Annotated in this window: 91 protein-coding genes, 3 tRNA genes and 1 pseudogene (1 of these 95 cut by a window edge); 56 read left to right on the top strand and 39 right to left on the bottom strand. The window is 72.5% G+C overall.

Annotated elements, in window-relative coordinates; genetic code table 11:
* Window positions 1–420, top strand: the 3' portion of a protein-coding gene (idi, locus tag ACGFZS_RS26295) for an isopentenyl-diphosphate Delta-isomerase (RefSeq protein ID WP_365688134.1). It extends 174 nt beyond the left edge of the window; only the last 420 of its 594 coding nucleotides appear in the window; its start codon lies beyond the left edge, outside the window; it ends in the stop codon at window positions 418–420.
* 18 nt (window positions 421–438) lie between these two features.
* Here idi and ACGFZS_RS26290 read toward each other — a convergent pair whose 3' ends face one another.
* The gene (locus ACGFZS_RS26290) at window positions 439–933 is read right to left on the bottom strand and encodes an ATP-binding protein (protein ID WP_393659990.1); all 495 of its coding nucleotides are present in this window, start codon (window positions 931–933) and stop codon (window positions 439–441) included.
* Between the two features lie 261 nt (window positions 934–1,194).
* On the opposite strand from ACGFZS_RS26290, the gene ACGFZS_RS26285 reads away from it, so the two are divergent.
* Window positions 1,195–1,950 carry an enoyl-CoA hydratase/isomerase family protein gene (locus ACGFZS_RS26285; RefSeq protein ID WP_393797209.1) on the top strand — a complete coding sequence of 252 codons (756 nt, stop codon included), beginning with the start codon at window positions 1,195–1,197 and terminating at the stop codon, window positions 1,948–1,950.
* On the opposite strand, the gene ACGFZS_RS26280 is transcribed toward ACGFZS_RS26285, so the two are convergent.
* Window positions 1,922–2,572, bottom strand: a complete 651-nt coding sequence (locus ACGFZS_RS26280) for a DJ-1/PfpI family protein (protein WP_393797208.1) — start codon at window positions 2,570–2,572, stop codon at window positions 1,922–1,924. The two genes, ACGFZS_RS26285 and ACGFZS_RS26280, sit on opposite strands and share 29 nt — an antisense overlap.
* 7 nt (window positions 2,573–2,579) lie before the next feature.
* Window positions 2,580–3,551: a GlxA family transcriptional regulator gene (locus tag ACGFZS_RS26275; RefSeq protein ID WP_393797207.1), complete on the bottom strand. Its 972-nt coding sequence runs from the start codon at window positions 3,549–3,551 to the stop codon at window positions 2,580–2,582.
* Window positions 3,552–3,688: 137 nt separating this feature from the next.
* On the opposite strand from ACGFZS_RS26275, the gene ACGFZS_RS26270 reads away from it, so the two are divergent.
* The 3 genes from ACGFZS_RS26270 (at window position 3,689) to ACGFZS_RS26260 (ending at window position 7,848) form a co-directional block, all read left to right on the top strand.
* A complete protein-coding gene (locus ACGFZS_RS26270) occupies window positions 3,689–4,558 on the top strand; it encodes a hypothetical protein (protein WP_393797206.1) in 870 nt (289 codons plus the stop codon).
* A 145-nt stretch (window positions 4,559–4,703) separates the two neighbouring features.
* Window positions 4,704–7,097, top strand: coding sequence for a Tex family protein (locus ACGFZS_RS26265; RefSeq protein ID WP_393797205.1), 2,394 nt, complete (start codon window positions 4,704–4,706; stop codon window positions 7,095–7,097).
* A gap of 136 nt (window positions 7,098–7,233) precedes the next feature.
* Window positions 7,234–7,848, top strand: a complete 615-nt coding sequence (locus ACGFZS_RS26260; RefSeq protein ID WP_393797204.1) for a DinB family protein — start codon at window positions 7,234–7,236, stop codon at window positions 7,846–7,848.
* On the opposite strand, the gene ACGFZS_RS26255 is transcribed toward ACGFZS_RS26260, so the two are convergent.
* The 4 genes from ACGFZS_RS26255 to ACGFZS_RS26240 form a co-directional block, all read right to left on the bottom strand.
* Complete coding sequence (locus tag ACGFZS_RS26255; RefSeq protein WP_393797203.1) at window positions 7,839–10,361, bottom strand: lysylphosphatidylglycerol synthase domain-containing protein; 2,523 nt, start codon at window positions 10,359–10,361, stop codon at window positions 7,839–7,841. The two genes, ACGFZS_RS26260 and ACGFZS_RS26255, sit on opposite strands and share 10 nt — an antisense overlap.
* 121 nt (window positions 10,362–10,482) lie before the next feature.
* Window positions 10,483–10,986, bottom strand: a complete 504-nt coding sequence (locus ACGFZS_RS26250) for a DUF1003 domain-containing protein (RefSeq protein WP_393797202.1) — start codon at window positions 10,984–10,986, stop codon at window positions 10,483–10,485.
* Between the two features lie 64 nt (window positions 10,987–11,050).
* Entirely contained in the window at window positions 11,051–12,691 is a 1,641-nt protein-coding gene (locus ACGFZS_RS26245) for an ABC-F family ATP-binding cassette domain-containing protein (protein WP_359221730.1), read from the bottom strand.
* A 56-nt stretch (window positions 12,692–12,747) separates the two neighbouring features.
* Window positions 12,748–13,770, bottom strand: coding sequence for an oxidoreductase (locus ACGFZS_RS26240; protein ID WP_393797201.1), 1,023 nt, complete (start codon window positions 13,768–13,770; stop codon window positions 12,748–12,750).
* A 65-nt stretch (window positions 13,771–13,835) separates the two neighbouring features.
* Here ACGFZS_RS26240 and ACGFZS_RS26235 point away from each other — a divergent pair, with 65 nt between their 5' ends.
* Entirely contained in the window at window positions 13,836–14,792 is a 957-nt protein-coding gene (locus tag ACGFZS_RS26235; RefSeq protein WP_393797200.1) for an FAD-dependent oxidoreductase, read from the top strand.
* A gap of 7 nt (window positions 14,793–14,799) precedes the next feature.
* Here ACGFZS_RS26235 and ACGFZS_RS26230 read toward each other — a convergent pair whose 3' ends face one another.
* Window positions 14,800–16,761, bottom strand: a complete 1,962-nt coding sequence (locus ACGFZS_RS26230; RefSeq protein WP_393797199.1) for a Xaa-Pro dipeptidyl-peptidase — start codon at window positions 16,759–16,761, stop codon at window positions 14,800–14,802.
* 223 nt (window positions 16,762–16,984) lie between these two features.
* Between ACGFZS_RS26230 and ACGFZS_RS26225 the strand changes: the two genes are divergently transcribed.
* Window positions 16,985–18,454 carry a M1 family metallopeptidase gene (locus ACGFZS_RS26225; protein ID WP_393797198.1) on the top strand — a complete coding sequence of 490 codons (1,470 nt, stop codon included), beginning with the start codon at window positions 16,985–16,987 and terminating at the stop codon, window positions 18,452–18,454.
* Window positions 18,455–18,524: 70 nt separating this feature from the next.
* Here ACGFZS_RS26225 and ACGFZS_RS26220 read toward each other — a convergent pair whose 3' ends face one another.
* Both ACGFZS_RS26220 and ACGFZS_RS26215 read right to left on the bottom strand, forming a co-directional pair.
* Complete coding sequence (locus ACGFZS_RS26220) at window positions 18,525–19,016, bottom strand: macro domain-containing protein (protein WP_393797197.1); 492 nt, start codon at window positions 19,014–19,016, stop codon at window positions 18,525–18,527.
* Window positions 19,017–19,058: 42 nt separating this feature from the next.
* Window positions 19,059–20,528 carry an amino acid permease gene (locus tag ACGFZS_RS26215; protein WP_393797196.1) on the bottom strand — a complete coding sequence of 490 codons (1,470 nt, stop codon included), beginning with the start codon at window positions 20,526–20,528 and terminating at the stop codon, window positions 19,059–19,061.
* A 264-nt stretch (window positions 20,529–20,792) separates the two neighbouring features.
* Between ACGFZS_RS26215 and ACGFZS_RS26210 the strand changes: the two genes are divergently transcribed.
* The gene (locus tag ACGFZS_RS26210) at window positions 20,793–21,530 is read left to right on the top strand and encodes a MerR family transcriptional regulator (RefSeq protein ID WP_393797371.1); all 738 of its coding nucleotides are present in this window, start codon (window positions 20,793–20,795) and stop codon (window positions 21,528–21,530) included.
* On the opposite strand, the gene ACGFZS_RS26205 is transcribed toward ACGFZS_RS26210, so the two are convergent.
* Window positions 21,507–22,232, bottom strand: coding sequence for an SDR family NAD(P)-dependent oxidoreductase (locus tag ACGFZS_RS26205; protein ID WP_393797195.1), 726 nt, complete (start codon window positions 22,230–22,232; stop codon window positions 21,507–21,509). The genes ACGFZS_RS26210 and ACGFZS_RS26205 overlap by 24 nt on opposite strands.
* A 137-nt stretch (window positions 22,233–22,369) precedes the next feature.
* Between ACGFZS_RS26205 and ACGFZS_RS26200 the strand changes: the two genes are divergently transcribed.
* The 3 genes from ACGFZS_RS26200 to ACGFZS_RS26190 are packed head-to-tail and all read left to right on the top strand — an operon-like array spanning window position 22,370 to window position 25,956.
* A complete protein-coding gene (locus tag ACGFZS_RS26200; RefSeq protein ID WP_393797194.1) occupies window positions 22,370–23,410 on the top strand; it encodes an ABC transporter permease in 1,041 nt (346 codons plus the stop codon).
* 25 nt (window positions 23,411–23,435) lie between these two features.
* The gene (locus ACGFZS_RS26195) at window positions 23,436–24,497 is read left to right on the top strand and encodes a sugar ABC transporter substrate-binding protein (protein WP_393797193.1); all 1,062 of its coding nucleotides are present in this window, start codon (window positions 23,436–23,438) and stop codon (window positions 24,495–24,497) included.
* Between the two features lies 1 nt (window position 24,498).
* A complete protein-coding gene (locus ACGFZS_RS26190; protein ID WP_393797192.1) occupies window positions 24,499–25,956 on the top strand; it encodes a sugar ABC transporter ATP-binding protein in 1,458 nt (485 codons plus the stop codon).
* Here ACGFZS_RS26190 and ACGFZS_RS26185 read toward each other — a convergent pair.
* The 6 genes from ACGFZS_RS26185 to ACGFZS_RS26160 all read right to left on the bottom strand — a co-directional run bounded on the left by ACGFZS_RS26185 (window position 25,948) and on the right by ACGFZS_RS26160 (window position 34,676).
* Complete coding sequence (locus tag ACGFZS_RS26185) at window positions 25,948–26,688, bottom strand: IclR family transcriptional regulator (RefSeq protein ID WP_355720684.1); 741 nt, start codon at window positions 26,686–26,688, stop codon at window positions 25,948–25,950. The genes ACGFZS_RS26190 and ACGFZS_RS26185 overlap by 9 nt on opposite strands.
* 55 nt (window positions 26,689–26,743) lie before the next feature.
* Window positions 26,744–28,366, bottom strand: a complete 1,623-nt coding sequence (locus ACGFZS_RS26180; RefSeq protein ID WP_393797191.1) for a thiamine pyrophosphate-binding protein — start codon at window positions 28,364–28,366, stop codon at window positions 26,744–26,746.
* Window positions 28,367–29,038: 672 nt separating this feature from the next.
* Window positions 29,039–31,216, bottom strand: coding sequence for a 3-hydroxyacyl-CoA dehydrogenase NAD-binding domain-containing protein (locus ACGFZS_RS26175; RefSeq protein WP_393797190.1), 2,178 nt, complete (start codon window positions 31,214–31,216; stop codon window positions 29,039–29,041).
* A 40-nt stretch (window positions 31,217–31,256) separates the two neighbouring features.
* Entirely contained in the window at window positions 31,257–32,471 is a 1,215-nt protein-coding gene (locus ACGFZS_RS26170) for an acetyl-CoA C-acetyltransferase (protein WP_393797189.1), read from the bottom strand.
* 40 nt (window positions 32,472–32,511) lie between these two features.
* Window positions 32,512–33,525 carry an LLM class F420-dependent oxidoreductase gene (locus tag ACGFZS_RS26165; protein WP_393797188.1) on the bottom strand — a complete coding sequence of 338 codons (1,014 nt, stop codon included), beginning with the start codon at window positions 33,523–33,525 and terminating at the stop codon, window positions 32,512–32,514.
* Window positions 33,525–34,676, bottom strand: coding sequence for a CaiB/BaiF CoA transferase family protein (locus tag ACGFZS_RS26160; RefSeq protein ID WP_393797187.1), 1,152 nt, complete (start codon window positions 34,674–34,676; stop codon window positions 33,525–33,527). Before ACGFZS_RS26160 ends, ACGFZS_RS26165 begins: the two co-directional genes overlap by 1 nt.
* Window positions 34,677–34,867: 191 nt before the next feature.
* Between ACGFZS_RS26160 and ACGFZS_RS26155 the strand changes: the two genes are divergently transcribed.
* Window positions 34,868–36,046 (top strand): saccharopine dehydrogenase family protein, encoded by a 1,179-nt coding sequence (locus ACGFZS_RS26155; RefSeq protein ID WP_393797186.1) that lies wholly within the window; start codon window positions 34,868–34,870, stop codon window positions 36,044–36,046.
* A gap of 4 nt (window positions 36,047–36,050) precedes the next feature.
* Here ACGFZS_RS26155 and mmpA read toward each other — a convergent pair whose 3' ends face one another.
* The gene (gene mmpA / locus ACGFZS_RS26150; protein ID WP_355720665.1) at window positions 36,051–36,197 is read right to left on the bottom strand and encodes a morphogenic membrane protein MmpA; all 147 of its coding nucleotides are present in this window, start codon (window positions 36,195–36,197) and stop codon (window positions 36,051–36,053) included.
* 60 nt (window positions 36,198–36,257) lie between these two features.
* The gene (locus ACGFZS_RS26145; RefSeq protein ID WP_393659686.1) at window positions 36,258–36,947 is read right to left on the bottom strand and encodes an endonuclease V; all 690 of its coding nucleotides are present in this window, start codon (window positions 36,945–36,947) and stop codon (window positions 36,258–36,260) included.
* A gap of 474 nt (window positions 36,948–37,421) precedes the next feature.
* Between ACGFZS_RS26145 and ACGFZS_RS26140 the strand changes: the two genes are divergently transcribed.
* Entirely contained in the window at window positions 37,422–37,706 is a 285-nt protein-coding gene (locus ACGFZS_RS26140; RefSeq protein ID WP_393659684.1) for a WhiB family transcriptional regulator, read from the top strand.
* A gap of 766 nt (window positions 37,707–38,472) precedes the next feature.
* Here ACGFZS_RS26140 and ACGFZS_RS26135 read toward each other — a convergent pair.
* Window positions 38,473–39,024 (bottom strand): HdeD family acid-resistance protein, encoded by a 552-nt coding sequence (locus ACGFZS_RS26135; protein WP_393659682.1) that lies wholly within the window; start codon window positions 39,022–39,024, stop codon window positions 38,473–38,475.
* A 444-nt stretch (window positions 39,025–39,468) separates the two neighbouring features.
* Here ACGFZS_RS26135 and ACGFZS_RS26130 point away from each other — a divergent pair, with 444 nt between their 5' ends.
* Window positions 39,469–42,009, top strand: coding sequence for a lysylphosphatidylglycerol synthase domain-containing protein (locus tag ACGFZS_RS26130; protein WP_393797185.1), 2,541 nt, complete (start codon window positions 39,469–39,471; stop codon window positions 42,007–42,009).
* Between the two features lie 128 nt (window positions 42,010–42,137).
* The gene (locus ACGFZS_RS26125; RefSeq protein ID WP_393797184.1) at window positions 42,138–44,879 is read left to right on the top strand and encodes an AAA family ATPase; all 2,742 of its coding nucleotides are present in this window, start codon (window positions 42,138–42,140) and stop codon (window positions 44,877–44,879) included.
* A 71-nt stretch (window positions 44,880–44,950) separates the two neighbouring features.
* On the opposite strand, the gene ACGFZS_RS26120 is transcribed toward ACGFZS_RS26125, so the two are convergent.
* Window positions 44,951–47,722, bottom strand: coding sequence for an ATP-binding protein (locus ACGFZS_RS26120; protein ID WP_393797183.1), 2,772 nt, complete (start codon window positions 47,720–47,722; stop codon window positions 44,951–44,953).
* Window positions 47,723–47,863: 141 nt separating this feature from the next.
* Between ACGFZS_RS26120 and ACGFZS_RS26115 the strand changes: the two genes are divergently transcribed.
* Window positions 47,864–50,599: an AAA family ATPase gene (locus tag ACGFZS_RS26115; protein ID WP_393797182.1), complete on the top strand. Its 2,736-nt coding sequence runs from the start codon at window positions 47,864–47,866 to the stop codon at window positions 50,597–50,599.
* Here the strand turns inward: ACGFZS_RS26115 and ACGFZS_RS26110 are convergent.
* Window positions 50,530–50,919 (bottom strand): hypothetical protein, encoded by a 390-nt coding sequence (locus tag ACGFZS_RS26110; protein ID WP_393797181.1) that lies wholly within the window; start codon window positions 50,917–50,919, stop codon window positions 50,530–50,532. The two genes, ACGFZS_RS26115 and ACGFZS_RS26110, sit on opposite strands and share 70 nt — an antisense overlap.
* A gap of 276 nt (window positions 50,920–51,195) precedes the next feature.
* Here ACGFZS_RS26110 and ACGFZS_RS26105 point away from each other — a divergent pair, with 276 nt between their 5' ends.
* The 12 genes from ACGFZS_RS26105 (at window position 51,196) to ACGFZS_RS26050 (ending at window position 66,207) form a co-directional block, all read left to right on the top strand.
* Window positions 51,196–51,663 (top strand): hypothetical protein, encoded by a 468-nt coding sequence (locus tag ACGFZS_RS26105; protein ID WP_393797180.1) that lies wholly within the window; start codon window positions 51,196–51,198, stop codon window positions 51,661–51,663.
* Between the two features lie 66 nt (window positions 51,664–51,729).
* Window positions 51,730–53,619, top strand: coding sequence for an amidohydrolase (locus tag ACGFZS_RS26100; protein WP_393797179.1), 1,890 nt, complete (start codon window positions 51,730–51,732; stop codon window positions 53,617–53,619).
* 81 nt (window positions 53,620–53,700) lie between these two features.
* Window positions 53,701–54,363 (top strand): hydrolase, encoded by a 663-nt coding sequence (locus ACGFZS_RS26095; RefSeq protein WP_362594585.1) that lies wholly within the window; start codon window positions 53,701–53,703, stop codon window positions 54,361–54,363.
* Between the two features lie 36 nt (window positions 54,364–54,399).
* Window positions 54,400–54,924, top strand: coding sequence for a DoxX family protein (locus ACGFZS_RS26090; protein ID WP_393797178.1), 525 nt, complete (start codon window positions 54,400–54,402; stop codon window positions 54,922–54,924).
* Window positions 54,905–55,642 (top strand): DUF1275 family protein, encoded by a 738-nt coding sequence (locus ACGFZS_RS26085; RefSeq protein WP_393797177.1) that lies wholly within the window; start codon window positions 54,905–54,907, stop codon window positions 55,640–55,642. The genes ACGFZS_RS26090 and ACGFZS_RS26085 overlap by 20 nt, the downstream gene beginning before the upstream one ends.
* 86 nt (window positions 55,643–55,728) lie before the next feature.
* Window positions 55,729–57,678, top strand: coding sequence for an amino acid transporter (locus ACGFZS_RS26080; protein WP_393797176.1), 1,950 nt, complete (start codon window positions 55,729–55,731; stop codon window positions 57,676–57,678).
* 203 nt (window positions 57,679–57,881) lie between these two features.
* Window positions 57,882–60,569 carry an AAA family ATPase gene (locus tag ACGFZS_RS26075; RefSeq protein ID WP_393797175.1) on the top strand — a complete coding sequence of 896 codons (2,688 nt, stop codon included), beginning with the start codon at window positions 57,882–57,884 and terminating at the stop codon, window positions 60,567–60,569.
* 115 nt (window positions 60,570–60,684) lie between these two features.
* Window positions 60,685–63,351 carry an AAA family ATPase gene (locus tag ACGFZS_RS26070; protein WP_393659656.1) on the top strand — a complete coding sequence of 889 codons (2,667 nt, stop codon included), beginning with the start codon at window positions 60,685–60,687 and terminating at the stop codon, window positions 63,349–63,351.
* A gap of 114 nt (window positions 63,352–63,465) precedes the next feature.
* Window positions 63,466–64,461: a LysR family transcriptional regulator gene (locus ACGFZS_RS26065; protein WP_393797174.1), complete on the top strand. Its 996-nt coding sequence runs from the start codon at window positions 63,466–63,468 to the stop codon at window positions 64,459–64,461.
* Between the two features lie 154 nt (window positions 64,462–64,615).
* Window positions 64,616–65,269: a BON domain-containing protein gene (locus tag ACGFZS_RS26060; protein WP_362594573.1), complete on the top strand. Its 654-nt coding sequence runs from the start codon at window positions 64,616–64,618 to the stop codon at window positions 65,267–65,269.
* Window positions 65,270–65,380: 111 nt separating this feature from the next.
* Window positions 65,381–65,650: a hypothetical protein gene (locus tag ACGFZS_RS26055; RefSeq protein ID WP_393797173.1), complete on the top strand. Its 270-nt coding sequence runs from the start codon at window positions 65,381–65,383 to the stop codon at window positions 65,648–65,650.
* 89 nt (window positions 65,651–65,739) lie between these two features.
* A complete protein-coding gene (locus ACGFZS_RS26050) occupies window positions 65,740–66,207 on the top strand; it encodes an SsgA family sporulation/cell division regulator (protein ID WP_393659651.1) in 468 nt (155 codons plus the stop codon).
* A 15-nt stretch (window positions 66,208–66,222) separates the two neighbouring features.
* Here ACGFZS_RS26050 and ACGFZS_RS26045 read toward each other — a convergent pair whose 3' ends face one another.
* The 5 genes from ACGFZS_RS26045 to ACGFZS_RS26025 form a co-directional block, all read right to left on the bottom strand.
* Window positions 66,223–66,672, bottom strand: coding sequence for a hypothetical protein (locus tag ACGFZS_RS26045; RefSeq protein ID WP_393659649.1), 450 nt, complete (start codon window positions 66,670–66,672; stop codon window positions 66,223–66,225).
* Window positions 66,673–67,065: 393 nt separating this feature from the next.
* A complete protein-coding gene (locus ACGFZS_RS26040) occupies window positions 67,066–68,517 on the bottom strand; it encodes an alpha-amylase (protein WP_393797172.1) in 1,452 nt (483 codons plus the stop codon).
* Window positions 68,514–71,201, bottom strand: coding sequence for a glucosidase (locus tag ACGFZS_RS26035; RefSeq protein WP_393797171.1), 2,688 nt, complete (start codon window positions 71,199–71,201; stop codon window positions 68,514–68,516). The genes ACGFZS_RS26040 and ACGFZS_RS26035 overlap by 4 nt, the downstream gene beginning before the upstream one ends.
* Window positions 71,202–71,227: 26 nt before the next feature.
* On the bottom strand, window positions 71,228–71,473 hold the full coding sequence (locus tag ACGFZS_RS26030; protein ID WP_362580178.1) for a WhiB family transcriptional regulator: 246 nt from the start codon (window positions 71,471–71,473) through the stop codon (window positions 71,228–71,230).
* A gap of 178 nt (window positions 71,474–71,651) precedes the next feature.
* Window positions 71,652–72,122, bottom strand: coding sequence for a DUF1003 domain-containing protein (locus ACGFZS_RS26025; protein WP_362580103.1), 471 nt, complete (start codon window positions 72,120–72,122; stop codon window positions 71,652–71,654).
* Window positions 72,123–72,351: 229 nt separating this feature from the next.
* Here ACGFZS_RS26025 and ACGFZS_RS26020 point away from each other — a divergent pair, with 229 nt between their 5' ends.
* From ACGFZS_RS26020 to ACGFZS_RS26005, 4 genes are all read left to right on the top strand, one after another.
* Window positions 72,352–72,891: an HdeD family acid-resistance protein gene (locus ACGFZS_RS26020; protein WP_393797170.1), complete on the top strand. Its 540-nt coding sequence runs from the start codon at window positions 72,352–72,354 to the stop codon at window positions 72,889–72,891.
* Window positions 72,840–73,307 (top strand): hypothetical protein, encoded by a 468-nt coding sequence (locus tag ACGFZS_RS26015; protein ID WP_393659641.1) that lies wholly within the window; start codon window positions 72,840–72,842, stop codon window positions 73,305–73,307. Before ACGFZS_RS26020 ends, ACGFZS_RS26015 begins: the two co-directional genes overlap by 52 nt.
* 475 nt (window positions 73,308–73,782) lie before the next feature.
* Window positions 73,783–76,503: an ATP-binding protein gene (locus tag ACGFZS_RS26010; RefSeq protein ID WP_393797169.1), complete on the top strand. Its 2,721-nt coding sequence runs from the start codon at window positions 73,783–73,785 to the stop codon at window positions 76,501–76,503.
* 193 nt (window positions 76,504–76,696) lie between these two features.
* Entirely contained in the window at window positions 76,697–76,867 is a 171-nt protein-coding gene (locus tag ACGFZS_RS26005; protein ID WP_362580095.1) for a hypothetical protein, read from the top strand.
* A 1,158-nt stretch (window positions 76,868–78,025) separates the two neighbouring features.
* On the opposite strand, the pseudogene ACGFZS_RS26000 reads toward ACGFZS_RS26005, so the two are convergent.
* Window positions 78,026–78,314: pseudogene (locus ACGFZS_RS26000) on the bottom strand (plasmid stabilization protein).
* An 87-nt stretch (window positions 78,315–78,401) separates the two neighbouring features.
* Complete coding sequence (locus ACGFZS_RS25995; protein WP_393659636.1) at window positions 78,402–79,487, bottom strand: WD40/YVTN/BNR-like repeat-containing protein; 1,086 nt, start codon at window positions 79,485–79,487, stop codon at window positions 78,402–78,404.
* Between the two features lie 219 nt (window positions 79,488–79,706).
* Here ACGFZS_RS25995 and ACGFZS_RS25990 point away from each other — a divergent pair, with 219 nt between their 5' ends.
* From ACGFZS_RS25990 to ACGFZS_RS25970, 5 genes are all read left to right on the top strand, one after another.
* Window positions 79,707–80,123, top strand: coding sequence for an SsgA family sporulation/cell division regulator (locus ACGFZS_RS25990; RefSeq protein ID WP_393659635.1), 417 nt, complete (start codon window positions 79,707–79,709; stop codon window positions 80,121–80,123).
* A 271-nt stretch (window positions 80,124–80,394) separates the two neighbouring features.
* The gene (locus ACGFZS_RS25985; RefSeq protein WP_393797168.1) at window positions 80,395–82,032 is read left to right on the top strand and encodes an ABC-F family ATP-binding cassette domain-containing protein; all 1,638 of its coding nucleotides are present in this window, start codon (window positions 80,395–80,397) and stop codon (window positions 82,030–82,032) included.
* Window positions 82,033–82,130: 98 nt separating this feature from the next.
* Window positions 82,131–82,907, top strand: a complete 777-nt coding sequence (gene ddaH, locus ACGFZS_RS25980; protein WP_355720651.1) for a dimethylargininase — start codon at window positions 82,131–82,133, stop codon at window positions 82,905–82,907.
* Window positions 82,908–83,166: 259 nt separating this feature from the next.
* Window positions 83,167–84,141, top strand: coding sequence for an acyl-ACP desaturase (locus tag ACGFZS_RS25975; protein ID WP_365688104.1), 975 nt, complete (start codon window positions 83,167–83,169; stop codon window positions 84,139–84,141).
* A gap of 134 nt (window positions 84,142–84,275) precedes the next feature.
* Window positions 84,276–85,121, top strand: coding sequence for a hypothetical protein (locus ACGFZS_RS25970; RefSeq protein WP_393797167.1), 846 nt, complete (start codon window positions 84,276–84,278; stop codon window positions 85,119–85,121).
* Here ACGFZS_RS25970 and ACGFZS_RS25965 read toward each other — a convergent pair.
* Both ACGFZS_RS25965 and ACGFZS_RS25960 read right to left on the bottom strand, forming a co-directional pair.
* On the bottom strand, window positions 85,118–85,726 hold the full coding sequence (locus ACGFZS_RS25965) for a hypothetical protein (RefSeq protein WP_393797166.1): 609 nt from the start codon (window positions 85,724–85,726) through the stop codon (window positions 85,118–85,120). The two genes, ACGFZS_RS25970 and ACGFZS_RS25965, sit on opposite strands and share 4 nt — an antisense overlap.
* A 112-nt stretch (window positions 85,727–85,838) precedes the next feature.
* Window positions 85,839–85,914, bottom strand: a tRNA-Trp gene (locus tag ACGFZS_RS25960).
* Window positions 85,915–86,004: 90 nt separating this feature from the next.
* Between ACGFZS_RS25960 and ACGFZS_RS25955 the strand changes: the two genes are divergently transcribed.
* On the top strand, window positions 86,005–87,408 hold the full coding sequence (locus ACGFZS_RS25955; protein WP_393797165.1) for a hypothetical protein: 1,404 nt from the start codon (window positions 86,005–86,007) through the stop codon (window positions 87,406–87,408).
* Window positions 87,409–89,244 (top strand): AAA family ATPase, encoded by a 1,836-nt coding sequence (locus ACGFZS_RS25950; RefSeq protein WP_393797164.1) that lies wholly within the window; start codon window positions 87,409–87,411, stop codon window positions 89,242–89,244. It abuts the gene before it with no gap.
* A 31-nt stretch (window positions 89,245–89,275) separates the two neighbouring features.
* On the opposite strand, the gene ACGFZS_RS25945 is transcribed toward ACGFZS_RS25950, so the two are convergent.
* The 4 genes from ACGFZS_RS25945 to ACGFZS_RS25930 form a co-directional block, all read right to left on the bottom strand.
* Entirely contained in the window at window positions 89,276–90,604 is a 1,329-nt protein-coding gene (locus tag ACGFZS_RS25945) for an SDR family NAD(P)-dependent oxidoreductase (RefSeq protein ID WP_393797163.1), read from the bottom strand.
* A gap of 35 nt (window positions 90,605–90,639) precedes the next feature.
* Window positions 90,640–90,711 (bottom strand) — tRNA-Asp (locus tag ACGFZS_RS25940).
* 10 nt (window positions 90,712–90,721) lie between these two features.
* Window positions 90,722–90,793: transfer RNA gene (locus ACGFZS_RS25935), tRNA-Gly, on the bottom strand.
* A 68-nt stretch (window positions 90,794–90,861) separates the two neighbouring features.
* Window positions 90,862–91,116: a WhiB family transcriptional regulator gene (locus ACGFZS_RS25930; protein WP_355720642.1), complete on the bottom strand. Its 255-nt coding sequence runs from the start codon at window positions 91,114–91,116 to the stop codon at window positions 90,862–90,864.
* Between ACGFZS_RS25930 and ACGFZS_RS25925 the strand changes: the two genes are divergently transcribed.
* Both ACGFZS_RS25925 and ACGFZS_RS25920 read left to right on the top strand, forming a co-directional pair.
* Window positions 91,115–91,258, top strand: coding sequence for a hypothetical protein (locus tag ACGFZS_RS25925; protein ID WP_365688100.1), 144 nt, complete (start codon window positions 91,115–91,117; stop codon window positions 91,256–91,258). The genes ACGFZS_RS25930 and ACGFZS_RS25925 overlap by 2 nt on opposite strands.
* Before the next feature lie 117 nt (window positions 91,259–91,375).
* Window positions 91,376–92,167: a VOC family protein gene (locus ACGFZS_RS25920; protein WP_393797162.1), complete on the top strand. Its 792-nt coding sequence runs from the start codon at window positions 91,376–91,378 to the stop codon at window positions 92,165–92,167.
* A 28-nt stretch (window positions 92,168–92,195) separates the two neighbouring features.
* Here the strand turns inward: ACGFZS_RS25920 and ACGFZS_RS25915 are convergent, their stop codons facing one another.
* The gene (locus ACGFZS_RS25915) at window positions 92,196–93,224 is read right to left on the bottom strand and encodes a LacI family DNA-binding transcriptional regulator (protein ID WP_393797161.1); all 1,029 of its coding nucleotides are present in this window, start codon (window positions 93,222–93,224) and stop codon (window positions 92,196–92,198) included.
* A 65-nt stretch (window positions 93,225–93,289) separates the two neighbouring features.
* Window positions 93,290–94,309, bottom strand: coding sequence for a non-homologous end-joining DNA ligase (gene ligD / locus ACGFZS_RS25910; RefSeq protein WP_393797160.1), 1,020 nt, complete (start codon window positions 94,307–94,309; stop codon window positions 93,290–93,292).
* Window positions 94,310–94,421: 112 nt separating this feature from the next.
* Between ligD and ACGFZS_RS25905 the strand changes: the two genes are divergently transcribed.
* The 3 genes from ACGFZS_RS25905 to ACGFZS_RS25895 all read left to right on the top strand — a co-directional run bounded on the left by ACGFZS_RS25905 (window position 94,422) and on the right by ACGFZS_RS25895 (window position 97,418).
* The gene (locus tag ACGFZS_RS25905) at window positions 94,422–95,486 is read left to right on the top strand and encodes an ATP-dependent DNA ligase (RefSeq protein ID WP_393797159.1); all 1,065 of its coding nucleotides are present in this window, start codon (window positions 94,422–94,424) and stop codon (window positions 95,484–95,486) included.
* Window positions 95,487–95,607: 121 nt separating this feature from the next.
* Window positions 95,608–96,603, top strand: a complete 996-nt coding sequence (locus ACGFZS_RS25900; protein WP_393797158.1) for a DUF3048 domain-containing protein — start codon at window positions 95,608–95,610, stop codon at window positions 96,601–96,603.
* Window positions 96,604–96,677: 74 nt separating this feature from the next.
* Window positions 96,678–97,418, top strand: a complete 741-nt coding sequence (locus tag ACGFZS_RS25895) for a class I SAM-dependent methyltransferase (RefSeq protein ID WP_393797157.1) — start codon at window positions 96,678–96,680, stop codon at window positions 97,416–97,418.
* Here the strand turns inward: ACGFZS_RS25895 and ACGFZS_RS25890 are convergent.
* Window positions 97,402–97,863 carry a MarR family winged helix-turn-helix transcriptional regulator gene (locus tag ACGFZS_RS25890; protein ID WP_393659610.1) on the bottom strand — a complete coding sequence of 154 codons (462 nt, stop codon included), beginning with the start codon at window positions 97,861–97,863 and terminating at the stop codon, window positions 97,402–97,404. The genes ACGFZS_RS25895 and ACGFZS_RS25890 overlap by 17 nt on opposite strands.
* A gap of 184 nt (window positions 97,864–98,047) precedes the next feature.
* Here ACGFZS_RS25890 and ACGFZS_RS25885 point away from each other — a divergent pair, with 184 nt between their 5' ends.
* The 8 genes from ACGFZS_RS25885 (at window position 98,048) to ACGFZS_RS25850 (ending at window position 105,409) form a co-directional block, all read left to right on the top strand.
* A complete protein-coding gene (locus ACGFZS_RS25885; RefSeq protein WP_365688092.1) occupies window positions 98,048–98,803 on the top strand; it encodes a CoA transferase subunit A in 756 nt (251 codons plus the stop codon).
* Complete coding sequence (locus tag ACGFZS_RS25880; RefSeq protein WP_393797156.1) at window positions 98,803–99,447, top strand: CoA transferase subunit B; 645 nt, start codon at window positions 98,803–98,805, stop codon at window positions 99,445–99,447. The genes ACGFZS_RS25885 and ACGFZS_RS25880 overlap by 1 nt, the downstream gene beginning before the upstream one ends.
* On the top strand, window positions 99,444–100,646 hold the full coding sequence (locus ACGFZS_RS25875) for a thiolase family protein (RefSeq protein ID WP_393797155.1): 1,203 nt from the start codon (window positions 99,444–99,446) through the stop codon (window positions 100,644–100,646). Before ACGFZS_RS25880 ends, ACGFZS_RS25875 begins: the two co-directional genes overlap by 4 nt.
* Before the next feature lie 87 nt (window positions 100,647–100,733).
* Window positions 100,734–101,507: a protocatechuate 3,4-dioxygenase subunit beta gene (gene pcaH / locus ACGFZS_RS25870; protein ID WP_355720577.1), complete on the top strand. Its 774-nt coding sequence runs from the start codon at window positions 100,734–100,736 to the stop codon at window positions 101,505–101,507.
* A 6-nt stretch (window positions 101,508–101,513) separates the two neighbouring features.
* Window positions 101,514–102,116, top strand: a complete 603-nt coding sequence (gene pcaG, locus ACGFZS_RS25865) for a protocatechuate 3,4-dioxygenase subunit alpha (protein WP_393797154.1) — start codon at window positions 101,514–101,516, stop codon at window positions 102,114–102,116.
* On the top strand, window positions 102,113–103,453 hold the full coding sequence (gene pcaB, locus ACGFZS_RS25860; RefSeq protein WP_393797153.1) for a 3-carboxy-cis,cis-muconate cycloisomerase: 1,341 nt from the start codon (window positions 102,113–102,115) through the stop codon (window positions 103,451–103,453). Before pcaG ends, pcaB begins: the two co-directional genes overlap by 4 nt.
* Complete coding sequence (gene pcaC, locus ACGFZS_RS25855) at window positions 103,450–104,568, top strand: 4-carboxymuconolactone decarboxylase (protein ID WP_393659597.1); 1,119 nt, start codon at window positions 103,450–103,452, stop codon at window positions 104,566–104,568. The genes pcaB and pcaC overlap by 4 nt, the downstream gene beginning before the upstream one ends.
* Window positions 104,569–104,617: 49 nt before the next feature.
* A complete protein-coding gene (locus tag ACGFZS_RS25850) occupies window positions 104,618–105,409 on the top strand; it encodes an SDR family NAD(P)-dependent oxidoreductase (RefSeq protein WP_393797152.1) in 792 nt (263 codons plus the stop codon).
* A gap of 77 nt (window positions 105,410–105,486) precedes the next feature.
* Here ACGFZS_RS25850 and ACGFZS_RS25845 read toward each other — a convergent pair whose 3' ends face one another.
* Entirely contained in the window at window positions 105,487–108,168 is a 2,682-nt protein-coding gene (locus ACGFZS_RS25845) for an ATP-binding protein (RefSeq protein WP_393797151.1), read from the bottom strand.
* Window positions 108,169–108,349: 181 nt separating this feature from the next.
* Between ACGFZS_RS25845 and ACGFZS_RS25840 the strand changes: the two genes are divergently transcribed.
* The 4 genes from ACGFZS_RS25840 (at window position 108,350) to ACGFZS_RS25825 (ending at window position 112,818) form a co-directional block, all read left to right on the top strand.
* Window positions 108,350–109,621, top strand: coding sequence for an MFS transporter (locus tag ACGFZS_RS25840; protein ID WP_393797150.1), 1,272 nt, complete (start codon window positions 108,350–108,352; stop codon window positions 109,619–109,621).
* Between the two features lie 4 nt (window positions 109,622–109,625).
* A complete protein-coding gene (locus ACGFZS_RS25835; protein ID WP_393797149.1) occupies window positions 109,626–110,768 on the top strand; it encodes an anhydro-N-acetylmuramic acid kinase in 1,143 nt (380 codons plus the stop codon).
* A 159-nt stretch (window positions 110,769–110,927) separates the two neighbouring features.
* A complete protein-coding gene (locus ACGFZS_RS25830) occupies window positions 110,928–111,506 on the top strand; it encodes a hypothetical protein (protein ID WP_393797148.1) in 579 nt (192 codons plus the stop codon).
* 235 nt (window positions 111,507–111,741) lie between these two features.
* Window positions 111,742–112,818 (top strand): DUF2510 domain-containing protein, encoded by a 1,077-nt coding sequence (locus tag ACGFZS_RS25825; protein ID WP_393797147.1) that lies wholly within the window; start codon window positions 111,742–111,744, stop codon window positions 112,816–112,818.
* The last annotated feature ends 165 nt before the right edge of the window (window positions 112,819–112,983 follow it).

Genomic DNA, 112,983 nt, shown 5'->3' with positions numbered 1-112,983 from the left:
CACGGCCGGCTGCTGCTCCAGCAGCGGGCGCTGGGCAAGTACCACTCCCCCGGTGTGTGGTCCAACACCTGCTGCGGCCACCCCTACCCCGGTGAGGCCCCCTTCGCGGCGGCGGCCCGCCGCACCTTCGAGGAGCTGGGGGTCTCCCCCTCGCTGCTCGCCGAGGCCGGCACGGTCCGCTACAACCACCCGGACCCGGCCTCCGGCCTGGTAGAGCAGGAGTTCAACCACCTGTTCGTCGGCATGGTGCAGGCGCCGCTCTCCCCGGACCCGGAGGAGGTCGAGGCGACCGCCTTCGTGACGGCCGCCGAGCTGGCCGAGCGGCACGCCCGGGACACCTTCTCCTCCTGGTTCATGACCGTGCTGGACGCGGCCCGTCCGGCGGTCAGGGAGCTGACGGGCGCGTCCGCCGGCTGGTGAGAATCCTCACCCGGCCCCTCAGGGCAGCGCCGCGGGTTTGAGCGGCAGGGCGGCCCAGATCACCTTGCCGCCGCTCGACGTGTGCTCCACGTCCACGACCCCGCCCGCCTCCCGGGCCACCTCCCGGACCAGCAGCAGCCCCCGGCCGCCGAGCCGGCCGTGGTCGGCCTCCAGGGCGGTCGGGCGGTAGGGGTGGTTGTCCTCCACCGACACCCGCACCCACTCGGCTCCGACGGCGACCTCGACGGCGAGCACCGGCGACAGCAGCGCCGCGTGCTTGACCGCGTTGGTGACCAGCTCCGAGACGATCAGCAACAGCCCGTACCCCAGGTCCTCCGAGATCGGGACGCCCTGGCGCTGGAGCAGGTCCCGTACGGCGCGCCGCGCCTGCGGGACCGAGGCGTCCACGGCGGCGGCGGTGAACCGCCAGACTCCTTCGTACGGCAGCGGATCCGGCGGCGGCGCGCCGCCCGCCTCTGGACGCGGGTCGTGCCCGCGCCCGTGGTTCTCCATCGTCCGGTCGCCACCCTCGCGCTCGATTGTCACCACACGTCGAGTGTTGGTAACGACCCGCGCCGCTCCGGATGACTGAACACAAGTCAGCAACTATCGAGCGGATCTGACCGTTGGCGTATGACAAGGTCACGTGAGGGACCGATCCTGTCCCCGCGCAAGCCGACTTCGCGAACTATTCGGGTTGTACTGCAACCCTGCCCGGGCTGCGGGGAACGGCTGCGGGGAACTCCCTCCCGGACGCGGATACCATCCCGCATCATGGAGCCTCGCCTCACCCACCGGGTCGAAGACGCCGTTGCCACCGTGGTGATGGGCAACGCAGCCAAACGCAACGCGATGACCGCGGCGATGTGGCGAGCCCTCCCGCCCCTGCTCGACGAGCTGTCCGCCGACCCCGCCGTGCGGGCCCTCGTGCTGACCGGTGAGGGGGACACCTTCTGCGCCGGCGCCGACATCTCCACCCTCCGGGAATCCCCCGCCGAGGCGCAGCACCTCGCCGGCGCCGCCGAGGAGGCCCTTGCGGCGTTCCCCAAGCCGACGCTCGCGGCGGTGCGCGGCCACTGTGTCGGCGGCGGCTCCCAGCTCGCCGCCGCCTGCGATCTGCGGTTCGCCGAGGAGGGCTCGCTGTTCGGGGTGACGCCGGCCAAGCTCGGCATCGTCTATCCGGCCTCCTCCACCCGGCGCCTGGTCGCCCTCGTCGGCCCCGCCACCACCAAGTACCTGCTCTTCTCGGGTGAGTTGATCGACGCGCAGCGGGCGCTGCGCACCGGCCTGGTCGACGAGGTGCTGCCCGAGGGCGAGCTGGACAAGCGGGTCGCCGAGTTCACCCGGACCCTGGTGGCGCGCTCCCAGCTGACGCAGGCCGCCGCGAAGGAGTTCGCGAACGGCCGTACCGACCGGGACGCCCACTGGAGCGAGCAGGCGCGGGGCAGCGGCGACACCGCCGAGGGCGTCGCCGCGTTCCTGGAGCGCCGCCGGCCGCGGTTCAGCTGGGCTGTTCGCGGCCGAGGATGAACCGGCTCATCGAGCGGAGCAGGCCGACGACCTCGGCGGGCGCCTTCTCAGGGGATCCCGCGTCGTAGGGCGGCTGCGGGTCGTACTCGATGCCCAGCTGTACGGCCTGGGCGACGGCGTCCCCGGCGATCCGGCCGATCAGGGTGAGCCCCATGTCGATGCCGGAGGAGACACCGGCCGCGGTGACGTACTTGCCGTCGAGGACGACCCGCTCCCCCGTCGGCTCGGCGCCGAGCCTGCGCAGCTCGTCGAGGGCCAGCCAGTGCGAGGTCGCGCGGCGTCCGTCGAGGAGCCCGGCGGCGGCGAGCAGCAGGGAGCCGGTGCACACCGAGGTGGTCCAGGTGCTGGTGGCGTCGGCGGCGCGGATCCACCCCAGGAGGGCCTCGTTCGCCATCTGCGGGGTCTGGCCGGGGCCGCCCGGGACGACCACGACATCGGGGCTGGGCACCTCGGCGAAGGTCTTCTCGGCGGTCAGCGCCAGGGTGCCGCTGTCGGTGCGGACGGGCCCGGCCCGCTCGGCGACGAAGACGAGTTCGGCGTCCGGGAGACGGCCCAGGGTCTCGTAGGGCCCCACCGCGTCGAGGGCGGTGAAGCGGTCGTAGAGGACGATCGCGATCTGCATGGCTCTCCTAACCGGGTCGGCCGACGGCGGCCGGGCGGAACCTGCGCCGGTACTCGGCGGGGGTCGCGCCCAGGGCCTTGAGAAAGGCACGGCGCATCGCTTCGGGCGTGCCGTAGCCGCTGGCGCGGGAGACCTCCGCGACGCCGTCGCCGGTGTCCTCCAGGAGCCGGCGGGCGTGCTCCAGCCGGACCCGGTCGACATAGCGGCCGGGCGTCGTCCCGGTCTCGGCCTGGAAGGCGCGGGCGAAGTGGCGGGGCGAGAGGGCGGCACGGGCGGCCAGGGCCTCGACGCCGAGGTCGCCCTCCGGGTGCTCGGTGATCCACTGCTGTACCTCCCGCAGCGGCTCGCGCCGCGCGGTCTGGGCGGCGAGCTGGGCGCTGAACTGGGCCTGGTTGCCGGGGCGGCGCAGGAACACCACCAGGTGCCGGGCGACGGTGAGCGCGACGGCCCGGCCCAGGTCCTCCTCGACGAGGGCGAGCGCCAGGTCGATGCCCGAGGTGACGCCGGCCGAGGTGGAGAGCCGCCCGTCCCGGACGTAGATCGGGTCGGGGTCGACCTCGACGGCCGGGTGGTCACGGGCGAGCTTGTCGCAGTACGCCCAGTGGGTGGTCGCCCGGTGGCCGTCGAGCAGCCCGGCCTCGGCGAGCAGGATGGCGCCGGTGCAGACGGAGACGAGCCGTCCGGCGCGCGGCCCGTGCGCCCGCAGCCACTCCACCAGTTCCGGGTCGGGCCGCCGGGTGCCCTGCCCGCCGGGGACGAGCAGCGTGTGCGGCTCGGGTGCCGCTTCGGTCAGGGCCCCGTCCGGTACGACGGTGAGCCCGCTGGAGGTGCGTACGGGTGCCCCGTCCAGGGAGGCCGTACGGATGCGGTAGCTGCCCGGGGTCTGGGTCTCGGCGCCCGTGAACACCTCCACGGGGCCGGTGACGTCGAGGCTCTGGACGCCGTCGAAGAGGACGACGAGGACGGTTCGCTGCGCCATGCCGTCGATTCTTCGCGGCCCGCCCGATGGCCGCAACGACGAGTTCCCCACCTTTTCTGCCATGACTTCCCGCATGACCTCTGCCATGACGGGCCGAGCACTGGAGTACGTACCGACCAGTCAGTAACGTGCTCGCCATGACTACCGCCGTCCTGGAGCCGCGCGCCGGCCGCCGCTGCCACACCATGCTCAACTCGCTGCACGCGACGCACTTCTTCAGCCCCGAGCTGGCCGAGGAACTGGCCGCGCTCGGGGTCACCCACCCGCGGGCCGTCAACTTCGCGGTGCGGGCGGCCGCGCTGGGACCGGTCGGGCCGGGCACGGTGACGGCGACGTTCTACAACTACAAGCACGAACTGGTGGCCCGGCACGTACCGGCGGTCTGGGAGACCGCCTCCCCTCAGGACGTCCTCGCGGCCCGCCTGCGGGCCGTCGACGCCTCGCTGCGACGGCTGCTCGGCGCCGACGCGGTGGTCTCCGACGGGATGGCCGAGGCCGCGCGGCTCGCGCTGCGCGCCACCGAGGCCTGCTCCCGCTCGGGCCGCCCGCTGTACGCGGCCCACGCGGACCTGCCGGTGCCGGAGCAGCCGCACCTCGCCTACTGGTACGCGGGCACGCTGCTGCGCGAGCACCGCGGCGACGGCCACCTCGCGGCGCTGCTCGCGGCCGGACTCGACGGTCTGGAGGCGGTGGTGACCCACACGGCGACCGGCAAGGGCATGAACCCGAAGTGGGTCTTCGCCACGCGCGGCTGGAACCAGGACGACTGGGACGCGGCGGTACGACGACTGCGCGAGCGCGGCCTCCTCGACGCGGCCGGCGAGCCGACCGAGGCGGGGGTGGCCCTGCGGGCCCACGTCGAGGCGGAGACCGACCGCCTGGACCGGGCCCCCTACGAACACCTCGGTCCCGAGGCCGTGACCCAGCTGACCGAACTGGCGGCCGGTTTCACGGGGGCGGCGGTGGCCGCGGGAGCGTTTCCCGCGGACCTGATCGGAAAGGGCTGACGGGGGCGTTCGAGGTGGGGACCGGTTCGGCGGCGGGGCGGGTTCGTGGGGAGTCCGTGTCGTGGTTGGGCGCCCTGCGGCCCAGTTGTCGGTGTCACCTGCCACAATTGCCGCGCAACCTCAGTGGAGAAGGCGGTACGGGATCGTGACGACACCCGGGTTCCTGGTTCCAGGGTCCATCGAAGGCAGGATCGCCGAGGAGCTCGGCGTACGGGAGCGGCAGGTCAAGGCTGCCGTGGAGCTGCTCGACGGCGGTTCGACGGTGCCCTTCATCGCCCGCTACCGCAAGGAAGCGACCGAGATGCTCGACGACGCGCAGCTGCGCACGCTCGAGGAACGGCTGCGCTACCTGCGGGAGCTGGAGGAGCGGCGGACGGCGATCCTGGACTCGGTGCGCGAGCAGGGCAAGCTCACCGAGGAGCTGGAGGCGCGGATCCGGGGCGCGGAGACCAAGGCGCGCCTGGAGGACATCTACCTGCCGTACAAGCCGAAGCGGCGGACCAAGGCGCAGATCGCGCGGGAGGCCGGCCTGGAGCCGCTGGCCGAGGGGCTGCTCGGGGATCCGGGGGTGGAGCCGCTGGCGGCCGCCGCCGCGTTCGTGGACGCCGACAAGGGCGTCGCCGATCCGCAGGCCGCCCTGGACGGCGCCCGCGCGATCCTCACCGAGCGCTTCTCGGAGGACGCGGACCTGATCGGCGAGCTGCGTGAGCGCATGTGGGTGCGCGGTCGGCTCGCCGCGAAGGTGCGGGACGGCAAGGAGGAGGCGGGCGCGAAGTTCGCCGACTACTTCGAGTTCGCCGAGCCGTTCACGGACCTGCCCTCGCACCGCATCCTCGCGATGCTGCGCGGCGAGAAGGAGGAGGTCCTCGACCTCTCCCTGGAGCCGGAGGAGCCGACGGAGGGCCCGTCCTCGTTCGAGGGAATCGTCGCCCACAAGTTCGCGATCACGGACCGGGGGCGGCCCGCCGACAAGTGGCTGTCGGACACGGTCCGCTGGGCCTGGCGCACCCGCATCCTCGTCCACCTCGGCATCGACCTGCGGCTGCGGCTGCGCACGGCCGCCGAGGACGAGGCGGTCGACGTCTTCGCGGCGAACCTGCGCGACCTGCTGCTCGCCGCCCCGGCCGGCACCCGCGCGACCCTGGGCCTGGACCCGGGTTTCCGCACCGGCGTGAAGGTCGCCGTGGTCGACGCGACCGGCAAGGTCGTCGCCACCGACGTCATCTACCCGCACGTCCCGGCGAACAAGTGGGACGAGGCGATCGCCAAGCTGGCCCGGCTCGCCAAGGAGCACGCGGTCGACCTGGTCGCGATCGGCAACGGCACGGCGTCCCGTGAGACCGACAAGCTCGCCGGTGAACTCATCACCAAGCACCCGGAGTTGAAGCTCACCAAGGTGATGGTGTCCGAGGCCGGCGCCTCCGTGTACTCGGCCTCCGCGTTCGCCTCCCAGGAACTGCCCGACATGGACGTGTCGCTGCGCGGCGCGGTCTCCATCGCGCGGCGGCTCCAGGACCCGCTGGCCGAGCTGGTGAAGATCGACCCCAAGTCGATCGGTGTCGGCCAGTACCAGCACGACCTGTCCGAGGTGAAGCTGTCGCGCTCGCTGGACGCGGTGGTCGAGGACTGTGTGAACGGTGTCGGGGTGGACGTCAACACCGCCTCCGCTCCGCTGCTCGCCCGGGTCTCCGGCATCACCTCCGGGCTCGCCGAGAACATCGTGGCCCACCGCGACGCCAACGGCCCGTTCACCTCCCGCGGCCAGCTGAAGAACGTGGCCCGGCTCGGCCCGAAGGCGTACGAGCAGTGCGCGGGCTTCCTCCGCATCCGCGGCGGCGAGGACCCGCTGGACGCGTCGAGTGTCCACCCGGAGGCGTACCCCGTCGTCCGGCGGATGGTGAAGACGTCCGGGCAGGAGGTGGCCGCGCTCGTCGGCAACACGGGTGTGCTGCGCTCGCTGCGGCCGGCGGACTTCGTGGACGAGACGTTCGGTCTGCCGACCGTCACCGACATCCTCAAGGAACTGGAGAAGCCGGGGCGCGACCCGCGTCCGGCCTTCAAGACGGCCACTTTCAAGGAGGGCGTCGAGAAGCTCTCCGACCTGTCCTCCGGGATGGTCCTGGAGGGGGTCGTCACCAACGTGGCGGCGTTCGGCGCGTTCGTCGACATCGGTGTGCACCAGGACGGCCTCGTGCATGTCTCCGCGATGTCCAGGACGTTCGTCAAGGACCCGCGGGACGTCGTGAAGCCGGGTGACATCGTCAAGGTGAAGGTCCTCGACATCGACATCCCGCGCAAGCGGATCTCGCTGACGCTGCGGCTGGACGACGAGGCGGCGGCGCCGGCCTCCGGCGGTGAGCGCCGACCGCAGCGGGGCGGCGGTGGGCGTCCGCCTCAGCAGCGGCAGCAGCAGCAGCGCCAGGGCGGCGGAGGCGGCGGGGGTTCTCGTCAGGGGGCCGCGCCGGCTCCGGCCAACAGTGCGATGGCTGACGCGTTGCGCCGGGCCGGGTTGCTGAATCCGAAGAACGGGAAGCGCTGACCGTGCCTTCCGGGGGGCGTGGGGAGCCGCGGGGCCGTGGTGGCTGGTCGCGCAGTTCCCCGCGCCCCTGCGGGGCGCGTTGGCCCTTGCCCCCTGATTCGGTGGACGAAGATCCCTGGGTCCGGAGACTGGGCCCATGACTGGATCAGACTTCAAGGCCGATCTCCAGACCTACCTCCAGGACGCCCGTGACGTGCTGTTGTGGAAGCTGGAGGGGTTGTCCGAGTACGACATACGACGGCCGCTGACTCCCACGGGTACGAATCTGCTCGGCCTGGTCAAACATCTCGCCGGTGCCGAGGCCTGGTACTTCGGGGCGACCTTCGGGCGGCCGTTCGCCGGGACCGCCCTGTGGATCACCGGGGACGCGGAGCCCAACGCGGACCTGTGGGCGCGTGCCGACGAGACGCGTGAGGAGACGGTCGGGCTGTACTGGCAGGCCTGCGCCCACGCGGACGAGACGATCCGCGCGCTGACCCTGGACGCGGTCGGGCGGCTGCCCGGTGACCGGCCGAAGGAGATCACCCTGCACCGCGTCCTCACGCACATGGTCGCCGAGACCCAACGGCACGCCGGGCACGCCGACATCGTGCGCGAACTCGTCGACGGGGCGACCGGGCAGCGGGCGAACGGGGCCAACATGGCCCCGGGAGACGCGGCGGCCTGGGCCGGGCACCGGGACCGGGTGGAGCGGGCGGCCGCGGCGGCCGGGCGGCTCGGCCGGGATCCGGGGCGTGCCGGTCAGACGTAGCCGCGGCGCTGGACGAAGCCGAGGGCGACCGCGCCCAGCGGTACGTTCAGCCAGAACGTGAGCAGCCGGTAGACGAGGACCGCCGAGGTGGCCGGGCCCGCCGCCACGCCGAGGGCGGTCAGGCCGGCGATGAGGCCCGCTTCGAGGGCGCCGAGGCCGCCGGGGACCGGGGCCGCGTTGGCGAGCACGCGGGCCGCCATGTAGGCGGCGCCGAGCTGGGCGAAGGGCAGGTCGCCGCCGAGCGCGTGCAGGCTGAGGGCGAGCCCGACGATCTGGACGAGGGGCAGGCCCAGCATGCCGACGATGCCGAGGGCCAGCTTCGCGGGGTCGGCGGCGATCCCGGTCAGCGTCGTGCCGGCCGCGCGCAGGAACGGCCACACCTTCTCGCGCAGGAAGCGGCGGCCCGGCGGGGTCAGGCCGAGCAGTCCGCCGGCGGCCAGCACCAGGGCGACGGCGGGCAGGGCGTACTTGCCCACGGGCAGCTCCAGGTGCACCCCGCCGTGGCGCTGTCCGGCCGCGGCGAAGAACACGGTGGCGACCAGGACGTTGGAGACCGCTCCGGCCAGGCTCTGCAGCCCGACGGAGGCGGTCGCGGCGCCGGTCTCGATCCCGGTCTTCTGCAGATACCGCAGGTTCAGCGCCATGCCTCCGACGTTGCCGGGGGTGATCCGGTTCAGGAAGGAGCTGGCGAACTGCACCTGGTACGTGGCCCGGAACGGCAGCCGTCCGGGAATCGTGCCCAGCTGGAGACAGGTCGAGAAGCCCTGGGAGACGAAGGTGACGGGCACCACCGCGAGCAGCCACCACCAGTCGGCGTCACGCAGCGCGTGCAGCGCGGCCGGGGCGTTGGCGAGCTGCGGCAGCACGAGGTGGAGCACCAGGAACGCGCCCGCCAGGCCCAGCACGCTCTTCCAGGTGAACCGGGCCAGCGGGGCCGGTGTGGCGGCCGGGGCGTCGCAGGCCGTGCGTACTTCGGCGGCGAGGTCGTGCATCAGGTTCGGCCGGCCGCCGGGGCGCAGGGTACGGCGCCGGGTGCCCGCCGTGGCCTGCCGGGCGCGGGCCTGGTCGTAGCGGGCCACCTCGCGGCGCGCGGGGCCGATCAGGGCCAGCGGTTGCAGGTACGGCAGGGCGCTCGCGAGGCGTTCGGGGCCGAGGCCGGCGAGGGCGCACGCCGTGGCGCGGGCCGGTCCGACGCGTACGGCGGTGGTGGCGAGGAGTTCCGCGAGGTCGGCGCCGAGGGTCTCGGGGGTCGCGTTCAGCTGGGCCCGCGCGAACACGGTGAGCCGGGGGCCGCCGTCCGGGTCGACGAGGATGTGCTCGGGGCGCAGCGCCCGGTGCGCGAGGCGGTGTTCCTGGATACGGGCCACGGCCGCCCACACCTGGCCGAGCACCGTGTCGGTGAGCTGCTCGGCGGGGAGCGCGGACAGCGGGCGGGCGTCCGTCCCGACCGTCACCACCACCGCGCCGCCGCCGGCCACGGGGTAGGCGATGACGGGGTCGGCGACCCGGGCGCCGGTGCGGGCGGCGAAGACCAGCATGAGCAGTTCGTGCTCGGCGGCGCCGAGCGGTGTCTGCTCGCCGGGGTCGGCGGGGTGGCGCAGCAGGACGCGCCGGGCGAGGCGGTGGAACAGGTCGCGGTTGCGGTCCTCGGCGGCGAGAGCGCGTACGGTCAGCCGCGCGCCCTCGGTGGTCTCGGCGCCGTAGAGCAGGCCCTCGCCGGGGAGTTGGCGGTCCGCCGGCAGTTCGCGGAGGGCGGCGAGGGGGATCCCGCAGGCGACGAGGGCGTCGGCGACGGCCTGGGCCGGCGGGCGGTCGGACGGTCCGCCCGCCGTGAGCAGCACGGCCGATCCCGCGACGCCGCCGACGACGAGCGCCCCGAGCGCGTCCAGCGGAACGAGCGAGGCGGCCGCCACACCGAGCACGGCGCATCCGACGGTCAGCGCCCACAGGGCCGCCCGCCACCGCCGCGCCAGCCAGGGGCCCGCGGCGACGACCGCCGAGGCGAGGGCCGCCAGGTACACCGCCGACGGCCAGCCCGCGTGCACCAGTCCGCCGCGGCCGACGAGCACCTCGGGCCAGAGTCCGGGGCGGCTCTCGGCGAGCGCGAGCCGGGTGAGCGTCCAGCCGACGGCCGCGCCCAGGGCGGCGGCGGGCAGCACCCTCGACACCGCGTCGAAACGGCGCCGTACGAGGAGGACGACCAGAGCGGCGAGCGGCGCCGCCATCGCGACCGCCTGCACGGTGCCGAGCAGGGTGTCGCGCAGGTCGGGCGGCAGCGCGGTGGCGGCGGAGAGCAGGCCCTGCTGCACCCGGCGGGCGAAGTCGCGGGTGGCGACCGCCACCAGGACCGTCAGCGCGAGGGCGGTCAGGGACACCAGCAGCCGCAGCAGGTCGGCCGCCCGGCGCACGTCGTGCGGCGGCGGAGCCTCGACGAGGGGTGGCGCCCCGCCGGTCCCGCCTCCGGGCCCGCCGACGATGTCGGAGGACAGCAGCATGCCGTGCGGACGGGCCATGCGTGCGCTCCCTGGGGCACGGGTCCGGCTCGCCCGGACGTCGGCCCATGGTTCCACGCGGCGACGGTCCGCGCCTCCGTCGGATGACTGAACGTCGACGCACTCGGGGGAGGCCGACGACTCACTTGCCTTCGGGCGGCTGGGCGGTGCCGTTCATCGCCGTGCCGTTCATGGGGGTGCCGTTCATCCGGGCGCGGTTCTCCGCGAGCAACTCCTGGACGCGCCGCTCCACTTCGACGGGGTCGACGCCGAGGGCACGGCCCATGTGGATGGACCACACCTCCGACCGCACGTTGGTCTCGAAGTCCAGGTCGGCGCGGACGTTCTCGCGGGCGGCCTGGCGGTTCTGGCTCACCATCACGAAGGTGGACAGGAAGATCGCCTCCAGGCTGACGATCATGGTGAGCAGTCCGAAGGGGTACGGGTCCCAGATCGCGCCCTCGCCGAACACGCCCTCGTTGCACACGATCCAGACCGTGAACCAGAGCGCGTGCAGGTACACGAACCCCATGGTCCCGGCCCAGGCGGTGATGGCGTCCGCGATCCGGTCCTGGGTCCCGCGCATCCGCGCGAGGATGTCCTGTTCGTTCGTGATCCGCAAGGCCGGGCGCTTCGGTGTGCCCATGGTCCCTCCCTGCCGTTGTCCGACGATGATCGAAGCGTACGGGGAGGGCGGCCACGGGGCGTTCTCAGCGTTCCGTCACCTTGCCGGCCGCTACCTCCAGGCGGCGGGTGACGTGGATGGCGTCGAGCATGCGGCGGTCGTGGGTGACCAGGAGGAGGGTGCCCTCGTAGGCGTCGAGGGCCGACTCGAGTTGTTCGATGGCGGGCAGGTCGAGGTGGTTGGTCGGCTCGTCCAGGACGAGGAGGTTGACGCCGCGGCCCTGGAGGAGGGCGAGGGCGGCGCGGGTGCGTTCGCCTGGGGAGAGGGTGGTCGCGGACCGGAGGACGTGGTCCTGTTTGAGGCCGAACTTGGCCAGCAGGGTGCGGACTTCGACCGGCTCGGTGTCCGGTACGGCCGCGCAGAAGGCGTCCAGCAGGGATTCGGTGCCGTGGAACAGCTTGCGGGCCTGGTCGACCTCGCCGACCAGCACGCCGGGGCCGAGGGCCGCGTGCCCGGCGTCCAGCGGGAGCCGGCCCAGCAGGGCGGCGAGCAGGGTGGACTTGCCCGCGCCGTTGGCGCCGGTCACGGCGACCCGGTCCGCCCAGTCGATCTGGAGGGAGACCGGCCCGAAGGTGAAGTCACCGCGGCGGACCTCGGCGTCGCGCAGGGTGGCGACGACGGCGCCGGAGCGCGGGGCCGCCGCGATCTCCATGCGCAGCTCCCACTCCTTGCGGGGTTCCTCGACGACGTCCAGGCGCTCGATCATGCGCTGGGTCTGGCGGGCCTTCGCGGCCTGCTTCTCGCTGGCCTCGCTGCGGAACTTGCGGCCGATCTTGTCGTTGTCGTTGGACGCCTTGCGCCGGGCGTTCTTGACGCCCTTGTCCATCCAGGAGCGCTGCATCTGCGCGCGGTCCTGGAGGGCGGAGCGCTTGTCGGCGTACTCCTCGTAGTCGTCGCGGGCGTGCCGGCGGGCCACGTCGCGTTCCTCCAGGTAGGCCTCGTAGCCGCCGCCGTAGAGGTTGATCTGCCCCTGGGCGAGGTCGAGTTCGAGGACCTTGGTGACCGTGCGGGTGAGGAACTCGCGGTCGTGGCTGACGACGACCGTGCCGGCCCGCAGGCCGGTCACGAACCGTTCGAGGCGTTCCAGGCCGTCCAGGTCGAGGTCGTTGGTCGGTTCGTCGAGGAGGAAGACGTCGTAGCGGGACAGCAACAGGGACGCGAGGCCGGCGCGGGCGGCCTGGCCGCCGGAGAGGGAGGTCATCGGCTGGTCCAGGTCGACGGCCAGGCCGAGGGAGTCGGCGGTCTCCTCGGCGCGTTCCTCCAGGTCGGCGCCGCCGAGGTCGAGCCAGCGCTCCAGCGCGGTGGCGTACGCGTCGTCGGCCCCGGGCGCCCCGTCGACCAGGGCCTGGGTCGCCTCGTCCATCACGCGCTGGGCCTCGGCGACGCCGGTGCGCCGGGCGAGGAAGGCGCGGACGGTCTCCCCCGGCCGCCGTTCCGGTTCCTGGGGCAGGTGGCCGACGGTGGCGGTCGGCGGGGAGAGCCGCAGTTCGCCCTGCTCGGGGGCGGTGAGCCCGGCGAGCAGCCGGAGCAGGGTGGACTTGCCCGCGCCGTTGGCACCGACCAGACCGATCACGTCTCCGGGCGCGACGACGAGGTCGAGCCCGGAGAAGAGCGAGCGGTCGCCGTGCCCGGCGGCGAGGTTCTTGGCGACGAGGGTGGCAGTCATCAGAACGCCGATCCTAGTGTGCCGGTCAGGGCGCCCTCAGCCCGGTTTCGCCCCGGTCAGCGCGCCATCGGCTGCACGAGGACGCTCCCGGAGGTCCGGGCCACGACATAGGACGCGCCCTTGACCGCCCGGCCGTCGAGGGGGATGCGGTGGCTGCCGGGTTCGAGGACGCCGTCGAAGAGCTCCTGGGTGCGGGGCCGGGAGAGCCGGTCGAGACGGTACGCGGTGAGCCGGACCCGGCAGGGCGAGGTGACCTCGACGCCGGCCGTGCCGTCGGTGGCGTCCAGGCGGGTCAGCCGGCGCTGCGGGAGCGGGCTGCGGTCCAGGGCGTGCTCGATCTGGGCGACGAGGAGGGGGACGATCGGGGCGAGTCCCTCGACACAGGTGACCTCCACGCCCGCCCGCGCGAACGCCTCGCGGACGGCGGCCCGCTCGGCCTCGCCGACCGTGGGGCCGAAGGCGACGGCGCCGTAGTCGCGCAGTTCCTCGGCGGGGACGCCGTCGGCGTCGCGGGTGATGTCGGCGCCGATGCCGATGGTGCGCAGGGCGGCGGCCAGCTTGGCGAGGAGGGCGACGCGGGCGCCGATCAGCAGGACCCGGCGGGCGGGCGCGGGGCCGGAGTCCGCCAGGAGGGCGCCGAGGGCCTCGCGGTACTCGGCGCCGTGGAAGCGGAACGGGCCGATGCCGTGGTAGCCGTTGAGCTCCAGGTCGGCGTGTTCGGCGGTCTGCCAGGCGAAGTCCCGCCAGATGTAGTCGTCGCCGTCGTGTTCGATGACCGCGGTGACCGCGCCGCAGGCCAGGTCCTCGCACTCGGGGCAGCCGTAGATGACGTACCGGTCGTCGGGCAGCGGTGCGTCGGACTCCAGTAACAGGCTGCGGACCTGGGCGGTGAAGATCGCGGGTGGGACGTCGGAGGCGAGGGGGGAGACGGCGTCCAGGTCGGAGAGCTGGAACAGCAGCGGACGTCCGTCGACGAGGAAGTCCACGAAGTCCCGGTGGACCTGGTAGCCGCCGTCGGCACGGACACCGCCGGCGCGCATCGCCGGGGCCAGGCCGAAGGTCGCGTATGCGGCAGACATGCTGTGAGTATCCCCAGAGCGGGACGATCTGAGCGCGGCATGACATATTCCGCTACCGTCCCGGCATGGGTGATGACCAAAGTGACGAGGTGATCGTGGTCGGCGCCGGGGTCGTCGGGCTGACCACGGCGGTGGTGCTGGCCGAGGCCGGGCGCCGGGTGCGGGTGTGGGCGCGGGAGACCGGCGGGCGTACGACCTCGGCGGTCGCCGGTGCGCTGTGGTGGCCGTACCGCATCGAGCCGGACGCGGCGGCCGGGGAATGGGCGCTCACCTCGCTCGCCGTGTACGGGGAACTGGCGGACCGGCCGGCGAAGACGGGCGTACGCCTGGTCGAGGGCGTACACGGCGGACTGCGGCTGGACGGGCTGGGTCCGTGGGCGGCCCGGGTGCCGGGGCTGGCCGAGACGGGGGAAGGCCTGTCGGCGCGGCTGCCGTTGATCGACATGCCGGTCCATCTGGCCTGGCTGCGGGAGCGGTTGGGCAGGGCGGGCGGGACGGTCGAGGAGCGGGTGGTGGGCGGGCTGGCCGAGGTGCCCGCGCCGGTCGTGGTCAACTGCACCGGGCTCGGGGCCCGTTCGCTCGTGCCGGATCCGGCGGTGCGTCCGGTGCGCGGGCAGCTGGTCGTGGTGGAGAACCCGGGGATCACCACCTGGTACACGTCCAAGGAGGACGAGGGGAAGGACGGAGGGGGCGCCTCCGCCTACTTCTTCCCGCAGCCCGGCGGACTGCTGCTCGGGGGTACGGCGCAGGAGGACGCCTGGTCCCTGGAGCCGGATCCGGAGATCGCGGCGGGGATCGTGGCGCGGTGTGCGGCGGTGCGGCCGGAGATCGCCGGGGCGCGGGTGCTGGAACACCGGGTGGGGCTGCGGCCGGTCCGGGACGCGGTCCGGATCGCGCGTGAGGTCCGGCCGGACGGCGGGGTGCTGGTGCACAACTACGGGCACGGCGGGGCCGGTGTCACGGTGGCCTGGGGGTGTGCCCGGGAGGCGGCCGGGCTGGTGGCTCCGGGCCCGGCCGCCTGAGGGAGGGTCAGCCCGCCGGGACGCGCTGGACGGTGCGCGGGGTGCGGACCCCGTCCAGGGTGTTCGCCCGGGGGGCCGTCCAGGTGCTGCCGGAGGTGGCCCGGTCGAACGCGGCGGCGCCGCCGACCAACGGGACCCGGGCCGCCGTACGGGACAGGTCCAGGGTGAGCGTCGGGGTGGTGGACGGCGGGTCGATGAGGTCCTTGTCCGTGCCCGCGACGATCAGCGCCAGGCGGTGGCCCTTGGGGACGACGTGGTCGGTGGCGGCCAGGTCGAGGGTGATCGTGTAGGCCTTGCCCGGGGTGAGCGGGACGCCCTTGCCGGGGTCGGCGTAGGTGCCGAGGTCGGCCCAGCCGCGGCTGAAGACGGTGTAGTCGACGGCCTTGGTCCTGGCCTCGGTCTTCTTGAAGCAGGCGCTGTCGCCCGCCGTGCTCTCGCCCCAGCAGGTGCGGTCGGCGAGGGTGGTGATGCCCTCGGCGTCGTCCGCGTAGTCCCGGATGGTGTCCGGGCCGAGGTCGACCAGGACGGCGGTCAGGTGGGCCGTCGAGGTGGTCGGGGTGGCGGTGACGGTGACCTTGGAGGAGCCGGACAGGCGCAGGTCGCGGGTGAGCGGCGCGGTGAGGAAGCCGGCCTTGTCCGCGGTCGGGGTGGCGATCTGTGCCGCCCAGTCCGTCTCGCTCCGCTTCGGGTCGTCGGTGAAGGTCTCGGTGCCCGAGCCGCGGCGCAGGCCGAGGGTGCCGACGCCGGCCTCGGTGCCGGTGGCCGGGCGCAGGGTGGTGGTCCGGGTGCCGTTCGGCGGCCAGACGGCGGAGGTCACCCACTGGTCGGGGTGGCGCTCGATGTCGGCCATCGGCTCGCGGTCGATGCCGTTGTCGTAGCCGAGGAGTTCGTGGTCGAACCAGCGGTGCAGGGTGTCGACCCAGGCGCCGCGCCGGTAGTCGAAGGGGTCGACGTGTCCGGTCTGGGAGAGCCAGATCTTGCGCTCGACGCCGTGCTCGGCGAGGGCGTCCCACCACTGGCCGAAGTGCTTGGTGCGGACGTTGAGGTCCTGCATGCCGTGCACCAGGAACACGCTGGCCTTCACCTTGGCCGCGTCCTTGACGTAGTCCCGCTCGGTCCACAGACCGGTCCAGTCACCGGTGCGGGGGGCGCCGTCGATCAGTTTCTGCTGTACGGCACCGCACTTGGCGTAGGCCGCGTCGCTCTCCACGGCGCCGGCCAGCCAGTCCGGCCCGGAGTCGTACAGCGGGGCGCCCTGGGCGAAGTAGTAGTCGTACCAGGAGGAGATGGCGCTGATCGGGACGATGGTCTTCAGGCCCTTGACGCCGGTGGCGGCGACGCCGTTGGCGATGGTGCCGTCCCAGCTCTTGCCGATCATCCCGGTTCTGCCGTTGGTCCAGCTCGCCTTGACGGCGGTGGTTCCGGTGCGGCTGCTGTACGCCTTCGCGCGCCCGTTCAGCCAGTCGACGACGGCCTTCGCGGACTGGATGTCGGAGCGGCCGCCGACGTCGACACAGCCGTCGGAGCGGTTGGTGCCGGCCAGGTCGACGCCGACGAAGGCGTAGCCGCGGGGCACGAAGTAGTTGTCGTAGAAGAGCGGCATCTGGACGACGTCGCCATGGGCGTCGTACGTCTTGAGCTGGCTCTCGTTGCCCCGGCCGCAGCACGAGTAGTAGGGGCTGGCGTCCATGATGACGGGCACCTTGCGGCCCTGCGCGGCGGGTTCGGCGGGCCGGACGATGTCGGCGGCGACCCGGTCGGTCTTCCCGTCGCCGTCGGAGTCGAGCCCGGTGTCCACCCAGACGGCCTCGCGGATGGCGTTCGCGTACGAGTAGACGGGCCGGCTCTCGCGCGGGGCGCCGCCGCCGGCGGCCTGGGCCGCGGCCGGGCTGAGGAACGCGGCCATCAGGGTGGCGACGGCGGCGAGTACGAGCGGTCTCCAGATCGTGAAGCGCGTGCGTTTCGGCATGCGGCGGACGCTACCCCGGTCAACTCCCGTGCAGAAGAGGGCACCTGAGGGACACGCGGAGCCGATTGCGGCCGAATGGCGATCGTGTGACAGCAGGGGCCGTGGACAGGTGGAGGGACACAGGGACTGAATAGGCTTCGAACAGTTTCGTGCTCCATCGACTTGGCGTTCCCCGTCGCGGTGTGGCGGGTGCGTCTCGGCCCCCTACCGACCTGGAGTTCACTTGCACCGCAGAATCCTCGCGCCGGGTGTCCTCGCGGCGGCCTCCCTGCTGCTGGCGATCCCGGCATCGGCCGCGAGCCACGGCCCCGGCGCGCCGGGCATCGGCGACCCCTACTACCCGGACTACGGCAACGGCGGCTACGACGTCTCGCACTACGACCTCCGGCTGCAGTACCAGCCCGCGACCGACGAGCTGTCGGGCACGGCGACGATCCTGGCGCGGACCACGCAGGACCTGTCCAGCTTCGACCTGGACTTCCTGCTGGACGTCAGCGAGGTGCGGGTCAACGGGGCGACGGCCGGTTTCGCCACCTCCGGTCAGCACGAACTGGTCGTCACGCCGAAGACCCCGCTGGCGAAGGGCACGCCGGTCACCGTCGTCGTCCGCTACAGCGGGGTGCCGTCGACGAAGAGCGCCTACGGCTTCACCACCTGGCACCGCACCCCCGACGGGGCGGTCGCGGCGGACGAGCCGGAAGCCGCGTGGTGGTGGTTCCCGAGCAACGACCACCCGCTGGACAAGGCGACGTACGACGTCTCGGTGGCCGTGCCGGACGGCACCCAGGTCATCTCCAACGGGCTGCTCCAGTCGACGAGTTCGAAGCTCGGCTGGACCCGCTGGACCTGGCGGCAGAACAAGCCGCAGGCGACCTATCTGGCCACGCTGGCGGTCGGGAAGTTCGACATCACGACGAGCACCTCCGAGGGCGGGGTGCCGGTCGTCAACGCCTACAGCGAGGATCTCGGCGACAACGACGGTGCGGCGCGGGCCAGCGTGGAGCGGACCGGGGAGCTCGTCGACTGGCTGAGCGGCTATTTCGGGCCGTATCCCTTCAGCTCGGCCGGCGGGTACGTGCCGAACACCACCACCGGGTACGCGCTGGAGACGCAGACCCGCGTGTACTACAGCCCCAAGCAGTTCGCGAACGGCTCCAACACGTCGGTGGTCGTGCACGAGCTGGCCCACCAGTGGTACGGCGACGACGTCTCCCTCAAGGGCTGGAAGGACATCTGGCTGAACGAGGGGTTCGCGCGGTACGCGCAGTGGCTGTGGTCGGAGCACGACGGCGAGGGCACGACGCAGGAACTCGCCGACTACGTGTACGCGTCGCATCCGGCCGACGACGCGTTCTGGACGGTGAAGCCGGGGGATCCCGGTCCTGACGACCAGTTCGACATCGCTGTCTACGACCGGGGGGCGCTGGCCGTGCAGGCGCTGCGGAACGCGGTCGGGGACGACGCGTTCTTCGCGATTCTGAAGGGGTGGCCGCAGGAGCATGCGTATGGCAACGCTTCGGTGAGTGACTTCGAGGCGTATGCGGAGAAGGTGTCGGGGAAGTCGCTGGGGGCGTTGTTCGATGCGTGGTTGTTCGAGCCGACGAAGCCGGTGGTGCCGGCGGCGGAGACCGTGAGGGCGCCTGCGCAGCCGAAGTCCTGGAAGAAGATCGAGGCTACGAACGACGTGCACTGAGGGGGTGCCGGGTTCGGTGGGTGGGGGGGCTGCGGGTCCGTTGTGGCTGGTCGCGCAGTTCCCCGCGCCCCTAGAGGGGCGCTTCGGTGCCGTAGTCGTAGACGGTGACCGGTATGCCTCGGTCGATCAGCCGCTTCTCTATCAGTGGTTCGACTCGGGACCATTTGCCGCCCGCAAGCCCGCAGCCTATGCGGGGCATGTGGACGGAGGCGCCTAGTTCGAGTGTCTTGTCGGCCAGGGCGGTCAGTGCCGTGTCGATGGCCTCGTAGCGGACGGGTACGCCCTTGCTGCCGGTTCTGGTGCCGCGTTGGCCGATCATGTTGGCCACCCAGATGTAGCGGTCGGCGCGGACCAGTTGGACCGCGCCGAGGGCGAAGTCGTTGTGTGCGCGGTCGCGGTGCCAGGCGCGGTAGGCCTTCTCGGGCTCCGGCCAGCGGCGGGAGAGGGCCAGGACGAAGCCCTTTCCCCAGCCTCCCAGGTCGTTGCAGACATGGGCGATGACCTTGACGCCCTTGCCCGACGGTGTGGTGGCGTCGCCCCGGATGTATGTGATCTCCCCCATGACGCCACCCTAGGCGCCGCCACTGACAACGGCGCCGGCCTGCTACTTCGTGAGCCGGGTCAGCTCGTTGTCCGTCGTGCGGGAGACACGGCGGCGGACGCCGAACCAGCCGGTGACGAGCAGGGCCGCGATCACGGGGATGAGCAGGAGGGTCTTGCGGCCGACCTCCGGGTCGTTCCACATCATGCCGAGGCAGGCCAGCAGGAAGGCGATGGTGGCGATCTCGGTGGCCGGGCTGAAGCGGAGGCGGAACGACGGGCGCTCGACCAGGCCTGCCTTCGCGCGGCGGACGAAGATCAGGTGGCAGAGCATGATGATCACCCAGGTGCTGATGATGCCGAGGGAGGCGACGTTCAGGACGATCTCGAAGGCCTGGGCGGGCATGAGGTAGTTGAGGCCGACGCCGAGCACGCAGACCGCGCAGGTCAGCAGGATGCCGCCGTAGGGGACCTGGCTGCGGTTCATGCGGGCGGTGAACTTCGGGGCCGAGCCCGCCATGGCCATGGAGCGCAGGATGCGGCCCGTGGAGTAGAGGCCGGAGTTGAGGGAGGACATGGCGGCGGTGAGGACGACCAGGTTCATCACGTCGCCCGCGCCGGAGACGCCGATCTTGGAGAGGACGGTGACGAAGGGGCTCTCGTCGGCCGAGTACACCGAGCCGGGCAGGAGCAGGGCCAGCAGGACGACCGAGCCGACGTAGAAGAGGCCGACGCGCCACATGATCGAGTTCACCGCGCGCGGGACGACCTTCTCCGGCTCGGCGGTCTCGCCCGCCGCGACGCCGACCAGCTCCAGGGCCGCGTACGCGAAGATCACGCCCTGCATGACGAGGACGACCGGCATCAGACCGTGCGGGAAGACACCGCCGTGGTCGGTGATCATGCTCGGGCCCGGGGTGTGGCCGCCGACCTTGTGCTGGGTGGCCAGCAGGAAGATGCCGACCAGCATGAAGCCGACCAGGGTGGCGACCTTGATGATCGCGAACCAGAACTCCATCTCGCCGAAGATCTTCACCGAGATCAGGTTCACCGCCAGGACGACGGCGAGGGCGATCAGCGCGAGCGTCCACTGCGGGATGCTGGTGAACATCGACCAGTAGTGGGTGTAGAGCGCGATCGCGGTGATGTCGGCGATGCCGGTCGTCGACCAGTTCAGGAAGTACATCCAGCCGGCGACGTACGCCCCCTTCTCGCCGAGGAACTCGCGCGCGTACGACACGAAGGACCCCGAGGAGGGGCGGTAGAGGACCAGCTCGCCGAGGGCGCGGACCACGAAGAAGGCGAAGACTCCGCAGACCAGGTAGGCGAGGGCGAGCGCCGGGCCCGCGTTGTGGAGGCGGCCGCCGGCGCCGAGGAAGAGGCCGGTGCCGATGGCACCGCCGATGGCGATCATGTTGACGTGGCGGGCCTTGAGGTCCTTGCTGTACCCGGCGTCGCCCGCGTCCACGGGCGACCGGTCCGCGTCGGTCCGGGTGGCGACGGCCTGTGCCGTGTCGACGGCTTCCTTGCTCACAGGTGGTTCCACTCTCTGGTGCGCCCGAGCGGATCGCGCTCGGGTGTCCGGACGTACTCGGTCGGCGCGCTCGGTGGTGGGCACAGACCAAGGCGCCACCTTCCCCCGGACACCGGGGCGCATGCGATGGCGTAGATCACAGAGCGGGACTTCTCACAAGATCCAGATCGCGGCACGCAGGCGAACATTGAATGAACAAACACCCGCCCGTCCCGCCTGGTCCCCCGGTGTCACAGTGCCGGTGTGACAGCGATACTGCTGGGCATGACGACCGACACCGACAGTGACTCCGGGGATCCGGAGCTCACCATCGACGAACTGGCCGCCCGGGCCGGCACCACGGTCCGCACGGTCCGGTTCTACGGCACCAAGGGGCTGCTCCCGCCGCCGGTGATCGGACCGCGCCGGGTCGGGCACTACGGGCGGCGGCACCTGGCCCGGCTGGCGCTCATCGAGGAGCTCCAGCACCAGGGGATGACGCTGGCGGCCATCGAGCGCTACCTGAACCAGCTGCCGCCCGGCCTCAGCCACCACGACCTGGCCGTCCACCGGGCCGTGGTCGCCTCCTGGGCGCCGGACACCGAGGAGACGGTGACCGCGCAGGAGCTGCGGCGAAGGGCCGGCCGGCCGCTGGACGAGGAGGACGTCGAGCGGCTCGTCGCCATGGATGTCGTACGGCCCGACGGCGACGCCTACCGCGTCGACCCCGGCCTGCTCCGGCTCGCCGTGCAGCTCCTCGACGTACCGCTGTCCGAGAAGGCGATCCTGGCCGCGCGCGCGGTGCTGACCGAGCACTCGCGCGCCGCCGCGCGCGAGTTGTCGCAGCTGTTCCGGGCCGAGGTGGCGGAGCGGGCCGAGGAGGACGTGAAGTCCCTGTCCGCGCACATGCAGCCGCTGATCGTGCAGGCGCTGCTGACGACCTTCCAGCGGTCGCTCAGGGCGGAGGTCCACCAATGGCTGCCGGAGTCGCTCCCGGAGTCAGAGGAAGGCCGATCCTCCTGACACGTTGAGCGTCTGCCCGGTCAGGAAGCCGCTGCCCTCGTCCACCACGTACAGGAGCGTCGAGACCAGGTCGGAGGTCTCCTGGGTGCGGGGCACGACCTGCCCGGCGCGGACGGTCTCGAAGCCGCCGTCCGCGCCGACCGTGCGCTCGGCGGTCGCGGTGCGCACCATGCTGGGCGCGATCGCGTTGACCGTGATGTCGTACGGGCCCAGCGCCCCGGCCAGCGCCCGTGTGAAGCCGATCAGGCCGGCCTTGGAGGCGACGTAGGGGACCATGTCGGGCGGCGCGGTGAACACGGCCGCCGACACGATGTTGACGACCCGGCCCCAGCCCGCCGCCTTCAGGTACGGCAGCGCGGCCCGGGTCACCAGGAACGGCGCCTCCAGGTTGACGCGCATGACGCGCCGCCACTCCTCGGCGGTGGTCTCCTCGAAGGGCCGCGCCGGGTAGACGCCGGCGTTGTTGACGACGACGTGCAGGGTGCCGAACGCGTCGATCACGTGGCCGAGTGCCGCCCGTACCTGCTCCTCGTCGGTGACGTCGGCGACCAGCTCCAGATAGTCCAGGACCTTCCCGGCGGTCCCGGTCTGCGGGGCGAGGTCGAGGCCGGCGACCCGGTAGCCGCGCCCGGCGAGGGCGACGGCGAACTCCTGCCCGAGCCCCTGCGCCGCTCCGGTCACCAGTGCGGTCCGTGTCTCCATGCGGTGAGTGTGAGGACCCGTCGGGGCGGCGGGCAAGGCCTCATTCCACTCGGCGGAACGGGCCGGTTGCCGTGCCCGGCCGGGGGATCGACGCTGCAGGCCCCACCCCAGCGTGAGCCGTACGGGAGCCGTGCCCGATGACCGAGACCGAGCGTGCCGTGGACGACGCCGAGCGCGCCCGTGACCAGGGCGGTGGGCCGGGCCGCCGCCTGCTGCCGGGCCGCCTGCTGCCGGGCCGGCTGGTCCGGGACGAGCTGGGCGTGCTGCTGGTGCTGGGGCTGCTGGTCGCCGCGATCGGCATCCCGTACCCGGACTTCCTGAGCAGCGGGAACCTGCTGTCCACCGCGCACAACTCGGTCTACATCTCGCTGATGGCATGCGGGATGGTGTTCGCGCTGTCGATGCGCGAGGTCGACCTGTCGGTGGGCGGGACGTACGCGATGGTCCTGGTGGTCGGGGCGCTCCTGGTGCGGGCCGGGGTGGAGGCCTGGCTGGCGGTGCCGGTGATGCTGGCGACCGGCGCGGTGCTGGGGGTGTTCAACGCGCTGGTGACGACGCTGCTCGCGCTGCCGTCGTTCATCGTCACGCTGGGCACGCTGATGCTGTACCGGGGTGTCGGGCTGGCGCTCGCCGACGGCAAGCAGATCACCGATCTGCCGCTGGACGACTCGTTCTTCACGTTCGCGGGCGGGGATCCGGGCGGGGTGCCGTTCGCGCTGTGGGTGCTGCTGGCGGTGGCCGTGGTGCTCGCCGTGGTGCTGTCGCGGACCCGGTTCGGGGCGCGGGTGCGGGCGATCGGCTCCAATCCGGACGCGGCCGAGTTCAGCGGGATCCCGGTCGTGCGCACCCGGATCCAGGCCCTCGCGCTGTCCGGCCTGACCACGGCGTGCGCGGCCGCGCTGGCGCTCGCCTTCTACGGGGCCGGCGACCCGACCCTCGGCCAGGGCTACGAGTTGCAGGCCATCGCCGCCTGCATCATCGGCGGCACCCCGCTGGCCGGCGGGCGGGGTTCGGTGGTCGGCGCGGTGGCCGGGGCGATGATCCTGTCGGTCGTGGCGGCGGGACTCGTGTTCTTCGAAGTACCCATCAACTGGACGTCGTTCGCGACCGGCGGGGTCATCCTCGTCGCGGTCGCGGCGGACAGCGCGCTGCGCCGCACGGGGCGCCGACGCAAATGAGCCCCGAAGAGCCTGGGAGGCCGTGATGCACCCCCGATTCCGTACGGTGTCCGCCGCGCTCGGCGCGCTGCTGCTGCTCGGCGCGGCCGGCTGTGGCAGCTCCGGCCCCGGCAAGGGCGACAAGCTGCACATGGGCATCGCGGTCGCCAACATCTCGCTGAACTTCGCCCACGAGATGGTGCTCGGCGCACAGAGCGCCGCGAGCCACGCGGGCAAGGTCGACTTCCAGGCGGTGGGCCCGCCCAACACGGACGGCCCGGCCGAGGTGCAGCTCTTCCAGAACCTGACCACCCGTGCCAAGGACGGCATCGTCCTGGAGAACCTGGACCCGCCGATCTTCACCCGCCCCGCCGCCCGCGCCGTCGACCAGGGCATCCCGATCGTCGCCCTGGACACCTCCCCCACCGACGGCAGCAAGGTGGACTTCTATGTGGGCAACGACAATTACGCCCTCGGGGAGCTGATGGCGAAGGAGGCGCTGAAGCGGCTCGGCGCGAACCCGAAGGGGGAGGTCGTCATCGGGGTGCCGAATCCGGGCACGCCGGTGCTGGACAACCGGGCCAAGGGGATCTCCGACACCTTCGCGAAGGAGGCGCCGGGCGTGAAGGTGCTCGGCCCGTTCCAGACGTACAGCGATCCGGGGCAGAACTACAGCTCCTGGTCGGCGCAGGTCAACGCGCATCCGGACGCGCTCGCCTTCCTGGGGGTCGGGGACGCCGACAGCTACAACCTCGCCAAGATCAAGAAGGCCGAGGGCGGGAAGTGGCTGACGGCGGGCTTCGACGTCGACCCGAAGACCCTGGAGGCGGTGAAGGACGGCTCGAACTTCGTCACCATCGACCCCCAGCACTTCCTCAAGGGCTATCTCTCCACGGCGATGCTGATCGAGGCGGTCCGCGACAAGGACGGGAAGCTGCCGCAGGGCTGGTTCCTCTCCCCCGGCGCGGTGGTCGACTCCTCGAACATCGACGCGATCATCGCCCGGCAGAAGTCGGCGAAGGCGGCGTACGACTGGTACAAACCGACGATCGACAAGCTGCTCGGCGACGAGCAGGCCAACCTGAAACCGCTCAAGGACGCGCGCTGACATGGGCGATGTCCTGGTGGCCGAGGACGTCGTCAAGTCCTACGGCGGGGTACGGGCGTTGGACGGGGCGTCCGTCGCGCTGCGCGGCGGCGAGGTGCACGCCCTGGTCGGCGAGAACGGCGCGGGCAAGTCGACGCTGGTGCGCATCCTGTCGGGGACGCTGGCGGCGGACGCGGGCACGGTACGGCTGGCGGACGACACCCGGATCGCCGTCGTCTCCCAGGAGTTGAGCCTGTTCCCGGACCTGACCGTGCGGGAGAACCTCTTCCCGGACGGCGGGCCGCGCCGGTTCGGACTCGTCGACCGGGCCGCGGCGGACCGCGCGGCCGGGCCGGTCCTCGCCGAACTGGGCCTCGACGTCGACCCGGGCATCCGTCTCGCCGAACTTCCGCTGGCCGACCAGCAGTTGACGGAGATCGCCCGGGCCCTGCTGCGTGGCCCCCGCCTCCTCGTCCTGGACGAGCCGACGTCCGCGCTGCCCAAGGAGGCGGTGGACCGGCTGGAAGGCGTGCTGCGCGCGCTCACCGCCCGGGGCATCGCGGTCCTCTATGTCACCCACTTCCTGGACGAGGTGATGCGGTTCGCGCAGCGGGTGACGGTGCTGCGGGACGGCCGGGTGGCGCTGTCCGGCGTCCGGCGGGCGGAGGTGGGCGTGCCGGAGCTGGTGGCGGCGATGCTGGGCGGCCGGGGCCAGGAGCGGCCGGTGCGCCGGGCCCGGGTGGTGGCCGAGGGGCCGCCACCGGTGGTGCTGTCGACGGTGAGCGTCCCCGGCCGGCTCGCGGACGTGACGTTCACGGTCCGGGCCGGCGAGGTGGTCGGGGTCGCGGGGCTGCAAGGGGCGGGCCACCTCGACGCGTTGGAGGTGGTGTGCGGTCGTACGGCCGTGTCCGCGGGCCGGGTCGACGTCGGCGGCCGGGGGCTGCCGCGCTCGCTGCGGGCCGCGGTCCGGGCCGGGGTCGCCTTCGTGCCCAGCGACCGCAAGCGGTACGGGCTGATGACGGACCGGACGGTGTGGGAGAACACGACGTCCGTGAGCTGGCTCGCGCTCGGCCGGGGCGGGGTGCTGCCCGCGCGCGCCGAGCTCGTGCGCCGTACGGCCGACCTGACCGGGCGGCTGCGGCTGCGCGGCGGGCCGTACGACATGGTGGCGCGGCTGTCCGGCGGCAACCAGCAGAAGGTCGTCTTCGCCAAGTGGCTGGCCACCGAGCCGCGGATCGTCGTCCTGGACGATCCGACGCGCGGTGTCGACATCGGGGTGCGGGCCGAGATGCACCGGATCGTCGGCGAGCTGGCGGCGGGCGGCGCGGCCGTGCTGGTCGCCTCGACGGATCTCGCCGAGCTGACGGAGGTGTGCGACCGGGTACTGGTGTTCGTGCGCGGGCGGATCGCCGGGGAGCTGTCCGGCCAGGGGCTCACGGAACGGGCGCTGGCGGTGGCGGTGCAGCAGGCCTCAGGCTGAGAGCTTCCGGGTCAGTGCCCGCGCCGCCGCGCAGACCCGGGCGCCGACCCGGTCCACGTCCAGGCGGCGGGTCCCGCCGGTCACCGAGAGCGCGGCGACGGGACGTTCGCCCCGTCCCGGCGCGTACACCGGCGCCGCGACCGCCGAGATCCCCACCTCGGCCTCCTCCAGGTTGACGCCGAAGCCCCGGGCCCGGGTGAGGGCGAGGTCGCGGGCGAGCTGGCCGGGCAGCACCAGGGTGCGCGGGGTCAGCCGGAGCAGGACGCGGTACGGCGGGCAGGGGTCCTGGGCGAGGAAGACCTTGCCGGTGGCGGTGCAGTGGGCGGGCAGCCGGCCGCCGCTGCGGGAGACGATCGGGGTCGCGCGCCGGCTGGTGATCTTCTCCAGGAAGAGGGTGTCGGCGCCGTCCGGCACCGCCAGGTGCACGTTCTCCCGGGTCACCTCGTGCAGATCGCCGAGATACGGCAGCGCCGTGTCCCGCAGCTCCCGGACGGTCGGCGCCGACTGGCCGAGGACGAACAGGGCGAGCGCGAGCCGGTAGCTCCCCTCGGCGGTCCGCTCGACCAGCCCCAGCCGCACCAGCTCCCCGACCAGCCGGTGCACGGTGGGCTTGGGCAGGCCGCTGCGCTGGGCGAGTTCGGCGAGCGAGAGCGCGGTTCCGGCGTCACCGCAGGCCCGCAGGAGGAGAGCGCCGCGGGCGAGCACGGACTTCGGAAGCTGGCGGTCCGTCATGCAGCGATGGTGGTCGTCGTGGGGGCGGGACGACAAGGTGTAGGGCAGGGCGAGTTCATGAGCGCAGGGGGACGTCCACCAGCAGCGGCGCGCGCAACTCGCCCGCCCCGGCGACCAGTTCCCGGAGCTGGTCGGCGCTCTCGGCCCGTACCGCCGCCACCCCGAAGAACTCGGCCGCCGTGGTGAAGTCCAGCCGGCCCAGTTCCGTCCCCGGGCAGGTGCCCTTGCCGCCCATCGAGGCGTAGGTGTCCTGGAGGGTGCGGTAGGCCCCGTTGCCCATGACCACGAAGAGCACCGGTACCGACTCGCGGGCGGCGCTCCACAGCCCCTGGAGGCCGAAGAGCGCGCAGCCGTCGCCGAGGACCGCCACCACGGGCCGGCCGGGTTCGGCGAGGGCGCGGCCGACGGCGGCGCCGATGCCCCAGCCGAGGCCGCCGCCGACGGCGTGGGTGTAGCTGCCGGGGCGGTCGAGGCGGGCCAGCCGGCGCAGCAGCAGGCCGACGGTGATGGCCTCCTCCACCACCACGGCGTCCGGCGGCAGTCCGGTGGCGACGGCGTGCGCGGCGGCCCAGGGGGCCAGGGGCGCCGGGGAGTAGGCGGCGCGGGCGGCGGCCTCGGCGTCCGCCCGCTCGGCGGTGTGCCGGTCCCCCGCCTCCTTGGTGCGGGCCGCCGCCCCGGGCACCCGGTCGCGCAGCAGACCGGCCAGCCGGTGCAAGGAGGGCGCCAGGGCGCCGACCAGTCCGGCGTCGGCGGGGAAGTTGCGGCCGATCTCGTCGGGGTCGGAGTCGAGCTGGACGACCGTCAGGCCCGGGGGCAGGGCGGGGCCGGGGCTGTAGTGGTGGGGCGTGAAGGCGTGGGCGCCGGCGATCAGGACCGTGTCGTAGCGGGCGAGGGTCTCGCGGATGACGTCGTGGCGGGGCGGCAGCATCCCGGCGTACAGGGGGTGGGTGGCCGGGAAGTTCAGGAAGTCGGCCATCGGCTGGTGGTGGACCGGGGCGCCGCAGGCCTCCGCCACCAGGATCAGGTCGGCGAGCGCGTGCTCGCGGCCGACACCGTCCCCGGCCACGACGGCGGGCCGGTCCGCGGCGGCCAGCAGCTCGGCCGCGCGGTCCAGTCCGGTGGCCGGGCCGAGGCGCGGCACGGCCGTCCGGGGCGGGACCTCGACCTCCGTCTCCTCGGCCATCAGGTCCATCGGGACCGACAGGAACACCGGCCCGGCGGGCGGGCGTACGGCGAGGGCGAAGGCGCGGCGCAGGGCCAGCGGGAGGTCGTGGGCGTGCTGGATGTCGTACGCCGCCTTCACCGCGGGGCGGGCGAGGCCGACCAGGTCGCCGGAGAGCATGGGGTCCTGCTGGAGGTGGCGGCGGTCCTGCTGGCCGGCGGTGACCACCAGCGGGGTGCGGGAGCGGCGGGCGTTGAGCAGGCCGAGCAGGCCGTTGGCGAGGCCCGCGGCGATGTGCAGGCTGACGAAGGCGGGTCGGCCGGTGCCCCGCGCGTAGCCGTCGGCCATCGAGACGACCGCGCCCTCGTGGACGCCGGGGACGTACTCGGGGGCGCCGACGGCCTCGGACAGGGCGGCCAGGAACGGCAGTTCGGTCGTCCCCGGGTTGCCGAAGACCCGGTCCACGCCCTCGCCGCGCAGGATCTCCAGCAGGGCGAGAGCAGGACGGTATCCCATGGGGTCTCCTAGACGGGGGCGGGACCGGTGACCGGCTCGGTCAGCGTCCGGTTCCGCCTCCCCGGGGAGCAAGCGCGGCGTGTCGCTCAGCGATACAGGCACACCACGCGGACGGCACGCCCGTCTCGGCCGCGTCGGCGCCCCGGGCTCGGCACCCGCCGACATCCCTGCCCGGACGCCGGCCCGCGTGCCCGGCCCGCACCCGTCCGCAGACCCGGCACGGCACCGTCGGTCCGCCCGACACGGCACCCGTCCGCAGACCCGCCGCGGCACCCGTCGACAGGCCCGGCCCGGCACCCGTCGGCACGCCCGGCCCGGCACCCCTCGGCACGCCCGACACGGCACCCCTCGGCACACCGGCCCGCACCCCTCGGCACACCCGACACGGCACCCGGCAGCACGCCCGGCCCGCACCCCTCGGCACGCCCGGCCCACACCCCTCGGCACACCCGACACGGCACCCGGCAGCACGCCCGACACGGCACCCCTCGGCACACCCGGCCCGGCACCCGGCAGCACGCCCGACACGGCACCCGGCAGCACGCCCGGCCCGCACCCGTCGGCAGGTCCGGCCCGAGCCCGTCGGTCCGCCCGTGGTCAGCGCCCGTCGGTCCGCCCGTGGCCCGCACCCGTCGGTCCGCCCGTGGCCAGCGGCCGTCGGTCCGCCCGTGGTCAGCGGCCGTCGGTGAAGGTCTCCCCCTTCTCCGCCTTGGCGACCAGCAGCGCGGGCGGGGTGAACCGCTCGCCGTAGGTGTTTGCCAGCTCACGCGCGCGGGCGACGAAGCCCGGCACCCCGCCCTCGTAGCCGTTGATGTACTGGAGCACACCGCCGGTCCAGCCGGGGAAGCCGATGCCGAAGATCGAGCCGATGTTGGCGTCGGCGACCGAGGTCAGGACGCCCTCCTCCAGGAGGCGGACGGTGTCGAGCGCCTCGGAGAAGAGCATGCGCTCCTGCATGTCCCGGAACGGGATCCGGCGGCCCGGCTCGGTGAAGTGCTCGCGCAGCCCCGGCCACAGACCGGCGCGCTTGCCGTCCTCGGCGTAGTCGTAGAAGCCCGCTCCGCCGCTGCGCCCGGGTCGGCCGAACTCGTCGACCATGCGGTCGATGACGGCCTCGGCCGGGTGCGCCTGCCAGGTGCCGCCGGCCTCCTCGACGGCCAGCCGGGACTCGCGGCGGATCTTCTGGGGCAGGGTGAGCGTCAGCTCGTCCATCAGGGAGAGCACCTTGGCCGGGTAGCCGGCCTGAGCCGCCGCCTGCTCGACCGAGGCGGGCTCGATGCCCTCGCCGACCATGGCGACGCCCTCGTTGATGAAGTGGCCGATCACCCGCGAGGTGAAGAAGCCGCGCGAGTCGTTGACGACGATCGGCGTCTTGTTGATCTGCCGGACCAGGTCGAAGGCGCGGGCGAGGGCCTCGTCGCCGGTGCGCTCGCCCTTGATGATCTCGACGAGCGGCATCTTGTCGACGGGCGAGAAGAAGTGCAGCCCGATGAAGTCGGTCTGCCGCTCGACGCCCTCGGCGAGGGCGGTGATGGGGAGCGTGGAAGTGTTGGAGCAGAGCAGCGCGTCGGGGGCGACGACGGACTCGATCTCCTGGAAGACCTTGTGCTTGAGGGCGGTGTCCTCGAAGACGGCCTCGATCACGGCGTCGCAGCCGGCCAGGTCCTGCGGGTCCCCGGTGGGCGTGATGCGGGCGAGCAGCGCGTCCGCCTTCTCCTGGCTGGTACGGCCCTTGGCGACGGCCTTGGCGCACAGCTTCTCGGAGTAGGCCCTGCCCTTCTGCGCGGCCTCGGCCGAGACGTCCTTGAGGACGACGTCGATGCCCGCGCGGGCGCACGAGTAGGCGATGCCGGCGCCCATCATGCCCGCGCCGAGGACGGCGACCTTGGTGACCTTGCGCGGCTCGACGCCCTGGGGGCGGTTGGCGCCGGAGTTGACGGCCTGGAGGTCGAAGAAGAACGCCTGGATCATGTTCTTCGAGATCTGCCCGGCGGCCAGCTCGACGAAGTAGCGCGCCTCGATGACCTGCGCGGTCTCGAAGTCGACCTGGCTGCCCTCGACGGCGGCGGCGAGGATGCGGCGCGGCGCCGGGTAGGGGGCGTTGTTGGTCTGCTTGCGCAGGGACGCCGGGAACGCGGGCAGGTTGGCGGCGAACTTGGGGTTGGCGGGCGTGCCGCCGGGGATCCGGTAGCCGGGCTTGTCCCAGGGCTGCTGGGACTCGGGGTTGGCGTCGATGAACGCGCGGGCCTTGGCCAGCAGTTCGTCCGGGGTCGCGGCCACCTCGTGGACGAGACCGTTCTGCAGCGCGCGCGTGGCGTTGTACTGGGTGCCCTGGAGGAGGACCTTCAGCAGCGCGTCGGCGATGCCGAGGAGGCGGACCGTGCGGACGACGCCGCCGCCGCCCGGGAGCAGGCCGAGGGTGACCTCGGGGCAGCCGATCTTGGTGCCGGGGGTGTCGAGGGCGACGCGGTGGTGGCAGGCGAGGGCGAGTTCGAAGCCGCCGCCGAGGGCCGCGCCGTTGACGGCGGCGACGACCGGCTTGCCGAGGGTCTCGATGCGGCGCAGGTTGCGCTTGATCGCGAGGCCGCCGTCGAAGAGGTCCTGGGCGGTGTCGGGGGTGACCCGGATGAGGTCGCGCAGGTCGCCGCCGGCGAAGAAGGTCTTCTTGGCGGAGGTGAAGATGATCCCGCGGATCGAGTCCTTCTCGGCCTCCAGGCGGTCGGCGATCGCGGCGATCGACTCGACGAAGGCCGCGTTCATGGTGTTGGCGGACTGGTTCGGGTCGTCGAGTACGAGGGTGACGACGCCGGTGTCGTCCTGTTCCCAGCGGATGGTGGTGCTCTCGGTCATGGCTCGTGTCTCCGTGAAGTCTCTTGGTTCCGCGGGGATGTCAGACGCGCTCGACGATGGTGGCGATGCCCATGCCGCCGCCCACGCACAGGGTGGCGAGGCCGTAGCGCTTGTCCTGGCGCTCCAGTTCGTCGACGAGCGAGCCGAGGATCATCGCGCCGGTGGCGCCGAGCGGGTGGCCGAGCGCGATGGCGCCGCCGTTGACGTTGACCTTGTCCAGGGACAGGCCCATGTCCTTCACGAAGCGCAGCACGACCGCCGCGAACGCCTCGTTGATCTCGACCAGGTCGATGTCGTCGATGGTGAGACCGGCCTTGGCGAGGGCCTTGCGGGTGGCGGGGGCGGGGCCGGTGAGCATGATGGTCGGCTCGGAGCCGGAGACGGCGGCCGAGACGATCCGGGCGCGCGGGGTGAGGCCGTAGCGCTCGCCGATCTCCTTCGAGCCGATGGCGACCAGGGAGGCGCCGTCGACGATGCCGGAGGAGTTGCCCGCGTGGTGGACGTGGTCGATCTTCTCGACCCAGTGGTACTTCTGCAGGGCGACCGCGTCGAACCCGCCCAGCTCGCCGATGTCGGCGAAGGAGGGCTTCAGCCTGGCGAGGGAGTCGGCGGTGGTGCCGGGGCGCAGGTGCTCGTCGTGGTCGAGGACGGTGAGGCCCGCGCGGTCCTTCACGGGGACCACGGAACGCTCGAAGCGGCCCTCCTTGACGGCCGTCGCGGCACGCTCCTGGGAGAGCGCCGCGTACTCGTCGACGTCCCGGCGGGAGAAGCCCTCGATGGTGGCGATCAGGTCGGCGCCGATGCCCTGCGGCACGAAGTTGACGGCCAGGTTGGTCATCGGGTCGTTGAACCAGGCGCCGCCGTCCGAGGCCATCGGCACCCGGGACATCGACTCCACGCCACCGGCGAGGACCAGGTCCTCGAAGCCGGAACGGACCTTGGCGGCGGCCATGTTGACGGCTTCCAGACCGGACGCACAGAAGCGGTTCTCCTGCACGCCGGCCACCGTGTCCGGCAGTCCGGCGGCGATCGCGGCGATCCGCGCGATGTCGGAGCCCTGGTCACCGACCGGGCCGACGACACCGAGCACGATGTCGTCGACGGCGGCCGGGTCGAGGCCGGGGAAGCGGTCGCGGATCTCGTGGATGAGGCCGACGACCAGGTCGATGGGCTTCGTGCCGTGCAGGGCGCCGTTCGCCTTGCCGCGGCCGCGCGGGGTGCGGATCGCGTCGTACACGTACGCTTCGGTGCTCACTGACAAGCCTTTCAACGAGGGTTTTTCAGGAGAGGGAGGGTCAGAGCCAGTTCTTGACGGTCTCGACCAGGCGGGCCGGGTCCTGGCCGACCGGGGTGATGTCCAGCATGGTCACGCCGGCCTCGCGGTAGGCGGCGATGCGGTCACGGACGTATCCCTCCGGGCCGCACAGGGATATGAGCTCGCAGAACTCGTCCGGTACGGCCGCGGCGGCGTCCCGGTGGCGGCCGTCGAGGTACAGCTCCTGGATGAGCCGGGCCTCCTTCTCGTAGCCGTAGGCGACGGCGAGGTCGTTGTAGAAGTTCTTGCCGGGTGCGCCCATGCCGCCGACGTACAGGGCGATCCTGGGGCGGACCTGGTCGCGGACGGCGGCCGCGTCCTCGCCGATGGCGAGCAGCCCGCCGGCGACGATCCGCAGCTCGCCGAGGGCCGGGTCGCGGCGGGCGGCGCCCTCCGCCAGGGGCGTGCCCCAGACCTGGTGGGCCTTCTCGGGGATGAACAGGGTGGGCAGCCAGCCGTCGGCGATCTCGGCGGTCATCCGGACGTTCGCGGGGCCGAGCGAGGCCACGTACAGCGGGACCTCGGCGCGGACCGGCCTGGTGAGGATCTTCAGGGGCTTGCCGAGGCCGCCGGGGCGGGGCATGTCGGTGATGCCGTGGTGGTCGATGGTCTCGCGGCGCAGGATCCGCCGGGTCAGCTCGATGGTCTCGCGGGTACGGCCGAGCGGCTTGTCGTACGCCTTGCCGTGCCAGCCCTCGACCACCTGGGGGCCGGAGGCGCCGAGCCCGATGATCGCCCGGCCGCCGGAGATCGCGTCGAGGCCGGCCGCCGTCTGGGCGATCAGGGCGGGGGTCCGGGAGTAGACGTTGAGGATCGCGGAGCCGATCTTCATCCGCTCGGTGCGGGCGGCCAGGTAGCCCATGATCGTGGGCGAGTCGAAGCCGTAGGCCTCCGCGACCCAGACCGCGTCGAGGCCCGCCGACTCCAGCGTGGCCGCGCGGTCCGCGGCCGTGCGCGGGTCGCCCGCGTAGTCGAGGAAGGTCGAGAGCTCCATCAGGCGGGGTCCTTGTCGTGGTCGTCGAGGAGTGCCGGTACGTCCCAGTCGCGGGCCACGCCCGTGGTGTCCGCGCCCGGCTGGGCGGGGGTGCCGCGCACGGCCGTGGGGGTCGCGGAGAAGCGGGGGGCGGGGGCGGGCTGGGTGATGCCGCCGTGGTCGGTGAAGGTGCCGCGGGCCGCGAGGTGGGGGTGGTGCGGGGCCTCGCGGAGGGAGAGCACGGGGGCCACGCAGGCGTCGGAGCCCTCGAAGACGGCCGTCCACTCGTCGCGGGTGCGGGACTTGAAGCGGGCGGCGACCCGCTCGCGCAGCTCGCCCCAGCGGGTCCAGTCCTTGCGGGCGTCGGCCAGGTCCGGGGCGCCGCCGAGCAGCTCCAGGAACTCGGCGTAGAACTGCGGTTCCAGGGCGCCGACCGCCATGTACCGGCCGTCGGCGGTCTCGTAGGTGCCGTAGTACGGGCAGCCGCCGTCCAGCAGGTTGGCGGCGCGCCGGTCCTGCCAGCCGCCGGCGGCCACCATGCCGTGGATCATCGCGGCGAGGTGCGCGGTGCCGTCCACGATGGCGGCGTCCACGACCTGGCCGGTGCCGGTGGCGCGGGCGTGGTGGAGGGCGGCCAGGACGCCGATGACCAGGTAGAGGGAGCCGCCCGCGTAGTCGCCGAGCAGGTTGGCGGGGACGGCCGGGGGTTCGTCGGGGCGGCCGATCATGCCGAGGGTGCCGGTGAGGGCGATGTAGGCGATGTCGTGGCCCGCGCGGTGGGCCAGCGGCCCTTCCTGGCCCCAGCCGGTCATCCGGCCGTAGACCAGACGGGGGTTGCGGGCGTGGCAGTCCCCGGGGCCGACGCCGAGGCGTTCGGCGACGCCGGGGCGGTAGCCCTCGACCAGGATGTCGGCGCGCTCGGCGAGGTCGAGGACGCGGGCGGGGCCGTCGGGGGACTTCAGGTCGACCAGCACCGAGCGCTTGTTGCGGTTGGTGACGTCGTACGCCGGGTCGATCGCGAGTCCCGGGCCGCCGGGGCGGTCGACGCGGACCACGTCGGCGCCCAGGTCGGCGAGGAGCATCGCGGCGAACGGGCCCGGTCCGATGCCGGCCAGCTCGACCACGCGCACGCCGGAGAGCGGGCCGTGTCCTGGCGTCCCTGCCGTGGTCATGCCGCCCCCAGTCATGTGACACAACTGATGTAACACCGATGATGCTAAGAACAGGTTCCACCGGGCACAAGGGTCGGCGGGCACGTCGACGAGCAAGCGCTTAGTCAAGATACCCGGTGGGGGTGCGTCCGCACCCTTCACGCTAGCCTCAGCCACCGACAACGGCGCGGGTTGCAGGACCGAGAGGTGTCATGAGCAGGCTGAAGACGACGGACCGTCCCTACGACATCGTGCTCTTCGGGGCCACCGGCTTCGTCGGCGAACTCACCGCCGAGTACCTCGCCGCGCACGCTCCCGAGGGCCTGCGCTGGGCGATCGCCGCCCGGGACGAGCGCAAGCTGGCGGCGCTGCGCGAGCGGCTGCCGGGCGGCGCGAAGGTCGGCGTGCTGCGCGCCGACGTCACGGAGCCCGCCACGGTCCGCGCCCTCGCCGAGCACGCGCGCGTGGTGGCCTCGACGGTCGGTCCGTACGGCCGGTACGGCGAGGACCTGGTCGCGGCCTGCGCGGACACCGGCGCGGACTACCTGGACCTGTGCGGTGAGCCCGAGTTCGTGGACCTGATGTACGTCCGGCACGACACGCGCGCGCGGGAGACGGGCGCCCGCCTGGTGCACGCCTGCGGCTTCGACTCGGTCCCGCACGACCTGGGCGCGTACTTCACGGTCCGGCAGCTGCCGCAGGGCGTGCCGCTGACCGTGGACGGGTTCGTGACCGCCGACGCCACCTTCTCCGGCGGCACCTTCGCCTCCGCGCTTGACCAGTTCGCGCGCCCCCGGCAGATGGTGGCCGCCGCCCGGGACCGCGCCCGGCACGAGCCCCGGCTGGTGGGCCGCCGGGCGGCCGCGCCGACGGGAGCCCCGCGCTTCGCGTCCGAGGTCGGTGCCTGGGCGCTGCCGCTGCCCACCATCGACGCCCAGATCGTGCGCCGTTCGGCGAAGGCCCTGGACCGCTACGGCCCCGACTTCCGCTACCGGCACTACGCGGCCGTCAAGCACCTGCCGGTCGCCCTCGGCGGGCTCGCCGCCGTCGGCGCGGTCGCCGCGGCCGCCCAGGTGCCGCCCGCCCGGCGCTGGCTGTCGGACCGGCTCAAGCCCGGCGACGGGCCGAGCGCGGAGAAGCGGGCCCGCAGCTGGTTCACCGTCCGCTTCGTCGGCGAGGGCGGCGGACGGCGGGTCTTCACGGAGGTCTCGGGCGGGGACCCCGGTTACAACGAGACGGCGAAGATGTTCGCCGAGGGGGCGTTGTCCCTGGCCCTCGACGACCTGCCCCCGACGGCCGGCCAGGTCACCACCGCGCAGGCGATGGGCGACGCGCTGACCGAGCGGCTGCGGACGGCCGGGATCGGGTTCCGGGTGGCGGCGACCCGCTGAGTCCCTAGGACTGCCACTGGATCACGGTGTAGAGCATCCCGGCCACCCATCCGAACCCCACCACCACGGCGAGGACCAACGCGGCCGTCACCGAGCGCCCGACGGGCTGGGCGGAGGCGGCAACGGACTCGGAGGCGCGGTATGCGGTCATGCGGCAAGCCTGCCGCCGGACTGTAACGACGGCATCCGTACTCGTACTCAGAATCGCTACTCAGGCCTGAGCTTCACGCAGCGCGCTCCGGCACAGGGCGTCCGCGCGGCGGGTGGTCTCCGGCAGCCGGTACTCGGGGGTGAGCGCGAGCGTGTGGGCACAGGCGTGGTCCAGGCTCACCCGGTGGCCCACCGACACGAACACGGGCTTGACGCCGTCCCGGGTGCGCAGGGCCCGGCCGACCTCCTCGGTGCCGGCGAGGAGCGGCGCCTGGCTGCCGCGCGGGACGTCCGGGTCGTCGTACGCGAAGGTGAAGGGGTTCTTGGCGACGCCGACGGTGGGCAGGCCGGTGAGGACGCCCAGGTGGCTGGCGAGCCCGAAGCGGCGCGGGTGGGCGAGGCCGTAGCCGTCGCAGACCACCAGGCCCGGCGGGCAGGGCAGGGCGTCCAGGGCGGCCCGTACGGTGGGGATCTCGCGGAAGGCGAGCAGGCCCGGCACGTACGGGAAGGACACCCGGCCGACGGCGGTCGCCTCGGCGACCACCTCCAGAGTCGCCGCGTCCAGCACGACGGCCGCCGCCGCGACCAGGTCCCGCTCGTCGTCGTAGGCCACGTCCACGCCCGTGACATGCCCGCTGCCCGGCGCCGGTCCCGGCTCGTCGCGGACCACCCGCCCCCGCAGCTCGTCCTGCACGGCCAGCGCCGCTTCCTCGGTCGCGGGCCAGCCCGCGGGTACGCGTACGGTCGTCATGGTGCGCACGAGCGTACGACGCTCCACGCGCGCGTGCGGTGACGGGCCGGACAGAACCCGGCGTACAGCCCGACCCGTCTGCCGCTCCGCAGGTCAGAGGTCATGTTTTCTAGCTGAACAAACCGTCCGGGAAGAATCCGGGGCGAATCCTGCGCGAATCCGGAGTGATCTCGTGTCCCCTTGCGAAGCGGACTGATGTCGGTCCGGAGGGTGAGGGCGGATTCCTCTGCTGGGCCTGCCCGAGGGCTGAGCACCAGGGCACCGACCTGTCGCGACGGCAGGCCGACGAACTCCGGGCCGTTGCGCCGGCACCTTCGGCCACCCGCTGGGTCCTGCGCCGACCGCACCCGGCCTCCCGAATGTACGCAAGGCGTTCAGTCATCTCACACAAGCCCGTTCCTGGACGAATTCCTACTGTGGCGCAGAACGGAGCGATGTGGCGGACCGCCACCGACCGCGAAGGAGACCCGGATCGTGAGCACACACCTGACGACAGCGGCGACAGGCCCGCTGATCTCTGGCAGCACCACGACGCCGGTCACGGGCTGGCGAAAGCGGGCGGCTTGCAGCGGCGCCGATGTCGAGACGTTCTTTCCGCTCCCCGGCGACTGGTCCGACAGGCGACGCGCACTCGAGATGTGCGGCCGATGTCCGGTGCTGACTCAGTGTCGCCAGTACGCGATCAGTCATGGGGAACGGCATGGAATCTGGGGCGGGCTGACCGAGGAGGCCCGCGAAAGAATGATGCGCCGGAAGTGACGTGCCCCGGCACCGCACACGGTGCGGTCTCGTCCCCAGCCGGACGGCAGACGCCGTAGTCCCGGGGGCGGAGGAAGCGTGGGACACGTCCCGTTCAGCTTCGGACCCTGCGGTGAGCGTTGCCGGCATCTACTGATCGTCGACCGGGACCGTCCCCGAACCCGCCGAAGCGGCAGCTACGGCCGCGGAGAAGGCGCGCGCAGAGATACGGCTGCGAAAGCTGCGCGAGCCGGCGCCGGACGAGGCCTTCGGCGCCGACCAGGGCTGAAGCGAGCGCCGGCCCGCCACCCCGCACATGACCGTTGCGGGCCTCCCGTCGCCTGCCTCGACGACCTGGAGCGGACCGATCCGATCCTGACCACCGGTCCGTTGTGGGCGCGGGAACGGCCGGTGAACAAGATCCGCTCCGCGTTCACCACGACCGGGACGGCCCACGGCGGCCAGGAGTCGGCGATCCCGGCGATCAACGAAACTTCCGTCACTGGGGCGCGATCATCGTTCCGCCCGGCTACGCCGAACCCGTTCGGTTCCAGGCGGGCAGCCCCTACGGCACCAGCCGCGTCTCCCCGGAACGGCGAGATCCCGCCGGGACCGGTCGAACCGGCCGCCATGGACTTCCATCCCGAAGGACGAGAGCCCGGGTACGTGTCCGGGCCTGCTGCCGGGACGGGTACAACGCTGATCCCGCGTTCCGACGAAGTGCCCCACCCGTACTCATGTCGGGTGGGGCACTTCGTCGGTCGCGGGGTCCGGGGCCTTGCCCGGCTCAGACGCCCACCGGCTCTGCGCCGCCGACGTCCTGCAGGACGCGACGTTCCTGGAAGGACGCGGTGATGCCCCCGATGCCGTAGACGATGCTGAACAGCCCGAAGACGGTGGCCAGCGAGACCGCACCGATGTCCGGCCGGACGAACAGCACGAAGGCCAGCGCGACCGACACCAGGCCGGTCAGGATGAACAGGGCCCGCTCACCCGGCTTCTCCCCGCGCTGGAAGGCCAGGCCGATCTCCAGGCCACCCGTCAGCAGGGCATACGCGGCGATCCAGATCGTGAGGGCCATCGCCGTGATGCCGGGCCAGGCCAGGGCGACCACGCCGGCGACGACATCCAGCAGGGCAAGGAGCAGCCAGCCGAAGACCGGACCCACCCGGTCGCTGCTGAAGGCGCGCATGGTGTCCGTCGCCGCGCCCATGAACGCGTAGACGGCGAACAGGATGACGAAGGCGCCGATGGTGATGCTGGGCCACACTACGGCGACCACTCCGACGGCAACCGCCAGCAGACCGCGCCAGAGCAGTGCGTTGGGCGAACTGAGCATGATGATCTCCCACTCGATGAAAGTCTCGCCTGGGTCCGGACGCGAAGCGAGGGATGCCGGTGGTGCCGTCCGGCTCTGCTCGAGTCGTGTCGTCCACCCTGAACGCTAGGGCGGCCGGCCTTGCTGCTGATCCGTCATCCGACTGCGTTCCCTACTTCATCCCCCGGGGCGGATCGAGCCGTGTCCGGGCCTGCTGCGGACATGCAGGATGCGGTGCAGTCATGTGACGGAAGCCCGGGCCCGCGCCCCGGCGAGAGCATCGGTGCTGTCCGCGCAGCAAGGAGTCCACATGGTCACAACAGCGCCAGTTCGTCCGGGTGTCGAGGACCGATGGCGCCGCTCGGCATCGCCGCTGCGGTCGCGGCAGTCCGCCCGGGGCCGAGGGGAGAGCCTTCGCCCTGCGGACATGGGCGAGCGCATGGGTGATCCGACCGGCGGCCGACCGTGATCGAAGGCCGACGCATCCACCTCGCCACGGACGTCGTCAGCCACTCCGCCCCGGGCGCCGCGGGCGCCCCGCAGGGCCCGCCGGATCCGGTGATCGACGCCCCGCAGCAGCAACCGGTCCGCCGGGCGGCCGACCTGTGGCGGCTGCTGCTGTCCCTCGCCGCGCTCACGGCGACGGTGCTGCTCGCGGTCGTGACGCGGGATTTCGCCCGGTCCGCGCAGGAGGGGCTGCTCAGCGCGGCGACCGCGCTGCCGCCCGGGCTGCGCGACGGTCTGGTGGGACTGGTGCAGGGGTGCGCCCTGCTCGCGCCGACCTCCGCACTGGCACTGTGGGGTACGCGGCGGCGGATCGACCCGGTCCAGCGGGTGGTACCCGCGGCGCTGCTGGGCGCGCTGACCGCATGGTCCCTCACGCACCTCGCGCTGGCGCGCAGCAGGCCGGATCTGTGGCCGGAGGTACTGGCCGGCCGGGCCGGTCTGGTGCACGCGGGCTGGCCCTCGGCGGTCTACCTGGCCGCCTGCGCGGCGGCGGTCGTCGGGGCGGGTCCGTGGCTGGGGCCCCGGGCCCGGCGGGCGTTGTGGTCGCTGACCGCCGCGTGTGCGGTGTTGAGCGTCGCGGCCGCCGCGATCGTGCCCCTGGACGCCGTCGCGGCGCTCGCCGTGGGTGGCGCGGCGGGGTCGGCCGTGCTGTTGCTGGGCGGAGCCCCGACGGACCGCCCGGCGGCACAGGCGGTCGCCGACGCCCTGGTCGCCAGCGGAATCCCGGTCTCCACCCTGCGTGAGCTGCCCTCGGACGACCAGCGTCCCGGTGCGGGGACCGTCTACCACGCCGAGACCGCCTCCGGTTCCCGGCTGGCGGTACGGGTGCTCGCCGCCGAGGACCACAACCGCGATCTGTTCCACCGGCTCGCCCGTCGGACGCTCCTGCGCCACCCGGCCGACGCGACAGCCCGGTCACCGCTCGGGGCTGCCGAGCACGAACTGCTCATGCTCGTCTTCGCGGCCCGGACCGGCGCCCGGGTGGACGAGCCCGTGATGGCGTATCCGGTGGCCGGGGGCGGCGCGCTCGTGGCGACCGTCGAGAAGGGCTCCCGTGTGCTGTCCTCGCTGCCGGACTTGGAGCTGACCGACGACGTGCTGGAAGGCGTGTGGACGTCCGTGGCCCGACTCCAGGAGCACCGGCTCGGTCACCGGGCACTGCGCCCGGAGCACGTCCTCGTCGAACCGGGCGGCGAGTCCCGGCTCTTCGCGTTCGCGCGCGCCCAGCTCGACGCTCCCCCCGAGGTGCTCGGCAGCGACATCGCCGAACTGCTGGCGACGACCGCGATACGGGTCGGCCCCCAGCGCGCCACCGTGTGTGCGCTCGCCGGCCTAGGACCGGACCTGCTGGCGACCGCCCTGCCCTACTTACAGCCGCTCGCCCTGTTCGGCCCGGCGCGGCACGACGTCGCCCGGTACGACCAGGCCCGCGCACGCGCCGCCAGGGAGGGTGCCCGCCGACGGCGGACGCTGCGTGCCGGCGGCCGTCCGAGTCTGCTGCGTGATCTCGCCGCCGAGGTCGAAACAGCCAGTGGTGCGCCGGCGGCCGCGTCGGCGCATCTCGCGCGCTTCACCTGGAAGAGTGTTCTGGGCCTGCTGGGCGCGTTCCTGGTCCTCCACCTGGTGCTGCCCCAGTTCGCGAACGCTCCGGCGGCTCTCGACGCGCTGCGCGACGCCAACTGGTGGTGGGTGCTCGCGGTGCTGCCCGTGACCTTCGTCTCGCAGGCGTTCTCGACGTGTCTGCAACTGGGCACCATCCCCGACCGGCTGCCGTTCCTGCCCACGTACTGGGTGCAGTTCGCCAGTTCCTTCCTGAACCGGATCACCCCGGGCAACGTGGGCGGCATGGCGCTCAACCTGCGCTATCTGCAGAAGACGGGGATCGAGACCGGTGCCGCCACGGCCTCCGTCGGGCTGCAGAGCCTGGCCGGTGCGGTCTCCAACGCGGTTGTCGCCGCGGTCTTCTTCGCCTTGGCGGGGCAGCACCAAGGCGGAGTGCGTCCGGACCTGCCCTCCGGCCAGAAGGTGCTGTGGGCCATCGCCCTGACGCTCGCCGCCGGGAGCCTGCTCGCGCTCACCCGGCCCGGCCGGCGCTTCCTGGGCGAGAAGGTCTGGCCGTTCCTGCGCGCGGCCGGGTCGACCATTGCCGGGATCGCCTCCCAGCCGGCCAAACTCGCGGTGGGCGTCACCGGCGCGCTCGGCCTGCCTCTGGTCCAGGTCGTCGGTATGGCGCTGAGCGTCCACGCGTTCGGCGGCGGGCTTGCCTTCCTCCAGGTCGGTGCCGCGTACATGGCGGCCCGCCTGATCGCCGGCGCGGCTCCCGTGCCGGGCGGTCTGGGCGCCCTGGAGGCCGGTCTCATCGCCGGTCTGACCACGCTGGGCATGGCGGCCGGGGCGGCCACGTCGGCCGTCCTCGTCTACCGGCTCCTCACGTTCTGGCTCAACGTCCCCATCGGCGCGGCGGCGCTCGGGGACGTGCAACGCCGGAACTACGTCTGAAAGAAGACTCGAGTACGCAGAACGAGCAGCCGATACCGTCGCCCACGCTGCTGTTCAGGACGCGGGCCCTTCGTGCCCACCGGACCGGAGCGGCTCCCGCGAGGATGTCGCTCGTAGGAGGGATGAACATGGCTGGGCTGATCGGTCGTGACTCCGAGACGGCTCAGCTGGAGTCGCTGTTGGACGGCGCGTCGGCCGCCTCCCCGGCCGGCGGGGCACTGCTGGTGCGCGGCGAACCCGGGATCGGGAAGTCCGCGCTGCTGGAAGAGGCGGCCGGCCGGGGACGGGACCGCGGGATGCTCGTGCTGAACTGCTCGGGCGTGAGCGGTGAGGCGCATCTCGCGTTCGCCGGTCTGCACCAGATGCTGTGGCCGGTGCGTGCCGATGCGGACGCGCTTCCCGCCGTTCAGCGGAACGCGCTGTTCGCCGCACTCGGGCTCGTCGACGCGCCCGTCCCCGGCATCCACCTCGTGGGGCTGGCCACGCTCGAGTTGCTGACCGAGTGTGCCCGGCGGGCTCCGGTGCTGATGGTGGTCGACGACGTCCATTGGCTGGACCGGCCGACGTCCGAGGTGCTGGCGTTCCTCGCCCTCCGGCTGCACGCGGATCCCGTCGTCCTGGCGGCCGCGTGCCGCGACGGCGAGGGGGACGCCGGTCCGCTCGACACGGCAGCCCTGCGGGAGCTGCGGCTCGGGCCGCTCGACCCCGCGGCGGCAGCCGCCCTGCTGGACTCCTACGGCAGGCTCGACCCTCGGACGCGCGGGCGCGTACTGGAGGTGGCGGTCGGCAACCCGCTGGCGCTGGTGGAGCTGCCCACGGCGCTGCGCGGCAGGCCCGATGACACCGACCCGCCCGCGTGGCTGCCACTGACGGCCCGGCTGGAGCGGGCGTACGCCGACCGGCTGGCCGGGTTGCCGGAGGCGAGTCGGACCGCGTTGCTGGCCGCCGCTCTCGGCGGCGACGCGCTGGCCGAGGTGCTCGACGCGGCAAGCCGGGTGGCGGGCACTGAGGTGTCCGCGGCGGATCTGGCCCCCGCCGTGGCGGCGGGGCTGGTCGAGATCGACGCGGCTCGGGCGCGGTTCCGGCACCCGCTGGTCCGCTCGGCGGTCCACGAGGCGGCGAGCGCGGCACGGCGCGGGCAGATGCACGCCGTGCTCGCCGAGGTGCTCGCCGACGCGCCCGACCGCGCGGTCTGGCACCGGGCGGCGGCCACGGTGGGTCCGCACGAGGAGGTGGCCGCCGATCTGGCACGGGCCGCGGCGAGGGCGCAGCTCCGCGGCGCGACGTCGGTGGCGGCAGCGGCCCTCGCGGAAGCGGCCCGGCTCACCGCGCAGCCGGCGCGGCGTGGGCATCTGCTGCTCCGCGCCGCGGAGCAGAGCCATGAACTCGGCCAGTGGCAGACCACGCTGAGGCTGCTCGACCAGGCGGAAACACTGGAGCTGGACCTGGGGGATCAGATCCAGCTGCGCTGGTTCCGCGAGGTCCTCAGCCCGGCCAGCAGCACCGGCACGCCACCGCTCGCGGATTTCGCCGACATGGCCGACCGGATGCGTCGGGCCGGGGACACCGAGTTGGTGCTGGACGCGCTGCTTCGCGTCGTCATGCGCAGTTGGTGGTCCAGCCCGGAACCGGAGTCCTACCGGCGGCTGGCCGTGGTGGCCGAGGCGAGCGCCGCGTACGACGCCGATCCGCGCCTGTTGAACATCATGGCGCTGGCGGATCCCCTCGGGCGCGCCGCGGAGGTGCGCAGCCGGCTGAGCGACTGCCCGCCCGCCGTCGTCTCCGCCGCCGGCTACCTCCTCGGTCTCGCCGCCCAGGCCGCCGGGGCCACCGACCAGGCTCTCGCGTTCCACACCGCCGCGAGCGCGACGCTCCGGGAGCAGGGTCAGCTCGGGCTGCTCGGCGAGTGCCTGCTCGCCAAGTCGTGGGTGGCCCTCCTGCTCGGCCGGCTCGACCTCGCCCTGGCGGCGGCGGACGAGGGCGGCCGGCTTCTCGCCGAGACCCGCATCCCGTTCTGGGCGACCGGCACGCAACTCGTGACGGCGATCGTGGCCGGCCGGCGGGGCGATGCCACGACCGCCGCCGACCTGACCGGCCGGGCCGAGCGGGTGCTCGCGACCGCCGGCATACCGTCCATGCTGACCCAGGTCCACATGGCCCGCGGCGCCGCGGCTCTCGACGCGGGCCGCTTCACCGAGGCCTACGAGCAGCTGGCGCGCGTCTTCGACCCCGACGACATCACCTACCATCCGCAGATGCGGGCCTGGGCGCTGGCCGAATACGTCGTCGCGGCGAGTCGCAGCGGCCACCAGGACGCCGCTCGCGCGCGCTGCGCCGAACTCAGCGAGGTCGCGGCCGCCACCGGCTCCCCGCTGCTGAGCGCAGGCCTCACCATCGCCGCGCCGATGCTGGCCGATGACGACGACGCCGGGGCGCTGTTCGACGAAGCGCTGCGCGCCGACCTGAGGGCGTGGCCGCTGCATCGCGCCCGCCTCCAGCTGGCGTACGGCGCCTGGCTGCGCCGCCACCGCAACGTGGTCGAGTCCCGTACGCCGCTGCGCGCGGCCCGTGACATGTTCGACGCACTCGGTGCCACCGTCGAAGGAGAGCGCGCCCGCCAGGAGTTGCGCGCCTCGGGCGAGGAGAGCGGCGGGCGCGTGCCCGGCGTGCTGGACCGGCTGACGCCGCAGGAGTGGCACATCGCCCGGCTCGCGGCGCAGGGTCTGTCCAACCGGGAGATCGGCCAGCAGCTGTACCTGTCGCACCGGACGATCAGCAGCCACCTGTACCGGATCTTCCCGAAGCTCGGCATCACGTCGCGTGCGGAACTGGCCGCCGTCCTGGCGACGGCCCCGGACGCGGAATCATGACGTCGGATCACGGCGTCGGATCACGGCGTCGGATCACGGCGTCGGCCTCGGCCACGACCGCTGGGACGCGCTCACCGACCGGGGTCGCTCGCCGCCAACGCTTCGCGGAGCTGTGCGCGTGAGGTGATGCCGAGCTTGGGAAAGATGTTGTACAGGTGTGAGCTGATGGTCCGGTGCGACAGGTACAGCTGCTGGGCGATCTCCCGGTTGGAGAGCCCCTGCGCCGCGAGCCGGGCGATCTGCCATTCCTGTGACGAGAGTTGCGGCGTGCCCTGCGCCCGGACGCGCTTCGTCTTCAGACCGGTGGCCCGCAGCTCACGGCCGGCCCGAGCCGACCAGGCCGCGGCGCCCAGTGTGTCGAACACGCTGAGCGCGGAACGCAGCGTGGTGCGCGCCTGAACCATGCGCTGCCCGCGGCGAAGCCACGCACCGTAGGCGAGGTCGAGCCGGGCCCGGTACCACGGGGAGGCCGCCGCGCTGATCTCGAACGCTTCCCCGAACAACTGCTCGGCGTCGCCGTCGTCGGCGAGCGCCACCCGCGCGTAGTACATCGCGCGCATCACGCCCCCGGCGGGTGTACTGTCCAGCACCGGCTCCAGTCCCGCCAGGATCGTCCGGCCCTCCGCCACGTTCTCGCTCGCGGCGGCCGCCTCGGCGAGGTAGTCGATCGCCCAGACCTGCTGCACCGGGTGGTAGGCGTGGTCGCCCTCGTCCATCATGCGCCGGAGCTGGTGGAAGGCGTTCTCGGGCTGCTGACGGCCGAGCTCGATGAGTCCGTGGGAGAGCTGGGCGCCGTTGATGACCGCCTCGTTGCCGCTGAGGAGGGCGACCCGCTCCGCTTTCGCCAGCAGCCTCTCGGCCTCCTCGGTCTGGCCGCGGAGGCCGGCGAGATTGGCCCGGCCGAGCGCCGCGCACGCCTCCCACACCGGCTGCCGGGTCTCGGCGGCCAGCCGCTCGGCCTCCTCCGCCGCCGGACCGGTGAGGTCCCAGCGGCCGAGGTACATGGCGGCGAACGTCTGCAGGACGAGGACCTGGGCCAGCAGCCCAAGCCGTCCCTGCAGGCGCAGACCGTCCAGGGCGGGGCGGGTGAAGCGCAGGGCCCGGCTGAACTCGCCGCTGACGAACGCCGCGCGTGCGAGCAGCCCGGTGGCCGCGGGGTCGACGTCGTCGCGCTCGGCCCACTCGGCAAGGCTGCGGACGACATGGCGGTGGCGGGCGAACCCGCCGCCCACCGCCCATGAGGCCAGCAGCCGGGGGTCCGCGTCGCCCAGCGGCAGGCTGCCGGTCAGGCTGTCGGCCGTGGTCACCACGTCCGTGCGGATGGCTTGTCCCGGCTCGGACCACCAGCAGCGGATGGTGGCACCGACCAGCAGATCGGCGGCCAGGTCGAACTCACCGTCGCCCCGTGCGCGGACGGCCGAGGCCAGCAGCCGCCGGACGCCGGCCACGTCACCGGGGGTGCCGTCGTCGAAGGCGCTGTCCAGCCAGTTGAGGCGAGCCTTCGCGGCGGGGTCCAGCCTGAGGGCACGGGCCCGGTCGATGAGCTGCTGAACGCTGTCGGGGCGACCGCGTTCGAACGCGATCTCCGCTGCCCGCAGCAGCCTTCCGCCGCGGTGGCCGTCGTCCGCGGACAGTTCGGAGGCCCGCTCGAGCCACGTCTCGGCCGAGGACGGCGCGCCGCGTTCCAACGCGCGCTCCGCGGCGGCGTCCAGCGCCTCCGCGACCTCCTCGTCGACTCCCGTCGTGGCCGCCGCCAGGTGCCAGGCGCGGCGGTCCGGATCTGCGCCGAGAGCCTTCGCCAGGGCCCGGTGAGCGGCGCTCCGCTCCTGCGGAGTCGCGGACTGCCAGACGGCCGAGCGGACCAGCGGGTGCCGGAACTCCACCCGCGGGCCGTCGACCTTCAACAGGTCCGGCCTGATGTCGAGTACAGCCTTGTCCGACGCGGCCCCAGGCCCCGCGAGGATCTTCGCCGCGGCGTCGAGATCCCTGACCCGGTCGCCGTCGTTCACGGCCGCGAGCAGGAGCAGCCGCCGGGCTTCGGGACCGAGTTCCGTCAGCCGGGCGGCGAACGCCCGCTCCAACTGCGTGGTGAGCGGCAGTACGTCGAACGCGCCCGTGGGGTGTCCCTTGAGGGCGAGCGGCAGTTCGACGAGTGCCAGCGGGTTGCCCTTCGCCTCGTCCAGGATGCGCCGTTCGACCACCGGCGACAGGCTCGGGGCATGCAGCGCGAGCAGCCTGCGTGACGCCTCCGGGTCCAGCCCTTGCAGGACGCTGAGGCCGACAGCGGGATCGCCCAAGGCGCGGTCCTGGTCCTCGGGCACCGGTCGCGACGCGATCAGGAGGACGACGGGTTCCGAGTCCAGCCGCCGGGCCAGGAACTCGATGGTGTCCCGGCTCGCGGCGTCCACCCACTGCATGTCGTCCACGATCAGCAGCAGCGGTTGCGCCGAGGCGGCGTCGGCGATGAGTTCGAGGGCGGCAAGAGCCACGAAGAACCGCTCCGGCGCCTGTTTCGAAACGCTCATGCCGAAGGCGCCCAGCAGTGCTTCCCGGTGACCTTCGGACAGCGCGTCCGCCTTCGGCAGAACTTTCCGCAGGAGATCGTGCAGGGCCGCGTAGGGAAGATGGCGTTCGGACTCCGCACCCCGGGCGGTCAGTACGGTCATGTCGCGGCGCCGCGCCTGAGTGGCCGCGGCCGCCAGCAGTGAGGTCTTGCCGATGCCCGCCTCGCCCCTGATCACGTGGGTGCGACCCCGGTCGGAGACGGTGTCCAGCAGGCCCGTCACCAGGCCGAGATCGGCGTCGCGGCCCACCAGGTTCCGGCTGCGTGAGCTCTCGGTCATCGCGCGCATCGCCGCCCTTCGCCGGGGCCCGCAAGGCGCCCACCGCACATCTTCAGTATTTCTTCAGTCACCTTACTGAGGACAGGACGTACTGATCTTCATATCTTCACCACAGGTCGGATCGGGAAGTTGGGGGCTCGGATGGTCGACTTTGATCTCGCTGGCCGGACCACCGAGCTCACGGCATTGCGGGACCGGATCCACCGACTTCCCTCCCAGGGCGGCGCACTTGTGGTTCGCGGCGAGCCGGGGATCGGCAAGTCCTCTCTGCTGGATGCGGCGGCGCGGCTGGCCGAGACGGTGGGGCACCGCGCGCTTCAGGCCACCGGGTTCGAGTCGGAGGCCAGGATTCCGTTCGCCGGGCTGCACCAGTTCCTGAGGCCGGTGATCCATGCGGCGGATCGGTTGCCCGCGACCCAGCGGCAGGCGCTGCTGTCGGCGCTGGGTGTCGACGACGGGCCGTCTCCGGAGCTGTTCAAGGTCGCTCTCGCGGTGCTGAACCTGCTCGCGGAGCTGGCCACCGAGCGTCCGGTCGTGGTGGTCGTCGACGACGTCCACTGGCTCGACCAGTCCAGCCAGGACGTGCTGACGTTCGTCGCCCGCCGGGTCGACCGCGACGCCGTTCTAGTCGTAGGGGCGATCCGCAACGGTCACGCGAGCCCGTTCGCCGGGGCCGGACTGCCCGAGTTCGAGGTGGCCGCGCTGGGCGACGCGGCCGCGCGCGAGGTGCTGGCCACGCGGGCCGCCGATCTGAGTGCCGCGGACCGGGACCGCATTCTGCTGGAGGCGCGGGGCAACCCGTTGGCGCTCGTGGAACTGCCGGAAGCCTGGCGGACGTTGGGGGCCGCGGGCAGGCGAGCGCCCCTGTCGACGGTGCCGTTGACCGCGCGGCTGGAGCGGGCGTTCGCGGGCCGGGTCGGCGACCTGCCCGGCGATGCTCGTGACGCCGTTCTGGTTGCCGCCGTCGACTATGACAACGATCTTTCCGAGATTCTGGCGGCGACCTCGGTCCTGTCCGGGCGGCCGGCGGACGTCGGCGTGTTCCACGCCCCGATCCAGGCCCGGCTCCTGACGGTCGACGGAACACAGGTGCGGTTCCGCCACCCGCTGGTCAGGTCCGCCGTTCTGCAGGAGGAACCTCTGGCGCGTCGGCTCGCGGCCAACGCGGCTCTCGCGAAGGCGCTGGACGCCGACCCCTACCGGCGCACCATGCACCGGGCCCAGTCGATCCTCGGCCCCGACGACGAGGTCGCCGACGAGCTCGAGGCCACGCACACCATCTCCCTCAGGCGCGGTTCGGTCACCTCCGCGGTCTGGGCGCTGGAGCGTTCGGCGCAGCTCACCACCGACTCGGCGACGCAAGGCAGGCGACTGCTGCTGGCGGGGGAGCACGCGTTCGGGCTCGGGCGGGCGGACATGGTCGACCGGCTGATCACGGCCGCCGCGCGCACCGAACTGACGGAGCTGGACCGGGCCAGGATGGAATGGCTCAGGGAGATCTTCAGCGACGGTGTCCCGGGCGACGCCGGGCGCGTGCTCGAACTGTGCGAGATCGCCGAGCGATCGGCGGCCGCAGGCGACTTCGACCTGGTGCTCAACCTGCTGCTCGGCGCCGCACTGCGATGCTGGTGGGCCGATACGGGTCCGCAGGCACGGACGCGGGTGGCCGCCGTCGCCGAGGCCCTTCCCGTACCCGCGACCACCCCGCGCCGCCTTGCGGCCCTCTCGGTCGCAGAACCGGTTCTGCGCGGTGCCGTGGTCCACGACGTGCTCACCCGGATGTCACCGGCGGGCGACTACGACGCCGACGCCCTGCGGCTGCTCGGCATGGCCGCACATGCGGTGGGCGACGCCGTCCGCGCCGTCGACCTGCTGAGCAGGTCAGCACAGAAGCTCCGGGAAGAAGGCCGGCTCGGCCTGCTGTCACACGTGTTGACCATGCAGATCAACAACTATCTGTGGATGGGCGACTGGGACCGCGCGCTCGTGGTCTCGGAGGAGGGCCACCGGATCGCGGCGGACACCGGGCAGCCGGTGTGGACCACCGGGTCGATGAGCCAGGAGGCGATCCGCTTCGGGCTGCGCGGCGAGACCGAGCGGGCGCTGAAGATGGCGGCACAGGTGGAGGCGGAGGCCGGTCGTGACCGGCTCAACGACCTGCTCTGCTGTGTGCAGCTCGCGCGTGGCCTGGCGTGGCTCAGCTCCGGGCAGTACGAGTTGTCGTACGAGGCGCTGCGCAGGCTCTACGACCCTGCCGACCCCTCCTATCACCCGCGGGAGTCCTTCGACGGAGTGATGTTCTTCGCCGAGGCCGCCGCGCACAGCGGCAACCGGCAGGACGCCGCACCGGTCCTGGCCGAACTGGAGCGCGTCGCCCGGATCACGCCCTCACCGCTCCTGCACATCCATCTGCTGTACGCCCGTGCGGTACTCGCGGAGGACGCCGATGCCGAGAAGTTGTACGCCACCGCGCTCGGCCACGATCTCAGTCGGTGGCCGCTCGTCCGCGCCAAGCTCGAACTGGCCTACGGCGAGTGGCTTCGCCGGCATCGAAGGGCGGCCGATTCCAGGACCCCGCTGCGCTCGGCCCTGACCACCCTCAAGCTCATCGGCGCCACCGCCTGGGCGGAGCGGGCCCGCGCGGAGCTGCGGGCATCCGGCGAGCGCATGTCCGAGCGCCAGGCCTCGGCCCTCGACGAGCTCTCGCCGCAGCAGCTCGAGATCGCCAGGCTCGCGGCCGACGGCCTGTCCAACAAGGAGATCGGAGAACGGCTCTACCTCTCCCCCCGGACCGTCGGCTCCCATCTCTACCGGATCTTTCCCATCCTCGACATCACCACCAGGGCACAGCTCGCGGCCCGGCTGGAGGAGAGGTGAGCGGGCGGGAGGACGAGCCGCCCTCCCCGGGCAGCGTTCCTTGAGAAGCCGCCCGGGGAGCACGTTGCGCGGGGCGCCGGTGCCGCCATGCCGCCCCAGGTCCTGCCGAACACGCCGTCCATCAGCAGCATCGCCGTGTCGCAGCGCACGCCGTCGGCCTGGTCGCCGATCGGCCCCGGCGTGTCCACCGCCACCGTCCACGGCTCGTCGCTGACGGCGTTCAGCCGGACCACGTCCGGCCAGGGCGGGGAGTACGGGGCCCGACCGCGGGCGTAGACCTGGCCGCCGGCCTCGATCGATCCGCCGATACGACGCCTCACCGAAGCGGCGTATGCGGGCAGCGGGTGCGCCGCTTCCGTCAACCGACCGTGGACGACACGGCCGCACAGGCAGGCGGAGGCGGCCGTGGGCGTACTGCAGACGCCGCCCCAGTCGTTTGACCGAAGCCGTGGGCCCGTACCCCCGGCAGGGTGAAGGCGGTTCGGTCCCCGCCCGCACCGCCGGAGCGGGGCCCGGGATCCGCCCTGCTCACCCCGCACGTCGTGCCGGCGAACGGCACACGTCCGTCGACGAAGGGACGCACCATGGCCGACCAGGTGCCTCAGACTCAGCCCGCACCACCCGCTGCCGAGAAGGGCGGCGCCACGGGCCGCCTCGCCGAACTCTCCCAGAAGGCCCAGGAAGCGCAGCGGACGGTGGAGGCGAGCGTCGCCGAGGACCGGCAGAAGCTGTCCGCGGCCGTGTCCGCCGCGAAGGACAAGGCCGAGCAGGGCGCCCAGAAGCTGCAGGCGGGCGGCAAACAGGCCGAGGAGAACGTCGTCGGCAGCTGGAACCAGGTGCAGACGTCGTGGCACGAGCATGTCGCCTCGACCCGCAAGAAGATCGAGGAGCGCAAGGAGGAGCGGGATCTGAAGCGCCTGCAGCGGGCCGCCGACGACGCCGAGGACTACGCCGTCGACGCGATCACCTTCGCGATCGCGGCCGTCCAGGAGGCCGAGTACGCCGCCCTGGACGCCGTTCTGGCCAGGGCGGACGCGGACGACGCGGCGGGCGGCTCGCAGTGAGCCGCTGACCGGCCCCGAACGCCGGCGGACAGCGAAGACGCCCAACCCCGAGGAGGTCCGGCGAACATGTCTGCAATTCCGGTCGGCGGCCTGGTCCCCCAGGCCGCCGACGATCCCGCTGAACTCGTCGTCCGCAACGCGAAAGTCCACACGGGGGACCCGGGCCGCCCGCAGGCCGAGGCCCTGGCCGTCCGCGGCGGCGTCATCACGGTCGTCGGTGACGACACGGACGTCGCCCCGCACATCGGGCCGGCCACCAAGGTCGTGGACGCCCTCGGCCGGCGGATGGTCCCGGGCCTCAACGACGCGCATCTGCACGTGATCCGCGGCGGGCTCAACTACGTGCTGGAGCTGCGCTGGGACGGGGTGCGTACGCTGGCCCAGGGCCTGGCGATGCTGCGGGAACAGGCCGCACGCACCCCGAAGGGCCAGTGGGTGCGGGTGGTGGGTGGCTGGTCGGCCGAGCAGTTCGCCGAACAACGGCTGCCGACCGTCGCGGAACTGAACGCCGCCGCCCCCGACACACCGGTGTTCGTGCTGCACCTGTACCAGTCGGCGATCCTCAACCGGGCGGCGCTGAAGGCGGCCGGATTCGGCAAGGACACGCCCGACCCGAAGGGCGGACAGATCGTACGCGGCCGGGACGGGGCACCGACGGGCATGCTGCTGGCCGCGCCCAGCGCCCTCATCCTCTACTCGACCCTGGCCAAGGCGCCGGTGCTGGAGGGCGACGACCGGAAGACCTCGACCCGCCACTTCCTGCGCGAACTCAACCGGTTCGGGCTGACGTCGGCGATCGACGCCGCCGGCGGCTTCCAGAACTTCCCCGACAACTACGCCACCGTCATCGAACTCGCCGAGGCCGGGCAGCTGTCGCTGCGCATCGCCTACCACCTGTTCCCGCAGACCGCGGGCCAGGAGATCGACGATCTCACCCGCTGGATCTCCATGGTCCGCCCCGAGGACGGCGACGCGTGGCTGCGGCTGAACGGGGCGGGCGAGAACCTCACCTGGGCGGCGGCCGACTTCGAGAACTTCACCGAGCCGCGTCCGGAGCTCGCCTCCGGCTACGAGGCCGAGTTCGAGAAGGCGGTGCGCCTGCTCATGGAGAACGGGTGGGGGTTCCGGCTGCACGCCACGTACGACGAGACCATCCGCCGCGATCTCGCTGTCTTCGAGAAGCTCGCCGCGGAAGGACTCTTCCCGGCCGGGAACCGGTGGCTGTTCGACCACGCGGAGACCGTCTCCGCCGACAGCCTGGACCGCATCGCCTCCCTCGGCGGCGCGATGTCCGTCCAGAACCGCCTGTCGTTCCAGGGCCGGGCGTTCCTGCGCCGCTACGGACCCGGTGCCGCCGCCGACGCCCCTCCCGTCCGGGCCATGCTGGACCGTGGCCTGACCGTCGGCGGCGGCACCGACGCCACCCGGGTCTCGTCGTACAACCCGTGGGTCGCGCTGCACTGGCTGGTCAGCGGCCGGAACGCCGGCGATCTGGTCCTGCGCCCGCCGGCGAACCGCGTCGACCGGCAGACCGCGCTGGCGATGTTCACCCGCGCGGGCGCCGCGCTGACCGGAGAGGAGCAGGTCAAGGGCGTCCTGCGGCCGGGATGCCACGCAGACCTCGCGGTCCTGTCCGACGACTACTTCACCGTGCCCGAGCCTGCGATCGCGCACATCGAGTCGCTGCTCACGGTCGTCGGCGGCCGGATCGTCTACGCCGCCGGCGAGTACGAAGGCCTCGACGAGGAGCTGCCGTCGATCAGCCCCGCCTGGAGTCCGGTGGCGCACTTCGGCGGCTACCAGGCGGCCCACCCGGCCGCCGTCGCCGGCGCCCGCCAGGCGGAGCTGCTCGGGCAGGCCGTGGCCGAGTCGGAGCAGCATCGCCGGTGGCGCGTGGCGCGCGGTCTCGCACCGGACGGCCCGAGTTCGGTCTTCGACCCCTGCTTCGCCGTCTGAACTCCCCGGGACGGGCCTGGCGTTCGAGCCGCCCTTCCGGGAGACCGATCACCGGCTCCCCACCCAGAAAGGTCCACCCTCATGGTAGATATCGCCGAGGTCACCGCGGCTCCCAGCCCCGACCTGCTCACCCCCGACAACTGCGCGGTGCTGTTCGTGGACCACCAGCCGCAGATGTTCTTCGGCACCGGAAGCGGCGACCGCACCGCCATCATCAACGCCACGGTGGGGCTGGCCAAGTCCGCCAAGGCGTTCGACGTACCGGTCGTGCTGAGCACGGTGGCCGCCGAGTCCTTCTCCGGCCCGATCATGCCGCAGCTGCCGGCGGTCTTCCCCGACCAGAAGATCATCGACCGCACCACGATGAACGCCTGGGAGGACGTCTCCTTCGTCGCGGCCGTCAAGGCGACCGGCCGCAAGAAGCTCGTCATGGCCGGGCTGTGGACCGAGGTCTGCGTCGTCCTGCCGGTGCTCTCCGCACTCGCCCAGGGCTACGAGGTCTACGTGGTCACCGACGCGTCCGGCGGCGTCAGCCCGCAGGCCCACGAGCACGCGATCCAGCGCATGGTGCGCGCCGGGGCCGTCCCGGTCACCTGGCTGCAGGTGCTGCTGGAGCTGCAGCGGGACTGGGCCCGCACCGAGACGTACGGCGCGGTGACGGACGTGGTGAAGGAGAACGGCGGGGCGTACGGCCTCGGCATCGTCTACGCGCAGGCCGTCTTCGGCGCCCACGCCGCCGGCTGACCGGGACACGCGGACGTCAGGGACGGGCAGGGCGCGATGGACGCCGGACTGTTGGTGCTCCGGCTGGTGGTGGGGCTGCTCATCGCCGGCCACGGGGTGCAGAAGGTGAGCTTCCGGCTCGGGGGCAACGGCTTGGCGGGCGGGACCGAGGAGTTCCGCCGCGACGGGTTCCGCGGTGGCCGGCTGACCGCGCTCGTCGCGGGCGTCAGCCAGCTCGGCTCCGGCCTGTTCCTGGCGGCGGGCCTGCTCACACCGCCGGCCGCGATGGCCGCCATGGGCGTGATGACGGTCGCGGCCACCGTGAAACGGCCCCATGGCCTGTGGGTGCAGCACGACGGCTACGAGTACCCGCTGGTCCTTGTCGCCGTCTGCGCCGCGCTGGCCCTCACCGGGCCAGGTCGCTGGTCCCTCGACCACATGCTGGGCCTCACGCCGTGGCCGGTGTGGGTCGCCCTCGCGGCGATCGTGACCGGCCCCGCGAGCGGACTGCTGACCCGCCTGGTACTGCACCGGGAAGCCACCGCACCGGAGGGGGTGTCCCATGCGCAGGCTGCTGACTGACGCCGCCCGCACGCTCGCGCCGCCGACGGGGGACCGCCACGGCCCGCTGCCTCCGCTCCTGCTGACGCTGACCGTGGTCACCGGGCTGGTCGACGGGGTGAGCTATCTGGGGCTGGGGCACGTCTTCGTCGCCAACATGACCGGAAACGTGGTGTTCCTCGGTTTCGCGCTGGCGGGCGCCCCCAGCCTGTCCGCGCTCGCCTCCGTCGTCGCGCTGGCGGCGTTCCTCCTCGGCGCACTGGCCGGCGGCAGGCTGGGAGGCCGGTACGCCGCGAACCGCGGACGCCTGCTGACGGCGGCCACCGGCGCGCAGACGCTCCTGGTCGCCGTCACCGTCGCCGTCACGGCGGCCACGGACGGCGAGGTCACCACCGCCGTCAAGTACGCGCTGATCACGGCGCTCGGGCTCGCCATGGGACTGCAGAACGCGGTGGCGCGCCGCCTCGCCGTCCCCGACCTCACCACGACCGTGCTGACGCTGACGCTGACGGGGCTGGCCGCGGACTCGGTCCCGGGGCCCGACGCGGCGCCGCGGCAGGGCCGGCGGATCCTGTCCGTGCTGGCCATGCTGGTCGGCGCCCTGGTCGGCGCGGCGCTCCTGCTGCACGGACATCTGGTGCTCGTCCTGGGCCTTGCCCTGCTGCTCCTGGCGCTCACCACGGCGGTGACCCGGCGTCTGTCCGCCACCGGCGCGCCATGGACCCGGCCGCCGTCCTGAGGCTCACGCAGTCTTGACCCCGTTCGGACAGAGGCGCCGTCCTCCCCGACGGGCTGGACCTGTCCCTCACCCGCCAGGAGCTCGTGATGTCCGCGCCCGCCCCCACCCGTACCAATCGACTTCACGCATGGCTCCTGGAAGGCCTGTCGGACATGGCCAGGCACCAGACGGGGCCGCAGGCGGAGAAGCGCAGCGCCCACCAGGGGCAGCCCTGGTGGCGGGTGATGTGCCTCACCGGCGTCGACTACTTCTCAACCCTCGGCTACCAGCCCGGCATCGCCGCCCTCGCCGCGGGGCTGCTGTCGCCCGTGGCGACCATCGTGCTGGTCCTGGTCACCCTGGCCGGCGCGCTTCCCGTCTACCGCCGGGTGGCCGAGGAGAGCCCGCACGGTCAGGGCTCGATCGCCATGCTGGAGCGGCTGTTGCCCTTCTGGAAGGGCAAGCTGTTCGTCCTGACGCTGCTCGGCTTCGCCGCGACCGACTTCCTCATCACGATCACCCTGTCCGCGGCGGACTCCTCCGTCCATCTGCTGGAGAACCCGCATGCGCCGCACTGGCTGCACGGCCGGCAGATGCTCGTCACGCTGCTGCTCATCGCGCTGCTCGGGGCGGTGTTCCTCAAGGGGTTCCTGGAGGCGATCGGTGTCGCCGTCGCCCTGGTCGGCGTCTATCTGACGCTGAACGCGGTCATCATGGTCACCGGCCTGTGGCAGCTGGCGACCGAAGAGCACGTGATCACCGACTGGACCACGGCGCTCACGGCGGAACACGGCAACGTCCCGGCCATGATCGGCGTGGCGCTGATCGTCTTCCCCAAGCTCGCACTCGGCCTGTCCGGGTTCGAGACCGGCGTCGCGGTCATGCCGCACGTCGAGGGCGACCCGGGCGACACCGAGGAGCGGCCGAGCGGCAGGATCCGCGGCACCAAGAAGCTCCTCACCACGGCCGCGCTCATCATGAGCGGGTTCCTGATCGCCTCCAGCTTCATCACCACCCTGCTCATCCCGGCCGAGGAGTTCGAGCCCGGCGGCGCCGCCAACGGACGGGCGCTGGCGTATATGGCGCACGACCATCTCGGCAGCGCCTTCGGCACCGTCTACGACGTCGCCACCATCGCGATCCTCTGGTTCGCCGGCGCCTCCGCCCTGGCGGGACTGCTCAACCTGATGCCGCAGTACCTCCCCCGCTACGGAATGGCTCCGCACTGGGCCCGCGCGGTGCGGCCCATGGTCATCGTCTTCATCCTGGTGGCGTTCCTGGTCACCTGGATCTTCGACGCCGACGTCGACGCCCAGGGCGGCGCCTACGCCACCGGCGTGCTCGTGCTCATCTGCTCCGCGGCCGTCGCGGTGACCATCGCGGCCCACCGGGCCGGACAGCGCAACCGGACCGTCGCGTTCGCCGTGATCTCGGTGGTGTTCGTCTACACCACCGTCGTCAACGTCGTCGAGCGGCCCGACGGCGTCAAGATCGGCGCCTGCTTCATCGCGGGCATCATGATCCTCTCCCTGGCCTCCCGGCTGGCCCGCGCCTTCGAACTGCGGGTCACCGGCGTGTCGTTGGACCCGATGGCGGAACGCTTCGTCCGCGACACGTCGCACCGCACCATCCGTTTCATCGCCAACGAGCCCGACGAACGCGACGCCGCCGAGTACCGGGACAAGATCCAGCAGATCAGGGCCGACAACGAGGTCCCGCCGGAGGACGACCTGATCTTCGTCGAGGTCACCGTTCCGGACCCCTCGGAGTTCGAGGCGTACCTGACCGTACGCGGCGACGTCCTGCACGGCCGCTACCGCGTGCTGACCGTGGAGCACTCCGCCGTCCCCAACGCCCTGGCCGCGTTCCTCCTGCACGTCCGCGATCTGAGCGGCCGGCGCCCGCACATGTACTTCGAATGGTCCGAGGGCAACCCCTTCGCCAACTTCCTGCGCTTCTTCCTCTTCGGCCAGGGCGAGGTCGCCACCGTCACCCGCGAGGTCCTCCGCGAGGCGGAGCCCGACCGGGCGAAGCGCCCTCGCGTCCACGTCGGCTGAGCGCCGCCTCGGGCAGTGGCCGAGGCCGGCCGCGTGCAGAAGCGGGACGAACGTCGCCGGGCAGCATCGCCGGCGACGACGCCTCGGCGTTCACGTCGGAGTACGGGCACGCTCCGGCAGTCATTTGACTCAAGGCCCGCCGCTGAAGAACTTCTACGATTCCTGGAGAAGGGCGGAGCGTACCGGGATGACTGGGGGGACGCATGCACGAGGCCGAACTCCTTGGACGCGACGGAGAGCTGAGGATCCTGCGGGAACTGACCGGGAGGCTGCCCGGTACCGGTGGCGCGTTGGCGCTTCAGGGCCGCCCCGGCGTCGGCAAGTCCGCGTTGCTGCGGGCCGCCGCCGACCATGCCCGGTCCACGGGATGGCAGGTGATCGGGGCGGCGGGGCGCGCCGGTGGCGCACCCTTCAGCGGCCTGCGTGAACTCCTGCAACCGGTGCTCGGCTCGGCGGGCTCACTGCCCGCGGGACAGGACAGGGCCCTGCGGTCGGCGTTCGAGACCGGGTCGGCGCCGCCGCCGGAGACGTTCAGGGTGGCGCTGGCCGCGCTGAACCTCATCGCCGCGAGGGCGGCCGAGCGGCCCGTGGTGCTGATCGCCGACGACGTGCAGTGGTTCGACAGGCCCTCCCAGGAAGTACTGGCCTTCATGGCGCGCCGGGCCGATCACGACCCGGTCGTCATCCTCGCGGCCCTCCGCAGCGGATGGACTCTTCCGGGCATGCCGGTGCTGGACGTGCCGGTGCTGGACGAAGCCTCGGCGCGGCGGCTGCTCGCCCGCCGTGCGGCCGCGCTTCCCGCCGCCGTGCGCGAGCGCATGCTCGGAGAGGCACTCGGCAACCCGCTCGCGCTGGTGGAACTCCCCGCGGCATGGCCCCCGGCCGGCCCTCCAGGCGCATGGGCCCACCTGCCGGTGAACTCCGCCCTGACCACGGCGTTCGCGGGCGGGCTCGGCGCACTGCCGGACCAGGCGCGGGACGCCCTGGTGATCGCGGCCGTCACCCACACGGGAGAACTCTCGGAAGTCCTGGCGGCCGCCTCCGTTCTGACCCGTCGGCCGGTGCCGGTGGACGCCCTCGACAGCGCGGTCGCAGCCCGTTTGATACGGCTCGACGGGACGAAGGTCCACTTCCTTCATCCAGTGGTCCGGTTCGCGGTGCTGGATGCCGAGGCCCCGGCCAGGCGGCGAGCCGCCCATGCCGCTCTGGCGCAGGTGCTGGCCGACCATCCGGACCGGTGCACCTGGCATCGTGCCCAGTCCGTCAACGGCCCCGACGACGAACTGGCGGACGAACTGGCGGATGCCCACGTTCCCCTGCTCCGGAGTCACGGAGTCGTGGCGGCCATCTGGGCGCTCCAGCGATCGGCGCAGCTGACCACGGACTCGGCCACCCGGGGACACCGGTTGCTGGGTGCGGCCGAGCACGCGTACGGCCTCGGCCGCACACGCCTGACCCACGCTCTGATCGACGAGGCCGAACGCCAGCAGCTCGGCGGCACGGACCGAGCGAAGGCCGGGTGGCTGCGCGACATCTCCGAGGCAGGCCCGCAGGCGGAGCCGGTCCCGGCGCGCGCGCTCGACATCACCGAGCCCACGGCCGGCGATCCCGGCCTGGCCCTCGACCTGCTGCTGAGTGCGGCGCTGCGGGCACAGGGGGCGGATGCCGGCTCCGCCCGGCGAGCCGGCATCGTCGCGGCCGCCGACCGGCTGACGGCCACGGGCGACCCGCGCCACATCGCGGCTCTCGCGCTGACCGAACCCGTGCTCCGCGGCCGGGCGGTGGCCGGCCGGCTGCCGTCGACCGCGGCGGTGTCGGCTCTCCCCGACGCGGACGGGCTGCGGCTGCTCGGTATGGCCGCGCACGCGATCGGCGACCCGATCCGCGCGGTCGACCTGCTCGGCCGGGCGGAACCGGTCTTCCGCGATCAGGGCCGGCTCGGCCTGCTGTCGGCCGTGCTCCTCACCCAGGCCGCCGACCTGCTGCTGCTGGGGGACTGGCCGCGTGCGGCGACCCTCGCCGACGAAGCGCGCCGGATCGTCGCCGAGACCCGGCAGCCGGGCTCCATCGCCGCGCTGACCGGCTTGGACGCGGTCGCCGCCGGGCTGCGCGGGGAAAAGGAGCGGGCATTGGAGCTGGCCGACACCGTGGCCGCATGGGAGCGCGCCGATCTGGTCCCGGGGCTGCGACTGGCCCGCGGCCACGCACGGCTCGGTGCCGGGCAGTACACCGAGGCGTACGACGAGCTGAGGCCGCTGTTCGACCAGCCCCGTGAGCGTCTGACGTGGCACAGCTTCACCGCGCTGATGCCGTTCGCCACGGCGGCGGACCGCAGCGGCGCCCGCCGTGACGCCGTGGACGTGCTCGCGGAGCTCGAGGAGGTCGCGCGCATCACCCCCGCCCCGCTGCTGCACGTCCAACTGCCGTACGCACGGGCCGTGCTCGCCCCCGAGTCCGCGGCCGAGGAGCTGTACATGGCGGCGTTGGGCCAGGATTTGGCCCGCTGGCCGCTCGTCAAGGCCCGGACGGAACAGGCGTACGGACTGTGGCTGCGGCGCCGGCGCCAGTCCGCCGAGGCGCGCCCGATGCTGCTCGCGGCGCGGACCACGTTCGAACTCGTCGGGGCCTGCGACTGGGCCGGGCACAGTGGCACTCAGGGAGCCGACGGCCCGCTCCCGTCCGTCGTGGACCTGTTGTCGCCGCGGGAGAGACTGATCGCCGGCCTGGCCGCGGAAGGGCTCTCCAACCGGGAGATGGCGGAACGACTGCACCTGTCGCCCCGTACGATCGCGGCTCATCTCTACCGGGTCTTCCCCAAGCTCGGAATCAGGTCGCGCGGTGAGCTGGGGTCCGTGCTGAAGCGGCCGGAGACGGCCGTGACCGACGGCTGAGACCAGCCCCGCGCCGCAGCACCGGATGAGCACCCGGGATCAGTCGGATGACCCAAGCCGCCGACCGCGCCGGGTGCTTACCGTGGCCGCACTGAGGGGTCGTCGGAAGGAAGCCATGGGTACGGCGATGCTGGTCGGAAGGCGGCGGGAGATCGCGGTGCTGACGGGGCTCCTCGACCGTACGCCGCCGCGGAGCGAGGTGCTGCTGATACTCGGGGATCCGGGCATCGGCAAGTCGTCGCTGCTCAACGAGGCGGAGTCCCAGGGGCGGGACCGGGGCTTCCGGATACTTCGGCTGGTCGGCGTGGAGGCGGAGGCAGGCTTCCCGTTCGCGGGACTGCACCAGATGGTCCGTCCGGTCCTCGACCGGGTCTCGCTGCTTCCGCGGAACGAGAGCGATGCCCTGTCGGCGGCGTTCGGGCTGGCCGAGGGCCCGCCGCCGGAGCCGTTCCTGATCTCCATGGCGGTCGTCAACCTGCTGGCGGCCGTGGCGGAGGACGAGCCGGTGCTGGTCCTGGCCGACGACGTGCAGTGGCTGGATCCGCAGTCGCACGAGGTGCTGACGTTCGTCGCGCGGCGCGTGACCGGAGCAGTGGTGATCATCGCTGTGATGCGCACGGGCCACACGGGCCCGTTCCTCAACGCCCGTTTTCCGCAGCTGGACGTCGGCGGCGTGGACGACGACGCGGCGGCGCGGATCCTGGCGGATCACGCCCCCGGGCTGGGTCCGGCCGAGTGGCGGCGCATCCGGGACGAGGCACGCGGTAATCCGCTGGCGCTGCGGGAGTTGCCGGTCGCCATGACGGCTCTGCGGCCGGGCGGCGGCGCCCGGCTCGTCGCGGACGCCGGCCTGCGTCCGCTGAGCCTGTCCGACCGGCTGGAGCACGCGTTCGCGGGGCGCGGTGCCGAGCTGCCCTCGGCGACCCGGGACGCCTTGCTCGTCACGGCCGTCGATCCGACCGACGAGCTCACCGAAATCATCGCGGCGGTCTCGGTCCTGCGCTCGGACGAGGTCACCCCCGAGGTGTTCGCCCCCGCGCAGGCGGTCGGGCTGGTGACCGTGCGGGACGGCCGCGTCGCCTTCCTGCATCCCCTGATGCGTTCGGGCGTCCTCCAGGCCGAAACCCTGGCCCGGCACCAGTCGGCCCACAGCGCGCTGGCCGATGTCATGGCCGATCCCTACCGGCGGACCTGGCACCGGGCCCAGTCGATCGTCGGCCCGGACGACCGGATCGCCGACGATCTCGAGGCCAACGCCGCCCAGGCCCTGCGCCGGGGCGCGGTGATAGCGGCGATCACCGATCTGGAGCGGTCGGCACAGCTGACGAGCTGGTCGGCGCGGCGCGGACACCGGCTGCTGATGGCCGCCGAGCACGCCTTCGGACTGGGCCGTGGCGACATGGTCAACGCGTTGCTCCAGTCGGCGGCCAGGACCGATCTGACCGACCTGGACCGGGCTCGCATGGAATGGCTCCGCGAGATCTTCGACGACGGCATCCCCGGCGACGCCGTCCGTGTCAGCGAGCTGTGCGACATCGCCCTGCGGTCCGCCGCCGCGGCCGATGCCGATCTGGCGCTCAACCTGTTGTTGGGGGCGGCCCTGCGCTGTTGGTGGGCCGACACCGGGCCGGCCGCCCGGGAGCGTGTGGCCGACTGTGTCGACCAGCTGCCCGAGGCCGCGGACGACCCGCGCTGCGTCGCGACCCTGGCGGTGGCGGAACCGGTACTGCGTGCCCGGCAGGTCATGGACGCGCTCAACGCGGCGGACCCCGGCGACGACGCCGACGTCCTGCGGGTCCTGGGCATGGCGGCGCACGCGGTGGGGCACGAGGCCCTGGCGGCCGAACTGCTCGTGCACTCCGAGATGACGTTGCGCGAGCAAGGCCGTCTGGGTCTGCTGTCCCAGGTGCTGTCCATGCAGGTGATGATCCACCTGGTGCTCGGGGACCTCGTGCGGGCGGCCGCCGCGGCCGAGGAGGGCGAGCGGCTGGCCGTGGAGACCGGGCAGCCGGTGTGGCGGACCGGGACGCTGGTGTGCGACTCCGTCCTGAAGGCGCTCCTCGGCGACACACAGGAGGCGCTGCGGCTGTCCGCCGAGGCCGAAATGGAAGCGGCCCGCCGCCTCCTGAACGACCTGCTGTCCTGCGTTCAACTCGCCCGCGGGGCCGCGTACCTGGCGGAAGGCCGGAACCGGGACGCGTACCGGATGCTGCGGCGGGCGTTCGATCCGGAGGATCCGAGCTTCCACCAGCGGGAGAGGTTCACCAGCCTGATGTTCCTGGCGGACGCGGCCGTACGCGCCGGCCACCGCGAGGACGCCCGCACCGTGGTGGCCGATCTGGAACTCCTGGCACAGGAGACGCCGTCACCGATCCTGCACGTCCACCTGTCGTACGCCCGCGCTGTCCTGGCCGCCGACGAGGACGCCGAGGACTTCTACCTGGCGGCGTTGCGGAAGGACCTGTCGAGCTGGCCGTACGCCCGCGCGAAGATCGAGCTGGCCTACGGCTCCTGGTCGCGCCGCCTGGGGCGGCTCGACCAGGCACGGTCGCTGCTGCTCTCGGCGCAGTCCGCCTTCGACCGGATCGGCGCGCTCCCGTGGGGCGACGAGGCGCGGCTCGAACTGCGGGCGGCCGGAGCCCCGCTCGTCTGGCCCGACGCGTGCGCAGCCCGGTTCGCACAGATCACCCAGCTGGCCGCGCTGCGGCTGACCGACGACGAGATAGCGCAGCAACTCAGCCTGCCCACCGCGGTGGTGACGATGTACCGCGGCGGAACATGATCCGGCGACCGCGGCGGTGAAGACACCGCGGCAGTCGGATGACGCAAGCCCGGCGCCCCGGCTTCCGGCACCATGACAGGAGTCCGCTTCTCACAAGTCGCCGGATGTGACCGCATGGAAACAGCCGAGAACGGATCGGATTTCTTGCTCGATTCCGAGGATTCGGCGCCCCAGGGTATCGAACTCCGCCATCTGCGCTATTTCGTGGCGGTTGCCGAGGCGGGCACCTTTACTCATGCCGCGGAACGCATGTATGTAGGGCAGCCGACACTGAGTCAGCAGATTCGGCGCCTGGAGGAATTCGTCGGCACACCGCTGCTGCAACGACGGCGGGAAGGCGTACGGCTGACCGAGGCCGGCATCGTACTGCTGGAGGAATCCCGGGCCGTCCTCTCCCTGGTCGATCACGGAGTGAGCAGGACCCGGCGGGCGGCCGGTCTCGGCCGGTCCCGCCTGCGCTTCATCGTCCAGCCGCACCTGCCGTCCACGCTCGCCGCGGAAGCCGTCTCCAGACTGCGCTCCGCCGCCGCCGATGTCGACGTGACGTGGCTGGAAACGGCGCTGGACGCGGAGTTCTCCTCGATCCTCGACCGGCGGGCCGACGCCGCTCTGGGCTGGATGAGCCCGGCCGACCGCACGCTGCCGGACCCTCTCGACGTCATGGAGATCGGGGTCTTCGAACCCGAGGTCTGGGTCCCGGAACAGCACCCGGCGGCCGCGCACGGAGGCATCGGCCTCGACGAACTCGCCCGCATGGACATCATCCACGGGCCGCGCCGCCTCGATCCCGGAACGTACGACGCATGGCGCACCGTGCTGCGGACCGGCAACCCGCGCTTCGACTTCACCGACCCGCCGTTCAGACAGTCGCTGCCCATGACGCTGGCCTTCGCCGCGACCGGGAGCCGGCCCAGCGCCGTCCTGACGGGCCCGTGCCACCGCGTGGGGAGCGAGGCACGGCCGGCGACCGACGCCGCGTGCCACCAGATGGTGCCCGTCCGCGTCGAGCGGTCCCGGCTTTCCGCCACCGCCGGTCTGGTGTGGAGCGCGGACCTGCCCCGTGAAGTGCAGCAGATGCTTTTCGACACCGCGGAAAACATCGCCGTCTGAGCCGGAGTCCCAACCGCAACCGCGGAACACGAAATCCATAGAGCCGACCAATACCAGTATCGTCGGGATCGCTTTCACGGACACCGGGGTTTCGCGGTGAACTGATGACGGCGCAGAAATGCGCGGCCCTCACCCGGAACGGAAGGATCCCCCGATGGGTAAGACCAAGGACATCCACCAGGCGGTCGACGCGGAACTCGCCTTCGACCCGTTCGTGGACGCGACGGACATCACCGTCCACAACCTGAACGGCGAGGTGAGGCTCACCGGCACCGTCCCGAGCTACCTGCAGTACGTGGAGGCCGCCGACGCGGCGCGGCGCGTCGCGGGTGTGACCAAGGTTCACAACCACCTGGAGGTGGTGCTGCCGCCCGAGCACTACCGCGACGACGCGACGCTGGCCGCGACGGCGAACAACGTGCTCCTGATGAACATCGCCGTGCCGCTGGGCGTCGAGGCGACCGCCAACGACGGCAATCTGACGCTGACGGGCATCGTCCGGTACGGCTCCGAGCGCGGGGCCGCCGAAGACGCGGTCTCCGGGCTCACCGGCGTGCGCAACGTCAAGAACAAGATCGACATCGCCGACGACGCCGACCCGGTCGACGTCACCCTGCTGGTCCAGGACGCGCTGGACCGCAACGCGCTGATCCTCGACGACAGCGACGTCGGCATCACCACCAACGAGAACACGGTCGTCCTCACCGGCCATGTCCGCACCTGGGCGGAGCACGACGCGGTGATAGCGGCCGCCTGGATGGCCCCGGGCGTCTACGACGTCCAGGACGACCTCTACATCACCGGCTGACACCCGGTCGGCGAGAGGGCTGCACCAGGGCCGGTTCCCCGGGAACACACCGTGGGACCGGCCCGCTCTCTTCGCCGGCCGTCCGACCAGGACGACAGGAGGAAGCACACCATGCACGACACCGCGCGATCCCGGGCGAAGGAGTCGAAGGACCACGGCTGGTTCCGCGAGCCGGGCACCGATCTCGAACACCTGCTGCGGGACGCTCTCGCGCTGATCGCCGGCACCAAGCCGGTCTCCCGCGAACCCGAGCACCATCACCGGTTCCACGACGCCCCGCGCCACAGGCTCGCCCGTTCCGTGGGGCACCTGGCCGGCTACACCCTGCTCGGCTACATCATCGTCCACCAGCGGCGAAGCCTGAGGCACCTGGCCGACTGAGCCGGTGTGCCACGTCCCGGCGCGGCCTGCAGGCCGCGCCGGGCGCAGTTCGAGAACGTCGGCACGAATCAGCACAGAAAGGGAAGCGCATGGCCGTTCCGCAGAACAACCCATGCGGGGACATACGCTCCGCCGAACACGACTGCCCGGACCTCGACTTGACGGTCTGGCTGCATGTGACCCTGTACGAGAGCCTGCCGCTCCAGGCCCGCTTCAGCTACGACGAGTCCCTGCCCCTCGAGGTGCACGTCGAGTTCTCCAACTCCGCCGGGGGCGTTGTCACATGGGCGCTCTCGCGGGACCTGCTGATCGCGGGCATGCACCAGCCGAGTGGCGACGGCGACGTCCGGATCCTGCCGCCGTGCCCGCGCCATGGCGGGAACGGCCTCTGGGTGCTGCTGCAGGGACGGCGCGGCGGGGCGCTCCTGGAAATCCGCCTCGCCCCCGTGCGCAGGTGGATCGCCGGCACGCTCACGTCGGTACCCCTCGGCACGGAAGGGCTGTCGATGGACTGGGACGAGTCCTTCGAACGCGTCCTGGCGCGGGGGGACCGCTGACGGTCCCCCTGGTGCCTACCCGAGCTCCGCACCGTCGAGGGCCTGGGCGCGGTGGCGCAGATCCAGTCCCTCGGCGAGGACGGAGTCGGGCAGGCGCCTGCGGCCCTCGCGGGTACGCAGCAGGGCAAGCACGATCTGGTCGAGCCCCGAGTGCCGGGGCAGCACCCCGACCAGCCCGCGACGCACGGCCCGCAGCAGCTGACCGGGGCCGACGTACTGGGCCACCAGCACGATCGGCGGCCCCTGTTCGCACCGGGGGCGCCGCGCCCCCCGCATGAGGGCGAGGACCTGTTCGTCGAGTTCCCTGGCCAGCACGAGCAGCGCATCCGCCCGTGCTTCCTGATCCGATCGCAGCACGCGGACGCGGGGCCGCTCCCGCAGTGCGGTGGTGATGGCACAACCGAACCTGGGGTCGGGGGACTTCACGACCACGGTCACAGGAGACGTCACTCGTATCGTTCTCATGACTCCGAAGCTAGGTGACCGGAACCGGGCCGGACTTCGGTCGGACGACTGCCCCGAAGGCCGCATCCCGGTCGTCCGGTGCGTTCCCGTCGCAAGGCAGGCATCTCAGTCGTCCGACTCAAGCCGTCACCGCCGGACCCGGATCCCGATGGCGGCCACGACCCCAGGGACCGCTCAGCCGCCCGGAGGAGGCGACATGACCGGTCCGAACAGCCCGACCCGTCCGGCCGCAGACGATCCGGGCCGGAGCGCACGGATGGCTGCCTGAGGGCCGGTGGGGCCCGCGCCGGCGGCGCGTACGGGGACGCGTCCGGGAAGAAGCCCGCAGGGACGCAGGAGTCCGCATGAGCGGGGGGTGGCCCCTGCGGTGACGGGCAGGGGCCACCCCCTCGGCTACCGCCGGACCGAGAGCAGGTGCCAGTGCCAGGGGTCGAGCGCGACGAACAGGCCGGGGCCGGCGAGTTCGTCGCCTTCCCGGTCGTAGGTGTTCTCGTCGAGCAGTTCGGCCAGAGTGCACGACCGTCCGCGGAGATCGGTCCAGGGCAGCGGAAGCTTCCCCTGAGCGGGCCGGTCCGAGTAGTTGATCACGACGACGTACCGGTCCTGGCCGGCGGACCAGGACCAGGCCAGCAGATTGCGGTGGGTGTCGTTGTCCGGCCAGCCCGCGCAGTCCAGCAGCTGCCAGTCGCCCTCGCGTACGTGGGCCGTTGCGGTCACCAGGCGCTCGTAGAAGGCGTGCAGGGCCTCATCGGCCGGTTCCTGCGGCCGGCGCGAGAGGAACACGGGCAGGCGCACCCGGCGGCCCTCGAACTGGCCCTCGTGCCAGAGTGTCGCGCCGGGCAGGGTGGCGACGGCGACGGCCGCCGCACGCTCCCGGTCGCCGGGCAGGACGGTGGCGGCCCGGGGTTCGTCGTGGTTCTCCATGAAGCGCACCAGCCGGCGCTGGTAGCCGAGGTCGGCCCGGAGGTGGGCACGGACGGATTCGGCGTCCTCGTGGACGAGGCGGTCGTAGAGCCGCTTGTCGTAGCAGTGGTCGAAACCCTGCTGCTGGAGGGCCCATTCGAGGTCCCAGTACGCCTCCGCGACGAAGAGGAGGTCGGGGTGGTGCTCCCGGACCTTCGGGATGACGTACGACCAGAAGTCCTCCGCCGGGGCCGCTCCCGCCCGATGTCCCCACGTCTTGGCGAACACGTCGTTCATCAGCAGCATCGCCATGTCGCAGCGCACCCCGTCCGCCTGGTCGCCGATCGACACCAGGGTCTCCACGGCCGCCGCACGCAGGTCGTCGGCGAAGGCGTTCAGCTGGACCACGTCCGGCCAGGGCGGGAAGTACGGGTCCCGGCCACGCGCATATACCTGATCGCCCGCTTTCAGGAACGCCTCGGGGTCGCGGGCCAGGTCGTCGGGGGTGCCGTGGACCAGGCAGTCCGGGCGTTCGGTGAGCCAGGGGTGGTCGGGGGCCACGTGGTTGGGGACGTGGTCGAGGATCAGGCGTACGCCCCGCGCGGCCAGCCGGGCGCGTGCCTCGGCGAGTCCCGCCGGACCGCCGATACCCGGGTCGACCACGTAGTTCCGTACGCAGTACGGCGATCCGGCGATGTCACCGGTGGCCAGGTCGGGCAGGGCGTGGCGGAAGGAGGAGAGCAGCTCCTCGTTGCGCAGGGCGATCTCCAGTCCCGCCGGGCTGCGCTCCCACACGCCCATCAGCCACACGGCGTCGATACCCGGCCGAGCGACCTCGTCCCACACCTCCTCGGGCACCTCGCCCAGGGTGACCGGGCGTCCGTACCGAGCGGTCAACTCATTCAGCCATACCAGGGTGTTGATCTCGTAGATCACTGTCATGACAGGGGCTCCTCCCTCAGGGCGCCCCAGTCCCCGGCGCCGACGAGACGGAACAGGGTGGCGGTGACGGCTGCCAGGCCGGTCCAGCCGGTCTGGTGCGAGGCGCCGAGACCGGCGCCGTTGTCGCCGTGGAAGTACTCGTAGAACAGGATCAGGTCCTTCCAGTGCGGGTCCTTGGCGAACTTCGGCTGGGCGCCGTGTACCGGGCGGTGGCCCTCGGCGTCGCGCAGGAACGTGGAGGTGAGCCGCCCGGAGATCTCCCGCGCGACCTCGTAGAGATTCAGCTGCCGGCCCGAACCGGTCGGGAACTCCACGGTGAACGTGTCGCCGTGGTACGCGTGCAGGTTCAGCAGGGCACGGATGAGCAGGACGTTGATCGGGAACCACACCGGCCCACGCCAGTTGGAGTTGCCGCCGAACATGCCGGAGTCGGACTCGGCGGGCAGATAGCCGACGCCGTAGGTCTCACCGTGCACCTCGAAGGTGTACGGGTGCTCGGCGTGGTACCGCGACAGCGAGCGGATGCCGTACGGACCGAGGAACTCCTCCTCGTCGAGCATCCGGGCCAGGATCCGGCGCAGCCGGTCCTCGCCGAACAGCGCGAACAGGTGCCGTCCCGCCGTACCGGACCCCAGGGTGTCACCGGAGGAGACGAGGGCCTCGACGGCCGGGTGCCGTCGCACGAAGTCCCGTGCACCCTCGACCAGTTCGGGGAAGCGGCGGTCGGTCCAGGCGCCGACCACGCTGGTCGCGGCGAGCGGAATGAGACCGACCAGGGAGCGGACCTTCAGCCGGGTCGCACCGCCGTCCGGCAGCCGCAGCACGTCGTAGAAGAAGCCGTCCTCCTCGTCCCACAGGGACGCGTTGTCCTTGCCGACGCGGTTCATGGCGACCGCGATCCAGGCGAAGTGCTCGAACAGGGTCTGCGCGTGTTCCAGGTAGACGGGGTTCTCGGCGGCCAGTTCGATGGCGATCTCCAGGAGGTTCTGGCAGTACAGGGCCATCCAGGCGGTGCCGTCCGACTGGTCCAGGTGCCCCCCGGTGGGCAGCGGGGAGCTGCGGTCGAAGACGCCGATGTTGTCCAGACCGAGGAAGCCCCCCTGGAAGACGTTGTTGCCCTCGACGTCCTTGCGGTTGAGCCACCAGGTGAAGTTCTTCATCAGTTTCTGGAAGGCGTTCTCCAGGAAGACGCGGTCGCCGCCGCCCGTGCGGTGCTTCTCCAGCTCGTAGACGAAGAGGACGGCCCAGGCATGCACGGGCGGGTTGACGTCGCCGAAGTTCCACTCGTACGCCGGGATCTGGCCGTTGGGGTGCAGGTACAGGCGGCGCAGCAGCAACTCCAGCTGGGACTTGGCGAAGCCGATGTCGACCACGGACAGGGCGATGGTGTGGAAGGCGAGGTCCCAGGCCGCGAACCAGGGGTACTCCCAGGTGTCCGGCATCGACATGACCTCGTCGTTGACCATGTGGTACCAGGCGCTGTTGCGGATCCGGGGATCGGCGGCCAGCGGATCCACACCGTGCTCGGCCAGCCAGCGCTCGACGTCCAGGTAGTAGTACTGCTTGCTCCACAGCATCCCGGCCAGCGCCTGCCGCACCAGCCGGCGCTCGTCCTCACCCAGCCCGTCCGGGACCACGCCCTCGAAGAACACGTCGGCCTCGGCCCGTCGCGCCTCGATCACCTGGTTGAACCCGTCGAAGGGGTCGGCGAGTTCGATGTCGGTCAGGCGCAGCCGGACGGTGGCGCTCCCGCCCACGGGAACGGTGAGCACATGGTGGACGGCGGCCTTGGTGCCGGTGTGCCCGGGGTTGACGGCGTCGGTCTCGCCGTGGACGACGCATCGGTCGATGCCGTCCTTGACGTACGGGGTGGCGTTCGGGGAGCCGAAGACGCGCTCGTTGTCGGTGTCGTTCTCGGTGAAGAGGGTTTCCGGGTCACCTGTGAAATACAGCCACCGCGCGCCGAGTTCCTCGTGGTCGGCCCGGATCGCGCCCGGTGTGAGCCACAGGTTCGGTACGGCCGTGCCGCCCGCCCACGACCAGGTGTGCCGGAACCAGAGGGTCGGCAGCAGGTGGAGGGTGGCCTCGTCGGGGCCGCGGTTGTGCGCGGTGATCTCGACCAGCAGATCCTCGGGGCCGGCCTTGGCGTACTCGACGAACACGTCGAAGTACCGGTCCTCGTCGAAGACTCCCGTGTCCAGCAGCTCGTACTCGACGTCCCGGCGGCCCCTGGCCCGGTTGGTGGCGACCAGGTCGTCGTACGGGAAGGCATCCTGCGGATACTTGTAGAGGTATTTCATGTACGAGTGGGTGGGCGTGTTGTCGAGGTGGAAGTAGTGCTCCTTGACGTCCTCGCCGTGGTTGCCCTCCGCGTTGGTGAGGCCGAACATCCGCTCCTTGAGGATCGAATCCCGGCCGTTCCAGAGCGCCAGCGCGAAGCACAGCCGCTGTTTGTCGTCGCTGACGCCCGCGATGCCGTCCTCGCCCCAGCGGTAGGCCCGGGAGCGGGCCTGGTCATGGGTGAAGTACGACCAGGCGTCACCTCCCCGGCTGTAGTCCTCCCGCACCGTGCCCCACTGCCGCTCGCTCAGATAGGGACCCCAGCGCCGCCACGCCGCCCGCCCCGCGTCGGCCTCCGCGAGCCGGGCCCGCTCCGCGTCCGCACCGCCACTGTTCGCCGCCATCGCACGCCCTCCCTGTAACGACTGCTTCACTCAGAGTCGGCCGTCCCGGACTCCGCGGCAACGCCCCTGCGCCGCCCCGGTCGCCGAAGCTGTCTGCGCTCCACCTCGGACATGCCTCCCCAGACGCCGTACGCTTCAGGACCGCTCATGGCGGTCCAGGCACAGGGCTCGATCACCGGGCAGCGCCTGCAGACGGCCCGGGCCTTCGCCTCCCGCGCGCGCTTCTCGGGACCGTGTTCACCGGGCGGGGAGAAGAAGACGGAGCTGTCCATGCCCCGGCAGCGCGCCCGCTGCTGCCAGTCCCAGTAGGAGAGGAGAGGACGGTGGCGTTGGATCATGACGGGACCTCCCGGAGACAGTTCGGCCCGGTGAAGGGCATCGTCACCGCCTGGCCGGCGCCGCCGCTTCGGTCGTCCGACTGACGAGCGAACGGTACGCCGACGAGCCCGCCTACTCGCTCGGCTGCGCGGCGCCGTTCATCTTCGCCTGGTTCTTCGCGAGGAGCTCCTGCACCTCCTGTTCGACCATGTCCGGGTCGACGCCGAGGGCAGATCCGATGTGAGCCGACCACACCTCCGAGCGGATGTCGGTCTCGAAGTCCAGGTCGGCGCGGACCTTTTCACGGACCGCCTGGCGGTTCTGGCTCACCATCACGAACGTGGACAGAAAGATCGCCTCAAGGCTGACGATCATCGTGAGCAGCCCGAAGGGGTACGGGTCCCAGACCGCGGAACGGCCGAACAGCCCCTCGTTGAAGGTGATCCAGACCGTGAACCACACCGCGTGGATGTAGACGAACTGCATGGTCCCGGAGAAGGTGGTGATCGCGTCAGCGATCCGGTCCTGGGTCCCACGCATCCGTGCCAGGACGGCCTGCTCGTTCCGGAGCCGGATGTGTGACCCGTTTGTCGCAGAGCCCATGACCACTCCTTGGTTCGCTTCCCACGGGATGCCGCTCGCAGGGTATGCGCCGGGCGGTTCGCCGACCTTCCGTCAATCGACTGCGGACGACGCCGAACGCGTACGGGTAAGCCGCCCGTTGAGTCGTTTGACGCAAGCGGGCCGAGTCACACCGCGGCAGGGTGAGGGCCGCACCGCCGCGGTTCCGCTCCGCGCGGGCGGGCGGTCTCCGAACGAGAAGGGCGTGATCATGGCCAGGTCGACCGCCACCGCTCTGTTCTGGCGAGGGCTCCTGGCCGCCGGTATCGATCTCATACGCGCCTTCAGCCGTGACCGCGCCGGCCCGGCCCTCGGGTATCTGCCGCCGGCCGTGCTGTCCTTCGCCGCGGCGTTCGGCGCACTGACGTGGCCGGGCGTCACGGCGCCGGTGCTGACGGCATGGGTGGCGGCGTGGGCACCGGCCATCGGCGTCATGGAGGTGGCCCTGTCGTTCCGGCACGGCGGGAGCGCGGGCGAGCGGGCGATGTGGCCGCTCAGCGGCCTCGTCTCGATCGTCCTCGGGTTCATGCTCGCGGCGCGGCCCGACAGCGGGGCGGTGACACTCGCCACCGTGTTCGGCGCCTTCGGCATCCGGCACGGCGCCTTCGTGCCCGCGCTGTCCGCGCGGACCCGTCGGACCGCTCCGTACGCAGCACGTCCGTCAACGAACAGCACGTCCGTCAACGAAGGGATGCACTCATGTCGAACCCGACGCCTCCGACCGACCCGGCCGCCCGGCCCGCCCCGGTGAGCAAGCTCGCCGAGCTCTCGGAGAAGGCCCGCGACGCGCAGCGGACGGTGGAGGCCGGTCTCTCGCAGGACCGGCAGAAGCTGTCCGCCGCGGTGGCCGACGCGAAGGACAAGGCCGAGCAGGGCGCCCAGCGGCTGAAGGCGAGCGGGGAACAGACGAAGGGGCATGTCACCGGTGCCTGGAACCAGGTACAGACCTCCTGGCAGGAGCATGTGACCGCGGTCCGCGACAAGATCGAGGAACGCAAGGAGGAACGCGACGTGAAGCGGCTGCGGAAAGCCGCAGACGACGCCGAGGACTATGCCTCCGATGCCATCTCCTTCGCGATCGCGGCCGTCGAGGAGGCCGAGTACGCCACCCTGGACGCGGTTCTGGCAAGGGCGGAAGCGGACGACGCCACCGAGGCGGCGGAGTAACTGACGTGCGGGCGGCCCGGAGCGGCTGCGGCGGCAGCCGCCAGGGCGCTGGTCGACGCCGGCCCGTCCCCCGTGGGCAGAGTCGGCGTACGCCACCCTGAGCAGGGTCCGGCCGTAGCCCAGCCGGGGCACTCCGGATCAAGGGTCCCGACCGGTGGAAACGCGGGTCGGGTCCTTTCGTGTGCATGTCGATCGAGCAACGGTCTGAACGGTCTGTTCGCCGCCGCTCGGGGGTTGTCCGGGTGGACGCCTGCGCGCAGTGAGCGCCGTCGCCTCTGTGCGGGCCGCTTGACGAGCCCGGTCATGGGTGCACGGATGCGAGGCCGTCGAGGCCGCTGTGCAGGGCCGCTTCCTGCGGCCCGCCGGCCCCCTGGCGCTCCTGTTCTCCATCAACTGCGCAGGCGGCCGACGGTACTTGCCGTAGCGGTGCGCTGACGATGACACTACGTCAGTACCGAAGGCGGGGGGGTCGGTGATGACGCCGTTGATCGGACGGGACGACGAGATGGCAGCGGTGGACGCGCTGTTGAGCGCTGCCGTGTCGGAGGCACCCCTGGGCGGGACGCTGCTGGTCCGGGGCGAACCGGGCATCGGCAAGTCCGCGTTGCTGGACTGGGCGGCGGGCCGGGCGCGCGAGCGTGGAATGCTGGTGGTGACCTGCGAGGGGGTGCCGAGCGAGGCGTCTCTGGCGTTTGCCGGGCTGCACCAGCTCTGGTGGCATCTGCGCGCCGATACGGGCCGGCTTCCCGCCCAGCAGCGGGAGGCCCTGCTGAGTGCCTTCGGGCTCGTCGACAAACCTGCCCCGGGTGTCTGCGTCATCGCTCTGGCCGCCCTGGAGTTGCTGGCCGAGCAGGGTCCGGTCCTGGTGGTCGCCGACGACGTGCACTGGCTGGACCGGTCGACGAGTGAGGTGTTGGCGTTCCTCGGCACCCGGCTGGAGGCGGATCCGGTCGTACTTCTGGCCGCATGCCGCGACGGCGAGGGTGACGACAACCCGCTGCGCATGGCCGGCCTGCCGGAGCTGCGGCTGGGACCACTGGAGACCGCGGCGTCGGCGGCGCTCCTGGACTCGCGTGCCCGGCTCGATCCCCGGGTACGCCGACGGGTGCTGGACGAGGCGTCCGGCAACCCACTGGCCCTGGTGGAGCTGGCGGTGACGATGCGCGAGTCGCCCGGCCGGGCGGAGGTGCCCGCGCGGTTGCCGTTGAGCGACAGGCTCGAGCAGGCGTACGTCGCCCGCCTGACCGGCCTGCCGTCGGCATGCCGGACCGCGCTCCTGGCGCTCGCGCTCGAAGGGGACAGCGCCACGGCCCTCGCCGCGGCCGGCCGGATGGTCGGCAGCGAGGTGTCCAGCGCGGACCTGGCGCCCGCGGTGGCCGCCGGGCTCGTCGTGGCCGACCCGGCCGGGGTGCGGTTCCGCCATCCGCTGGTGTGCTCGGCGGTCCGGCAGGCGGCCGGCGAAGCGGAGCGGCGGCGGACGCACGCGGCAGTGGCCGAGCTGCTGGGGGACGAGCCGGACCGCCGGGTGTGGCACCGGGCGGCGGCAGCGGTCGGCCCCGACGAGGACCTGTCGGATGAGCTGGAGGCGGTCGCGGATCGCGCCAGACTCCGTGGCGCGATCTCGGAGGCGGCCACGGCAATCGCGCGGGCGGCCCGGCTCACCGCCCGGCCGACGCGGCGCGGCAGGCTCCTGCTCCGCGCCGCGGTCGCGAGGAGCGAGGGCGGCCGGCCGGCGCAGGTCCTGCGGCTGCTCGACGAGGCGGAGAGGCTCGAACTCGAAGCCGGGGACCGCCTCCGGTTGCAGTGGGAGCGGGAGGTACACGGGACCACCCGGTCCGGCTTCAACCCGGCCGAGGCCTTCGCCGAGCTGGCCGAGCGCATGCTGCGGGCGGGGCACACCGTCGAGGCGCTGGAGACGATGGAGAACGTGGTGATGCGGATGTGGTGGTCCAACGCGGATCCGCGGGTGTGCCGGCGGATGGCCGGACTGGCGGACGCCGCAGCGGCACCCGACGACCCGCAGGTACTGTCGATCCTGGCGCTGGCCGATCCGACCGGGCGGGGCGCCGCGGTCCTGCGACGGCTCGGTCGTCGGCGTCCCGGGGGCCCGGACCCGTACCACGACTACCTTCTGGGCAACACCGCACAAGCTGTCGGAGCGTGCGACCAGGCGGTCGGCTTCCTCGCGGCAGCCGCCGACGGGCTGTCGGAGCAGGGGCAGTTCGGCGCACTCGGCAGGTGTCTGCTCGTCCAGGCCTGGGCGGCCGTGCTGGTCGGCCGGCTGGACATCGCGGCGTCCGCCGCCGACGAGGGAGGCCGGCTGCTGGTCGAGTCCGGGAGGCCGTTCTGGGCCACCGGAACCCAGCTCGTCGCGGCCGTGGTGGCCGGCCGGCGCGGGGACACCGCCACCGCCATGGACCTCGCCGCTCGGGCCGAGCGGGTCCTGCTGCCCGCCCGCATCCCACCGATGCTCGCCCAGGTGGCGATCGCCCGAGGCGTCGCCGCCCTCGGCGCGGGCCGCTACGACGAGGCGTACGAGCAGCTGGCACGCGTCTTCGATCCGGCGGACATCGCCTACCACCCGCACCTGCGGGCGTGGGCCCTGGCCGACTACGTCGTCGCCGCCGGCGGCAGCGGCCACCGGGAAGCCGCGCGGGCCCGCTGCGCCGAACTGGCCCCGCTCGCGCGGACCACAGGCAACCCGCTGCTGCGGGCCGGCCTCACGATCGCCGCACCCATGCTGGCCGACGACGGCGCGGAGAAGCTGTTCGCCGAGGCGCACGGCGCCGATCTGGCGGCCTGGCCGATGCATCGGGCCCGCCTCCAGTTCGCCTATGGCACCTGGCTGCGACGGCGCCACCAGGTGTCGGAGGCCCGCGTCCACCTGCGTTCCGCCCGAGACGCCTTCGACGCCCTCGGCGCCGTGGTCGAAGGCGAGGACGCCCGCCAGGAACTGCAGGCGTCCGGCGAGGCGAGCGGCGACCGCAAGCCCGGACCGCTGGACCGGCTCACACCCCAGGAGTGGCAGATCGCACGGCTTGCCGCCCAGGGCTTCACCAACCGGGAGATCGGCCGGCGGCTGTACCTCTCCCACCGCACGGTCGGCAGCCATCTCTACCGGATCTTCCCCAAGCTCGGCATCGCCTCCCGCTCGGAGCTGGCCGCCGCCGTGACGTCGGCCACGGGCACCGCCTGACTTTCCAGCCGATGGCGCACTTCAGCCACGCACCGTCCGTCCCCATGCCGGTCCATGGCGCCGCCCCGGCTCCTTGATGCGGTCACCCGATGGGTCACATGACGGAAGCCTGTCCGGGGCGCCGAACGCCAGACTGCCGATGAACATCCCATTCCGGCACGTCCCCGAACGGGGAGCGAGGAGGACCGACAAGATGGAACGACGCCGCAGGTACGGTGCGCTGGCCGCGTTGATCGCCAGCCTTCTGACGGCCGCTCTGGCAGTCGGCGCGACCGTGGTGACGACGGCGACCGCGGGTTCCGCCCCGGAGCGTGGCTCGGGGAACACCGTGACGGTCGCCGGGATCATCCCGCCCGGTTGGTGACGTCACCGCCGCAGGCCCGCCGCTGCTCCCGCCGATCCGGGCGGGAGCAGCGGCGTGTGCCGACCGCGCCCGCGGGCGCCGCGGCAGAGAGGGTTTGTGAGCATGGAGGCAACGCCTGCGGCCCACCGGACAAGGCGCCACCTGGTGAGAGGGACACCGCGGTCCGCGTGGTACCGGCGGATGCGCCGCTGCGGTTGGAGAGCGTCGGGGACGGCGTAGTTGATCTGCCCGCGACCGGTGTGGCTGCCATTGACGACCTCCCATGTGCCCGGATGAGGCGCCAACGGGTCGTCGGTCAGGTCGGATCGCGCGTCGAGAGCGTCGGCCGGCTCACGCGGCTGACGGGCGTGGCACGGGAGATCGGGCACGGGCTGCTCCAGTCCCGCCCACTGGTCGACCAGCCGGAGGGCGTCCGAAAAGCCGGTCGGCTGGCTGGTCTTGCGAGGCGCCGCACGAGGAGCACGGCCCTGGTGAGGTGGATGGCGTTCTCCGAGCAGACGGGCGGGTACTCGTAGCCCTTCGACAGGCGGCGGCCCCGTCCCAGCCGGGCGAACGTCCGGTGACCGTGCTCCGCAGGGCCCTGACGGTCGCCGCGCGGAACAACCGTGCAGCCGTCGGTGTCAAGCCGGTGGTAGCTGCCTGCAGCGTGGCGGCCGGTGAGCTCACCGAGCAGGACGAGGTCCGGCGCTGCCGGAGGCAGCGGGCGTTGCAGCGCCCGCTCGACGCGGTGAATGGGTGCTGAGGGAGGGCGCGGCCCGCGGGGTGGGGTGTGGCATGGTGTCGGTGCCGGCGAAGCCTCCAGGATTGCCGTCCTGGAGGCTTTCGTGCGTCCTGACACCGGAGGGAGGCAGGCGTCCCCGTCGCGGCTCGACCAGAGACGGACCAGAGGCCCGTCAGCGGCATCACTGCCGATCCAGCCCGGCCGGCTCGGGCCGCCCGGACGGCACTTTCGGAGGTGGCTGCCTCCGATCGCCTCTGCAAACCGCCCTGGCAGGTCACAGCCGGTTCGATACCTTAAAGGCGCAGGTCGGAAAGGTGCGTCAGAGATGCCCGGCGTACAGCCCGGCTCCCCCGGCCCGGGCGAGCGTGCCACGACGGGACCCGCGGCACGAGCGGCCCGCGGGCTCCACGCGCGCGTGCCCCCACCGGGTGACCCGGTCAGCCCCTCCTGGCGTCCAGAGCGCGTTGCAGCTGGGCCTTGTTCCTGTCCGAACGGCCCTCGATGCCGCGCCGCCCGGCCTCCTCGTAGAACGGGTCGTGGGTGGGGCCCTGGGCCCCGGTGTGCGGCCGCCTGCCGCCGCGCCTGCCGGAAGGCATGTCCTGGGTGGACGTACGGCTTGCGCTCTTCGACTCGCCGGAGCGGGCGCGTTCCTTGTCGACGGTCCGGGCGGCGGTCTCCTCGGCGCGCTCTTGGCTCTCGCCCCGGTCGAGCGGCGCTCTCCTCGATGTGTTCGTACTGGCGTTCCCGCTTGGGGCTGGATCCGCGTGGCGTGACCGCTCCTCTCTCGGCATGCCGGGCCCGGGTACCCGCGGGTCAGTTCTCCAGGCGGGCGACGCGGCCCTGTTCGCCGGCTGCCCAGCAGCTCAGGTCGGGGGTGCAGGCGACGGTGTCGTACGAGCCGGTGTCGAGGGTGTGCCAGGTGCGGCCGGCGTCGGTGGTGAGGTCGGTGCCGGTGGGGCCGACGGCGAGGGCCGCCGTGCGGCTGTGCGGGAGCCAGGCGGCGCCGGAGCGGTAGGCGGGCGGCGGGGTGGCCGCGGGCTGCCAGGTGCGGCCGCCGTCGGGGGTGACCGCGGCCGCCTGAGGGGAGGACTGGTCGGCGCGGTAGTCGCCGCCGACGGCGAGACCGTGGGCGCGGTCGCGGAAGGCGAGGGCGAAGACGCCCTTGGCCGGATCGCCCGCCGGGACCGGGGTGTCGGCGGCGGTCCAGGTCAGTCCGCGGTCGGCGGAGTGCAGCACGCGCGCGTGCGCGCCGCCGCCGGTCGCCAGCCAGGCGTCCTTCGGCCCGGAGGTGACCAGGCACTGGCCGCTCGCGGCGAAGCCCGCCTCGCCGTCCAGGGCGGCCGGCATGCCGGTGTCCGGCAGCACCCGCCAGGAACGGCCGCCGTCGCTGGTGGACAGGATGCGGAACCTGCCGTCGACCGGGTCGCTCATGGCGAGGCCGTGCCGGCGGTCGAAGAAGGCCAGGCAGTCGTAGAAGGCGGCGGGGTCGGTGTTGCGGAACGACTCGGTCCAGGTGGCCCCGCCGTCGTCGGTGCGGTAGACCCGGGACGCCTCGCCCTCGCCGATGGCCAGCACCACCGCGTGCCGCGCGTCGAACGCCTCCACGTCGCGGAACTGAAGGTCGCCCGCGCCCGGCGGAGAGACGTTCCGCCAGCTCGACCCGCCGTCCGTGGTGCGCAGCACGGTACCGGCGGTTCCGGCCAGCCAGGCGGTGTCCCGGTCGACGGCGGCCAGCCCGCGGAAACGGACGTCCGGCGTGCCGGTGTCCTTGAGCGCCCAGTGCGGTGCCCGCGTCCCGGCCTGCGCGGAGCCCGCGGTCAGCGCGGCCAGCGCCGCCCCGCACGCCACTCCCACGGCCACCACCCGGCTCGTCCGTCGGCCTCGTCCGGTCCGTCGCATGCTCCCCAAGCGCCTCATGGCGCGCGAAGCTAGCCCACTCCCCCGGCTCCGTCCAGACGGCCCGTGCGTCCCGGAGGAGGTAAGCCGAGGGTATGAATGCCCCCGGTGACACAGGTCACCCGCCTTTCGTGTGCACGGATCGGCCACTTCCGTCGTCTCTTCCAGTGCCAGGTCTCACACGCCCGGAAATTCGTTCGTCCGTCATGAGGGAGCAAGGCGTTGTCCACCGTCATCGAGCAGCCCGTAGAGGCACGCCTGGTCGCCGCGTCGCCGCGCATGCCGAGCATTCCCGCCACCCTGCGCTACGACCGCGAGGACCCGTTCGCCGTCCGTATGACCTTCCCGGCCCCGGCCACCCTGGAGGGTGTCGACGTCTGCTGGACGTTCTCCCGCGAACTGCTCGCGGCCGGCCTGCACGGCCCGGAGGGCAGCGGGGACGTCCGGGTGCGGCCGTACGGCTACGACCGGACCGTGCTGGAGTTCCACGCCCCCGAGGGCACCGCCGTCATCCATGTGCGCACGGGCGAGATACGCCGGTTCCTGGAGGCCACCGGTGACCTGGTGCCCTCCGGTTTCGAGCACCTCCAGCTGGACCTGGACCACGACCTGGCCGAGCTGATGCGGGACGCCTGCTGAGGACCGCCGCTCCGCGCAGGTAATTCCTTTGACAGTCCCTTCGGCGCCCTCCTAGCGTGTACCACGTCCTGTTGTCGTCGATTGGAGAAGGACGTTGCTCGTCTGAGGTCCTGAGACACCGCGTCACACCCGTGAGGTGTGTCTGTGGCGTTCGACCTCGGCGTACGAGCCGTCCCCCGGCGCAGGATCTTCTCCCTGGCCCCTCGGCTGCTGCCTCGCGGTGTCTCGACACGCGTTTGCCCCCGACACCGCAAGCAACCGCGAGGCGCCCATGTCTGCATCCGTCAGCTGTACCTCCCTGTCCTTCGCCTGGCCCGACGGCTCCCCCGTCTTCGAGGGCCTGGACGTCTCCTTCGGCCCTGGCCGCACCGGCCTGGTGGGCGTGAACGGATCAGGGAAATCCACCCTTCTGAAGCTCGTCTCCGGTGAGCTCACCCCGTCCGACGGCATCGTGAAGGTGGCCGGCGAGATCGGCTGCCTCCCGCAGAACGTCACCCTCGACACCACGCTGCGGGTGGACGAGGCGCTCGGCATCGCCGCCCGGCGGGCCGCGCTGCACGCCATCGAGGCGGGTGACGTCTCCGAGGCGCACTTCGAGACGGTCGGCGACGACTGGGACGTCGAGGAGCGCGCCCTGGTCACCCTCGGCGAGCTCGGGCTCGGCCACATCGGTCTGGACCGGACCGTCGGCGAGGTCTCCGGCGGCGAGTCGGTGCTGCTGCGGCTGGCCGCGCTGCTGCTCCGGCGGCCCGACGTGCTGCTCCTCGACGAGCCCACCAACAACCTCGACCTGTACGCGCGCAGGCGGCTGTACGCGGCCGTCACCGCCTGGCCCGGCGTACTGATCGTGGTCAGCCACGACCGTGAACTCCTCGACCTGGTCGACCAGATCGCCGACCTGCGCTCCGGCGAGGTCACCTGGTACGGCGGCAACTTCTCGGCGTACGAGGAGGCCCTTGCGGTCGAACAGGACGCGGCCGAGCGCATGGTGCGGGTCGCCGAGGCCGATGTCCGCAAGCAGAAACGCGAACTGTCCGACGCCCAGATGAAACTGGCCCGCCGCAAGCGGTACGGGCAGAAGATGTTCGACCAGAAACGCGAGCCGAAGATCGTCATGGGGGCGCGCAAACGCGCGGCCCAGGAGTCCGCGGGCAAGCACCGCATCATGCACGAGGAACGGCTCGCCGAGGCCAGGGAACGGCTCGACGAGGCGGTGGAGGCGGTACGGGACGACGACGAGATCCGCGTCGAACTGCCGTACACGGCCGTGCCGCCGGGCCGGAACGTCCTCACGCTGGAGAACCTGGAGCTGGCCCACGGCTCCCGGGTGAAGGGGATCCTGGATCTGCGCGGACCGGAGCGGATCGCGCTGATCGGGCGCAACGGCGCGGGCAAGACGACGCTGCTGCGGACCGTCGCCGGGGAGCTGGCACCGGTCGCGGGCGAGGCGCACGCGCATGTGCCGCTGCGTTTCCTGCCCCAGCGCCTTGACGTGCTCGACGGCGAGCGGACCGTCGCCGAGAACGTGGCCCGGTTCGCGCCGGGCGCCACCAACAACCGGATCCGGGCCCGTCTCGCCCGCTTCCTGTTCCGGGGCGCCCGCGCCGACCAGAAGGCGGCGACGCTCTCCGGCGGCGAACGCTTCCGGGCGACGCTCGCCGCGCTGCTGCTCGCCGAACCGGCCCCGCAGCTGCTGATGCTGGACGAGCCGACGAACAACCTCGACATGGCGAGTGTGCGGCAGCTCACCACGGCCCTGGAGTCGTACGAGGGTGCCCTGGTCGTGGCCAGTCACGACCTGCCGTTCCTGGAGTCGATCGGCATCACGCGCTGGCTGCTGATGGCGGACGGGGAGCTGCGGGACACCGTTCCGGAGGAGGTGGCGCGTCTCGGCGAGGGCACAGCCTGACAACAAGGGGTTTTGTCGACACCGATCCGCCCTGCATGATGGCGGTCCGGCGCCCCTCGACGGGCGCCGGACCGCATCCCCGACCCCGGAGACCCGACGTGCCCAGCAAGAAGGCCCTCGTCCGCCGCCCCAGCCCCCGCCTCGCCGAAGGCCTGGTGACGCATGTCGAGCGGGAGAAGGTCGACGTCGAACTCGCCCAGGAGCAGTGGGAGGAGTACACCGAGACGCTGCGCGCGCACGGCTGGGAGACCGTCGAGGTGGACCCGGAGGACGACTGCCCGGACTCGGTGTTCGTCGAGGACACGGTCGTCATGTACAAGAACGTCGCGCTGATCACCCGGCCCGGCGCCGAGTCCCGGCGCGCGGAGACCGCCGGGGTCGAGGAGGCGGTGGCCCGCCTCGGCTGCTCGGTGAACTGGATCTGGGAGCCGGGCACCCTGGACGGCGGTGACGTCCTCAAGGTCGGCGACACCGTCTACGTCGGCCGCGGCGGACGCACCAACGCGGCCGGGGTGCAGCAGCTGCGGGCCGCCTTCGAGCCGCTCGGCGCGCGCGTGGTCGCCGTGCCGGTGAGCAAGGTGCTGCACCTGAAGTCGGCGGTGACCGCGCTGCCCGACGGAACGGTTCTGGGGCACATCCCGAACGTGGACCGGCCCTCGCTCTTCCCGGGCTTCCTCGCGGTGCCGGAGGACGCGGGCGCCCATGTGGTGCTGCTGGGCGGCGGCAAGCTGCTGATGGCGGCGAGCGCCCCGAAGACCGCGGAGCTGCTGACCGACCTCGGCCACGACGTGGTCACCGTGGACATCTCCGAGTTCGAGAAGCTCGAGGGATGTGTGACGTGCCTCTCGGTGCGGCTAAGGGAGTTGTACGTCTGACCGGGTGATCGACTCACCTCTTCAGCCTCGGGACCTGCGGGTCCCGGAGTGGTTCGGCATGTCCGGATTCGCCCTGGGCACCGTATCTGATCAGCGGTCTTTACAGCGCGCTTAACCTACGGCTTCGTAACCTACGGATTCGTAGCCTACGATCACGTAGGTTTCCGGCAACCGCTCGCCGGGCCCCTCCCGTTCGTTCCCGCTCGTTCCCGCTCGTTCCCGTTCATCCGCTCGTGTACGGCGTCCCCCTGGAGTTCTCGTGACGATCACTTCTCCCCACCTCGGCAGCTCGTCCGCCTGGACCGACGCGCGGCTGCTGTACGCCCTGGAGGAAGTGGTCGAGAACGAACTGAACCGCCATCTGAAGGTCGCCAAGGACTGGATGCCGCACGAGTACGTGCCCTGGACGGACGCCCGCAACTTCCCCGGCTTCTTCGAGGACGGCCAGGCCTGGGAGAAGGAGCACTCCAAGGTCACCGAGATCGGCCGGATCGCCCTCGTGGTGAACCTCCTCACCGAGGACAACCTGCCGAGCTACCACCACGAGATCGCCTCGCTGTTCGGCCGGGACGGCGCCTGGGGCACCTGGGTGCACCGCTGGACCGCCGAGGAGGGCCGGCACGGCATCGTGATGCGCGACTACCTGCTCGCCTCGCGCGCGGTCGACCCGGACAAGCTGGAAGCGTTCCGGATGTCGCACATGAGCGAGGGCTTCGAGTCGGACAACCGGCACTCGATGCTGCACTCGGTGGCCTACGTCGCCTTCCAGGAGCTCGCGACGCGCATCTCGCACCGCAACACCGGCCACCAGTCGGGCGACCCGGTCTGCGACCGCATGCTGGCCCGCATCGCGACCGACGAGAACCTGCACATGGTCTTCTACCGGAACCTGCTCAAGGCGGCCTTCGAGCTCGCCCCCGACCTCACCATGCAGGCCGTGCGGGACGTCGTCGTCAACTTCCGGATGCCCGGTCACGGCATCCCCGGCTTCGAGCGGGCCGCCGCGCAGATGGCGATCGGCGAGGTCTACAACCTGCGCATCCACCACGACGACGTGCTCCAGCCGGTCCTGCGCCACCTCAAGGTCCTGGAGATCGACGGCCTCGGCCCGGAGGGCCTGCGGGCACAGGAGGAACTCGGGCTGTTCATGGGCGGCCTCGACTCCGAAGCCTCCAAGTTCGACGAGAAGCTGGCCGCCCGCAAGGCCCGGATGGCGGCCCGCGCCGGCGCGTGACGGGTCGGGCCACCACCGGGTGACCGACCGGGCCGCCGCCTCGTGACCTGTCACGTGGCAGCGGCCCTTTCCGTTGCCGGGGGCGGGTGGATTTTCCGGTGCGTGCAGGCCGTGGCCTGCGGCATCATGCGCGCATGCGTGCTGACATCACCTCCGGCCGGGCGGTCGGCTTTCTGCTGGGTCTGATCGACTCGGAGGACGCCGACCGGGTACGCGCGCGTGTCGGGCTGCCCCGGCCGGTGCCGGAGGATCTCCAGGGCGTCCGGCACCGGCTCCCGTGGGGTCTGTCGGCACTGCCGGCCTCGGTGGTGCTCTGGATGCTCCAGGAGGACGACCCGGATCTCAACGCCGTCGTCTGGCGGCTGCTGTCCGAGCAGGACACGGCGCTGCGGCGGGCCATCCTGGACGGGGTGTCGTTCGCCCCCGGACGGCTGCCGGCGATCGAGGTCGACCCGGTCCTCCGGAGGGACCACGAGGCACCGCCGGTCCCGGACCGGGTGGCCCGCCTCGGACTGGTCCCGGCCCTGCGCGCGTCGGCCTCGATGGCCGAGGCGCGGGAGGCCACGTCCATGGTCTACCGGCGTGAGCACTGGCAGACGGTCGCGGAGGCGGACCGCGAGAACTCCCTGCCCGGCTATGTCCGCTGGGCCCTGTGCGTGCGCCCGGACTGCCCGCCCTCGCTGCGCGCCCAGTTCGGTTCCCACCGCAAGTTCGACTTCCGGGTCCGCCAGGCGGGGATCCTGGCCGGGCCCGCCGAGTACGCCACGGGCCACGCCCCGGCGCTGGACGTGCTGAAGGTGCTCTCGCTGGGCCAGGTGATGTTCCCGCGGCGCATGCCCGAGGCCGAGGACGCGCTGCGCCCGCTCGTCCGGGACCGGATGGGCGGCCGGGAGGAGGCCTGGGCGGTGCTGGCCCAGCTCGTCGACACCTTCCACGGCACCGCGCCGGAGCTGGTCCTGACCGCGGGGGCCATCGCCTAGGCGGCCCGCCGCTTGTACTGCTCGGGGTAGCGCTCGGTGAACTTCACCACCCAGACCAGCAGGGCGACGGGGACGACCCAGTTGAACCAGTCGCTCTGCCCGGGCAGCCTGATGGCCAGCCAGGTGGACAGCGCCATCAGCGCGAAGACCACGCCCCAGGCCGTGGTCAGCACCTTGTTGACGTGGATGAAGACCGGCGAGTCCCAGAACTCGCGGGGCACCGAGTGGCGGGCGTACTGCGCGGTGAACGGGTCGGACGCCAGGGAGCCGAGCGCCACGACGGCCACCACCGCGTTGGAGATCACCTGGGCGTAGGTCTCCAGCCAGATCAGTTCGTGGCGGTCCAGGGCGAGGGCGAGGACGCAGAGCACGGCGAAGAACACGATGGCGACCATGTCGAGCAGGAAGAACCGGCCCCTGAGCATGTCCTTGCCGGACAGGACGGCCGCGGCGACCAGCGCGGCCAGCGCCGCGTACTCCCAGGTGCTGGGGCCGGCGACGACCCCGAAGATGATCCACGGGGCGAAGGAGAGGAAGACGCTCCCGGTGCCCCCGGGCCTCTCGACCCGGGCCCGGGTGGCGGGCCGCTGTTCCGTGTGTCCCATGGGAGCTCCTCCCGTCACCGCGTCGCTCTCCTACCAGCGTGCCGCGCGAGCGGGCCACCCGCATGCGAGCCGGTGCGGGGAGGAGAGAAAGGCGGAGAAGGGGGCGAAGGGGGGCGGGGCGGCCGGATTCGAACCGGCGTGTTCTGGTTCTGGAGACCGGTGCGCCTGCCTCTGCGCTACGGCCCCGCCCGTGCGGCAGATCGTAATGCCTTGGCCCGTTGTCAGTGCCTGCTGGTACCAATGACACATCGGGGGAACTGCGCGGCGGGGGGCTGCACATGGTGTACGGAGAGCGGGGGCGGTCACACCCTCTTGTGGTCGATCCGACGGACCGCAGGGCCCTGGAGGCGTACCGGCCGGCCGATCCCGCCGTGGTGGCCGAGGCGCGGCGGCTGAAGGAGGCCGCGCTGCTGGACTTCGGGCTGACGGAGTCCGCGGTGGCGTCCTGGCTGTACTCGAAGTGCCCGCACCAGATCCCGACGACGGCGGTGGACACGGCGGCCGTGGTCGCCTCCGGCGACGGCACGTGTCTGCTGCTCTACAACCCGGACTTCTTCGTCGCGCTGGGCCTGGACGGCGTGAAGTTCGTGCTCTTCCACGAGGCCCGGCACCTGGTCCACCGCCACCTGCTGGCCGACCCGGAACTGCGCGAGGACCCGGTGTTCACGCTCGCCGCCGAGGTCGCCGTCAACCACGTGGCCCTGGTCCGCCTGGGCCGTGCGGAGCTGCCCGTGCTGGACGGCCGCCCCACCGGCGTCGACCCGCGCGAGATCCACGACGCCTACCGCGCCGACCTGACGGCGCACGGTCTGGAGCCGCTCGGGTACGACGCGTTCACCGAGACCGACATGCGGATCTACGGCGAACTGAAGCGCATGTGCGATCCGCCGGTGCCGCCCGCGGTCTGCCCGCACCTGGTGCCCGGTCTGATCCCCGCCGACCAGGAGACGGTCGACGCGGTGACCTCGTCCGCGCTGCTCAACACCCTGCTGGCGGCCCGGCGCGGCCACGCCGGCGCGGAGCGCGAGCTGCTCGACCTCATGGGCCGTACGGAGGCGGGCTCGGCGCGGGCCGCGAAGCTCTGGGGGAACCTGGGCGCGGGCATGCTGCGCGGGGAGACGACCCGCACCCGGGCCGTGGACTGGTGGCAGCGCTGGCTGGTCGACGTCCTGGGCTCGCGGCTGCGGGACGGCGAGCGGCTGGTGTACCCGAAGAAGCGCGGCGCCCTGCTGGCGGCCCTCGGCCAGGACCCGATGCTCGCCCGGCGCGGCCCGGTGCGGGACAAGGCGCTCGTCATCGCCTACGACACCTCGGGGTCGATGCCGGACCGGGTGATCGACTGGCTCACCCGGCTCGTCGGCGGGATCGACGGGGTCACGGCGCACTGGCTGTCCTTCGACGCCGTGGTGATGCCGTTCCGGCCGGGCGAGCGGGTGTACGGCGGTGGCGGCACCAGCTTCCGGGCGGTCGCGGACTATGTGGAGGGCCGTACGGAGGTGGCGGGCCGGCGCTGCGAGGTGTCCCCGGACGCGGTCGTCGTCCTCACCGACGGATACGCGCCGCCGATCACACCGGCCGAGCCGGAGAAGTGGATCTGGCTGATAACGGAGGGCGGCGACGACTGGCCCGAGAAGCACACACCCGCGATGGACTGCCATCGCGTCACCACGGGATCACGGTAGATGAGCACGGAGACACCGCAGACTGCGGTCACAGGAAAGCCGGTGGAGCCGACGGAGCCGGTGGAGCCGTCCCGGCTGGAGTCGTTCATCGACGCGATGATCGACCTGCGGCAGACCGGGCAGATCTTCGGCGAGCACGGCATCGGCAAGACGGCGACGTTCTTCTCCCATCTCGCCCGCGCCCACCCGGACACCGCGCTGGTGTACGTGCCGGCGGCCAATCTCACCCCGGACGACCTGCTGGTCAACGCGCCGGTCCGGGACCCGCGCACCGGCGAACTGGTGCTGCGCCAGCTGGTGATGAGTCAGCTGCGGCCGGGCCGGCCGTTCGTGCTGCTCATCGACGACTCGCTGCAGGCGGGCGACACGATCCAGTCGCAGCTGATGCAGATCGCCTGCAACTGGGCGCTGGGCGAGCACGATCTGCGCGCCCTGGGCTGTGTCGGCGTGTTCCTCACCGACAACGAGTCGCTGTCGGAGACCTCGGCGCGCCGGGGCGACCTGGCGCTGCTCGACCGCATGGTGACGATGCGGATCACGGCCAACGACACCTCGTGGCGTCGGCATCTCGCGGCCAAGTACCGGCCGTGGGACCTGCGTCCGGTCTTCTCGCTGTGGGCGTCCCTCTCCCCCGCCCTGCGCGAACTGCTCTCCCCGCGCACCCTGGACCATGTGCTCGCCAACGCGCGCGAGGGCTTCCCGCTGCGCTGGGGCCTGCCGCTGGTCGACGGCGAGCGGCTGCGGCTGGCCGAGCCGGGCCCGGACGGCAGACCGGGCCGGAACCGCACGGCCGAGATCCTCGACCGGATCGCGGCGAGCCTAGGCGTGGCCGATCCGGCGACGATCGCGGACCCGGTGCGGCAGGTGGTGCGGGCGGCGCTGCGCAACCGCTGGACGGTGCTGCTCCAGGGACCGCCGGGCTGCGGCAAGACGGAGCTGGTCCGGGAGACCCTGCGCGGGGGACTCGGCCGGGACGCCCTGTACTTCTCGCTGCCGGTCACCAACGTCGAGGATTTGTGCGCACCGGTCCCGTCCCCGGACGGCACCCTCGACAACCTGCTCGCCGCGCCCTTCACGGGTCCGGAGCCCAAGGCGATCGTCTGGGACGAGTACAACCGGCCCAAGGACAAGGCCGCGTTCGCCAAGCTGATGGAGGTCACCCAGGAGTGGTCGCTGGCGGGACGGCGGATCGAGAACCTGCGGGCCCAGATAGCCGTGCAGAATCCGCCGTACCACCTGGGCCGCAAGCTGCTGGTGTCGCGGAACAACATCGCCCAGGCCACCCGGTTCACGGCCTCGCTCCTGGTCGAGCCCGAGGACATCCCGGCCAACGAGTGGCTGCTCGCGCGGTACGGCCGGGACGCCGAGACGGTCCTGGAGTGGTGGAAGCACGACATCGACGACGCGGGCCGGGCCTGGATCACCAAGCGGACCCTGGAGCGGCTCATCAAGCTGCACCGCAAGGGGCTGCCGCTGGAGATGGCCACGGTCTATCTCGGTGACGGCGAGTACGCCCCGGTGCCGCTGACGGGCCTGGTCGACCGTTTCCGGGGCCGTCCGGTCACCGGGCTGCGCGAGCTGGCCCGGGACGTCGACGCCTGGGAGGCCCGGCTGCGCCGGGCCGCCGCGCACTGCGACGAGGGCGGGGACGACAGCGACGTCGTCCACCAGCTCCTCGCCAACGCGGAGCTGTCCCAGGTGAAGAGACACCGGGCGGCGGTGGTCCGGCTGGTGGCCCTGCTCCCGGCCAAGCTGCGCGCGACCTACCTGGTGGGCGCCTCGGAGCGGCAACAGCGGTACTGGATGGAGGTGTTCATGGAGCTGCGCGGGAGCTGACCGCCGGCCCCGCGCGGGTCCCGGCCCCCGCTCACCACTCCGCCACCCGGTAGTCCTTCAGGAACACCCCGGCCACCGGGTCCCCGGCCTCGCCGCGCACGATCGGGTCGTACACCCGGGCCGCGCCGTCGACGATGTCGAGGGGCGTGCGGAAGCCGGCGCCCGCCATCCGGGCCTTCTTCGGGGCCGGGTTCTCGTCGGTGATCCAGCCGGTGTCGACGGCGCACATGTGGACGCCCTGCTCGGCGAGTTCGGCGGCGCTGGTGCGGGTGAGCATGTTGAGGGCGGCCTTGGCCATGTTGGTGTGCGGATGGCCCGCCATCTTGTTGCGGACGGTGAAACGGCCCTCGACGGCGGTCACGTTGACCACGTAACGCCGGAGGTGCGGTGCGGCCAGCAGCAGGGGCAGCAGCCGGTCGCAGAGCAGGGCCGGGGCCAGGGCGTTGACGAGCTGGGTCTCCAGGACCTCGGCCGGATCGAGGTCGCCGAGCCGGGCCGACCAGGAGTTCTCGGGCGACGGGTCGGGCAGCAGCCCGGCCTCGTCGGCCTCCCGGAGCGCCACCGGGAGGGACGCGGCTCCGCGCTCCAGCATGCGCATCGGGGTGAAGCCGGGGGCCTGCCGGGCGGCCGGGGGCAGTGCGTCGCGCTCGCCGGCCGCCAGCAGGGCGTAGGACTCCGGCGGTCTGCGCACGGTCTGGGCCGCGTTGTTGACGAGGATGTCCAGCGGCTCGCCCTCCTGCCGCAACTCCTCGCACAGGCCGAGGACTTGACGCGGGTCGCGCAGGTCGACGGCGAGGACGGTGAGCCGGTCCAGCCAGGTGGCGCTGCCGGGCGCGGCCTGGAAGCGGCGCACGGTGTCGTGCGGGAACCGGGAGGTGACCAGGACCCGGGCGCCGTCGCGCAGCATCATCAGCGCCAGCTGGAAGCCGATCTTCACCCTGCCGCCGGTGAGCAGCACCCGGCGGCCGGCGAGGTCGGTGCTCAGGGCGCGGCGGGCGGTGTTGTCGCTGGCGCAGCCGGGGCAGAGCCGATGGTAGAAGGTGTCCACCTGTCGATAGGGCGACTTGCAGACGTAGCAGGTGCGCGGCTTGTGGAAGACGCCCCCGGCGCCGGGCACGGCCAGGGGCGCGTCCTCGCGGCGGTCCAGGGCGCCGGTCGCGGTCGCGGCCATCGCGGCGGCGTCGGCCGCCGACACCTCACCGCTGCGCGTCCTGCGGCGGCGCAGCCGTCCGTCGCGGGCGAAGGAGGCGGCGACCTGCTCGGCGCGCAGCCGCACCGGGTCGTCGACGGGCAGCGCCCGCAGCTTCCCCACGACCGCGTGGAAAGCGGCCAGTTCCGCCTCGGTGATCGCCTCGCCCATCCGTCCCGTCCCCTGTCCGCACTCCCGCGGTCCCGCGGTCCCGGCCGGATTCGAACCGGCGTATCCACCTTGACAGGGTGGCGAGTCTGCCTCTGCTCCACAGGACCTCGTGGCACGGCCGGACGACCGGATTCGAACCGGCGTGTCCGCCTTGGCAAGGCGGTGCGCCTGCCTCTGCGCCACGTCCGGCCGTGTGCCCCGGATCGTAGCCGGGCGAGGGCGCGGGGGCTTACCCGTTTTCCGCGGCGGCCGTGGGTTCAGCGGGAGGCGCGCCGCAGTTCCAGGCGTTCCTTCTCGGACAGGCCGCCCCAGACGCCGAACCGTTCGTCGTTGTCCAGCGCGTACTCCAGGCAGGCCGCGCGCATCTCGCACATACCGCAGATGCGCTTCGCCTCGCGCACCGAGCTGCCGGGCTCGGGGAAGAAGAAGTCCGCCCCGGTCTGCGCGCACAGCGCCTGCGCCTGCCAGGCCGGGACGGGCGTGCGGGGCGGGATGATGGTGTCGAAGTGCATGGCCAGGATCGTGCCCTGCGGCGAAAAACGTTCGCTCAACGACCGATCAACGCCGGAGCGACGGACCACAGCAGTCTCGATGATGCGCTTCGGCACCACGGCTGCGCACGGCGGCGCGCGCAACGAAATCAGAACCCGGTGAGTGCGTCAAGTGACCGACGGTAACCGGGGTCCGGTGGGCGTGCTCCGGCAGCGATTGTCAGTGGGCGGTGGAAGACTCGCCTGTGCAATGGACGGGACCCTTCCGAGGAGGGCGATGATGCTCACCACCCGTTTCGTCAACGGCGCTCCCAACTGGATCGACCTCGGCACCCCCGAGATCGACGGCGCCATCTCCTTCTACAACGGTCTGTTCGGCTGGGAGTTCCAGTCGGCGGGGCCGGACGCCGGCGGTTACGGCTTCTTCCAGCTGGACGGCAGGACCGTGGCCGGTGGCATGCAGACCACTCCCGAGCAGGGTCCGCCCTCCTGGACCGTGTACTTCCGGAGCGAGGACGCGCAGGCCACCGCCAAGCTCGCCGAGCAGGCGCACGGCAGCGTCCTCGCCCAGCCGATGGACGTGATGGGCCAGGGCCACCTGGCGATCCTCGCCGACCAGGCGGGCGTGCCCTTCGGCATCTGGCAGCCCGCGCTGACCAAGGGCGTCGAGGTGGCGGGCGATCCGGGCTCGCTGTGCTGGGTGGAGCTGTACACCCCGGACATCGCGGCGGCCGCCGCTTTTTATCACAAGACGCTCGGTCTGGAGACCTCCGGAGTACCTTTCCCGGGCGGCACCTACACCTGTGTCAATCCGGCGGGCGGCGAGGACGACTCGATGTTCGGCGGGATGGTCCCGCTGGCCGAGGATCCGGCCGAGGCGCAGGCCGGCGCGTACTGGCTGCCGTACTTCGAGGTCGAGGACCCGGACGCGGTGGTCGAGAAGGCCCAGCAGTCCGGCGGCAGGGTGCGGATGCCGGCGACGACCCTGGAGGGCGTGGGCCGCATGGCCAAGCTCGCGGACCCGTACGGCGCCCGCTTCGCGGTGATCAAGGGCGAGCCGCAGCAGAGCTGACGCGGGGCGCGGTGAGGCGGAGGCGCGGCTAGGCGGAGGCGCGCCGTACCAGTGTCGTGGGCAGGACGACGCTGGACGGCGCGTCCGTGGCCGACTCGTCGCGGGTGAGGGTGCGCAGCAGGAGCCGGGCCATCAACCGGCCCATCTCCTCTATGTCCTGACGGACCGTCGTCAGCGAGGGGTCGGGCTGTTCGGTGACCGGCAGTACATCGTCGAAGCCGATCACGGCCACGTCCTGCGGCACCCGGCGGCCGCGCTCGCGCAGGACCCGCAGCGCGCCGAGCGCGGTGAGGTCGTTGGCGGCGAACACGGCGTCCACGTCCGGGCAGCGGTCGAGGAGTTCGGCCATGGCGCGCTCGCCGCCGCCCGGGGTGAAGTCGCTCGGCACGACCAGCCGGGGGTCGGGCTCGCCCATGACGTCCCGGTAGCCCTGGAGGCGGTCGGCCGCCGAAGTCTGGTCCAGGGGCCCGGTGATGTGCGCGATCCGGGTCCGGCCGAGGCCGGCGAGGTGGCGTACGGCGTCCTGGGCTCCGCCGCGGTTGTCGCAGTCGACGTACACGGCGCTGTCGGTGCCGTCGTGCCAGCCGGGGCGGCCGCCGAACACGGTGGGGACTCCGGCGCCCTCGATCAGGCCGGGCAGCGGGTCGTCGAGGTGGAGCGAGAAGACCAGGGCGCCGTCGACATGGCCGCCGGCGAGATAGCGGGCCACCCGCGCGTGGTCGTCGCGGCCCTCGGTGAGCAGCAGCACCAGCTGGTTGTCCTGGGCCGTCAGCTCCTTGCTGATGCCGCGCAGTTGCAGGGCGAAGAAGGGGTCGGTGAAGATCCGGGTCTCGGGTTCGGCGATGACGACGGCGACGGCGTCGTGCCGTCGGGTCACCAGGCTGCGGGCGGCCTGGTTGGGGACGTAGCCGAGTTCCTCGACCGCCCGGCGGACCCGTTCGACGAGAGGCTCGCGCACGCCGTCCCCGCCGTTGACCACCCGGGAGACGGTGGCCCGGGACACCCCGGCCCGCGCGGCCACGGCCTCCAGGGTGGGGCGCGACACTGCCTCGGACACCTCGGCCCTCCTCGTCGGCGGCTGGTGATCAGCATAGCCCCGGGTGACCGCCCCAAGTCGTGGCGTCAGGAGGGCTCTTCGGGCCGTGCCCGGCTCGGCTGGACGCGTTTCGGTTCGCCCGGCATCTTCGGGTACTCGGGCGGGTACGGCAGATCGCCGAGCCCGTGCTCGTGTTCGTCGCGGCGGGCGAGTTCCAGGAGCGCGTCGAGGGAGTAGGCGTGGTCGTCCATGTCGGCGTGCACGTCGCCGACTTCGGCGAACCGGGCGGGCATCGTGGCGAGGTCGAAGTCGCCCGGCCGCACGTCGTCGACCTCGTCCCAGCGCAGGGGCGCGGAGACCGGGGCGTTCGGGCGGGGCCGCAGGGAGTAGGCGGAGGCGATGGTGCGGTCGCGGGCGGTCTGGTTGTAGTCGACGAAGATGCGCTCGCCGCGCTCCTCCTTCCACCACTTGATGGTCACCCGGTCGGGCATCCGGCGTTCCAGCTCACGGCCCAGGGCGATCGCGGCCCGGCGGACCTGGACGAAGGTCCAGCGGGGTTCGATCGGTACGAAGACGTGCAGGCCCCGGCCGCCGGAGGTCTTGGGCCAGCCGCGCAGTCCGCCGAACTCGTCGAGGACGGCGCGCAGTTCGTGGGCGGCGCGGACGGCGTCGCCGAAGTCGGTGCCGGGCTGCGGATCGAGGTCGATCCGGAGTTCGTCGGGGCTGTCGACGTCGGCCCGGCGCACCGGCCAGGGATGGAAGGTGAGCGTGCCGTACTGCGCGGCCCACACCACGGCGGCCTCCTCGGTGGGGCACATCTCGTCGGCGGTGCGGCCGCTGGGGAAGGTGATGTGGGCGGTGGGGATCCAGTCGGGCATGCCCTTGGGCGCGCGCTTCTGGTAGAACCACTCGCCCTCGACGCCGTCCGGGTAGCGCTGGAGGGTGGTGGGCCGGTCGCGCAGGGCGCGCAGGATGCCGGGGGCCACGGCCGCGTAGTAGCGGGCGACGTCCAGCTTGGTGAAACCGCGCTCCGGGAAGAAGACCTTGTCGGGGCTGGACAGCCGTACGGTCCGGCCGGCCACCTCCAGTTCCACCGCTTTCGCCATGCCGCCACGGTAGGCGCACCGCCCCCACCCCGCATATCGGCCTGCCGGGCCCGCGTACGGAAGGCGCGCCGCGTGACGAGCGGAGGCCGGGGACCCCTCGTACAGTCGGAGCATGGATCTGCCGGTGATGCCACCCGTGAAGCCGATGCTCGCCAAGTCGGTGGCGGCGATCCCGCCGGACATGCAGTACGAGGCGAAGTGGGACGGCTTCCGGGCGATCGTGTTCCGTGACGGCGCCGAGGTGGAGCTGGGCAGCCGCACCGGGAAGCCGTTGACCAGGTACTTTCCCGAGCTGGTGGCGGCGCTGAAGGAGCGGGTGCCGGAGCGGTGCGTGCTGGACGGGGAGATCGTGATCGCGCGGGAGGGCCGGCTGGACTTCGACGCCCTGACCGAGCGGATCCATCCGGCGGACTCCCGGGTCCGCACGCTCGCGGAGCGCACGCCCGCCTCCTTCGTCGCCTTCGACCTGCTGGCGCTGCACGACGAGTCCCTCCTCGACGTCCCGCTGACCGACCGCCGCGCGCTGCTCGCCCGGGCGCTGGCCGACGCGACCCCACCGGTGCATCTGGCGCCCGCGACGACCGATGTGAAGGTGGCCCGGCAGTGGTTCGAGCAGTACGAGGGGGCCGGCCTCGACGGGGTCATCGCCAAGCCCCTCACGCTGCGCTACCTCCCCGACGAGCGGGCCATGTTCAAGGTCAAGCACGAGCGGACGGCCGATGTCGTGGTGGCGGGCTACCGCCTGCACAAGAGCGGCCCGGTGGTGGGCTCGCTGCTCCTGGGCCTGTACGACGACCGGGGCGCCCTGCAGCATGTAGGGGTCTCCGCCGCCTTCCCCATGAAGCGGCGCGCCGAGCTGATCGAGGAGCTGGAGCCGCTGCGCATGGCGGACGTCTCCGGGCACCCGTGGGCGGCCTGGACGGAGGAGGCCGCCCACGAGTCGGCCCGGCTGCCCGGCGCGCCGAGCCGCTGGTCGGGCAAGAAGGACCTGTCCTGGGTGCCGCTGCGGCCGGAGCGGGTGGCCGAGGTGGCGTACGACCACATGGAGAACGGCGCCCGCTTCCGGCACACGGCCCGCTTCCGCCGCTGGCGCCCGGACCGCACACCGGAGAGCTGCACCTACGCCCAGCTGGAGGAGCCGGTGCGCTACGACCTCGGGGAGATCCTGGGGTCCTGACCGTCCCCGAACCGTCCCCGATCCGTCCCCGATCCGGTTCGACCGGGTATGGCCCCCGATGACTTGTTGAGCACACAATCAAGCAAGAGCGTGAACGGGGCGGGGCGACCGGGGGGCCGCGATGGACATACGACACGAGGCGCCGACACGCCGCACCGTACTGGCGGCAGCGCTGGCGGCGGCAGCGACGACGGCTTCCCTCACGGCGGGCTGCACCCGGCACGGCACGGCGGACGACGGCCGCGCACCACGGGCCTCCCCGACGCCGAGTGCGGGCACCCCGGCACCGAGCGCGCCGCGGACCACCGGATCCGTCCTGGCCGTGAAGATCGACAACGTGGCCGCGGCCCGCCCCCAGACCGGACTGGACTCGGCGGACGTGGTGTACGCGGAGCAGGTGGAGGGCGGCCTCAGCCGACTGATGGCGGTGTACGCCACCAAGCTGCCCAAGGTCATCGGCCCGGTGCGCAGCGCCCGCGAGTCCGACCTGGAGCTGCTGCGCCAGTTCGACCACCCGACCCTCGCCTTCTCCGGCGCCCAGCGCAGACTGCTGCCCCTGATCGACAAGGCTCCCCTGCTCCCCGAGACACCCGGCGGGAAGTCCGCCGCCTTCTACCGCGGCACGGACCACCCCGCGCCGCACAACCTCTACCTCCGGCCTGCCGAGCTGCTGCCCGAGCCCCCCGGCAATGCGGCCCTCACCACCGGCTTCCGCTACGGCCCCGCCCCGGCCGGCGGCACGGTCACGGCCGCGCGCACGGTGCGCTACCCGGCGGCCCGCTTCACCTTCACCTGGTCCGCCGACCGGCACCGCTGGCTGGTGTCGATGGACGGCACCCCGGCCCGGACCACGGCCGGAACGCGGCTGGCCGCCGCCACGGTCGTGGTGCAGTACGTGCGGGTGACCAAGTCCACGTATCACGACGTGCTCGGCAACTACACGCCGTACACCGAGACCGTGGGGACGGGGAAGGCCGAAGTGCTGCGGGACGGGCGGTCGTTCGAGTGCAGGTGGTCACGGCCGGCCGCCACGGACGGTACGACGTTCACCGGCGCGGACGGCGGTCCGGTGGACTTCGCCGACGGCCAGGTGTGGGTGGTGTTCGCGAAGGCCTAGGGCTCGTCCGGCGGATCACGGCCCGTGCCCTAATCCTGTTGACCGCCCGCTGCAGGCGGTGCTGGAGTCGGCGCGTGGACAGCATCCCCGCCAACCGGCGGCTCTGGAACCGGATCAGCAGCGCCTACCAGCACGAGCACGACCCGCGGATCGGCGCCGCACCCCGGCTGTGGGGCATGTACTCCATCCCGGACGCGCACCTGAACGCCCTGGGCGAGGTCACCGGCAAGCGCGTCCTCGAACTCGGCTGCGGCGCCGGCCAGTGGTCCAGGGCGCTCGCCGCCGAGGGCGCCACCGTGGTCGGGCTCGACCTGTCCGAAGCCCAACTCGCCGCAGCGGCCCACGCGATGGGAGCGGCCCGCTACCCGCTGGTGCAGGGCGCCGCCGAACGGCTCCCCTTCGCCGCCGACAGCTTCGACCTGGTCTTCTGCGACTTCGGCGGGCTCAGCTGGGCGCCCCCGCACCTGGCCGTCCCGCAGGCCGCACGCGTCCTGCGCCCAGGCGGGCGCCTGGTGTTCAACGTCGCCAGCCCCTGGTTCGAAGCCTGCTACGACGAAGCCGCCGGCCGCGTGACCACGACGCTGCGGCAGGACTACTTCGGGCTGGACACCATCGCCGAAGTCGACGGCGCGACCAGCTATCAGCTCACCTACGGCGGCTGGGTCAAGGTGCTGCGCGGCGCGGGTCTCGTCATCGACGACCTCATCGAGCCGCGGCCCGAACCCGGAACACCCAACGGCTACAACGAGACCGACCCACCGGACTGGGCACACCGCTGGCCGGCGGAACTGCTCTGGGTCACCCGGAAACCGTGAGTTCCGCCGGATTGCGCAGTCCCTCCGCCGCGTCCGCGACGCGGCGGATCAGGTCGAAGAACTGACTCTGCTCGTCGGCCGAGAGCGGGGCCAGGAAGACCTGGTTCATCCGGGCGGTGCGCACGGTGAGCTTGCGATGGGTGCGCAGCCCGTCGTCGGTGAGACGCAGCAGCGAACGGCGGCCGTCCTGCGGGTCGCGCACCTTGTCGACCAGTCCGCGCCGGCCGAGCCGGCTGATGACCTCCGCGATGGTCGACCGGTCCAGGCCCACCCGCTCCCCCACGGTGCGCTGGTCCAGCCCCGGCTCGGCGACGAGCGCGTTCAGGACGGCGAACTGCGGCGAGGTGATCTCCTCCGAGACCATCGTGTTCCACAGCAGGTAGTGGGCCTGCTGCAGCCGCCGGGCCAGGTGCCCGGGGTGGGTGGTGAGGTCCACCGCCGCCATATGCCCTCCCATGGTCCGAATTCGTTGGTGCACTGAACGATACCCGCAGCCGTCCATCCTGTCTGTACACCCGTCTGCCATCATCCGAGGTCTTGACGGGTGGCGACACCAGTGGCAGCGTGGCAGACATCTCGCTGAAATACTCAGTGCCCTGATTAATTCGCTGAGAGATGAGGCTGCACGGATGGACAAGGTGGTCGCCACGGCCGCGGAAGCGGTGGCCGATGTGCCGGAGGGCGCGTCGCTGGCGGTGGGCGGGTTCGGGCTGAGCGGTGTCCCGGGCGTGTTGATCGAGGCGTTGTACCAGCGGGGGGTGGGGGGCCTGGCGGTGGTCTCGAACAACTGCGGGGCGATGGACACGGGTCTTGCCGTGCTGCTCGCCGCCGGACGGATCACCCGGGTGACGGGGTCGTACATCGGGGGGAACAAGGAGTTCGCGCGGCAGTATCTGGCGGGTGAGCTGGAGCTGGAGCTGATCCCGCAGGGGACGCTGGCGGAGCGGCTGCGGGCCGGCGGTGCGGGGATCCCGGCCTTCTACACGCCCGCGGGGGTCGGGACGCAGGTCGCGGACGGCGGGCTGCCGTGGCGTTACGACGGCTCCGGCGGGGTGGCCCTGGCGTCGCCCGCGAAGGAGGTGCGGGACTTCGACGGCACCGAGTACGTCCTGGAGCGCGGGATCCGCACCGATTTCGCGCTGGTGCGGGCGGCGAAGGGCGACCGGCACGGGAACCTGGTCTTCAACAAGTCCACCCGCAACTTCAACCCGCTCGCGGCGATGGCCGGCAAGGTCACCATCGCGGAGGTGGAGGAACTCGTGGAGCCCGGGGAGATCGATCCGGACGCGGTGCACCTGCCGGGGATCTTCGTGCAGCGGGTGGTGGCCCTCACTCCCGAGCAGGCGGCGGACAAGAAGATCGAGCAGCGGACGGTGAGCAGCTGATGGCCTGGACGCGTCAGGAGATGGCCGCACGGGCGGCCCGTGAACTGCGGGACGGGCAGTACGTCAACCTCGGGATCGGGCTGCCGACGCTGATCCCGAACTATCTGCCGTCCGGTGTCGAGGTGATCCTCGAATCCGAGAACGGGATCCTGGGCACCGGCCCCTACCCCACCGAGGACGCGGTCGACCCGGACCTGATCAACGCCGGGAAGGAGACCGTCACGGTCCTTCCCGGGGCCTCCTTCTTCGACTCGGCGCTCTCGTTCTCCATGATCCGCGGCGGGCACATCGACGTCGCCGTGCTGGGGGCCATGCAGGTCTCCGCCAACGGGGACCTGGCCAACTGGGCGGTTCCCGGGAAGCTGGTCACCGGGATCGGCGGGGCGATGGACCTGGTCCACGGCGCCCGCACGGTGATCGTGGTCATGACGCACACGGCGAAGGACGGCTCGCCGAAGATCCTCACCGAGTGCGCGCTGCCCCTGACCGGGAAAGCATGCGTGAACCGGATCATCACGGATCTCGGCGTGATCGACGTGACCGACGCGGGACTGGTCCTCGTCGAGACCGCGCCCGGCGTGGGTGTCGAGGAGATCGTGGCCCGGACCGACGCGAAGCTGACTGTCCCGGAGGGTCTGCTGTGAACACGGTGTACATCGTCGACGCGGTCCGCACGCCGATCGGCCGCTACAACGGCGCTCTGGCGGGCGTGCGCCCGGACGACCTGGCCGCGCACGCCGTCCGGGAACTCCTGGCCCGCACCCCGGCCCTGGACCCGGCCCGGATCGAGGACGTCTACTTCGGCAACGCCAATGGCGCCGGCGAGGAGAACCGCAACGTCGGCCGCATGGCCGCCCTGCTCGCGGGTCTGCCCACCAGCGTGCCGGGCGTCACCGTCAACCGGCTGTGCGCCTCCGGGCTGGAAGCCGTCATCCAGGCCGCCCGCGCGATCGCCGCCGGGGACGCCTCCATCGCCGTCGCCGGCGGTGTCGAGTCCATGACCCGGGCGCCGTACGTACTGCCGAAGAACGACCGGCCCTTCCCCGCCGGGCACGCGGAGCTGTACTCGACCACGCTGGGCTGGCGGATGGTCAACCCGAAGATGGACCCGCAGTGGACCATCCCCCTCGGGGAGTCGGCGGAACGCATCGCGGACAAGCACAAGATCAGCCGGGAGCAGCAGGACGAGTTCGCCCTCGCCTCCCACCAGAAGGCAGCTGCCGCGCAGGAGCAGGGCCTGTTCGACGCCGAACTGGCACCGGTCGCCGTGCCCCGGCGCAAGGGCGACCCGGTCGCCTTCGCCGCCGACGAATGCGTACGGCCGGACGCCTCCCTCGCTGCCATGGCCAAGCTCAAGCCGTCCTTCCGTACGGAAGGCGGCACGGTGACCGCGGGCAACGCGTCCCCGCTCAACGACGGCGCGGCGGCCCTGCTGCTGACCGACGAGGAGGGGCTCAAGGCGATCGGGCGGGAGCCGCTGGCCCGGGTGTCCGCGACCGGTGTGCACGCGCTGGACCCCGACTACTTCGGGCTCGCGCCGGTCGAGGCGGTGCAGCGTGCGCTGGGCAAGGCGGGCAAGACCTTCGCCGACCTCGATGTGCTGGAACTCAACGAGGCGTTCGCGGCGCAGGTACTGGGGTGTGTCGCCGAATGGCCCGAGTTCGATCCGGCGATTCTCAATCCGCAGGGTGGGGCGATCGCGTTGGGGCATCCGCTGGGTGCGTCGGGGGCGCGGCTGGCGGGGACGGTGGCGCATCAGCTGGCTCGGCGTGGAAGCGGTACCGGTGTTGCCAGCCTTTGCATCGGCGTCGGGCAAGGGCTCGCGCTTGTTCTTGAACGGTAGACGGGCCGTGCGCACCTGCGGGTTGCGTCGTGGCTGGTCGCGCAGTTCCCCGCGCCCCTGAAGGGGCGCTCACACCTAGGACTTTCTATGACACTCACCCAGGCCGACATCGACCTCGAAATCGCCGCCGAGCACGCCGCCTACGAGAAGGGCGTCGCCGAGGGTGCCCCCGTCGAGCACCACCCCCGGCGGGACTACGCCCCCTACCGGTCCTCCGTTCTCCGGCATCCGAAGCAACCCCTGGTCGCCATCGACACGGCCAAGGACCCGGAGCTGGTGGAGCTGCACTCGCCCGCCTTCGGGGAGCGGGACATCACGGGGATAGACAATGACCTGACCGTGCAGCACAGCGGTGAGCCCGTGGGTGAGCGGATCACCGTCTCCGGGCGGCTGCTGGACCGGGACGGGCGGCCGGTCCGGGGGCAGCTGGTCGAGATCTGGCAGGCCAACTCGGCGGGCCGCTACGCCCACCAGCGCGAGCAGCACGACGCCCCGCTGGACCCGAACTTCACGGGTGTCGGCCGGACGATCACCGACGCCGACGGCGGCTACCGCTTCACCACCATCCAGCCGGGCCCCTACCCGTGGCGCAACCACGTCAACGCCTGGCGCCCGGCCCACATCCACTTCTCGATGTTCGGTACGGCGTTCACGCAGCGGCTGGTGACGCAGATGTACTTCCCGAGCGACCCGCTGTTCCCGTACGACCCGATCATCCAGTCGGTGACGGACGACGCGGCCCGGCAGCGGCTGGTCGCGACGTACGACCACAGCCTGTCCGTGCCCGAGTTCTCCATGGGCTACCACTGGGACATCGTGCTGGACGGCCCGAACGCCACCTGGATCGAAGAAGGACGCTGACCTGCCATGACGAAGATCGACACGAGCAGCCCGGAGAGCGTGCTGCCCACCCCGTCGCACACGGTCGGCCCGTTCTACGGCTACGCGCTGCCGTTCCGCGGCGGCGAGGAGATCGCGCCCCTCGGGCATCCGGACACGGTCACGGTCCACGGGTACGTCCTGGACGGCGAGGGCAACCCGCTGCCGGACGCGCTCGTGGAGCTGTGGGGCGCCGACCCCGACGGGAACCTGTCCACCACCGACGGTTCGATCCGCCGCGATCCGGCGACCGGTGACTACCTCGGCCGCAACGGTGTGGAGTTCACCGGCTGGGGCCGGATCCAGACGGACACCAACGGGCACTGGTACGCGCGGACGCTGCGGCCCGGCGCCCGGGGCGGCGGGGCGCCGTACATCAGCGTGTGCGTGTTCGCGCGCGGGCTGCTGGTGCACCTGTTCACGCGGATCTACCTGCCGGGCGACGACGCGGCGCTCGCCGCCGACCCGCTGCTCACCCGGGTGGGCGAGCGGCGCGACACGCTGATCGCCGCCGACGAGGGCCGGGGGACCTACCGTTTCGACATCCGCCTTCAGGGCGAGGGCGAGACGGTCTTCCTGGAGTTCCAGTGACACCAGCTACGTACGGCGGCGGTGACGCCGGGCTGCTCGGTCCCGGGTGGTCCGGTTCCCCCGCCGCGACCGCGACGAGCGACGGCGCCTATCTGGGTGCACTGCTGGACGCGGAGGCGGCTCTCACCCGTGCCCAGGCGGCTCTGGGGCTGGCCCCGGACGCGGCCGCCACGGCCGTGGGCGAGGCCGCCGACCCCGGCCGCTTCGACGTCGGGGCCCTCGCCGAGCGCGCCCGCGCGGGCGGCAACCCGGTCATTCCGCTGGTCGCCGATCTGACGAAGGCGGTCGGCGCGGAGTACGGGCCGTACGTCCATCGGGGTGCGACCAGCCAGGACATCATGGACACGGCGACGATGCTGGTCGCCGCCCGCACCCTGGACCTGGTGCTCGCGGACCTCGATCGCACCGCACGAGGGCTGGCCCGGCTGGCCGCCGAGCATCGCGACTCGCCGATGCCGGGACGCACGCTCACCCAGCACGCCGTACCGACGACGTTCGGGCTGAAGGCGGCCGGCTGGCGTTCGCTGGTCCTGGACGCCCGGGACCGGACGGCCCGGGTGCGTGCGTCGCTGCCCGTGCAACTCGCGGGCGCGGCGGGCACGTTGGCCGCCTTCGGGGCGTACGGCGCCACGGACCCCACGGCGCTGCCCGAGGCCTACGCCCGTGAACTCGGCCTGGCCGCCCCGCTGCTGCCCTGGCACACCCTGCGCACACCGGTCGCCGATCTCTCCGGGTGCCTCGCCTTCACGGCCGGGGCCCTCGGCAAGGTCGCGGTGGACGTGCTGACCCTGTCCCGTACCGAGATCGGCGAGGTCGCCGAGGGCAGCGGGGGCGGTTCGTCGGCGATGCCGCACAAGGCGAACCCGGTGCGGTCCACGCTGGTCGCGGCGGCGGCCCGGCGGGCTCCGCAGCTCGCGGCCGTCCTGTACGGGTCGCTGGTCGCGGAGGACGAGCGGCCGGCCGGTGCCTGGCACGCCGAGTGGGAGCCGTTGCGGGACCTGCTGCGGACGGTCGGGGGCGCGGCCCGGGACGCGGCGGAACTGGCGGAGGGGCTGCGGGTGCACCCGGAGGCGATGCGCCGGCACCTCGGTCTCACCGGTGGGCTGATCGTCTCGGAGCGGCTCTCCGCCGAACTGGCCCCCGTGCTCGGCCGGGCCCGGGCGAAGGAACTGCTCACCGAACTCGCCCGCCGCACCCACAGCGAGCACCGCACACTCCGTGAACTCCTCGCCGAGGAACCCGGGTTGAAGGATGTCGACCTCGACGGCCTGACCGACCCCGCCCGCTACACCGGCTCCGCCGGTGCCCTCACCGACCGTGCACTGGAGCGACGTTGACAAGTGAACTGCTCGATCACCGTGCCGAGGGGCCGACTTCCGCCTCCCCGCTTCTCCTCGGGCCGTCGCTCGGCACCTCGTACGCCCTGTGGGACGCGGTGGCGCCCGAGTTGTCGATCGGCCACCGGGTGGTGCGCTGGAACCTGCCGGGGCACGGCGGTTCGGCGCCCGGTCCGATCAAGGCGGGTGCGACCGTCGGTGACCTCGCCGACCTGGTGCTCGCGCTGGCCGACTCGCTCGGGATCGACCGGTTCGCCTATGCGGGTGTCTCGCTGGGCGGGGCCGTGGGGCTGCACCTGGCCGTCCACCACCCGGACCGTCTCGACAGCCTGGCCGTGATCTGCTCCTCGGCCCACTTCAACGGGTCAAGGCCCTGGGAGGAGCGGGCCGAGCGGGTGCGCCGGGAAGGTGTGGAGTGGCTGGCGGAGAACGCGGGCACCCGCTGGTTCACGCCCGGTTTCAGCGTGCCGCGGCTGGTCGAGGACCAGCGGACGGTGGATCCGGCGGCGTACGCCGCCTGCTGCGACGCGCTGGCCGCCTTCGACCTGCGCGACCGGCTCGGCGAGATCGCCGTACGCACCCTGCTGATCGCGGGCCGGCAGGACCCCGCGACCCCGCCGCCGCATCTGCGGGAGATCGCGGACGCGGTGCCCGCGTCCACGCTGGTGGAGCTGCCGAACGCCTCCCACCTGGCGCCCGCGCAGTGCCCCGAGGCCGTTCTCACCGCGCTCCGCTCCCACCTGGACGGGGGCGCCAGGCGAGGCATGGCGGTCCGCCGCGAAGTGCTGGGCGACGCCCACGTCGACCGGGCGCAGGCCCGCCAGACGCCTTTCACGGCCCGCTTCCAGGACTTCATCTCGCGCTACGCCTGGGGCGAGATCTGGACCGACCCCACGCTCTCCCGCCGCGAGCGCAGCATGATCACCCTGACCGCGCTGGTCGCCCACGGCCACTACGACGAGCTGGCCATGCATGTGCGGGCGGCCCGGCGCAACGGCCTCACGCCGGAGGAGATCGGCGCGGTGCTGCTGCAGACGGCCGTGTACTGCGGGGTGCCCGCCGCCAACTCGGCGTTCGCCACGGCGCAGCGGGTGCTGGCGGAGGAGGAAGGGTGACACTGGCGGGGACAGGCACAGGAGGGCGCGCTGTGCCTACGGTGGGGGCATGTCGACCATCCTGATCACGGGTGCCACCTCCGGGCTCGGCCGGTTCGTCGCCTTCGAACTGGTCCGCTCGGGCCATGTCGTCCTCGCGCACGGCCGCGACCCCGGCCGTACCGAGCGGCTGGTGGAGGAGCTGCGCATCGAGGGCGACGCCGAGGCGTTCGTCGCGGACCTGGCCTCGCTGGCGCGGGTCCGCGAGCTGGCCGCGCATGTCGCCGACGCGCATCCCGACCTGGACGTGCTGATCAACAACGCGGGCGTGGGCGCCGGTACGCCCGGCTCGGGCCGCGAGCTGAGCGCCGACGGCCACGAACTCCGGCTCGCCGTCAACTACTTGGCCCCGGTCGCCCTGACCCGCGCCCTCCTCCCGGTCCTGCGCGCCGACGCCCCCGCCCGCATCGTCAACGTCGGCTCGGCCGGCCAGGAGCCCCTCGACTTCGACGACCCCGAGTTCACCCGCGGCTACCAGGGGTTCGCGGCGTACTGCAGGGCCAAGTTCGCCCTCGCGGCCCATACGTTCACCCTGGCGGAGGAACTGGCGGGCACGGGCGTGTCCGTGAACGTCCTGCATCCCGCCACTTTCATGGACACGGCCATGGTGCGCGAGGGCGGCGTAGCCCCCTGGAGCACGGTGGCCGACGGCGCCCCTGCCGTACTGGCCCTGGCCACCCAGGACTTGGGCACGGGCGGCTATTTCGACGGTACGAGCAAGGCGCGAGCGCACGAGGCGACGTACGACCGAGAGGTACGGAAACGCCTCTCAGCGGTAACCGATCAACTCCTCGCGCTGTAGCGCCCCTTCTTTTTCTTTTAGGGGCGCGGGGAACTGCGCGATCAACCCCCACGCACCCGCACCCCGCAACGCACCCGTCAACGCAACCCCCGCCCGGTATCCAGCACTTCCCGAGCCTGAGCGACCAACCCGTCCGCCCCACACGACCGAGCCAACGCGAGCCCCCTGTTCAGCTCGGCCACCGACCGCGCGGCGATCCCGTACTCCACCCGAGCCGCCGCATGTTCGTACTGGCACGGCGAGGCCTCCAGATACGCCACCGCCTGCGAAGCCAGCCGCACCTGCCGTTGCCCGGTCTCCAGCGCGGCAGCGCACCGCAGCGCCTCCCCGATGGCGGTGTCCGTGCCGAACCGCTCCGCCTGCCGCCGGGCGTCCGCCGCCAGCCGGGCCGCCCGGACCGGGTCCTCGCCCGCGAGGGCCCGGGCGAGGTCGAGGGCCCAGGGCACGACCACCGGGTTGAAGTGGCCGCGCGCGGCGGCCGCCTTCTCCGCCGCCTCCAGTTCGTTGACGGCCTCGTCCGTGCGGCCGACGGCGAGCAGCAGCCGGCCGCGTACGGACCGCGGGTCCGGCATCACGATGGTGGAGGGGTACGGCGGTGCGAAGCCGTACTGCTCGGCGGTCTCCCAGGCCTGCGCGACATGGCCGCGGGCGAGCAGCGTGTCGACGAGGTTGCAGGTGGCGGTCCAGTACAGGGGCAGCCGCCGGCCGACCCGCTCGGCGATCCGCAGGGACTCCCGCAGGGAGGTCTCCGCGTCCCGCAGCCGGCCGCGCCTGCGGTGCCCGAGGCCGACGTAGGCATGGGCGAGGGCCAGGTGGCCGCCGCTCCAGCCGGCGGACTCGTAGGCGCGCAGGCCCTCGTTGTACAGGCTCTCCGCACGGTCGAGGCGGTCGGTGTAGACGTAGGAGTTGGCGAGCATCAGCAGCAGCTCGATGCCCCACTCGGTGTCGGTCCAGCCGAGTCCGGGGGCGAGTCGGCCGTTGACCAGGGCGCGGTCGCAGAGTTCGACGACCTCTTCGGCGCTCTCGCCCTGGATGAGCAGGTCGAAGCCGCGCAGCATCAGCAGGGCGCGCTCGGAGTTGTCCCGGCCGGTGCAGGTGGCGGCGAGGGTGGCGAGGCGTTCGGAGCGGCGGGCGGAGACGGCCTCGCCGGCGATGCCCTCCCACATGAACTGGACGGCCTGGAGCCGGAGTTTCGGGGGTCCGTCCTCGTGCCGGGCGGCCTCCGCCTCGACCGTGCGGACGGCCTCCTCCAGCTGGTCGTTGTGGAGCAGGGCCTGGGAGAGGCGGAAGACGGCGTCGACGCGTTCGGCGCTGTCGAGGCCGGGCATGCCGAGCGCGCTCTGCAGGTGGTCGATGGTGACGGCGGGCTTGGTGAGCAGGGTGGCGCAGCCCAGTTCGTAGAGCACGCGCGCGTGGACCTCGGGTACGGGCGGTTCCAGCAGGGCGCGTTCGAGGCAGCGGCGGGCCGCGTCCGGGGCGCCGACGGCGAGGTGTTCCTTGGCCGCGTCGCGCAGCTGCTGGACGAGTTCCTCGTCGTCGTCCGGGTGCACCTTCAGCAGGTGGCGGGAGGCCTCGGCGATGCCCCGGCCGTCGTCGATGACGATCTGGGCGGCGATGCCGTGCATGGCGGTGCACATCGCGGGCGGGATGGAGTTGTAGACGGCGGTGGCGATCAGCGGGTGGACAAACTCCAGGTCGCCGGCGTGGGTCCGGGAGCCGGCCGGGTCGGGCGCGGTGAGGATGCGGGCGGCGCAGAGCAGTTCGGCGCAGCGCTCGGCGTCCTCCACGGTCATGGTGGCGAGCTGGGCGACGAGGTCGACGGAGATGCCGGTGCCGAGGATGGCGGCGGCCCAGGCGAACCGGGTGGCGTCGATGCCGAGGCCTTCGAGGCGGGTGACGAGTCCGCCGCCCCGTGCCGACCGGTTCAGGGCGCGCAGTTCGCCGGCCCGGGCCTCGACGGGTTCGACCTCGCTGTCCTGGACCTTGGCGAGGAGTTCGACGGTCTCGTAGGGGTTGCCGCCGGTGACCGCCCAGACCTCGCGGCAGAACGGGGCGTCGGCGTGTGCGCCGAGGGTGGCGCGGGTGAGTCCGGCGGTGGCGTCCGGGGTGAGGGCGCTGAGGGTGTGGGCGGGGTGTCCGGCCGCGGCGGCCACGGCGTCGAGGTAGCGGGCGCTGTCGCCGGTGACCTCGCCGGGGCGGCGGGCGACGAGGACCAGGGCGGGGAGGTCGTCGAGGCGTTCGACGAAGGCGGCGAGCCAGGCGAGGGTCTCCTGGTCGGCCCAGTGCGCGTCGTCGATCAGCAGGACCAGCGGCCACTCGCGTTTGGCGAGCCGACGGACGGCGGCGACGAGGCCGTCGCAGACGCCCTGCGGGTCGGCCCGGCGGTCGCCGGGGTCCGTGATGCCGAGGGCGGGGCCGGCGATCTCGTACCAGTCGCCGAGGTACTCGCGGGCCTCCTCGGGCATCAGGGAGACCAGGGCGGGCTGGAGCAGCTGCCGTACCACGTTGAAGGGGACGCTGCGCAGGGTCTCGCCGCCGCGGGCGGACCAGACGGTGCAGTGACGGCGCTCGGCGATCCGGCGGGTCTCGGCCAGCAGGGCGGTCTTCCCGATCCCGGCCTCGCCGCGCAGGACCAGGAGGTTGCCGGCAGTGGAGCGGTCGGCGCAGAGGCTGTCGAGCGCCTCGGTGATGGCGGCGAGCTCCGAGTCGCGCTCCCAGAGGGGAGCCGCGGCGCCCCCTGGGGGCTGTTCCTCCGTCATCCCGCTGCCTCCCCAAGTCGCCCGAACGACGTACAGACCACGAGCGTAGCCGTCCTGTTGGCTGTCCGGAGGCGGGTCCGGGCAGCTGTTGCCGTGACGGGTGAAAGTGGGTGCGACGGGGCGACGCGGGACGCCCCCGACCTGCCGGTGTGCAGCGGACGGACCGTCAATGGGCAGGAAAATGGACCTGATTTTCGAAGATCGTGCGGCACCGGAGCGGAACCGGTCGCTCCGGGCGCTGGCGGCCGGCTCGGTGGGCAACTTCATCGAGTGGTACGAGTTCGCCGTCTACGGCTATTTCGCGACGGTCGTCGCCGAGCGGTTCTTCACCCCGGCGGGCGGCAGCGCGGCCGAGGGGCTGGTACGGACGTACGCCTCGTTCGCGCTGGCGTTCTTCTTCCGGCCGCTTGGCGCGGCCCTGTTCGGCCAGCTGGCCGACCGGGTCGGGCGGCGGCCGGTGCTGATCCTGGTGGTCGCGCTGATGACGGGCGCGACCACGCTGATCGGCCTGCTGCCGACGTATGCGCAGGCCGGCGCGCTGGCGCCCTGGCTGCTGACGTTCCTGAGGGTGGTTCAGGGGCTCTCGGCGGGCGGGGAGTTCGGCGGTGCGGTGGCGATGCTGACCGAGTTCGCGCCCCCGGGGCGGCGGGGGCTGTACGGGGCGTGGCAGTCGTTCACGGTGGCGCTGGGGCTGCTGGCCGGGGCCGGGCTGGCGGCGGGGCTGGCGACCGCCCTGACGGAGGCCCAACTCGGCTCCTGGGGCTGGCGGTTGCCGTTCCTGCTGGCGCTGCCCCTGGGGCTGCTCGCGCTGTGGCTGCGGGTGGGGCTGGAGGAGACTCCGGAGTTCCGGGAGCCGGCCGCGGCATCCGTGCGGGTGCCGGCCGGGGCGATCGGGCTGGCCGTCGGGCGGGTGATGGGCTGGTCGGCGGCCGGGTACACCTTCCTGGTCGTCCTGCCGTCGTATCTGCAGACCGCGCTGCACACCGGCTTCCGTACGGCGCTGCTCGCGACCGCGGTGGCGAACCTGGGCTTCGCGGCGGCGATCCTCCCGGCGGGGCTGCTCAGCGACCGGGTCGGGCGGCGGCCGGTGATGCTGACGGGCGCCGGCCTGGTGGTCGTGCTGGCCCTGCCGCTGCTCCACCTCCTCCAGGACGCGGGGGTCCCCGCCGGGGTGAAGGGCGCGGCCCTGTGCGGTGCGGGCGCGGTGGTGGGGCTGATGGCGGGGCCGGGGCCCGCGCTGCTGTCCGAGATGTTCCCGGCGCGGGCGCGCTGCACGGGCCTCGGACTCGCCTACGCCTTGTCCAATGCCGTGTTCTCGGGCTGCGCGGGCCTCATCATCACGGAGGCGGTGAAGCGGACCGGGAACCTCGACGTCCCCGGCTACTACGCGGCGGCGACCTGCGCGGTCAGCGTGCCGGCGCTGCTGCGGCCGTGGATGCGGAAGGCGGGTTGACGCGGTGCTGGTGATCGGTCTGATGTCCGGGACGTCCTACGACGCGGTCGACGCGGCGGCGGCCGAGCTGCGGCTGCTGGACGACACGCTGCTGCTGAAGCCGCTGGGCATGGTGAGCACCCCGTACGACGACGAACTGCGCGAGTCGCTCGCGGGAGCGCTGCCCCCGGCGGCCGTACCGCTGGCGCGGGTCTGTCTGCTGGACACCCGGATCGGGCAGGCGTTCGCGACGGCGGCCGCCCGGGCCGACCGTGAACTGTGCGGCGGACGGGCCGAGTTGGTGGCCTCGCACGGGCAGACGGTCTACCACTGGGCGGAGGGCGGCCGGGTGCACGGCACCCTGCAGCTGGGGCAGCCGGCCTGGATCGCGGAGGCGACCGGGCTGCCGGTGGTCGCCGACTTCCGGCCCCGGGACGTGGCCGCCGGGGGGCAGGGCGCTCCCCTGGTGAGCCTGTTCGACCTGCTGTGGCTGGGTGGCCGGCCGGGCACGCCGGTGGCGCTGAACATCGGCGGGATCGCCAACCTCACGGCACCGGACGGCACGGCCTTCGACACCGGTCCCGGGTGCGCGCTGACGGACGCGGCGGCCCGGGGGTTCACGGGCGGGCGGCTGGCGTACGACGCGGACGGGGCGCTGGCGGCGCGCGGCCGGCCGGACGGGCCCCTGCTGGAGCGGCTCCTGGCGGAGCCGTACTACGCGCTGCCCGCGCCGAAGACCACCGGCAAGGAACTGTTCCACGCGGACTACTGGCGGACCGTCGAGGAGCTCTCCGCCGAGGACGCGCTGGCGACCCTCACCCTGCTCACCGCCCGGACGGTGGCGAACGCCGTCCGGGGCCTCGGCGCCACGGAGGTGGTCGCCTCGGGCGGCGGCACCCGCAACCCCACCCTGATGGCCATGCTCCGCGCCGAACTGCCCGGCACCCCGGTCCGCGCCTCCGACGAACTCGGCCTGCCCGCAACGGCCAAGGAGGCCTACGCCTTCGCACTCCTAGGCTTCCTCACCGCCCACGGCCTGCCCGGAACCGCCCCGACCGCCACCGGCGCCCGCCACCCGAGCATCCTCGGCTCCCTGACCCCGGGCCGCGACGCACTGCGCCTGCCACCCCGGGCACCGGCTCCGCCGGTGCGGCTGCGGATCGAGTGAAGCGCCGCACCCACTCAACCTGTGAATTAGCTCAAATTCGTTGTCCCCGTGGCGATTTGTGTGATGCACTTGCGCACCGCGAGCGGCTTTGGCATGCACGATTCAATTGCGGGTTGATCGCCGCTTCGGCCCGCTCACCACGCAACGGGGAACCATAAAATGAACAAGAAGTGGATGAGTGCCGCCCTTTCCGCCGGTGTGATGGCGTCAGCACTTGTCGTCGTACCGGCAACTCAGGCTTCCGCCGTGGTCAATTGCACGGGCAAGCACAAGTTCACCTGGTCGTCGGTGAAGAAGCCCTGGGCGATCACGCACCGGAAGATCATCGAGAACTACACCGGCGGCACCGTGACCAAGACGTACAGCGTCGAGAAGATCCTCGTCATCGGCGCCTCCGTAACGTTCAGCATCGGCGAAAAGGTCAAGGAGGACGCCGTACTCGTGAGCCTCGAGGAGTCCAGCGACTTTCAACTCCAGGCGTCCGGCTCCTATACCAGCAAGCATTCGGAAAGCATCACGTACAAGCTCACCAAGAACGACACCTACGTGCTCTACGCGGGCACGCGGAAGGTGAGCGGCAATTGGACGCGATACGAATGCGAGGGCACACACTGGTTCAAGACCGGCCAGGCCGGAAAGGCCCAGAGCTGGACCAACGAAGTGGAGGGCGGGGTTCGCTGCGGCGCCACCGTCCCCAAGAACAGTCTCGCCGCCGCGGTCAAGAAGAAGTACTGCTGACCGCGTGACGCCGACCGGCCGACACCGACTCCACGGCTGCAGCGCGCAAGGCCCCACGTCGAGGAGGCCCGGGCCGCAGGACGTCCGGACAGGTGATCGGCCGGGCGGCGGCACCGTGTGTCGCGCGCATCCCGGCAGTGCGACTGCGGGGCGAAGCCAACGCTCCGATGCCATCATCCGAAAGTTGCCGGATCCTCTCATCCGACTTTCACCGATGCCTCATACGGTGGGGGGCATGACGCAGGTGACTCCTCCCGGGTGGTACCCCGATCCCGGGCAGACAAGTGACGGTCCGGCCACCGAACGCTGGTGGGACGGCAAGGCGTGGACCGAGCAGACCCGCCCCGCCGGGTCGGGCGCCGACTGGGGTCCCCCGGCGCAGCCGCCTGCCGACGGGATCCACCCGGCCGACGGCACCGAGCCGGTGTACCCGGCCTATCCGGGGTATCCGGCATACCCCGCCGTGCCGCCGACGCCCCAGAAGCGCGGGCTGCGCACCGGCATAGCCGTCGGTGTGGCCGTGGCGGTGCTCGCCGCCATCGGGGTGGGCGCGTGGGCGCTCACCTCCGACGGCAGCGACAGCGGCGGCCAGGCGGCGCAGCAGGGTTCGGGCGGACCGGGCGGTTTCGGCCAGGGCGGTCCCGAGGGCCAGAACGGCGGACAGGGCGACGGGCAGAACGGCGGGCAGGGCCTTCCGTTCGGCGGGTCGGGCGGCAGCTCGGGGTCGGGCGGCACCGACGGCGGCGCGTCGCCGTCGCCGGACCAGTCCGAGGCGCCGAAGATCAAGAGCGGCTCGGTGGCGGACTCGATCTCCGGGATCAGCATTCCGATCCCGGACGACTGGTACGGCCAGCAGACCGAGGTGGGCGCAACGGTCGACTCCGGCAGCACCTACAAGTGCCCGGGCGACACCTCCCAGAGCTGCAGCACCGGTGGCGCCTACTCGGCGCCCGCATTGGTGCTGGGCACGTCGGGCAGCACCGCCGAGGCGGTCGCGAAGGCCGACATCGAGGCGGCCGCCACCCAGCTGTACGGCGGCAAGACCTACGGCTCGATCACCTCGCACGAGGTGCTGGCCTCCAAGGCGGTCACGGTGGCCGGGCAGAAGGGCTACCTGGTCCGCTGGAAGGCCGTGACCAGCAAGGGCGCCGACGGCTATGTCGAGTCGCTGGCCTTCCCGTCGCCCGGGAACACCGCGCAGATCGTGGTGGTCCGGTTCGGTGTCGACGTCGGCCAGAAGCAGTCCGTGATCGACGACATCACCAAGGGCATCAAGGTGTCCTCCGGCAGCGGCAGCGGCCAGACCGTCTGAGAAGCTCCTGACCCCGGAAAGACTGTCGGGCGGGGGGGGGGGGCCCCCCCCCCAAAGGGGCCCCCCCCCCGCCCGGGGGGGGGGGCCCCCCCCCCCCCCACCCGACGGGGCCGCCCGCGCACCGGCACACTCACACCCTGGTGCGGGGCCGGGGTGCCTGGTAGT

It is taken from the genome of Streptomyces sp. NPDC048288 (genome assembly GCF_043201555.1).
Lineage (GTDB): Bacteria > Actinomycetota > Actinomycetes > Streptomycetales > Streptomycetaceae > Streptomyces.
Note: the sequence above shows the minus strand (reverse complement) of the source record. Positions and strands in the feature narration are given on the sequence as shown.

What these genes read in the sequence shown, in the direction of transcription:
- ACGFZS_RS26290 (WP_393659990.1), bottom strand. Translation starts at nt 933, where the DNA reads ATGGAGAACCACGGGCGCGGGCACGACCCGCGTCCAGAGGCGGGCGGC.
- ACGFZS_RS26285 (WP_393797209.1), top strand. Translation starts at nt 1,195, where the DNA reads ATGGAGCCTCGCCTCACCCACCGGGTCGAAGACGCCGTTGCCACCGTG.
- ACGFZS_RS26280 (WP_393797208.1), bottom strand. Translation starts at nt 2,572, where the DNA reads ATGCAGATCGCGATCGTCCTCTACGACCGCTTCACCGCCCTCGACGCG.
- ACGFZS_RS26275 (WP_393797207.1), bottom strand. Translation starts at nt 3,551, where the DNA reads ATGGCGCAGCGAACCGTCCTCGTCGTCCTCTTCGACGGCGTCCAGAGC.
- ACGFZS_RS26270 (WP_393797206.1), top strand. Translation starts at nt 3,689, where the DNA reads ATGACTACCGCCGTCCTGGAGCCGCGCGCCGGCCGCCGCTGCCACACC.
- ACGFZS_RS26260 (WP_393797204.1), top strand. Translation starts at nt 7,234, where the DNA reads ATGACTGGATCAGACTTCAAGGCCGATCTCCAGACCTACCTCCAGGAC.
- ACGFZS_RS26255 (WP_393797203.1), bottom strand. Translation starts at nt 10,361, where the DNA reads ATGGCCCGTCCGCACGGCATGCTGCTGTCCTCCGACATCGTCGGCGGG.
- ACGFZS_RS26250 (WP_393797202.1), bottom strand. Translation starts at nt 10,986, where the DNA reads ATGGGCACACCGAAGCGCCCGGCCTTGCGGATCACGAACGAACAGGAC.
- ACGFZS_RS26245 (WP_359221730.1), bottom strand. Translation starts at nt 12,691, where the DNA reads ATGACTGCCACCCTCGTCGCCAAGAACCTCGCCGCCGGGCACGGCGAC.
- ACGFZS_RS26240 (WP_393797201.1), bottom strand. Translation starts at nt 13,770, where the DNA reads ATGTCTGCCGCATACGCGACCTTCGGCCTGGCCCCGGCGATGCGCGCC.
- ACGFZS_RS26235 (WP_393797200.1), top strand. Translation starts at nt 13,836, where the DNA reads ATGGGTGATGACCAAAGTGACGAGGTGATCGTGGTCGGCGCCGGGGTC.
- ACGFZS_RS26230 (WP_393797199.1), bottom strand. Translation starts at nt 16,761, where the DNA reads ATGCCGAAACGCACGCGCTTCACGATCTGGAGACCGCTCGTACTCGCC.
- ACGFZS_RS26220 (WP_393797197.1), bottom strand. Translation starts at nt 19,016, where the DNA reads ATGGGGGAGATCACATACATCCGGGGCGACGCCACCACACCGTCGGGC.
- ACGFZS_RS26210 (WP_393797371.1), top strand. Translation starts at nt 20,793, where the DNA reads ATGACGACCGACACCGACAGTGACTCCGGGGATCCGGAGCTCACCATC.
- ACGFZS_RS26205 (WP_393797195.1), bottom strand. Translation starts at nt 22,232, where the DNA reads ATGGAGACACGGACCGCACTGGTGACCGGAGCGGCGCAGGGGCTCGGG.
- ACGFZS_RS26200 (WP_393797194.1), top strand. Translation starts at nt 22,370, where the DNA reads ATGACCGAGACCGAGCGTGCCGTGGACGACGCCGAGCGCGCCCGTGAC.
- ACGFZS_RS26195 (WP_393797193.1), top strand. Translation starts at nt 23,436, where the DNA reads ATGCACCCCCGATTCCGTACGGTGTCCGCCGCGCTCGGCGCGCTGCTG.
- ACGFZS_RS26190 (WP_393797192.1), top strand. Translation starts at nt 24,499, where the DNA reads ATGGGCGATGTCCTGGTGGCCGAGGACGTCGTCAAGTCCTACGGCGGG.
- ACGFZS_RS26185 (WP_355720684.1), bottom strand. Translation starts at nt 26,688, where the DNA reads ATGACGGACCGCCAGCTTCCGAAGTCCGTGCTCGCCCGCGGCGCTCTC.
- ACGFZS_RS26180 (WP_393797191.1), bottom strand. Translation starts at nt 28,366, where the DNA reads ATGGGATACCGTCCTGCTCTCGCCCTGCTGGAGATCCTGCGCGGCGAG.
- ACGFZS_RS26175 (WP_393797190.1), bottom strand. Translation starts at nt 31,216, where the DNA reads ATGACCGAGAGCACCACCATCCGCTGGGAACAGGACGACACCGGCGTC.
- ACGFZS_RS26165 (WP_393797188.1), bottom strand. Translation starts at nt 33,525, where the DNA reads ATGGAGCTCTCGACCTTCCTCGACTACGCGGGCGACCCGCGCACGGCC.
- ACGFZS_RS26160 (WP_393797187.1), bottom strand. Translation starts at nt 34,676, where the DNA reads ATGACCACGGCAGGGACGCCAGGACACGGCCCGCTCTCCGGCGTGCGC.
- ACGFZS_RS26155 (WP_393797186.1), top strand. Translation starts at nt 34,868, where the DNA reads ATGAGCAGGCTGAAGACGACGGACCGTCCCTACGACATCGTGCTCTTC.
- mmpA (WP_355720665.1), bottom strand. Translation starts at nt 36,197, where the DNA reads ATGACCGCATACCGCGCCTCCGAGTCCGTTGCCGCCTCCGCCCAGCCC.
- ACGFZS_RS26145 (WP_393659686.1), bottom strand. Translation starts at nt 36,947, where the DNA reads ATGACGACCGTACGCGTACCCGCGGGCTGGCCCGCGACCGAGGAAGCG.
- ACGFZS_RS26135 (WP_393659682.1), bottom strand. Translation starts at nt 39,024, where the DNA reads ATGCTCAGTTCGCCCAACGCACTGCTCTGGCGCGGTCTGCTGGCGGTT.
- ACGFZS_RS26125 (WP_393797184.1), top strand. Translation starts at nt 42,138, where the DNA reads ATGGCTGGGCTGATCGGTCGTGACTCCGAGACGGCTCAGCTGGAGTCG.
- ACGFZS_RS26120 (WP_393797183.1), bottom strand. Translation starts at nt 47,722, where the DNA reads ATGACCGAGAGCTCACGCAGCCGGAACCTGGTGGGCCGCGACGCCGAT.
- ACGFZS_RS26115 (WP_393797182.1), top strand. Translation starts at nt 47,864, where the DNA reads ATGGTCGACTTTGATCTCGCTGGCCGGACCACCGAGCTCACGGCATTG.
- ACGFZS_RS26100 (WP_393797179.1), top strand. Translation starts at nt 51,730, where the DNA reads ATGTCTGCAATTCCGGTCGGCGGCCTGGTCCCCCAGGCCGCCGACGAT.
- ACGFZS_RS26095 (WP_362594585.1), top strand. Translation starts at nt 53,701, where the DNA reads ATGGTAGATATCGCCGAGGTCACCGCGGCTCCCAGCCCCGACCTGCTC.
- ACGFZS_RS26090 (WP_393797178.1), top strand. Translation starts at nt 54,400, where the DNA reads ATGGACGCCGGACTGTTGGTGCTCCGGCTGGTGGTGGGGCTGCTCATC.
- ACGFZS_RS26085 (WP_393797177.1), top strand. Translation starts at nt 54,905, where the DNA reads ATGCGCAGGCTGCTGACTGACGCCGCCCGCACGCTCGCGCCGCCGACG.
- ACGFZS_RS26080 (WP_393797176.1), top strand. Translation starts at nt 55,729, where the DNA reads ATGTCCGCGCCCGCCCCCACCCGTACCAATCGACTTCACGCATGGCTC.
- ACGFZS_RS26075 (WP_393797175.1), top strand. Translation starts at nt 57,882, where the DNA reads ATGCACGAGGCCGAACTCCTTGGACGCGACGGAGAGCTGAGGATCCTG.
- ACGFZS_RS26070 (WP_393659656.1), top strand. Translation starts at nt 60,685, where the DNA reads ATGGGTACGGCGATGCTGGTCGGAAGGCGGCGGGAGATCGCGGTGCTG.
- ACGFZS_RS26065 (WP_393797174.1), top strand. Translation starts at nt 63,466, where the DNA reads ATGGAAACAGCCGAGAACGGATCGGATTTCTTGCTCGATTCCGAGGAT.
- ACGFZS_RS26060 (WP_362594573.1), top strand. Translation starts at nt 64,616, where the DNA reads ATGGGTAAGACCAAGGACATCCACCAGGCGGTCGACGCGGAACTCGCC.
- ACGFZS_RS26055 (WP_393797173.1), top strand. Translation starts at nt 65,381, where the DNA reads ATGCACGACACCGCGCGATCCCGGGCGAAGGAGTCGAAGGACCACGGC.
- ACGFZS_RS26050 (WP_393659651.1), top strand. Translation starts at nt 65,740, where the DNA reads ATGGCCGTTCCGCAGAACAACCCATGCGGGGACATACGCTCCGCCGAA.
- ACGFZS_RS26045 (WP_393659649.1), bottom strand. Translation starts at nt 66,672, where the DNA reads ATGAGAACGATACGAGTGACGTCTCCTGTGACCGTGGTCGTGAAGTCC.
- ACGFZS_RS26040 (WP_393797172.1), bottom strand. Translation starts at nt 68,517, where the DNA reads ATGACAGTGATCTACGAGATCAACACCCTGGTATGGCTGAATGAGTTG.
- ACGFZS_RS26035 (WP_393797171.1), bottom strand. Translation starts at nt 71,201, where the DNA reads ATGGCGGCGAACAGTGGCGGTGCGGACGCGGAGCGGGCCCGGCTCGCG.
- ACGFZS_RS26030 (WP_362580178.1), bottom strand. Translation starts at nt 71,473, where the DNA reads ATGGACAGCTCCGTCTTCTTCTCCCCGCCCGGTGAACACGGTCCCGAG.
- ACGFZS_RS26025 (WP_362580103.1), bottom strand. Translation starts at nt 72,122, where the DNA reads ATGGGCTCTGCGACAAACGGGTCACACATCCGGCTCCGGAACGAGCAG.
- ACGFZS_RS26020 (WP_393797170.1), top strand. Translation starts at nt 72,352, where the DNA reads ATGGCCAGGTCGACCGCCACCGCTCTGTTCTGGCGAGGGCTCCTGGCC.
- ACGFZS_RS26015 (WP_393659641.1), top strand. Translation starts at nt 72,840, where the DNA reads ATGTCGAACCCGACGCCTCCGACCGACCCGGCCGCCCGGCCCGCCCCG.
- ACGFZS_RS26010 (WP_393797169.1), top strand. Translation starts at nt 73,783, where the DNA reads ATGACGCCGTTGATCGGACGGGACGACGAGATGGCAGCGGTGGACGCG.
- ACGFZS_RS26005 (WP_362580095.1), top strand. Translation starts at nt 76,697, where the DNA reads ATGGAACGACGCCGCAGGTACGGTGCGCTGGCCGCGTTGATCGCCAGC.
- ACGFZS_RS25995 (WP_393659636.1), bottom strand. Translation starts at nt 79,487, where the DNA reads ATGCGACGGACCGGACGAGGCCGACGGACGAGCCGGGTGGTGGCCGTG.
- ACGFZS_RS25985 (WP_393797168.1), top strand. Translation starts at nt 80,395, where the DNA reads ATGTCTGCATCCGTCAGCTGTACCTCCCTGTCCTTCGCCTGGCCCGAC.
- ACGFZS_RS25970 (WP_393797167.1), top strand. Translation starts at nt 84,276, where the DNA reads ATGCGTGCTGACATCACCTCCGGCCGGGCGGTCGGCTTTCTGCTGGGT.
- ACGFZS_RS25965 (WP_393797166.1), bottom strand. Translation starts at nt 85,726, where the DNA reads ATGGGACACACGGAACAGCGGCCCGCCACCCGGGCCCGGGTCGAGAGG.
- ACGFZS_RS25955 (WP_393797165.1), top strand. Translation starts at nt 86,005, where the DNA reads ATGGTGTACGGAGAGCGGGGGCGGTCACACCCTCTTGTGGTCGATCCG.
- ACGFZS_RS25950 (WP_393797164.1), top strand. Translation starts at nt 87,409, where the DNA reads ATGAGCACGGAGACACCGCAGACTGCGGTCACAGGAAAGCCGGTGGAG.
- ACGFZS_RS25945 (WP_393797163.1), bottom strand. Translation starts at nt 90,604, where the DNA reads ATGGGCGAGGCGATCACCGAGGCGGAACTGGCCGCTTTCCACGCGGTC.
- ACGFZS_RS25925 (WP_365688100.1), top strand. Translation starts at nt 91,115, where the DNA reads ATGGCCAGGATCGTGCCCTGCGGCGAAAAACGTTCGCTCAACGACCGA.
- ACGFZS_RS25930 (WP_355720642.1), bottom strand. Translation starts at nt 91,116, where the DNA reads ATGCACTTCGACACCATCATCCCGCCCCGCACGCCCGTCCCGGCCTGG.
- ACGFZS_RS25920 (WP_393797162.1), top strand. Translation starts at nt 91,376, where the DNA reads ATGCTCACCACCCGTTTCGTCAACGGCGCTCCCAACTGGATCGACCTC.
- ligD (WP_393797160.1), bottom strand. Translation starts at nt 94,309, where the DNA reads ATGGCGAAAGCGGTGGAACTGGAGGTGGCCGGCCGGACCGTACGGCTG.
- ACGFZS_RS25905 (WP_393797159.1), top strand. Translation starts at nt 94,422, where the DNA reads ATGGATCTGCCGGTGATGCCACCCGTGAAGCCGATGCTCGCCAAGTCG.
- ACGFZS_RS25900 (WP_393797158.1), top strand. Translation starts at nt 95,608, where the DNA reads ATGGACATACGACACGAGGCGCCGACACGCCGCACCGTACTGGCGGCA.
- ACGFZS_RS25890 (WP_393659610.1), bottom strand. Translation starts at nt 97,863, where the DNA reads ATGGCGGCGGTGGACCTCACCACCCACCCCGGGCACCTGGCCCGGCGG.
- ACGFZS_RS25885 (WP_365688092.1), top strand. Translation starts at nt 98,048, where the DNA reads ATGGACAAGGTGGTCGCCACGGCCGCGGAAGCGGTGGCCGATGTGCCG.
- ACGFZS_RS25880 (WP_393797156.1), top strand. Translation starts at nt 98,803, where the DNA reads ATGGCCTGGACGCGTCAGGAGATGGCCGCACGGGCGGCCCGTGAACTG.
- pcaH (WP_355720577.1), top strand. Translation starts at nt 100,734, where the DNA reads ATGACACTCACCCAGGCCGACATCGACCTCGAAATCGCCGCCGAGCAC.
- pcaG (WP_393797154.1), top strand. Translation starts at nt 101,514, where the DNA reads ATGACGAAGATCGACACGAGCAGCCCGGAGAGCGTGCTGCCCACCCCG.
- ACGFZS_RS25850 (WP_393797152.1), top strand. Translation starts at nt 104,618, where the DNA reads ATGTCGACCATCCTGATCACGGGTGCCACCTCCGGGCTCGGCCGGTTC.
- ACGFZS_RS25845 (WP_393797151.1), bottom strand. Translation starts at nt 108,168, where the DNA reads ATGACGGAGGAACAGCCCCCAGGGGGCGCCGCGGCTCCCCTCTGGGAG.
- ACGFZS_RS25840 (WP_393797150.1), top strand. Translation starts at nt 108,350, where the DNA reads ATGGACCTGATTTTCGAAGATCGTGCGGCACCGGAGCGGAACCGGTCG.
- ACGFZS_RS25830 (WP_393797148.1), top strand. Translation starts at nt 110,928, where the DNA reads ATGAACAAGAAGTGGATGAGTGCCGCCCTTTCCGCCGGTGTGATGGCG.
- ACGFZS_RS25825 (WP_393797147.1), top strand. Translation starts at nt 111,742, where the DNA reads ATGACGCAGGTGACTCCTCCCGGGTGGTACCCCGATCCCGGGCAGACA.